General features: G+C 29.7%; 136 protein-coding genes, 4 tRNA genes, 3 rRNA genes and 2 pseudogenes (1 of these 145 running past the window's edge). 105 read left to right on the top strand and 40 right to left on the bottom strand.

What is annotated here, in order from left to right:
- Positions 1-1136, top strand: partial view of an asparagine synthase (glutamine-hydrolyzing) gene (asnB, locus tag CQA42_RS05345; protein ID WP_115583657.1) — the 3' portion only. Its footprint begins 799 nt before the window's first position; 1136 of the gene's 1935 nt are visible here — the last part of the coding sequence; its start codon lies off the left edge, out of view; it ends in the stop codon at positions 1134-1136.
- Between the two features lie 103 nt (positions 1137-1239).
- Here asnB and CQA42_RS05340 read toward each other — a convergent pair.
- The 4 genes from CQA42_RS05340 to CQA42_RS05325 form a co-directional block, all read right to left on the bottom strand.
- Positions 1240-1315 (bottom strand) — tRNA-Ala (locus CQA42_RS05340).
- Positions 1316-1673: 358 nt separating this feature from the next.
- Positions 1674-2405 carry a hypothetical protein gene (locus CQA42_RS05335; RefSeq protein WP_115583656.1) on the bottom strand — a complete coding sequence of 244 codons (732 nt, stop codon included), beginning with the start codon at positions 2403-2405 and terminating at the stop codon, positions 1674-1676.
- On the bottom strand, positions 2402-3520 hold the full coding sequence (locus tag CQA42_RS05330) for an EpsG family protein (RefSeq protein ID WP_147289261.1): 1119 nt from the start codon (positions 3518-3520) through the stop codon (positions 2402-2404). The genes CQA42_RS05335 and CQA42_RS05330 overlap by 4 nt, the downstream gene beginning before the upstream one ends.
- Before the next feature lie 153 nt (positions 3521-3673).
- On the bottom strand, positions 3674-4342 hold the full coding sequence (locus CQA42_RS05325) for a DedA family protein (RefSeq protein ID WP_115583654.1): 669 nt from the start codon (positions 4340-4342) through the stop codon (positions 3674-3676).
- A 96-nt stretch (positions 4343-4438) separates the two neighbouring features.
- Here CQA42_RS05325 and CQA42_RS05320 point away from each other — a divergent pair, with 96 nt between their 5' ends.
- The 8 genes from CQA42_RS05320 to CQA42_RS05285 are packed head-to-tail and all read left to right on the top strand — an operon-like array spanning position 4439 to position 10360.
- On the top strand, positions 4439-5221 hold the full coding sequence (locus CQA42_RS05320; RefSeq protein WP_258865576.1) for a flagellar motor protein MotB: 783 nt from the start codon (positions 4439-4441) through the stop codon (positions 5219-5221).
- Between the two features lie 13 nt (positions 5222-5234).
- A complete protein-coding gene (locus tag CQA42_RS05315; protein WP_115583653.1) occupies positions 5235-5900 on the top strand; it encodes a carbonic anhydrase in 666 nt (221 codons plus the stop codon).
- A complete protein-coding gene (gene kdsA, locus CQA42_RS05310; protein WP_115583652.1) occupies positions 5897-6724 on the top strand; it encodes a 3-deoxy-8-phosphooctulonate synthase in 828 nt (275 codons plus the stop codon). The genes CQA42_RS05315 and kdsA overlap by 4 nt, the downstream gene beginning before the upstream one ends.
- 2 nt (positions 6725-6726) lie before the next feature.
- Entirely contained in the window at positions 6727-7191 is a 465-nt protein-coding gene (gene ribH / locus CQA42_RS05305; RefSeq protein WP_115583651.1) for a 6,7-dimethyl-8-ribityllumazine synthase, read from the top strand.
- Positions 7191-7625 (top strand): transcription antitermination factor NusB, encoded by a 435-nt coding sequence (gene nusB, locus CQA42_RS05300; RefSeq protein ID WP_115583650.1) that lies wholly within the window; start codon positions 7191-7193, stop codon positions 7623-7625. Before ribH ends, nusB begins: the two co-directional genes overlap by 1 nt.
- Positions 7625-8341, top strand: a complete 717-nt coding sequence (gene pyrF, locus CQA42_RS05295) for an orotidine-5'-phosphate decarboxylase (protein WP_115583649.1) — start codon at positions 7625-7627, stop codon at positions 8339-8341. The genes nusB and pyrF overlap by 1 nt, the downstream gene beginning before the upstream one ends.
- Positions 8342-9175: a pantoate--beta-alanine ligase gene (gene panC, locus CQA42_RS05290; RefSeq protein ID WP_115583648.1), complete on the top strand. Its 834-nt coding sequence runs from the start codon at positions 8342-8344 to the stop codon at positions 9173-9175.
- A gap of 21 nt (positions 9176-9196) precedes the next feature.
- Entirely contained in the window at positions 9197-10360 is a 1164-nt protein-coding gene (locus CQA42_RS05285) for an Opr family porin (protein WP_115583647.1), read from the top strand.
- Here CQA42_RS05285 and CQA42_RS05280 read toward each other — a convergent pair.
- From CQA42_RS05280 to panD, 8 genes are read right to left on the bottom strand one after another with little or no spacing between them, the layout of a single operon-like run.
- Positions 10357-11679, bottom strand: a complete 1323-nt coding sequence (locus CQA42_RS05280; protein ID WP_115583646.1) for an MATE family efflux transporter — start codon at positions 11677-11679, stop codon at positions 10357-10359. The two genes, CQA42_RS05285 and CQA42_RS05280, sit on opposite strands and share 4 nt — an antisense overlap.
- Positions 11680-12543 carry a carbon-nitrogen hydrolase gene (locus CQA42_RS05275; protein ID WP_147289270.1) on the bottom strand — a complete coding sequence of 288 codons (864 nt, stop codon included), beginning with the start codon at positions 12541-12543 and terminating at the stop codon, positions 11680-11682.
- The gene (locus CQA42_RS08280) at positions 12539-12676 is read right to left on the bottom strand and encodes a hypothetical protein (protein ID WP_181881504.1); all 138 of its coding nucleotides are present in this window, start codon (positions 12674-12676) and stop codon (positions 12539-12541) included. The genes CQA42_RS05275 and CQA42_RS08280 overlap by 5 nt, the downstream gene beginning before the upstream one ends.
- A 28-nt stretch (positions 12677-12704) precedes the next feature.
- Complete coding sequence (gene surE, locus CQA42_RS05270) at positions 12705-13478, bottom strand: 5'/3'-nucleotidase SurE (protein ID WP_115583645.1); 774 nt, start codon at positions 13476-13478, stop codon at positions 12705-12707.
- 14 nt (positions 13479-13492) lie between these two features.
- Entirely contained in the window at positions 13493-14335 is an 843-nt protein-coding gene (locus tag CQA42_RS05265) for a polyprenyl synthetase family protein (RefSeq protein WP_115583644.1), read from the bottom strand.
- Positions 14316-15329 carry a hypothetical protein gene (locus tag CQA42_RS05260; RefSeq protein ID WP_115583643.1) on the bottom strand — a complete coding sequence of 338 codons (1014 nt, stop codon included), beginning with the start codon at positions 15327-15329 and terminating at the stop codon, positions 14316-14318. Before CQA42_RS05260 ends, CQA42_RS05265 begins: the two co-directional genes overlap by 20 nt.
- Complete coding sequence (locus tag CQA42_RS05255) at positions 15301-15603, bottom strand: YbaB/EbfC family nucleoid-associated protein (protein ID WP_115583642.1); 303 nt, start codon at positions 15601-15603, stop codon at positions 15301-15303. The genes CQA42_RS05260 and CQA42_RS05255 overlap by 29 nt, the downstream gene beginning before the upstream one ends.
- A gap of 2 nt (positions 15604-15605) precedes the next feature.
- Positions 15606-15968: an aspartate 1-decarboxylase gene (gene panD / locus CQA42_RS05250; protein WP_115583641.1), complete on the bottom strand. Its 363-nt coding sequence runs from the start codon at positions 15966-15968 to the stop codon at positions 15606-15608.
- 117 nt (positions 15969-16085) lie between these two features.
- Between panD and hypE the strand changes: the two genes are divergently transcribed.
- Positions 16086-17084: a hydrogenase expression/formation protein HypE gene (hypE, locus tag CQA42_RS05245; RefSeq protein WP_115583640.1), complete on the top strand. Its 999-nt coding sequence runs from the start codon at positions 16086-16088 to the stop codon at positions 17082-17084.
- A 7-nt stretch (positions 17085-17091) separates the two neighbouring features.
- On the opposite strand, the gene CQA42_RS05240 is transcribed toward hypE, so the two are convergent.
- From CQA42_RS05240 to CQA42_RS05230, 3 genes are read right to left on the bottom strand one after another with little or no spacing between them, the layout of a single operon-like run.
- Complete coding sequence (locus tag CQA42_RS05240) at positions 17092-18819, bottom strand: hypothetical protein (protein ID WP_115583639.1); 1728 nt, start codon at positions 18817-18819, stop codon at positions 17092-17094.
- The gene (locus tag CQA42_RS05235) at positions 18816-19508 is read right to left on the bottom strand and encodes a class I SAM-dependent methyltransferase (protein WP_147289260.1); all 693 of its coding nucleotides are present in this window, start codon (positions 19506-19508) and stop codon (positions 18816-18818) included. Before CQA42_RS05235 ends, CQA42_RS05240 begins: the two co-directional genes overlap by 4 nt.
- Positions 19474-20562: a bifunctional glycosyltransferase family 2/GtrA family protein gene (locus tag CQA42_RS05230; protein WP_115583637.1), complete on the bottom strand. Its 1089-nt coding sequence runs from the start codon at positions 20560-20562 to the stop codon at positions 19474-19476. Before CQA42_RS05230 ends, CQA42_RS05235 begins: the two co-directional genes overlap by 35 nt.
- A 208-nt stretch (positions 20563-20770) precedes the next feature.
- Here CQA42_RS05230 and hypA point away from each other — a divergent pair, with 208 nt between their 5' ends.
- The 12 genes from hypA to CQA42_RS05170 are packed head-to-tail and all read left to right on the top strand — an operon-like array spanning position 20771 to position 27954.
- A complete protein-coding gene (gene hypA / locus CQA42_RS05225) occupies positions 20771-21118 on the top strand; it encodes a hydrogenase/urease nickel incorporation protein HypA (RefSeq protein WP_115583910.1) in 348 nt (115 codons plus the stop codon).
- A gap of 31 nt (positions 21119-21149) precedes the next feature.
- Positions 21150-21626 (top strand): hypothetical protein, encoded by a 477-nt coding sequence (locus tag CQA42_RS05220; RefSeq protein ID WP_115583636.1) that lies wholly within the window; start codon positions 21150-21152, stop codon positions 21624-21626.
- A gap of 3 nt (positions 21627-21629) precedes the next feature.
- Positions 21630-22712: a lipid-A-disaccharide synthase gene (gene lpxB, locus CQA42_RS05215; protein ID WP_258865575.1), complete on the top strand. Its 1083-nt coding sequence runs from the start codon at positions 21630-21632 to the stop codon at positions 22710-22712.
- Between the two features lie 53 nt (positions 22713-22765).
- Complete coding sequence (locus CQA42_RS05210; protein WP_115583635.1) at positions 22766-23449, top strand: tetratricopeptide repeat protein; 684 nt, start codon at positions 22766-22768, stop codon at positions 23447-23449.
- An 18-nt stretch (positions 23450-23467) separates the two neighbouring features.
- Positions 23468-23956 carry a transcription elongation factor GreA gene (gene greA, locus CQA42_RS05205; protein WP_115583634.1) on the top strand — a complete coding sequence of 163 codons (489 nt, stop codon included), beginning with the start codon at positions 23468-23470 and terminating at the stop codon, positions 23954-23956.
- Positions 23952-24380, top strand: coding sequence for a dUTP diphosphatase (dut, locus tag CQA42_RS05200; RefSeq protein ID WP_115583908.1), 429 nt, complete (start codon positions 23952-23954; stop codon positions 24378-24380). Before greA ends, dut begins: the two co-directional genes overlap by 5 nt.
- Before the next feature lie 28 nt (positions 24381-24408).
- Positions 24409-25002 (top strand): hypothetical protein, encoded by a 594-nt coding sequence (locus CQA42_RS05195; RefSeq protein ID WP_115583633.1) that lies wholly within the window; start codon positions 24409-24411, stop codon positions 25000-25002.
- Positions 24999-25997 carry a hypothetical protein gene (locus CQA42_RS05190; protein ID WP_115583632.1) on the top strand — a complete coding sequence of 333 codons (999 nt, stop codon included), beginning with the start codon at positions 24999-25001 and terminating at the stop codon, positions 25995-25997. Before CQA42_RS05195 ends, CQA42_RS05190 begins: the two co-directional genes overlap by 4 nt.
- Positions 25998-26000: 3 nt before the next feature.
- On the top strand, positions 26001-26630 hold the full coding sequence (locus CQA42_RS05185; RefSeq protein WP_115583631.1) for a type III pantothenate kinase: 630 nt from the start codon (positions 26001-26003) through the stop codon (positions 26628-26630).
- Positions 26627-27241 (top strand): ATP phosphoribosyltransferase, encoded by a 615-nt coding sequence (hisG, locus tag CQA42_RS05180; RefSeq protein WP_115583630.1) that lies wholly within the window; start codon positions 26627-26629, stop codon positions 27239-27241. The genes CQA42_RS05185 and hisG overlap by 4 nt, the downstream gene beginning before the upstream one ends.
- Before the next feature lie 60 nt (positions 27242-27301).
- A complete protein-coding gene (locus CQA42_RS05175) occupies positions 27302-27526 on the top strand; it encodes a hypothetical protein (RefSeq protein ID WP_147289259.1) in 225 nt (74 codons plus the stop codon).
- 53 nt (positions 27527-27579) lie between these two features.
- Complete coding sequence (locus CQA42_RS05170; protein WP_115583628.1) at positions 27580-27954, top strand: winged helix-turn-helix domain-containing protein; 375 nt, start codon at positions 27580-27582, stop codon at positions 27952-27954.
- 134 nt (positions 27955-28088) lie between these two features.
- On the opposite strand, the gene icd is transcribed toward CQA42_RS05170, so the two are convergent.
- The 4 genes from icd to CQA42_RS05150 form a co-directional block, all read right to left on the bottom strand.
- Positions 28089-29381 carry an NADP-dependent isocitrate dehydrogenase gene (icd, locus tag CQA42_RS05165; RefSeq protein WP_115583627.1) on the bottom strand — a complete coding sequence of 431 codons (1293 nt, stop codon included), beginning with the start codon at positions 29379-29381 and terminating at the stop codon, positions 28089-28091.
- A 112-nt stretch (positions 29382-29493) separates the two neighbouring features.
- A complete protein-coding gene (locus tag CQA42_RS05160; protein WP_115583626.1) occupies positions 29494-30027 on the bottom strand; it encodes a sel1 repeat family protein in 534 nt (177 codons plus the stop codon).
- 9 nt (positions 30028-30036) lie between these two features.
- A complete protein-coding gene (locus CQA42_RS05155) occupies positions 30037-30558 on the bottom strand; it encodes a sel1 repeat family protein (RefSeq protein WP_115583625.1) in 522 nt (173 codons plus the stop codon).
- A gap of 22 nt (positions 30559-30580) precedes the next feature.
- Positions 30581-30922, bottom strand: coding sequence for a hypothetical protein (locus CQA42_RS05150; RefSeq protein ID WP_115583624.1), 342 nt, complete (start codon positions 30920-30922; stop codon positions 30581-30583).
- A gap of 232 nt (positions 30923-31154) precedes the next feature.
- Between CQA42_RS05150 and CQA42_RS05145 the strand changes: the two genes are divergently transcribed.
- Together CQA42_RS05145 and CQA42_RS05140 are read left to right on the top strand one after the other, a co-directional pair.
- Positions 31155-32444, top strand: a complete 1290-nt coding sequence (locus CQA42_RS05145; RefSeq protein WP_115583623.1) for a citrate synthase — start codon at positions 31155-31157, stop codon at positions 32442-32444.
- A gap of 82 nt (positions 32445-32526) precedes the next feature.
- A complete protein-coding gene (locus CQA42_RS05140) occupies positions 32527-33870 on the top strand; it encodes a class II 3-deoxy-7-phosphoheptulonate synthase (RefSeq protein ID WP_115583622.1) in 1344 nt (447 codons plus the stop codon).
- A 300-nt stretch (positions 33871-34170) separates the two neighbouring features.
- On the opposite strand, the gene CQA42_RS05135 is transcribed toward CQA42_RS05140, so the two are convergent.
- On the bottom strand, positions 34171-34725 hold the full coding sequence (locus tag CQA42_RS05135) for a methylated-DNA--[protein]-cysteine S-methyltransferase (RefSeq protein ID WP_115583621.1): 555 nt from the start codon (positions 34723-34725) through the stop codon (positions 34171-34173).
- A 199-nt stretch (positions 34726-34924) separates the two neighbouring features.
- Complete coding sequence (locus CQA42_RS05130; protein ID WP_115583620.1) at positions 34925-35614, bottom strand: DNA-3-methyladenine glycosylase; 690 nt, start codon at positions 35612-35614, stop codon at positions 34925-34927.
- 576 nt (positions 35615-36190) lie between these two features.
- On the opposite strand from CQA42_RS05130, the gene CQA42_RS05125 reads away from it, so the two are divergent.
- The 6 genes from CQA42_RS05125 to CQA42_RS05100 all read left to right on the top strand — a co-directional run bounded on the left by CQA42_RS05125 (position 36191) and on the right by CQA42_RS05100 (position 41575).
- Positions 36191-37688, top strand: a 16S ribosomal RNA gene (locus CQA42_RS05125).
- Positions 37689-37786: 98 nt separating this feature from the next.
- Positions 37787-37863 (top strand) — tRNA-Ile (locus CQA42_RS05120).
- A 4-nt stretch (positions 37864-37867) separates the two neighbouring features.
- Positions 37868-37943: transfer RNA gene (locus CQA42_RS05115), tRNA-Ala, on the top strand.
- A 182-nt stretch (positions 37944-38125) separates the two neighbouring features.
- Positions 38126-41006: ribosomal RNA gene (locus tag CQA42_RS05110) — 23S ribosomal RNA — on the top strand.
- 106 nt (positions 41007-41112) lie between these two features.
- A 5S ribosomal RNA gene (rrf, locus tag CQA42_RS05105) occupies positions 41113-41229 on the top strand.
- Together the 16S, 23S and 5S rRNA genes with 2 tRNA genes alongside form the textbook arrangement of a ribosomal RNA operon.
- 97 nt (positions 41230-41326) lie before the next feature.
- Positions 41327-41575 (top strand): helix-hairpin-helix domain-containing protein, encoded by a 249-nt coding sequence (locus CQA42_RS05100; RefSeq protein WP_115583619.1) that lies wholly within the window; start codon positions 41327-41329, stop codon positions 41573-41575.
- A gap of 380 nt (positions 41576-41955) precedes the next feature.
- Here the strand turns inward: CQA42_RS05100 and CQA42_RS05095 are convergent, their stop codons facing one another.
- The 5 genes from CQA42_RS05095 to rplI all read right to left on the bottom strand — a co-directional run bounded on the left by CQA42_RS05095 (position 41956) and on the right by rplI (position 46202).
- Positions 41956-42876, bottom strand: coding sequence for a L,D-transpeptidase family protein (locus tag CQA42_RS05095; RefSeq protein WP_115583907.1), 921 nt, complete (start codon positions 42874-42876; stop codon positions 41956-41958).
- Between the two features lie 121 nt (positions 42877-42997).
- Positions 42998-43873 carry a GTPase Era gene (gene era, locus CQA42_RS05090; protein ID WP_115583618.1) on the bottom strand — a complete coding sequence of 292 codons (876 nt, stop codon included), beginning with the start codon at positions 43871-43873 and terminating at the stop codon, positions 42998-43000.
- A 15-nt stretch (positions 43874-43888) separates the two neighbouring features.
- On the bottom strand, positions 43889-45193 hold the full coding sequence (gene hslU / locus CQA42_RS05085) for an HslU--HslV peptidase ATPase subunit (RefSeq protein WP_115583617.1): 1305 nt from the start codon (positions 45191-45193) through the stop codon (positions 43889-43891).
- Between the two features lie 3 nt (positions 45194-45196).
- Complete coding sequence (hslV, locus tag CQA42_RS05080) at positions 45197-45733, bottom strand: ATP-dependent protease subunit HslV (protein WP_115583616.1); 537 nt, start codon at positions 45731-45733, stop codon at positions 45197-45199.
- Between the two features lie 22 nt (positions 45734-45755).
- Entirely contained in the window at positions 45756-46202 is a 447-nt protein-coding gene (gene rplI, locus CQA42_RS05075; protein WP_115583615.1) for a 50S ribosomal protein L9, read from the bottom strand.
- A 135-nt stretch (positions 46203-46337) separates the two neighbouring features.
- Between rplI and CQA42_RS05070 the strand changes: the two genes are divergently transcribed.
- The 5 genes from CQA42_RS05070 (at position 46338) to CQA42_RS05050 (ending at position 51644) form a co-directional block, all read left to right on the top strand.
- Positions 46338-47708 (top strand): hypothetical protein, encoded by a 1371-nt coding sequence (locus tag CQA42_RS05070; RefSeq protein WP_115583614.1) that lies wholly within the window; start codon positions 46338-46340, stop codon positions 47706-47708.
- Positions 47709-48311: a penicillin-binding protein activator LpoB gene (gene lpoB, locus CQA42_RS05065; protein WP_115583613.1), complete on the top strand. Its 603-nt coding sequence runs from the start codon at positions 47709-47711 to the stop codon at positions 48309-48311.
- Positions 48312-48374: 63 nt separating this feature from the next.
- Positions 48375-48968: an LPP20 family lipoprotein gene (locus CQA42_RS05060; RefSeq protein ID WP_115583612.1), complete on the top strand. Its 594-nt coding sequence runs from the start codon at positions 48375-48377 to the stop codon at positions 48966-48968.
- Between the two features lie 3 nt (positions 48969-48971).
- A complete protein-coding gene (locus tag CQA42_RS05055; protein ID WP_115583611.1) occupies positions 48972-49886 on the top strand; it encodes an LPP20 family lipoprotein in 915 nt (304 codons plus the stop codon).
- A 24-nt stretch (positions 49887-49910) separates the two neighbouring features.
- Positions 49911-51644 (top strand): Na/Pi cotransporter family protein, encoded by a 1734-nt coding sequence (locus tag CQA42_RS05050; RefSeq protein WP_115583610.1) that lies wholly within the window; start codon positions 49911-49913, stop codon positions 51642-51644.
- Positions 51645-51729: 85 nt separating this feature from the next.
- Here CQA42_RS05050 and CQA42_RS05045 read toward each other — a convergent pair whose 3' ends face one another.
- On the bottom strand, positions 51730-52917 hold the full coding sequence (locus CQA42_RS05045; protein WP_115583609.1) for a multidrug effflux MFS transporter: 1188 nt from the start codon (positions 52915-52917) through the stop codon (positions 51730-51732).
- A 242-nt stretch (positions 52918-53159) separates the two neighbouring features.
- Here CQA42_RS05045 and CQA42_RS05040 point away from each other — a divergent pair, with 242 nt between their 5' ends.
- Positions 53160-53525 (top strand): diacylglycerol kinase, encoded by a 366-nt coding sequence (locus CQA42_RS05040; RefSeq protein ID WP_115583608.1) that lies wholly within the window; start codon positions 53160-53162, stop codon positions 53523-53525.
- Between the two features lie 122 nt (positions 53526-53647).
- Here the strand turns inward: CQA42_RS05040 and CQA42_RS08460 are convergent, their stop codons facing one another.
- The 6 genes from CQA42_RS08460 to der form a co-directional block, all read right to left on the bottom strand.
- Complete coding sequence (locus CQA42_RS08460) at positions 53648-53710, bottom strand: hypothetical protein (RefSeq protein WP_258865589.1); 63 nt, start codon at positions 53708-53710, stop codon at positions 53648-53650.
- Between the two features lie 250 nt (positions 53711-53960).
- Positions 53961-54041 (bottom strand): hypothetical protein, encoded by an 81-nt coding sequence (locus tag CQA42_RS08455; protein WP_258865588.1) that lies wholly within the window; start codon positions 54039-54041, stop codon positions 53961-53963.
- Positions 54042-54304: 263 nt separating this feature from the next.
- On the bottom strand, positions 54305-54739 hold the full coding sequence (locus CQA42_RS05025) for a PaaI family thioesterase (RefSeq protein WP_115583607.1): 435 nt from the start codon (positions 54737-54739) through the stop codon (positions 54305-54307).
- A gap of 2 nt (positions 54740-54741) precedes the next feature.
- A complete protein-coding gene (cmoB, locus tag CQA42_RS05020) occupies positions 54742-55623 on the bottom strand; it encodes a tRNA 5-methoxyuridine(34)/uridine 5-oxyacetic acid(34) synthase CmoB (RefSeq protein ID WP_408941440.1) in 882 nt (293 codons plus the stop codon).
- On the bottom strand, positions 55610-56950 hold the full coding sequence (gene ccoG, locus CQA42_RS05015; RefSeq protein ID WP_115583606.1) for a cytochrome c oxidase accessory protein CcoG: 1341 nt from the start codon (positions 56948-56950) through the stop codon (positions 55610-55612). Before ccoG ends, cmoB begins: the two co-directional genes overlap by 14 nt.
- 98 nt (positions 56951-57048) lie before the next feature.
- Entirely contained in the window at positions 57049-58401 is a 1353-nt protein-coding gene (gene der / locus CQA42_RS05010) for a ribosome biogenesis GTPase Der (RefSeq protein WP_115583605.1), read from the bottom strand.
- Between the two features lie 65 nt (positions 58402-58466).
- Here der and CQA42_RS05005 point away from each other — a divergent pair, with 65 nt between their 5' ends.
- From CQA42_RS05005 to CQA42_RS04960, 10 genes are all read left to right on the top strand, one after another.
- Entirely contained in the window at positions 58467-58934 is a 468-nt protein-coding gene (locus tag CQA42_RS05005; RefSeq protein ID WP_115583604.1) for a hypothetical protein, read from the top strand.
- Between the two features lie 2 nt (positions 58935-58936).
- Positions 58937-59563: a uracil-DNA glycosylase family protein gene (locus CQA42_RS05000; RefSeq protein ID WP_115583603.1), complete on the top strand. Its 627-nt coding sequence runs from the start codon at positions 58937-58939 to the stop codon at positions 59561-59563.
- Between the two features lie 25 nt (positions 59564-59588).
- On the top strand, positions 59589-60893 hold the full coding sequence (locus tag CQA42_RS04995; protein ID WP_115583602.1) for a hypothetical protein: 1305 nt from the start codon (positions 59589-59591) through the stop codon (positions 60891-60893).
- Positions 60894-60949: 56 nt separating this feature from the next.
- Positions 60950-61180 (top strand): FeoA family protein, encoded by a 231-nt coding sequence (locus tag CQA42_RS04990; protein ID WP_181881503.1) that lies wholly within the window; start codon positions 60950-60952, stop codon positions 61178-61180.
- Positions 61181-61191: 11 nt separating this feature from the next.
- On the top strand, positions 61192-61812 hold the full coding sequence (gene nth / locus CQA42_RS04985) for an endonuclease III (RefSeq protein ID WP_408941439.1): 621 nt from the start codon (positions 61192-61194) through the stop codon (positions 61810-61812).
- Positions 61813-61822: 10 nt separating this feature from the next.
- On the top strand, positions 61823-62212 hold the full coding sequence (locus CQA42_RS04980; protein WP_115583599.1) for a chemotaxis protein CheX: 390 nt from the start codon (positions 61823-61825) through the stop codon (positions 62210-62212).
- Positions 62213-62227: 15 nt separating this feature from the next.
- Positions 62228-62581, top strand: coding sequence for a flagellar motor switch protein FliN (gene fliN / locus CQA42_RS04975; protein WP_115583598.1), 354 nt, complete (start codon positions 62228-62230; stop codon positions 62579-62581).
- A 6-nt stretch (positions 62582-62587) separates the two neighbouring features.
- Positions 62588-63460, top strand: a complete 873-nt coding sequence (locus tag CQA42_RS04970) for a hypothetical protein (protein ID WP_115583597.1) — start codon at positions 62588-62590, stop codon at positions 63458-63460.
- Positions 63447-64253, top strand: a complete 807-nt coding sequence (locus CQA42_RS04965) for a TonB family protein (RefSeq protein ID WP_115583596.1) — start codon at positions 63447-63449, stop codon at positions 64251-64253. Before CQA42_RS04970 ends, CQA42_RS04965 begins: the two co-directional genes overlap by 14 nt.
- Before the next feature lie 226 nt (positions 64254-64479).
- The gene (locus CQA42_RS04960) at positions 64480-66330 is read left to right on the top strand and encodes an ankyrin repeat domain-containing protein (protein ID WP_115583595.1); all 1851 of its coding nucleotides are present in this window, start codon (positions 64480-64482) and stop codon (positions 66328-66330) included.
- Positions 66331-66458: 128 nt separating this feature from the next.
- On the opposite strand, the gene CQA42_RS04955 is transcribed toward CQA42_RS04960, so the two are convergent.
- Positions 66459-67748: an outer membrane family protein gene (locus CQA42_RS04955; RefSeq protein ID WP_115583594.1), complete on the bottom strand. Its 1290-nt coding sequence runs from the start codon at positions 67746-67748 to the stop codon at positions 66459-66461.
- 33 nt (positions 67749-67781) lie between these two features.
- Positions 67782-68387, bottom strand: a complete 606-nt coding sequence (locus CQA42_RS04950) for a hypothetical protein (protein WP_115583593.1) — start codon at positions 68385-68387, stop codon at positions 67782-67784.
- A gap of 174 nt (positions 68388-68561) precedes the next feature.
- Here CQA42_RS04950 and pheS point away from each other — a divergent pair, with 174 nt between their 5' ends.
- The 33 genes and pseudogenes from pheS to rplQ all read left to right on the top strand — a co-directional run bounded on the left by pheS (position 68562) and on the right by rplQ (position 88052).
- Entirely contained in the window at positions 68562-69560 is a 999-nt protein-coding gene (pheS, locus tag CQA42_RS04945) for a phenylalanine--tRNA ligase subunit alpha (RefSeq protein WP_258865572.1), read from the top strand.
- Positions 69560-71908 carry a phenylalanine--tRNA ligase subunit beta gene (gene pheT / locus CQA42_RS04940; RefSeq protein WP_115583591.1) on the top strand — a complete coding sequence of 783 codons (2349 nt, stop codon included), beginning with the start codon at positions 69560-69562 and terminating at the stop codon, positions 71906-71908. Before pheS ends, pheT begins: the two co-directional genes overlap by 1 nt.
- Positions 71905-73245 (top strand): 3-phosphoshikimate 1-carboxyvinyltransferase, encoded by a 1341-nt coding sequence (aroA, locus tag CQA42_RS04935; RefSeq protein ID WP_115583590.1) that lies wholly within the window; start codon positions 71905-71907, stop codon positions 73243-73245. Before pheT ends, aroA begins: the two co-directional genes overlap by 4 nt.
- A gap of 3 nt (positions 73246-73248) precedes the next feature.
- A complete protein-coding gene (locus tag CQA42_RS04930; RefSeq protein WP_115583589.1) occupies positions 73249-74082 on the top strand; it encodes a 4-hydroxy-3-methylbut-2-enyl diphosphate reductase in 834 nt (277 codons plus the stop codon).
- 186 nt (positions 74083-74268) lie between these two features.
- The gene (rpsJ, locus tag CQA42_RS04925; RefSeq protein WP_115583588.1) at positions 74269-74577 is read left to right on the top strand and encodes a 30S ribosomal protein S10; all 309 of its coding nucleotides are present in this window, start codon (positions 74269-74271) and stop codon (positions 74575-74577) included.
- Between the two features lie 11 nt (positions 74578-74588).
- Positions 74589-75182, top strand: a complete 594-nt coding sequence (gene rplC, locus CQA42_RS04920) for a 50S ribosomal protein L3 (protein WP_115583587.1) — start codon at positions 74589-74591, stop codon at positions 75180-75182.
- Positions 75179-75799: a 50S ribosomal protein L4 gene (rplD, locus tag CQA42_RS04915; protein WP_115583586.1), complete on the top strand. Its 621-nt coding sequence runs from the start codon at positions 75179-75181 to the stop codon at positions 75797-75799. Before rplC ends, rplD begins: the two co-directional genes overlap by 4 nt.
- Before the next feature lie 2 nt (positions 75800-75801).
- The gene (locus tag CQA42_RS04910; protein WP_115583585.1) at positions 75802-76083 is read left to right on the top strand and encodes a 50S ribosomal protein L23; all 282 of its coding nucleotides are present in this window, start codon (positions 75802-75804) and stop codon (positions 76081-76083) included.
- 10 nt (positions 76084-76093) lie between these two features.
- On the top strand, positions 76094-76921 hold the full coding sequence (rplB, locus tag CQA42_RS04905; protein ID WP_115583584.1) for a 50S ribosomal protein L2: 828 nt from the start codon (positions 76094-76096) through the stop codon (positions 76919-76921).
- A gap of 9 nt (positions 76922-76930) precedes the next feature.
- Positions 76931-77212, top strand: a complete 282-nt coding sequence (gene rpsS, locus CQA42_RS04900; protein ID WP_115583583.1) for a 30S ribosomal protein S19 — start codon at positions 76931-76933, stop codon at positions 77210-77212.
- A gap of 10 nt (positions 77213-77222) precedes the next feature.
- Positions 77223-77573, top strand: a complete 351-nt coding sequence (gene rplV / locus CQA42_RS04895; protein WP_115583582.1) for a 50S ribosomal protein L22 — start codon at positions 77223-77225, stop codon at positions 77571-77573.
- Between the two features lies 1 nt (position 77574).
- Positions 77575-78279, top strand: a complete 705-nt coding sequence (gene rpsC / locus CQA42_RS04890; RefSeq protein WP_115583581.1) for a 30S ribosomal protein S3 — start codon at positions 77575-77577, stop codon at positions 78277-78279.
- 3 nt (positions 78280-78282) lie between these two features.
- Positions 78283-78708: a 50S ribosomal protein L16 gene (rplP, locus tag CQA42_RS04885; protein WP_115583580.1), complete on the top strand. Its 426-nt coding sequence runs from the start codon at positions 78283-78285 to the stop codon at positions 78706-78708.
- 4 nt (positions 78709-78712) lie between these two features.
- Positions 78713-78901 (top strand): 50S ribosomal protein L29, encoded by a 189-nt coding sequence (rpmC, locus tag CQA42_RS04880; RefSeq protein ID WP_115583905.1) that lies wholly within the window; start codon positions 78713-78715, stop codon positions 78899-78901.
- Between the two features lie 2 nt (positions 78902-78903).
- Positions 78904-79167: a 30S ribosomal protein S17 gene (gene rpsQ, locus CQA42_RS04875; RefSeq protein WP_115583579.1), complete on the top strand. Its 264-nt coding sequence runs from the start codon at positions 78904-78906 to the stop codon at positions 79165-79167.
- Positions 79167-79535, top strand: coding sequence for a 50S ribosomal protein L14 (gene rplN / locus CQA42_RS04870; protein WP_115583578.1), 369 nt, complete (start codon positions 79167-79169; stop codon positions 79533-79535). The genes rpsQ and rplN overlap by 1 nt, the downstream gene beginning before the upstream one ends.
- Positions 79529-79753, top strand: a complete 225-nt coding sequence (rplX, locus tag CQA42_RS04865) for a 50S ribosomal protein L24 (protein ID WP_181881514.1) — start codon at positions 79529-79531, stop codon at positions 79751-79753. The genes rplN and rplX overlap by 7 nt, the downstream gene beginning before the upstream one ends.
- Positions 79754-79764: 11 nt before the next feature.
- A complete protein-coding gene (gene rplE, locus CQA42_RS04860; RefSeq protein ID WP_115583576.1) occupies positions 79765-80310 on the top strand; it encodes a 50S ribosomal protein L5 in 546 nt (181 codons plus the stop codon).
- Positions 80311-80496 carry a type Z 30S ribosomal protein S14 gene (locus CQA42_RS04855; RefSeq protein ID WP_115583575.1) on the top strand — a complete coding sequence of 62 codons (186 nt, stop codon included), beginning with the start codon at positions 80311-80313 and terminating at the stop codon, positions 80494-80496.
- A gap of 11 nt (positions 80497-80507) precedes the next feature.
- Positions 80508-80903, top strand: a complete 396-nt coding sequence (gene rpsH, locus CQA42_RS04850; RefSeq protein ID WP_115583574.1) for a 30S ribosomal protein S8 — start codon at positions 80508-80510, stop codon at positions 80901-80903.
- A gap of 9 nt (positions 80904-80912) precedes the next feature.
- Entirely contained in the window at positions 80913-81452 is a 540-nt protein-coding gene (gene rplF, locus CQA42_RS04845; RefSeq protein ID WP_115583573.1) for a 50S ribosomal protein L6, read from the top strand.
- A 15-nt stretch (positions 81453-81467) separates the two neighbouring features.
- Positions 81468-81824: a 50S ribosomal protein L18 gene (rplR, locus tag CQA42_RS04840; protein WP_115583572.1), complete on the top strand. Its 357-nt coding sequence runs from the start codon at positions 81468-81470 to the stop codon at positions 81822-81824.
- A 15-nt stretch (positions 81825-81839) separates the two neighbouring features.
- Positions 81840-82280, top strand: a complete 441-nt coding sequence (gene rpsE / locus CQA42_RS04835; protein ID WP_115583571.1) for a 30S ribosomal protein S5 — start codon at positions 81840-81842, stop codon at positions 82278-82280.
- A gap of 26 nt (positions 82281-82306) precedes the next feature.
- Complete coding sequence (gene rplO / locus CQA42_RS04830) at positions 82307-82705, top strand: 50S ribosomal protein L15 (RefSeq protein ID WP_115583570.1); 399 nt, start codon at positions 82307-82309, stop codon at positions 82703-82705.
- A gap of 2 nt (positions 82706-82707) precedes the next feature.
- Positions 82708-83961, top strand: a complete 1254-nt coding sequence (gene secY / locus CQA42_RS04825) for a preprotein translocase subunit SecY (RefSeq protein ID WP_115583569.1) — start codon at positions 82708-82710, stop codon at positions 83959-83961.
- Complete coding sequence (map, locus tag CQA42_RS04820; protein WP_115583568.1) at positions 83961-84716, top strand: type I methionyl aminopeptidase; 756 nt, start codon at positions 83961-83963, stop codon at positions 84714-84716. The genes secY and map overlap by 1 nt, the downstream gene beginning before the upstream one ends.
- 45 nt (positions 84717-84761) lie before the next feature.
- Positions 84762-84974: pseudogene (gene infA / locus CQA42_RS04815) on the top strand (translation initiation factor IF-1); the annotation flags it as partial.
- 170 nt (positions 84975-85144) lie between these two features.
- Positions 85145-85258, top strand: coding sequence for a 50S ribosomal protein L36 (rpmJ, locus tag CQA42_RS04810; RefSeq protein WP_112060632.1), 114 nt, complete (start codon positions 85145-85147; stop codon positions 85256-85258).
- A 4-nt stretch (positions 85259-85262) separates the two neighbouring features.
- Complete coding sequence (gene rpsM, locus CQA42_RS04805) at positions 85263-85625, top strand: 30S ribosomal protein S13 (RefSeq protein ID WP_115583567.1); 363 nt, start codon at positions 85263-85265, stop codon at positions 85623-85625.
- A gap of 8 nt (positions 85626-85633) precedes the next feature.
- On the top strand, positions 85634-86035 hold the full coding sequence (gene rpsK, locus CQA42_RS04800; protein WP_115583566.1) for a 30S ribosomal protein S11: 402 nt from the start codon (positions 85634-85636) through the stop codon (positions 86033-86035).
- An 11-nt stretch (positions 86036-86046) separates the two neighbouring features.
- Positions 86047-86673: a 30S ribosomal protein S4 gene (gene rpsD, locus CQA42_RS04795; protein WP_115583565.1), complete on the top strand. Its 627-nt coding sequence runs from the start codon at positions 86047-86049 to the stop codon at positions 86671-86673.
- An 18-nt stretch (positions 86674-86691) separates the two neighbouring features.
- Positions 86692-87702, top strand: coding sequence for a DNA-directed RNA polymerase subunit alpha (locus tag CQA42_RS04790; RefSeq protein WP_115583564.1), 1011 nt, complete (start codon positions 86692-86694; stop codon positions 87700-87702).
- Entirely contained in the window at positions 87699-88052 is a 354-nt protein-coding gene (gene rplQ / locus CQA42_RS04785) for a 50S ribosomal protein L17 (RefSeq protein ID WP_115583563.1), read from the top strand. The genes CQA42_RS04790 and rplQ overlap by 4 nt, the downstream gene beginning before the upstream one ends.
- A gap of 46 nt (positions 88053-88098) precedes the next feature.
- Here rplQ and dcd read toward each other — a convergent pair whose 3' ends face one another.
- The gene (gene dcd, locus CQA42_RS04780; protein ID WP_115583562.1) at positions 88099-88656 is read right to left on the bottom strand and encodes a dCTP deaminase; all 558 of its coding nucleotides are present in this window, start codon (positions 88654-88656) and stop codon (positions 88099-88101) included.
- Positions 88657-88755: 99 nt separating this feature from the next.
- Between dcd and accB the strand changes: the two genes are divergently transcribed.
- The 6 genes from accB (at position 88756) to CQA42_RS04750 (ending at position 93777) form a co-directional block, all read left to right on the top strand.
- Positions 88756-89232 carry an acetyl-CoA carboxylase biotin carboxyl carrier protein gene (accB, locus tag CQA42_RS04775; protein ID WP_115583561.1) on the top strand — a complete coding sequence of 159 codons (477 nt, stop codon included), beginning with the start codon at positions 88756-88758 and terminating at the stop codon, positions 89230-89232.
- Positions 89233-90594 (top strand): acetyl-CoA carboxylase biotin carboxylase subunit, encoded by a 1362-nt coding sequence (locus tag CQA42_RS04770; protein ID WP_115583560.1) that lies wholly within the window; start codon positions 89233-89235, stop codon positions 90592-90594.
- A 30-nt stretch (positions 90595-90624) separates the two neighbouring features.
- The gene (locus CQA42_RS04765) at positions 90625-91194 is read left to right on the top strand and encodes a hypothetical protein (protein WP_115583559.1); all 570 of its coding nucleotides are present in this window, start codon (positions 90625-90627) and stop codon (positions 91192-91194) included.
- Positions 91191-92294, top strand: a complete 1104-nt coding sequence (gene pseC / locus CQA42_RS04760) for a UDP-4-amino-4,6-dideoxy-N-acetyl-beta-L-altrosamine transaminase (RefSeq protein WP_115583558.1) — start codon at positions 91191-91193, stop codon at positions 92292-92294. Before CQA42_RS04765 ends, pseC begins: the two co-directional genes overlap by 4 nt.
- A gap of 46 nt (positions 92295-92340) precedes the next feature.
- Positions 92341-92417 (top strand) — tRNA-Met (locus CQA42_RS04755).
- 130 nt (positions 92418-92547) lie between these two features.
- Complete coding sequence (locus CQA42_RS04750) at positions 92548-93777, top strand: ammonium transporter (RefSeq protein ID WP_115583557.1); 1230 nt, start codon at positions 92548-92550, stop codon at positions 93775-93777.
- A gap of 239 nt (positions 93778-94016) precedes the next feature.
- Here CQA42_RS04750 and rpsO read toward each other — a convergent pair whose 3' ends face one another.
- Complete coding sequence (rpsO, locus tag CQA42_RS04745) at positions 94017-94289, bottom strand: 30S ribosomal protein S15 (RefSeq protein WP_115583556.1); 273 nt, start codon at positions 94287-94289, stop codon at positions 94017-94019.
- 130 nt (positions 94290-94419) lie between these two features.
- On the opposite strand from rpsO, the gene flhA reads away from it, so the two are divergent.
- From flhA to CQA42_RS04710, 7 genes are read left to right on the top strand one after another with little or no spacing between them, the layout of a single operon-like run.
- Positions 94420-96639 carry a flagellar biosynthesis protein FlhA gene (gene flhA, locus CQA42_RS04740; protein WP_258865571.1) on the top strand — a complete coding sequence of 740 codons (2220 nt, stop codon included), beginning with the start codon at positions 94420-94422 and terminating at the stop codon, positions 96637-96639.
- 11 nt (positions 96640-96650) lie between these two features.
- Entirely contained in the window at positions 96651-97712 is a 1062-nt protein-coding gene (locus tag CQA42_RS04735; protein ID WP_115583555.1) for a DHH family phosphoesterase, read from the top strand.
- A gap of 1 nt (position 97713) precedes the next feature.
- Positions 97714-97932, top strand: coding sequence for a hypothetical protein (locus CQA42_RS04730; protein WP_115583554.1), 219 nt, complete (start codon positions 97714-97716; stop codon positions 97930-97932).
- 4 nt (positions 97933-97936) lie between these two features.
- The gene (gene purN, locus CQA42_RS04725) at positions 97937-98503 is read left to right on the top strand and encodes a phosphoribosylglycinamide formyltransferase (RefSeq protein WP_115583902.1); all 567 of its coding nucleotides are present in this window, start codon (positions 97937-97939) and stop codon (positions 98501-98503) included.
- Entirely contained in the window at positions 98503-99672 is a 1170-nt protein-coding gene (locus CQA42_RS04720) for a cation:proton antiporter (protein ID WP_115583553.1), read from the top strand. The genes purN and CQA42_RS04720 overlap by 1 nt, the downstream gene beginning before the upstream one ends.
- Positions 99673-100542 carry a cation diffusion facilitator family transporter gene (locus tag CQA42_RS04715; protein WP_115583552.1) on the top strand — a complete coding sequence of 290 codons (870 nt, stop codon included), beginning with the start codon at positions 99673-99675 and terminating at the stop codon, positions 100540-100542. It begins immediately after the preceding gene.
- 59 nt (positions 100543-100601) lie between these two features.
- Positions 100602-101228, top strand: coding sequence for an outer membrane beta-barrel protein (locus tag CQA42_RS04710; protein ID WP_115583551.1), 627 nt, complete (start codon positions 100602-100604; stop codon positions 101226-101228).
- A gap of 78 nt (positions 101229-101306) precedes the next feature.
- On the opposite strand, the gene CQA42_RS04705 is transcribed toward CQA42_RS04710, so the two are convergent.
- Both CQA42_RS04705 and CQA42_RS04700 read right to left on the bottom strand, forming a co-directional pair.
- Complete coding sequence (locus tag CQA42_RS04705) at positions 101307-102689, bottom strand: mannose-1-phosphate guanylyltransferase/mannose-6-phosphate isomerase (protein ID WP_115583550.1); 1383 nt, start codon at positions 102687-102689, stop codon at positions 101307-101309.
- Between the two features lie 18 nt (positions 102690-102707).
- Entirely contained in the window at positions 102708-103604 is an 897-nt protein-coding gene (locus tag CQA42_RS04700) for an aspartate carbamoyltransferase catalytic subunit (RefSeq protein WP_408941437.1), read from the bottom strand.
- A gap of 59 nt (positions 103605-103663) precedes the next feature.
- Between CQA42_RS04700 and CQA42_RS04695 the strand changes: the two genes are divergently transcribed.
- The 9 genes from CQA42_RS04695 (at position 103664) to smpB (ending at position 109970) form a co-directional block, all read left to right on the top strand.
- Positions 103664-104146, top strand: coding sequence for a hypothetical protein (locus tag CQA42_RS04695; RefSeq protein WP_147289258.1), 483 nt, complete (start codon positions 103664-103666; stop codon positions 104144-104146).
- Between the two features lie 138 nt (positions 104147-104284).
- Entirely contained in the window at positions 104285-104992 is a 708-nt protein-coding gene (locus CQA42_RS04690) for a TlyA family RNA methyltransferase (RefSeq protein ID WP_115583548.1), read from the top strand.
- Entirely contained in the window at positions 104958-105824 is an 867-nt protein-coding gene (locus CQA42_RS04685; protein WP_115583547.1) for a bifunctional riboflavin kinase/FAD synthetase, read from the top strand. Before CQA42_RS04690 ends, CQA42_RS04685 begins: the two co-directional genes overlap by 35 nt.
- 10 nt (positions 105825-105834) lie before the next feature.
- Positions 105835-106545, top strand: a complete 711-nt coding sequence (gene cmoA / locus CQA42_RS04680; protein WP_115583546.1) for a carboxy-S-adenosyl-L-methionine synthase CmoA — start codon at positions 105835-105837, stop codon at positions 106543-106545.
- Between the two features lie 16 nt (positions 106546-106561).
- Positions 106562-107686 carry a succinyl-diaminopimelate desuccinylase gene (gene dapE / locus CQA42_RS04675; protein ID WP_115583545.1) on the top strand — a complete coding sequence of 375 codons (1125 nt, stop codon included), beginning with the start codon at positions 106562-106564 and terminating at the stop codon, positions 107684-107686.
- Complete coding sequence (gene truB / locus CQA42_RS04670) at positions 107679-108500, top strand: tRNA pseudouridine(55) synthase TruB (RefSeq protein ID WP_115583544.1); 822 nt, start codon at positions 107679-107681, stop codon at positions 108498-108500. The genes dapE and truB overlap by 8 nt, the downstream gene beginning before the upstream one ends.
- Positions 108501-108737 (top strand): carbon storage regulator CsrA, encoded by a 237-nt coding sequence (csrA, locus tag CQA42_RS04665; protein ID WP_115583543.1) that lies wholly within the window; start codon positions 108501-108503, stop codon positions 108735-108737.
- Positions 108734-109507 (top strand): 4-(cytidine 5'-diphospho)-2-C-methyl-D-erythritol kinase, encoded by a 774-nt coding sequence (locus CQA42_RS04660; protein WP_115583542.1) that lies wholly within the window; start codon positions 108734-108736, stop codon positions 109505-109507. Before csrA ends, CQA42_RS04660 begins: the two co-directional genes overlap by 4 nt.
- A gap of 7 nt (positions 109508-109514) precedes the next feature.
- Positions 109515-109970, top strand: a complete 456-nt coding sequence (smpB, locus tag CQA42_RS04655) for an SsrA-binding protein SmpB (protein ID WP_115583541.1) — start codon at positions 109515-109517, stop codon at positions 109968-109970.
- Here smpB and CQA42_RS04650 read toward each other — a convergent pair.
- Positions 109967-110332, bottom strand: a complete 366-nt coding sequence (locus CQA42_RS04650; protein ID WP_115583540.1) for a methionine-R-sulfoxide reductase — start codon at positions 110330-110332, stop codon at positions 109967-109969. The genes smpB and CQA42_RS04650 overlap by 4 nt on opposite strands.
- Positions 110333-110420: 88 nt before the next feature.
- Between CQA42_RS04650 and wecB the strand changes: the two are divergent.
- The 4 genes and pseudogenes from wecB (at position 110421) to CQA42_RS04630 (ending at position 115317) form a co-directional block, all read left to right on the top strand.
- A pseudogene (gene wecB / locus CQA42_RS04645) lies at positions 110421-111551 on the top strand (non-hydrolyzing UDP-N-acetylglucosamine 2-epimerase).
- Complete coding sequence (locus CQA42_RS04640; protein WP_115583539.1) at positions 111548-112669, top strand: hypothetical protein; 1122 nt, start codon at positions 111548-111550, stop codon at positions 112667-112669. The pseudogene wecB and the gene CQA42_RS04640 overlap by 4 nt, the downstream one beginning before the upstream one ends.
- Positions 112666-113592, top strand: coding sequence for a hypothetical protein (locus CQA42_RS04635; RefSeq protein WP_115583538.1), 927 nt, complete (start codon positions 112666-112668; stop codon positions 113590-113592). Before CQA42_RS04640 ends, CQA42_RS04635 begins: the two co-directional genes overlap by 4 nt.
- Before the next feature lie 12 nt (positions 113593-113604).
- A complete protein-coding gene (locus tag CQA42_RS04630; protein ID WP_115583537.1) occupies positions 113605-115317 on the top strand; it encodes a glycosyltransferase in 1713 nt (570 codons plus the stop codon).
- Positions 115318-115343: the final 26 nt, after the last annotated feature.

Below are 115343 nucleotides of genomic sequence, written 5' to 3'. Positions count from 1 at the left end.
TAAGGCTTAGAATGCGATCTGATGTATCTATCGGCACAGCTTTAAGCGGAGGACTGGATTCTAGCTCTACGATGTGTGCGATGGCATATCTTGATAGACAAAAAGATATAAAATCTAAAACACGAGAATCTAAAGACTGGCATCATGCTTTTGTGGCTTGCTTCAAAGATACGCCGCTTGATGAGAGTCAATATGCAGCTAAAGTTGTAGATTTTCTAGGCATAAAAGCAACTTTTTTAGAGATAAATCCGCTTAAGTTTTGGGATAAGTTAGAGCATTATTTTTATATGTTTGAGGATTTGTATATCACAAGTCCAATCCCTATGATAGCCATTTATCAGGCTTTAAAGCAAAATAATGTGAGTGTTACTCTTGATGGACATGGTGCAGATGAGCTTTTTAGTGGATATGGGCATTTAATCGAGGCTCTTTGGGATGCTAAATTTAAACCTACAAAGGCTCTTGATATTTTACATACACTCAATCAAACTCGCGCTCAACCAAGCCCAAATAAAGCACTTTATAAAGAAGGAGCAAGATTCCTCTTAAAAACATTTATCAAAAAAACCACTGGCTATAAACTAAAACTTCCAAAAACAAGAACTCATCGCAATTTTGATAAACTTGATTATTTTAGCTCACATTTATATGAGATTTTTTATCAAACGATTTTGCCAACACTTTTGCGAAACTATGATAGATATTCAATGATTAATAGCGTAGAAATTCGTATGCCATTTATGGATCATAGACTCGTGGAATTTGTTTTTAGTTTGCCATTTGATTATAAAATCCGCGGGGGATACACAAAACGTCTTATTCGTGATAGCGTTGATTGTTTTATGCCAAAGGAGATAACTTGGAGAAAAAGCAAAATCGGCTTTAATTCACCTTTTACGCAGTGGTTAGAACGTGACAAAGCACACAATGGGCTTAAAGAATGGGGACTTGATTTGGTGCATTCAAAGGATTTTTATGAATGCCCACTAATAGAAAATCCAGCAAAAATCGCCCACAATATGGAAAAAATCTGCAATAATCAAAATAGTAACTATAATGTGGGTGAAGAAATATGGTGTGAGATTAATCCATATCTATGGCAAAAATCACTACAAAATGCAGTAAAATTTGTTTAAAATGAAATTTTAAGTAGCACTAATATCAATCTTTATTTTTTTTAAAAAGTAGATGGGCACTAAAATAGAAAATTACTATAAAAAATTACTTGAGCATAAAATATGGTGGAGTGTAGGGGATTCGAACCCCTGACCTCAACGCTGCCAGCGTTGCGTTCTCCCAACTGAACTAACGCCCCAAAAATTTAGAATCTCTACAAGATTTTAAAATCTTACATAGTGCGATTCTATCATAAAATAAAAATCTCAATCCTGCTTTTTAGTAGAGTTTATAAAAGAATTTTGTGTTTTTAGAATAATAGAATCTAGTTAGATTCTATTATTCTAGCTTATGAAAATGTATTAAGTGGGAAGTCTAATTGCAATATGACACTTGGAAAAGATGAGTGCTATATGAAGGATTATTATAAAAAAGATAGAAACTACAAAAGCCTAAATAATCATGCCAGTGCAAAAAAAGAAAATACCAGAATCTAAAAAGTAGTTTTGTTAGATTCTGCTATATAGCTTAGTATCTATGCGATTTTAGCAATAAATTTACTTTGTTTTTTTATTTTTCAATTGTGCTTTAAGCTTCATCATACTTTCTACAAAAAATACTACAAATAAGCTCATTATGACCGAACATAAAATCATAAATATATATAATTTTTTTGGATTAAGTAGAGTGTGTTCTTGTATGATTTGAGTTGATCTTACATTGTAGGCATTTTGTGCCAATCTGTCTTTTCTTAGATCTATATAATGTTTATTAAAATTAGGTTGAATATACGAAACTTGTGATGATATAAACTCCATTGCTAAAACATCTTTGGCTCTTTTATTTACTTGTGTTGATAGCGTTGAAATATATTGTTTTGTTTCAGTGACTATTGGATCATCTTCAAGTAATTTGATTATATTTTGTTTTGAATCTTTGCTTAATTCTTTATTAGTATAAATAGCATAAATATCAAAACCAGCTGTTTTTACAACAACCTTAAAATCATAAATCATGCCATTATCTTTTATAGCACGCAATACATTATCGATGATACTTGATGGTATCTCTAATATTTCATTATATTTTTTAATTTTAAGCAATGAAGCGAAATATTGTTTGTTTATTGTAAATGTAGCATTATGCTGATTTTGCATTTTGTGAATATTTGCAATTTGATTATTGGCAAATAAATATCCTATAGCAAGAAATATGATAAGCAAAAAAATAAATAATTTTAGATGTTTTTTAAGTGTCAGTATAATATCAAGCGTATCATAATTTTTCATATTAAAACTCCTTGAAATAAATAGTAAAATGGATATATGCTGTATTCTGGATAAGAATAAAAGTATGATAATGGCTCTCCTTGGAAGCTTGTTTCCACATACATAATCAAAAGATACATCAATCTAAGAAAATATGGAATTAGTAAAATCAAAGCCAGCATTAAAAATTTTCTAGATGCTAAAAATAGCAAGAATCCAAAGAGTAAATCAAAAGCAACCATAAAAAATCTTGTTGGTATAATCTGCATAAAATATATAATAAAGCATATTAAAATGGGGATTTTGTAATGTTTGATTAATTTATCATTAGGATTTAAGATAAAAAAACTAAATAATATATACAAATATAGCAATATTTTCATAACGCTATGAGCAAACATATCAAAGGAATATATCGGCTTGATGTAATATGTTGAATATTCAAAAAATTGTTGTGGTAAAAATGCGTATAATGATTTTCCACTCTCTATAATAGATGTATTTATTAGATATGAATTATTTAGAAACAATAATAAAAAGATTCCAAATAAACATAAACTTAATTTTGGAAATTTAAATATTATATAAAACCCAATAAATACCAATAAAGAACTCATATGAAAGAGGCAAGATATCACTAAAAATAATAATTTTAAACGCACATCTTTATTTGATATCGCATACAATAAAAACACACAGCTAAATCCCTGTCTTGTAAGACCTATGATAGCCATCAAAAAACTGAAAAATAAACTAAATGCAATCAATGCTGCTCTTTGGCTATTTTTAATATATTTTATTACATATATTTCAAGCCAAATATAAAATAAAATCACCATCACAAAAGTAGTAATTTGCAATAAATTTTGTGGAAATAATTTTGGAAAAATAAGGCTAATTATTTTGTAAAAAATAGGCAAACCTATTTCATAGCCATTTCTATTGACAAACATCGCACCATGAATGTCATCATATATATCAAGATAATTTTGATAATATCGCGAAAAGTCATCATCATAGTTGAATGTTTGACTAAAAAAGATTCTGCTTCCATATATCATTGAGATATTAAACACCATATTTACAGAAAGCAAGATTCTGTATTCTTTTGTTATGTATGACGATAATCCAATCATAATAAATACAGATAAGGCATAAGCATAAAATGGTGAAAATGGTGTAATAAGAAGTGGGATAAAATAAATAAAACTAAGATATGAATGAGTATTGTTATACCTTAAGGCATAACTTCTATCTACCCCCCCCCATCATGCTTAAATTGTAGATTTTCATGCTTTATTCCTTTTTACTTTATAAATTATATAGATTCCGACTATGAAAACTACACTAAATAATGTAAAAATCACAGCCTGTGTTACATATGATTTGATTTGCATTTCTTCTTTTGTGAGATTGCTAGATGTAAATGTTGCAACAATCTCATTTATACCCATTCCACCGCTAAATATCGCACCGACATAATATCCTATGATAGTTAGGATTATTACCCAGATTCCTGCCCCAAAGCTTGTATAAAAACAAAATTTTGTTAAATTCATTTTTGCAAGTCCTGCAGGTAGTGATATATACTGCCTTACAGCAGGGATTAATCTACCAACAAATGTGCTAATTTCACCATGATTTTTGAAAAAAACTTCCATTTTTTCCATTGAACTCTCAGTAAAAAAGAAATATTTACCAAATTTTAATACAAAAGCCCTACCAAATTTTAATGCTAATATGTAGTTAAACAATGCGCCAGCAAGTGAGCCTAAGATTCCCATAAAAATTGCAATATATATATTCATCTCACCTTTATATGCCAAATATCCTGCTGGTATCATAACAACCTCTGATGGAAATGGAAAAAAACTAGATTCTAAAAACATCATAAAAAAGATTCCAATATATCCAAGATCGCCGACTATATTAACTATAAAATTTATAATATCTGCCATTTATCCCTCATTTTTAAATTTTTTATATACACTAATACAAGATATTAAAATGCTATAATTTCGTTTTTATGAAACAAATCCATAAAAGGCTTGCATTTGAGTAGAAAAAAAGGATTATATCAAAAAGATAAACCAAAAGGACTTCCATTATGGCTTGGAACATTTGGTGACCTCATGAGTTTGCTTTTGACTTTTTTTATCTTGCTTTTATCAATGGCTACATTTGATCATCAAAAGGTTGAAGCAGCGATTGGCTCTTTGCAAGGTGCTTTGTCAATATTAGAAAATGGAGTTGAGACAGAAATAACACCACCAAATAAAGTGCAAGCTACGCCTATCCCTAGAGATAATCCAACGCAAGAAGCTATAAATGCTTTTGCAGGACTTATTTCTGAATACCAAGAAATGACAAAAATAGCGGATGGTCCAGGGATAAATCTAGAAGAATCACAAGATGGATTTATTATTAGAATCCCTGATGATTTATTGTTTGATACAGGTAGTGCAGTATTAAAAAATGATAAAGGAAAATTATTTTTACAAAGATTATCAATGGAGCTGGATTCTTATAAAGATACTTTGCAATTAAGGATTATAGGAAATACTGATAATACCCAATATAGGCAAGGCAGCAAGATTGATAATTGGGATTTGTCAAATAGCAGGGCTTTGAGCGTTGCAGAATCTTTGCTTTCATTTGGTGTGCCATCAAGTATTATGCAAGTTGGTGGAGATGGAGAGTTTAATCCTATAGCTTCAAATGATACTGATTTTGGTAGGGCACAAAATAGAAGGGTTGATATACATTTTAGTTTTGTTGGAGATAGCGCAAACAATAAGCAAAATGCAAAAGATATTATAAATAAAATGCAAAATTAAGAAAGGCTTGTAATTGAGAGAATTATTTGAAGGCGCATTAAAATTTAGAGAAGAAGATTATCTAAATCATAAAAAATTATATGAGAATCTAAAGAAAAAACAAGATCCTCACACGCTTTTTATATCATGTGTAGATTCTAGGGTTGTGCCAAATTTGATAACAAATACTCTCCCAGGAGATTTATTTGTAATACGAAATATAGGCAATATCGTGCCACCATATAAAGAGGGCAAGGATAATATGAGAAGTGGATATTTAGCTACTACTTCTGCTATTGAATATGCATTAAGTATTTTAAATATTGAAAATATCATTGTATGTGGGCATAGTAATTGTGGAGCTTGCCACTACATATACGAAGATAAAAAAAAATTAGCAGCCACTCCATATGTAAGCAAATGGCTTGAATTATTAAATCCTGTAAAAGAAAAAGTCGATAGACTAAAACCAGATTCAAAAGCAAAACGAATATGGCTAACAGAGCAGATAAATATCGAATATCAATTAGAAAATCTCATGACTTATCCATTTGTTGAAGAAAAGTTTGATTCTGGATTGCTTAGAATCTATGGTTGGTATTACATCATAGAAACAGGTGAGATTCTAAATTATAATATGATCAAAAGAGAGTTTAAAGCAATTAGTTCAAATTCAGGTTATATCAAAGGCGGATTATGAAAAAAATAATACTAATGGCAGGACCATGTGCAATTGAAGGTTATGATAAGCTTAAAATTATTGCAGATGATTTAAATGCACTATCAAAAAATCCAAATATAGATTTTTATTTTAAAGCAAGCTTTGATAAAGCAAATAGAACTAGCTTAGAAAATTATCGTGGTGTAGGCATAAAAGAGGGATTAAAGATTCTAGGTGAAATAAAAAAAGAATATGGATACAAAATCATTACAGATGTCCATGAATGCGCTCAAGTAGAAAGTGTCGCACAAGTCGCAGATGTTATTCAGATTCCTGCTTTACTTTGTAGACAAACAGATTTGATAGTAGAAGCAGCAAAGAGTGATAAAATCATAAATATCAAAAAAGGACAATTTTTAAATCCGCTTGATATGCAATATGCATTGCTTAAAGCTATAAAAACTAGAGGCAAGGAAGGTATAAATTACGAGAGTGCTAATTATGATGTATCAAGTAAATTAAAAATATGGGCTACAGAGCGAGGAAGTAGCTTTGGTTATGGGAATCTTGTAGTTGATATGCGAAGTTTGGTTATTATGAGAAAATTTGCACCTGTTATTTTTGATGCTACACATAGCGTGCAAATGCCAGGTCTTGGTAACGGAAAAAGCTCTGGAGATAGCTCTTTTGTATTTCCATTAGCACGAGCTGCTGCTGCTGTTGGTGTAGATGGATTTTTCTTAGAAACTCATAATGATCCAAAAAATGCTCTAAGCGATGGTGCAAATATGGTAAATTCAAAAGATGTAGAATCTATGGTAAATAAATTGATTGAGATTTTAAATATTTCTAATGGAGAATAAATATGAATAAAATAGAAGGTGATTTAAGGCTTGATGGTAGCGAGAGAGTTGCAATTATTGTATCAAGGTTTAACCATTTAATAACAGATAGACTCGTTGAAGGTGCTAGAGATAGTTTTTTGCGACATGGTGGAATTGATGAGAATCTAGATTTAGTGTTAGTCCCTGGGGCTTATGAGATTCCATTTGCATTAAATAAAATATTAGATGATGATGCTTATAATGGTGTATGCTGTCTTGGTGCTGTCATTCGTGGTGCTACGCCACATTTTGATTATGTAAGTGCAGAGGCTACAAAAGGAATAGCTACTTCTACATTAAAATATAATGCTTGCGTTAGTTTTGGATTATTAACTACTGATACAATAGAACAGGCAATAGAGAGAGCAGGGACAAAAGCAGGCAATAAAGGCTTTGAAGCGATGAATTCATTAATTGAGATGATGAGCTTGTATAAGAAAATATAATGGCTACAAGAACGCATGCAAGAGAAGCTGTCGTAACACTTTTATATGCCTATGAGATTGGCAATAAAGATATTAGAAAGTTTGCAGTTAGTATTTTAGAACAACGAAAGATTAAAAATGCACAATTAGATTTTGCACTAAATTTATTTGATGGTGTGATTACAAATCTAAAAATCATTAATGAAGAAATCATATCAGTCTTAAAAAGCTGGGATTATTCAAGGATTGGCGTAATTGATAGATGTATTATTGAGCTTGGTGTGTATGAGATCATATTTAGTAAGCTTGATATTGCAATAATTATCAATGAAGCTTTGGAGATTTCAAAAATATTAGGTAGCGATAATACTGCTAGATTTGTAAATGGAATCTTAGATGCAATAAGTAAAAACTATCCAAGAGATAATACAAGCGATAATAAAGGTAAAGATTGATGGCAAGATTATGTATAGCCCTTGATATGGAATCTAAAAATGATAATTTGAAATTATGTAGAGATATTGCAAATAATGATACTAGCAATATTTATCTAAAAGTAGGTTTGAGAAGTTTTATTAGAGAAGGATTAGGTTTTATTTATGAGCTTAAAAAACTTGGATTTAGAATCTTTCTTGATTTGAAATTATATGATATTCCAAATACTATGCTAGATTCTATAAAGGAGATTATAAAGCTAGATATAGATATGCTTACAATTCATGCAAGTGCTGGCAGGAGTGCATTGCAAAGCATAGGTGATTTAATAAAACAAGATAAAAATTCACCTTTAGTGTTTGCTGTTAGTGCATTGACAAGTTTTAATGAGATTGATTTTAATGAAATATACAACGATAATATAAATAATGCTATATTGAAGTTTGCAAAACTTAGCAAAGAATGCGGGATTAGCGGCATTGTTTGCTCTCCATTAGAATCTAGTATAGTTAAAAATTCTTATGATCTACTCACTCTAACACCTGGAATCCGCCCAAGTTCTTGTGATTTTGATGATATAGATTCTGCATTATATGATAGCAAAGATGATCAAAATAGAAGCACTTCAATAAAAATGGCTATTGCGCATAAAAGTGATTTTTTAGTCATAGGCAGACCAATTTATAAAAATACTAATCCATCGCTTTTGGTTAAAAAAATTTTGGAGATTTTATAAATGCAGATTATAAAAAATATCGATGAACTAAAAGAATTTAAAAAAAATAATAAAAATAAGAGTATTGGTTTTGTTCCTACGATGGGAGCTCTGCATTTAGGGCATTTATCGCTTATTAAAAATGCAGTATCAAATAATGATATTGCAATTGTTTCTATATTTGTAAATCCAACTCAATTTGGAGTAAATGAGGATTTTGATATTTATCCAAGGACATATCAAAAAGATATAGAGTTGTGCAAAAACGCAGGTGTTAGTGCTATTTTTATGCCAGAGATTGATACTTTATATCCAAATGGATTAGATGATGAAGTAGTTTTAATTCCACCTGTATCAATGGCAAAAGTATTTGAAGGAGCAATTAGAGAAAATCATTTTGGTGGCGTGCTTAGAGTGATTTTAAAATTATTTAATCTAATATCACCTACAAATGCGTATTTTGGGAAAAAAGATGCACAGCAATTGCTTATAATAAAAAAAATGGTTAGTGATTTGTTTTTGGATATAAATATTATTCCTTGTGATATTGTGCGAGATAAAAACAATCTAGCATTAAGCTCAAGAAATGTATATCTAGATTCTGCTTCTTATGAGATGGCTCTAAATTTACCAAATGCAATCAATAAAGCTATGTCTCTTGTGCTTGCAAATACATTAGAATCTAAAATCATAGAAAATGCTGCTATGGCTTGTTTGGCGGGGTTGGAAGTTGATTATTGTAATGTAGTTGATTATAATCTAAAAAAAATACAAGAAATACAAAAAAGAAATTCGCTTTTAATCATTGCAGTTAGGGTTGGTAAGGTTAGATTGATAGATAATTGTTGGTTTTAATTAAATTTTTAGGAGGATATTTTGCGTATAGTTTTTGTTATGATTTTTGTTATTGGTAGTGTTTTTGCAAATAGCTTTGTTGATGCTATAACATCGGGGGAAAAAGAAGGTGATATTCATTTGTTATTTGATTATACAAGCTCAAGCCCTGATTTAAATGGCACTAAGTATCAAAATAGTGCTTTTTTAGCTACATCATTTGGATTATATTATCATAGTGCGTTTTATGGATATTTTAGGGCTCATATAGGTTTTAGAGGTGCTCTTCCGCTTATCCAAAGTAGTAGAAAATCAACTTATGAAGGCGGCAGGGGTGATGCTGCAAGAGATTTTTGGAATACAAATAAAGCAATGCTTGCAAGAAGCTATTTAGAATATTTTGATGGCGATACTAGCATTCGTCTTGGTCGTTTAGAAGATGAAACAGATGCATTGACTAATCATTTTGATGGACTTTGGGTTCAAAATAAAACTTTAGGATTCTTGCTTATAGATTTTATTTGGATTAATCAACAAGGCACCGTTTTACCACGAGAGCTATCTGGATTTGAAAAATTAAATACAAAATATGGTGGCACATACTATCTAGGTGCTACTTTGGAATTGCTTAGATTTTTGGATTTAAAATTATATGGCGCACTCACTCCACAATTATATAGTTTTATTGGATTTAAGGCTGCTTTAGATGTATCTCATGCAACTGCTAATATTGGAATCTTAACTGGTTTTGAGCATAGAAATAGTGCATTTAGTGGTAAAACTAGCTTATTATTTCATGCAGATGTTGGATATAGATATAATATTTTCTATGGTGAATTAGGATATATAAGGACAGGTTCATCTGTAGGTATGGGTAGTTTGCAAGAAACAGGAAATTCAGTAACGCCATTTTTCTATTTTAGCGGTGATGCTCTAAATTATGAGCGAAATGTAAATCTATTTTTTGGAAAGATTGGTATTGATGCAAATATCATTCAAGCTTATCTAGTCTATGGCTATAATACCTTTAATAAGAATCTTAGTGCAGATAACAAAAAATATTCACAAGGTGAAGTCAATCTATATTTTGATTGGAAGACAAGTGATGCTACAAATGTAATATTTTATCTGCTAAATACACATGGAAGTAAAGCTGCTATTCCAAATCTAACACAAACTGGAATTGCTTTTCGTCTTGGTTTTTAAATGAAGATTCTGTGGAAACATCTTTTAAACACATAAAAAAAGATAAATCCACGAATAAATGTTTCAATCAAAATAATAATATATATGCTAATTATTGGAGCTCCAATTTTATAACATACATACATAGGGAAGATTCTAAGTCCCCATATTGAAATGAGATTGATTGCAAGCGATATTTTTGTAGCTCCAGCACCTCTATATGCTCCATCTAAGACAAATATAAAAACAAGCGGAATCTGCGATAATCCTACATATGTAAGATATGAGATAGAGCTATACAATACAGAATCTTTTGTGCTAAAAAATAAACTTAAATGTTTGCCAAATACAACCATAATAAAGCCCATTATTCCCATAAAAATTGATGCTAGTATGATTGTTGTGTATGTAGATTCTTTTAGTTTTTTTGTATTATTTTTCCCAAGATAATATCCGCTAAGTGCCATTGATGCTACCATAAAACCAAAGCTAGGCATGAATGCAAATGCTTCAATCCTTGTTGCAATCTGAAAACCTGCTAAATAATCGCTCCCATATACTGCTATAAACTTTGATATAAGTATCAATGATATGATTGTAAAGCCTCGCTCAATCCCAACAGGTATGCCGATATTTATACCTTTTTTGAAAATTGTAAAATCAAAAAATAGCTTTAGTTTTAATATGGATTTTTTTCTAGTTAGCAGTGCAAGTAAAATAACTAATTCAAGATATGTTATAAATAGATTTGAGAGTGCTATTCCTACGATATCCAACTTCTCAAAGAATACTCCAAATATTAAAATATAATTTAGCGTAATATTTACTATAGATGTAATTATCTTTATGATAAAAGGTGTTTTTGTATCACCAATAGATGTGAAAGCTGATATTAAAATACTTTTTGCAATAAGAGCTGGTATGCCATATAGTGTTATATGGATAAATATTTCTCCTAGAATCTTTGATGTAATATCTGTTCCAATCCAATTAAAATAAGCAGAATATGAAAGATTTGCAAGAAAATAAATAGGGATAGATGCAAGCAATGCTCCAAAAAACATACTTGATAGCACATTTGTTATGCCATTAAAATCTTTTTTACCAAATAGTCGTGATATTTGCGCGCTAGTGCCTACAAAAAATATATTTGTAATCGTATAAATTAGCATAAAAAAATTCAATCCCAGTCCAACTGCAATAATATGATAGCTTGATATTTTTCCTACCATAAATATGCCAATTACAATATTTGTGATATCTAGTAATGAATTCAACCCAGAAGGCACAGCAATCTTTAAGATTCTTTTATAATGCTTTTTGAAGTTTATGCCAGTCACTTAATCAATATATCTCTTTGTGATGTTGCTATAAAATTCAATTCGTCTATCTCGTAAAAATGGCCAAATATTTCTAACTTGTGAGATTCTATCCATATCTAGTGTTGTTTGGATTATCTCATCTTTTTTACCCCCAGCTTTTGCAATAAGCTCACCTTGTGGTCCAAAGATAAAGCTATTTCCCCAAAATTCAATTCCACTATCTTTAAAAGATTCAAATCCAACACGATTTATTGCAGCCACAAATACGCCATTTGCTATTGCATGTCCTCTTTGTATCCCAATCCATGCTTCTAATTGTCTTTGTTGCTCTTCTTTAGAATCTGCTCTATCAAATCCTATTGCAGTTGGATATACTAGTATTTCTGCACCACCAAGAGCCATAAGTCTTGCTGCTTCTGGATACCATTGATCCCAACAAATTAGCACCCCTATTTTCCCAATTGATGTTTGTATTGGCTTAAACTCATTATCACCAATTGTAAAATAAAACTTTTCATAGAATCCTGGGTCATCTGGTATATGCATTTTTCTATATTTTCCTGCAATGCTTCCATCTTTATCAAATACAACAGAAGTATTGTGATACAAGCCATTTGCACGTTTTTCAAATAGTGAGCTAATAAGGACTACTTTATTGGCTTTAGCGATTTTTGAAAAACATTCTATATCATCATTAAAAGATTCTGCATATTTGAAAAATTCTACATTTTCACTCTGGCAAAAATATTCTGTTGCATGCAATTCTTGCAAGCATACCAAGTTTGCACCATTGTTAGCAGCTTTTTTTATCAAATCTATTGTGTAATTTATCGTATCTTGCTTATTATTCTTAAATGAATGTTGTATTAATGCTATATTAATACTCTTCATCTTCATACTCATCATCTATAGCATAGTCATCATCATCATAATCATAATTTACATCAGTATCTTCATCTTCGAATTCAAATTCATCTTCAAATTCATCTTGCATATTTATATTTAATTCTCTCATATTTATCTCCAAAATATTAATTAATATTCTATTTTACCCAATTCATAAGCATATTTACATCATCATAACTTGTTAAATCTAGTAAAATTGGTGTAATACTTGTATATCCATCAAAAATAGCTTTGAAATCTGAATTTGTTTCTTTTCTTTCTTCCCATGCAAGCGGGTGAAGTCCTAGCCAATAATATTCTTGTCCTCGTGGATTCCTATGTAAATGTGCGTCATTTCCATACAATCTATAACCCAATTGAGTTATTTTTATACCTTTGTAGTTTTTTTGCTTTATTTGTGGAATATTTATATTTAATAGTTTTCTCCCTTTTAGCGGGAATGATTTATTAAATATTTTTTCTACAATCTCTCTTGTTACTTGTTTTGCTAGGCTAAAATCAAAGCTAAAAACATCATTTTTATCATTTAATACTTGAGATATTGCAATGCTTGGTATTTCTCTTATTGCACCTTCCATTGCACCTGCAACCGTCCCTGAATATGTTACATCCTCGCCCATATTTGAGCCTATATTTATTCCTGAAATAATTAAATCTGGTTTTATCTCATATAATGTATTTAATGCGAGGTATATGCAATCTGCTGGGGTTCCATTGTCTAATTTATAAAAATCATCTTTTACTTTTATAAAACGCAAAGGCTTTGTAAGCGTAAGTCCATGTCCACAAGCTGATTTTTCACTAGCAGGGGCAACTACTAGAATTCTAGCCATACCTTGAAGTGAATCTATTAGTGCTTCTAGTGCAGGAGAATCAAAGCCATCATCATTTGTAATTAAAATATTTTTCATAATGTATCCTTAGGTTAATGAGATTTTAGTAATTCTTTTAGATTTTTTTGTATGTTATCTTGCATAGTATCTAATTCTAGCAATAGTTCATCTTTTAATCTATCTTTAGCATCTTTAGCTTTTTGTAAGCCAAGTAGATTTACATAGCTATTTTTAGATATATCATTATTTATTGGTTTGCCTAAAACTTCTTCAACACTTGTAGAATCTAGCACATCATCTTTTATTTGAAAATATAATCCAAGTTTTGTGCCAAAAATCTTAAGCTTTTTTATTTCATTTTTGTCTAACAAAGCGATTATTCCACCTATTTCAAGCGAACTTGCAATAAGGGCAGCTGTTTTGTTTAAATGAATGAAATCAATCTTACTTTTATCTAACTTTTTATTTTCAAAAAAACAATCACAAGCTTGTCCAAGCACCATTTTCAAAGCACCAAATCCTAGCGATTTTATGATTTCTACTTTTATTTTATCACTAAAATTTGAATTGCTAATCAAATAAAATGCGTATGTATTGAGTGCATCTCCAGCTAGTATTGCTCCGCATTCATCGTATTTTATATGCAAAGTTGTATGCCCGCGTCTAAGTGGCGAATTATCCATTGCAGGCAGGTCATCGTGGATTAATGAATAAGTATGTAAAACTTCTAATGCCAAAGCTATACAAAATGAATCTTTTATCTTTTTTTTATCATTTGCTAAAACTATGCTAAATAATAAACTAGGTCTAAATCGTTTTCCTCCATTTACAACCATCTCCCAAAATGCATCTTGAAAATATGGGTGAAAACTCTCAAATATACTTGTATCATGTGATTTTAAAAAGTTTTCAAAATCAATTAATGTCTTTTTCATTTATATTCCTATCTATATTTAGCGGTTTTTGTATATTTATAAAAAATTCAAAATTTCTTCTTAATACCAAAATATTTAAACTATCTTCTAGCGTAGAATCTATAGCAGAATCTATATCATTAATATTTTTTATCCTAATCTTATTTATATTTAAGATTCTATCACCTTGCTTAAAATTTTTATTTGTTGGGTTATTAATTATTACTAAATCTTTGTTTATTGCTATTCCTAAAGCTTCTAAATAAGTCCCTTGAATATCAAATGATGAATTTAGAGGCAATGTTTTAATCAAATAAGAAATATTATTTATCTTGATTTTTATTTGCGTATTTGGTGGCAATATCGTGATTTCATCAAAGAAATCATTGCTAGATTCTATCTTTTTATCATTAATGCTTTCTATTTTATCTCCAATCTTTATATTTTTGATGATTAGAGGATTTATTTTGCTTATTTCTAGTTTGTTATTTATTTCTATTCCTATGTATGAATAAGTAGAGATTATGTCATTTGTAGAGGTTTGTAAAAATAAATCTATATATTTTTTAGTAATAAATTTATTATCATTTGTTGAGATTCCATATATTTGATAGCAAATATCGCTAATGACGCTATTTTGCTGCATATTTTTGCTAAATATTGCTAAATCTTTTATAGAGTTTTGTTTTTGTAATATCTCTCCATGCACTATAGAATCTTTATTGATAGCCACGACTTTTATATCATTTTTTATTTCTTTTAAGTCAAATTTATAGGCTAGGGCTTCATCTTTAAATAAATACAAACCAAAAATTGGTGATGATTTTATAATCTTGTCATTTTGTATTTGTTTATTTGAATATGCCAGATAAAGCCCATCTCCTAAGTGCAAAGCATTGATCCCGCTAAAATCTTTTGATGCATTTAGATAATATTCCTCACATTTACTAAAATCAAGGCTAAATGCGATATTTAGCAATAAAATGCTAATTATTAAATGGCGATATATCACCAAATAGCTCCATTGCACTATTTTTTCTATTTTCATCTACATTTTTATATGCTTCATTTACCGCACCAATGATTAGAATCTGCAAGGATTCTACATCATCAAGCAAACTTTTATCAATGATTAGATCTACTAATTCACCTTTACCATTTACACTAGCTTTTATCAATCCACCGCCACTTGTAGCACTAAAGATGGTATTTGCTTGTTTTTCTTCCATATTTTTAAAAGTATCTTGAAATTGGCTTAGCATTTTGTTTAAGTCATTTGGGTTAAACATGATTATTCCTCGTTAGTTGTTGTGATATTATTATTTTCATCTAGTATTATGATTGTTGGTTTAAAAGATTCTGCTTTGTCTATATCGCAAGTCGCATAAGCCATAATAATGATTTTATCCCCAACTTGCACTTTTCTAGCTGCTGCTCCATTTAGGCATATAGTTTTGCTATTTTCTTCGCCTTCAATAATGTATGTAGAAAATCTTTCTCCATTATTTATATTTGCAATATCTACTTTTTGTCCAACAAATAATTTAGATTTTTTTAATAATGCTTTATCTATTGTAATCGAGCCTTTGTAGCTTAGGTTTGCATCAGTTATCGTAGCATTATGTATTTTGCTATAAAGCATTTCTATTTTCATTCTTATTCTCTTTTAAGTTGTATTTTTTTGATTTAAAAATTTAAAAAAATTTTAACATAAAAACCATATACTTTTTTGATTAAATTTAAGATGTTTTTTAAATAATGAAGGATTTTTATGGATAGAGTATTGCTTTCTTATGGTAATGGCGGAAGAGAAAATGCAAGATTGATAAATGATGTATTTATCCAAACTTTTGGAGATATTGCACAATTTATATCTGAAGATTCTGGATTTTTTAGTGGTAAGGATTTTGCAATGAGCACAGATTCTTATACGATAACACCAATTTTTTTTCCAGGGGGTGATATAGGAAAGCTAAGTATTTGTGGTAGTTGTAATGATGTAGCAGTTGGTGGAGCAAAACCACTTTATTTGAGTGCTTCATTTATCATTGAAGAAGGATTTTTAATAAGTGATTTAAAAAAAATCGCACAATCCATGAAAGATGAAATGCAAAAAAATAACATCACACTTCTATCTGCTGATACAAAAGTAGTAAATAAAGGCAGCCTAAATGGCATTTTTATAAATACTACTGCAATTGGTGAGGTAAAATATAAAAATCTAAGCGCAAAAAAGCTGCAAGTAGATGATGTAATCATTTTGAGTGCCCCAATTGGTTCGCATGGTGCTTGTATTTATTGTCTTAGAAATAATGTCAATTTATCAAATGATTTACAAAGCGATTGTGCTAGTTTGTGGGAAATGATAAATGTATTGATTGAAAATGATATCGCAATTCATGCTATTCGTGACGCTACAAGAGGCGGTATTGCAGCACTTTTAAATGAATGGGCAAATGCTTCAAAAAAAGATATTTTTATAAATCAAGATGATATTTTGGTGCCACCTTCTGTCCGTGGAGTATGTGAGATTCTAGGAATTGAGCCATATTTATTAGCAAATGAGGGAGTATGTGCTTTTGCTATAGCAAAAGATGATGCAAATAAAGCACTCTCTTTGCTTCAAAATACAAGATTAGGAAAAGATTCTAGAATCATTGGAAATGTCGCACAAAGCACACTTGGAAATAAGGTAGTGATGAAAAACACTTGGGGAAGTAAAATTTATTTAGATTATCCAGAAGGCGAGATATTGCCTAGAATCTGCTAAGCAGATTCTAGTTGAATTCTAAAAGAATATAATATCCATCATCTCCTAAATATATAGAATCTTTTAATGAATCTTTGTGGATCTCATAATTATTTTTTGTAAGCAATATATAAAATGCTCCATTATCTTTTTTAAAATCGTTTAAATCTTGTAATAACTTATCACTTTCAGCCCCAAAGCCAAATAGCCTATAGTATTTTTTATTTATATTTGGATTATAAGCCAATGGTTGATTATCTGTAAGAAGCCATTTTTCACCACGACTTTTATAGACATTTAAAAGAATTTTACTCATTTCTTTTCCACCTAGTGTGGTTTTTCTGTTGTATTCGCCTTGTAATATTTTTTCTTGTGAAAAAAAGCTAATGATTAATCCTATTGTAATAAATGCAATAAATAATAACCCCACTTTTTTATGTAAAAATGAAAATATCTTCTTAGTCTTTTTAAATAATAATAATTTGTAAATTAGGTAGCTTGTTGCAATAATCATAAATGGGATTCCAGCTTGCATATTTCTTAAATCATAGCTAAGAAAACAACCCCAAAATATAAAATACAAGAATCCAAAAATACCAAAAATACTAATTATTTTATTTTTTGATGTGATAGAAAATAAGCTAGCAATAGCAAATAAACTAAAAGGATTCCATAGATTTGCTATTAGTCGCTGTAATGGCGTTTTGTCACCATATATTTTGTTCATTGTATAGCTTGCATTTGTAGCATCCATATTTAAGATAATTTTTGTATAAATAGCAATTATAACCCATGGCATGAGAAATAAAACCGCAATAAAAACACAAAGTGCCAGAATCTTTTTTGATATTTTGTATTTAAAATATAGATAAGATAGACATATTGTATAAATTGCGATATAAAATAATCCAGCTTGCTTTACTTGGCAGCTAATTCCAGCACAAAACGCACTTAAAATCAAATATTTATACGCATTTTCTTTATCATTTTCATCTAGGCAAATACTAGCTTTTAGCACAAGTAAGCTTGAGATTAAAATCAGCATTGATACAGGCATATCTGCATACCCAATAAAAAATTGATTTGTTAGATGGAAAAATGATAAATATGTAATTATGCCAATGATTAATCCAAATACACTCCATTTTGCTATATCTTTAGAATCTTTTAGCAATAAAAACACACTGCATACAATCCCAACAAATGCAAAATAATACCAAATTGCTACACCTATTCCTTGAAAGCTTGATATTTTGCCACTTGCTACATATCCAAGTGAAAGCAACATAGGATAGAGTTGCGGATAACCTCCATCGTTTAGGACAAATTCCATATTTGCTAGCTCACTTGCCCATCTATTCCAGCTTACAACTGCATCCCAAGCATAAAAAATATCAGCTTTCATGGTATTATTTAGCGTATATAGTGATATTAATATGCCAATGACAAAACATGTTTTTGTTGTTTCATTATCTATTTGTATAGTAGCTGGGATTCCATGTAATATTTCATTTCTAAAAATATATAAAAACACAATCCACTCTATCAAAAGAATTCCTACTACAATATTTTGCGTATAGATTCTAGTAAGTATTAGAAAAGATATAAGCACAAAATTAAAACACAAACTAAATATAAAACTATAAATAATAAAGGTTGATATAACAAACTTTTCTTTTACAAAAATCTTGTATAAAATAGCCCCAGGCAGTAATACTGCTCCAAAAAATGATAATATCGCTAAAACTAGATTCATTTATTCTCCTTAATTTTTTTATATACAAGGACTTCTTGTGTAAGCCCTATGGCAAAATTTAGTTTTCTTGCTAGCAATTCTCCATACTCTTTTGCACTATCATGCACTTCATCAAAAAATAGCGCCCTTTCATCGTGGAATTTCCATACTTTTAGAATCTCTGCAAATTTTCTAATGATTCTATAAAGCAAGGTAGGCGTAGGGTAGGTAATAAGGACGATTCCATTATCTTTAGTAAAGTCAAAATGTCTTTTTATCATTGTTTGTGTATGATATTTATCAAAATGTTCTATCAAGCCTGCACTAAAAACAATATCAAATGTCAATTCTGCTTTTGGCAAATCTATAAGCAAATTACAAATCTGTGCATCTTGTAAAAATGGTGGAGTATTTTTGTATTTATTATTAAATAAATCTACCCCTTTTGTAGAATTATCCAGCACTTTATAATACGCTTTATTGTATATCTTTCTAAATCCTTCATAAAAACAGCTATCGCCTCCACCAAATTCACAAATCCTAGATACTTTATCTTGTTGTAAGTATTTTTGTAATAGCCCAAGAATTATCATTTGAGAAATTTTCCTTGTGATACTTGATATATGGACTTTTCTAGTATTTGCAGAATAATAAGATTCCCAATCTGTAGCTTTTTCATCTAACTTCTTGCCCCCCCCCCATAATGTCATTTTTGGTAGTAAAAATAAAAAATCTTTGCACCAAAAAGCTAATAGCAAAGATAGCTAATTCACAAAATGGCTTGATGACAACCTCGCTAATTCCACTATAATGAGACAAAATTGATATAGATTGCATTGATAAGAGCATAAGTATTATAGTAAGCACGATATAGCTAATGATTTCAAATTTTAGATTTGCTTTTGTTTTAAAAACAAGTATTTTCCCAACAAAAAAGTTAAAGCTACCTGCAACAATCCTGCCTGCTATCATACAAGATAAAAGGCTATATCCAAGATAAAATGCTATCACAAAGACTATATAATCAATTGCTGCAGTGATTATTGAATTTCCTGTATGTCTAAAAAGAACAAAATAAATACTAAGCGAATCAAATATAGGATTAAAATGCGAGGAGGCATTGTTATTTATATAGATTGTTGTTATTGGGACTTGCAAGATTGTTTTATTCTTATTGCATGCAAGGATTAACATTTGCATTTCAAATTCATATCCATTGTATGGTATGCTAAGAATTAGCTTTGCAAAATCTAGGCTAAAGATTCTAAGTCCACTTTGTGTATCTAGAATCTTCCTGCCAAACATTATTTTAAAAATTGCTTTTGTAGTTTTATTTCCAATATTGCTTCTAAATGGCACTTTGCTATCAAATGTTCTTACTCCAATTGCTAAATCAATATTTTTATTTGAAGCAAATTTATCTTTTAGATTTAATACATCTTGTATTTTATGCTGTCCATCGCAATCAAGAGTGATGATAGATTCTGCATTTTTATAATTATTAAGGATATAATTTATCCCATGTTTTAAAGCAGCACCTTTTCCTAGATTTACTGCATTATTTAATACTATGACTTTTTTATCTAATTGCAAAAATATATCATCAAAGCTTTTTCCTGAACCATCATTTACTACTATTGTGATAATATTATTTTTAAGAAGAGAATTTGTTATATTGATTAACTCTAAAGAAGGTTTATAGGCTGGAATAAGTGCTATACTTTTGCTACTGCCCCCCCCATTATGCGGTAATTTTAGATTCATAGGTTATTTGCCCTTTTAAAGTGATTGAAATAGCCAAAATTTTAACATAAAATTTAATGATTTATTTGAATGTTATTTGCTTTAAAATGGAATTTGTTTTAGATATTTTGCATCGTATAAAAATAAATCTTCCTAAAAGCAAAAATAATTAGTAAAATAAAAGTATGATTAGCTGTAATTTATATCGATTTTATAGGAGTATTTGAGTTTGCATGAATATTCGATTGTATCAGATTTGCTAAATCTAGCACATAATGAAGCAAATAAATATAATGCTAAAAAAATATTTAAGATTGTAGTCGCTATTGGAGAGCGAAGTGGAGTAGAATCCTCTTTGCTAAAAAGTTGCTTTGAGACTTTTAAAGAAGAAGATTCTTTGATAAAAGATAGTGTTTTAGAAATTATCCACAAAAATGTAAAATTGCGTTGCAATGATTGTAAAAGCGAATTTTATGCTAAAGATTTATCATATGGAATCTGCATTAAATGCAATAGTTTAAATGTTGAAATCATAGAAGGATTAGAATTGTATTTATTAAGTCTTGAAATGGAATAATTATAATCATAATAAAATTTTAGGAAATATGATGGATAAAGTTTTTGATAGATTTGTGCAAAATGCAGATAAAATAAATGAAACTTGGCAGATTGTAGAATTTTTTGAAAATGAATTTGAGAGATTTAAAATATCAGTAGGTAATTATGAAGCTGATATATTAAAAGAGCAAGAAAAGTTAAAAGCTCTACGCGCTGAATATGTTGCAATCCAAGATGAGATAAAAAATATAGAATTAGAGCTAAAACATTTAGAAGATTCTAAAAATACCAATTCTATTGATATAAGTAATGATATACAAATAAAGCCACTTGAAAAAGTAAAAATTGTGCTTAAAGATGGTATCGTTGTAAAGGCAAATCCAGCTGTAAATGTCTATCCACAGGAATTATATGAGCAATATGCAAAAAGCTTAATTGAAGTAAAAACACTTCGTGCAAAACTAAATAATAGTGATTTAGAAAATGCAAAATTAAAAAATGAAATAAAAGAAATAAAGGCTAGATAACCTTTGAGTAGTAAAATAAAACTTTTTGTGAGTGCATTAGAAATCTCTTCAAATGTGCATCTTAGATTTTTGATAAAAGGATTGGAATCTAGAATTGATATAGAATTATATGGTGTCTTTGATAAAGATATAAGCACAAATTCCCCCATATATTCCCCAAAAGATTTTTCTATTATGGGTTTTGTAGATGTATTTTATAAGATTAGGTTTTTATCTATTGCATTAAAAAATATGTCAAAATTAGCTCTATCTTGCGATAAGATTCTGCTTCTTGATAGTTCATCTTTTCATATTCCACTTGCAAAAAAAATCAAAAAGCAAAATAAAGAGAAAAAAATCATATATTATATTTTGCCACAGATTTGGGCTTGGAAACCTTGGAGGGCTAAGGTGATTGAAGAATATTTTGATATTCTTGCTGGAATCTTGCCTTTTGAAATTGAGCATTATAAATCAAAAGCTATTTTTGTAGGACATCCACTTCTTGATGAAATCAAAGAGTTTAAAAATGAAGTGATAGATTCAGATATCATTACTTTTATGCCTGGAAGTCGTATAAGTGAGATTAATAGAATCTTTCCTATTTTTAGAGAAGTAAAAGATAGATTAAAAAATCTAGATTCTACTTTGGTATTTAACTTGGTTGTTCCAAAGGTTTTTAAAGATTCTAATTTGATAGAAATTTACAAGAATCTTGATGACTTTAATATTGTATTTGATTCCCATCAAAGCTTATACAAAAGCAAATTTGCCTTTATTTGCAGTGGCACTGCAACGCTAGAGTGTGCTATCATTGGCACGCCTTTTGTGCTAGGATATAAAGCAAAAAAAATCGATGCTTTAATTGTGAAGAATTTTTTAAATATTAAATATGTTGGTCTTGCAAATATCTTATATCAAAAGATTAATCCAGATTCTATCTTTCATGATGAATTTTTGCAAAATGAATTAAATGCAGATAATTTAATAGATTCCTACTATTCATCAAATGATAATGATTTTATCTGCAAATCAAGGCAAATACGAGATTATTTAAAGCATGGTAGCCTAAATAAGATGTGTGATATAGTGCTAGATTCTAAGTAGTTTAAAGATTTATATGGTATAAATCGCACATAGTGTTTTATAAAAGGTATGTTATGAGAAAAAAAGTTATTATTATAGCTACTATACTTGTAGTATGTGTAGCGTTATTTTTATATAAAGATACGATAATGAGCCTTGTTAGTTCTGGGACATCTAGTAGTGATTTTAGTAATTTAGATTCTGTTCAAAATGTTGATACTAATCCACAAGATATTGCACCTATTCAAAATAGTACACAGGCATTGCCTAGCGGTGATTGTGATGCAAATAATGCCAATATTTGTCTTGAAAATGCAAAAAAATATATAGACGCAAAAGATTTAGTAAAAGCATTAGGTTTATTGATACAGGGTTGTGAGTATCAAGATGCGCAATCTTGCCTAATATTGGCTAATATGTATAATAATAATGATGTGATACCAAAATCAGAGTATTTGTATTTTGGATATTTATCCAAGGCTTGCTCATTGAATAATATGGCAGGTTGCTATGATTTGGGTGTCAAATATTATCGTGGTGATGAGATTGTAAAAAGAGATACAAAAAAATCATTTGAATTATTTAAAAAAGTATGTGATAGCGGAGATGTAAAAGGCTGTAATAATCTTGCTGTAATCTATAATAATGGTGATGGTGGAATCAAAAAAGATTTAAAACTTGCAAAAGATTTATTTGATAAGGCTTGTAAAAGCGGATATGAGCCTAGTTGTAGTAATATACAAAAAGCTTTTAAATAATTTTTAAAGAGGCTAGTTATGCAAAAAGAACCAATGACTGAATATGGTTATAATAAGCTATGTGAAGAGTTAAAACATCTAAAAGAAGTTGAGCGTCCTTATATTGTAAAAGAGATTGATATAGCTAGATCTCATGGTGATTTAAAGGAAAATGCAGAATATCATGCAGCAAGAGAAAAGCAAGCATTTATTGAAGCAAGGATTGCAGAGCTTAGCTCCATGCTTGCTAATGTGCAAATAATAGATCCAAAATCATATGAGCATAATAGTGTGAATTTTGGCAGTAGTGTTGTTGTGCTAAATCTTGATGATAATAAAAAGATTCAATATACAATAGTTGGTTCTTATGAAAGCAGACCAGAAAAGGGATATATATCATTTCATTCACCGATTGCAAAATCTATTTTAGGCAAGAAAGTAGGTGATGAAGTGACCATTAGATTGCCTAAGGGTGAATGTGATTTTGAGATTTTAGAAATAGCATATAAGGAAATTAATTTTGATTGATCTAAAAGTCAAAAAGATAGATGAAAAAGCAAAGATTCCAGAGTATCAAAGTAGCGGTGCAAGTGGATTTGATTTGCATAGTATAGAAGATATTGTGCTTAAGGCAGGTGGCTTTGGTGTTGTAAAAACAGGACTTGCATTTGAAATACCATATGGATATGAAATACAAGTAAGACCAAGAAGTGGCTTAGCATATAAAAATGGCATTGGTGTGCTAAACTCTCCAGGGACTATTGATAGTGATTATCGTGGCGAAGTAATGGTAATATTATTTAATTTTTCAAAAGAAGATTTTTATATCAAAAGTGGTGATAGGATAGCCCAAGCAGTGCTCTCAAAAGTAAGTATGGCAAATCTAATTGTTAGTAGTAGCTTAGATGAAACAAAACGCGGTAGCAATGGTTTTGGTAGCACTGGAGTATAAATTTTAGATTATATTTTAAGGATTGGTTTTGAGTATTAAAAATAATTTTAATTATATTAAAAATGAGATTAGCAGCGATGGGCAGTTATTAGAAAATACACTAAAGTTAGAAATATTATACAAAAAATACAAATATATAATTTGGACTATTCTTGTAGTAGTTATTTTTGGTGGAATCTCATATCAATTGTATTCATATTACAATGAAAAAAAAATACAAAAATATAGTGCATTGTATTCAGAATTGTTACAAGATACAAGCAATACCTCGCTTCAAGCTGAATTAAAAACAGGTAATCCAAAACTATATGATTTATTTACATTGCAACAGGCTCTAAAAGATGGCAATATAAGTAAATTTATGGAGATACAAGACAGCAAAAGCGCCATTATTTCATCTATTTCATCATATTATATTGGTAGTTTTGAACGAGATATATCAGTGCTAAAAAATGTAAATAAATATACTCTTGGTGATTTATCAAAGTTGCAACAAGCATATATTTTGATTAATGAAAATAAAATAAATGATGCAAAAGTTATACTAGGAGAAATTTCTAAAGATTCTAATATAAGCGAACTCGCAAGTTTATTATCTCATTATATGATAACAAAGCAATGAATAATATATTATTAGTAATACTCTTTCTTTTATTTGCTGGCTGTAGCCAAAAACAATATTTTACTCCAAGTAAAGATAGCATAGTAGGCAAAGTTGAATTTGATGATAAACTAGAATCTCATATATCTCAATCAAATAAAAATGGTGCATTATTAAGCGATGGCACTTTGATTGCCAAAGATGGAATCTACAATATCAATCTTAAAGAAAATTATACTTTTTTAAATATAAATGGTGATTTGATATTAGTTGGAAACTATGAAACAAATACATTATCAATCTTAAATAAAGATGGCAAAGAATTAAAATCATTTACTTTTGAATATATGCCCATTTCTGCATCCATTAGAGATAATATACTAGCTGCAGTGTTAGCTGATAATAGTTTTGTATTATGGGATACAAATGTAGATGAAAAACTTTTTAGTAGCAATAATTCAACTGCTTATGCTATCAATTCAAAAGTGGCTTCTCCTTTATTTATTGATGATATGGTGGTTTTTCCTGCATTTGATGGAAAAGTTGTTATATTGAATTTGAATAACTTTCAAATCTTAAATACAATCGCTATAAGCAGCGAAGCATATTTTAATAATATTATTTATTTAGCCTCAAGTGGCAAGAATCTAATCATTGCAACAAGTAATAAATTGATGACTTTTATTGATGGCAAGGATTTTTCTAAGGATTTAAATATTAGTGATATACTTTTTACTAATAATAAAATATATATTCTTAGCCTTGAGGGTGAGGTAATAGAATTTGATTTATTGTTAAATGAATTAAATAAAGCAAAGTTTCAATATGCAAATCTTAGCTCAATTATCATAAGTGACAATATCTATACACTAGAATCTCAAGGATATATGATAAAAATAGATCCAAATAGCTTTGTAGATTCTATCTATAAAATAGATATAGATGAGTATAAAAATAGTTTTTATACAGATGATGTGATCTATTATGATAATAGAATTATTAGATTCCCGAAGTGAAATATGTTTTTATGCGATATAGGTAATACTTATCTTCATTTTTTTTGTAGAGGTAAGATGTGGAAAGAAAAAGCTACACAAATAACAAAAAAAAATCACGATATTCCTATTTATTATATTAGTGTAAATAAAAAAAATGAAAAAAAACTCTTAGAATCTCACCCTAAATGCCTTAATATAGAAAACTATATAAACTTAGATACTATATACAAAGGACTTGGTATAGATAGAAAAGCTGCTTGCCTATCTATACAAAATGGAGTGATAGTTGATGCAGGAAGTGCAATTACTATTGATATTATGCAATCTGGAATCCATCTAGGTGGTTTTATATTGCCTGGATTAGATACTTATAATAAGTTGTTTTCTAATATAGAAGTTCTAAATTTAAATTTTAATCTAAATGTATCTCTTACATCATTGCCACAAAATACCAGAGATGCTATTAGTTGTGGTTGTATCAAAAGTATAATATTGATGATCCAAAATGCGGCAAAAAATGATTATATTTATTTTACTGGCGGAGATGGTAGATTTTTATCTAAATTTTTCAATCAATCAATTTATGATAATACTTTGGTTTTCAAAGGTATGTTAAAAGCATTGCAAAAAAATACAGAGGGTTTATTATGATTACAATAGCATTGCCAAAGGGTAGAATCGCGGATGATGTGCTTAATTTATTTGCTAAGATGTTTGGATATGATTTTGCATTTGTAAATAGAAAGCTGATTTTGCAAAAAGATGATTTTAGATTCCTTCTTGTTAGAAGCCAAGATGTTCCTATTTATGTTTTATATCAAGCAGTAGATTTGGGTGTAGTTGGGCTTGATGTTTTAGAAGAAACTGGTGCTGATATAGTTAGATTGCTAGATTTAGAGATTGGCAAATGCAAGGTTGTTCTTGGTTCTAAAATCAATGAAAAGATAGATTACAATAAGCCACAGATAAAAATTGCTACAAAAATGCCAAATATCACTAGAAACTTTTTTTCAAAAAGAGCCATTGCCACAGATATTATAAAACTATATGGTTCTATTGAGCTTGCACCTCTTGTAGGTCTTTCTGATGCTATTGTAGATATTGTTGAAACAGGTAATACAATGAAAGAAAACAATCTTGAAATAGATGAGGTTATTTTAGAATCTAGTGCTTATCTTATTGCAAATAGAAATAGTTTTTATTCAAAAAAACATGCTATTTTAGATATTTATAACAAACTAGAATCTTTAATAAAAAAGTAATCCATGAGAGTGCTAATATTATTTTTACTTTTTTGTAATTATATTAATGCAGCGTGGGTTATGTTTTATGATGGGGAAGATACATATATTTATAATAATGTAAGTGGGGATATTTATATTCGTCATAAAAAAGGTGGTAAAAATTATGAAGATGTTTTTATAAAGATGCCATCTGGTGTAATCCCAAATAACAATATAAATAAAAAAGACATTAATGAAAATAATACTTTGCCACAAGATATTTTATTGGATAGATTGCAAAATATTCAAAATGACTCTAAATAGAGCATTAGAAATGATTGCTTTAGTAGCGATAAAATTATTTTAGGAGAAAATTTATGAAAATTTATGGAAGATTTTGGGTGAAAAAGGATTCTAAAAATTATCTAGGACTTGGAAAAGTAGGGTTATTAAAAAGGATCTTAGAATATGGTTCTATTTCTAGTGCTGCAAAAGATATGAGAATGAGTTATAAAGCTGCTTGGGATGATGTAGATTCTATGAATAACCTTTCTAGCAGCCCACTTGTCTCTAGCTCGACAGGTGGTCGCGGCGGTGGCGGAACAAAAATAACCAAACAAGGTGAATTAGCAATAGAGGCTTTTAATGAGCTAGAAAAAGCAAAAATTGCATTTTGTAATTATTTTGACAATATCCAAACATTGGATGATTTGAAAAATAAAGCCATAGAATTACAAGAAAAAATAAAATAAAAATACATTAATATCTATACTAAAACTTAATAGAATCTTTAGTCAAACTAAGGGCTTTATAGGGGATATAAAATTAATATAACAATCTAAGATTCTAGATTACTAGAATCTTAAAAAATAGAATCTTATAGATTCTACATATTTTCTATCATTACATCTGCAAATACAGAGCATTTTACTTCTTTTGCGCCTTCCATTAATCTTGCAAAATCATAAGTGACTTTCTTGGATTCTATAGCTTTTTTCATAGAATCTACTATTAAATCCGCTGCTTCAATCCAGCCCATATGTCTTAGCATCATTTCAGCAGATAGTATTAAGCTTCCAGGATTTACTTTATCAAGTCCTGCATATTTTGGTGCTGTGCCGTGAGTTGCTTCAAACATCGCTATTGTATCATTTAGATTTGCCCCAGGTGCGATTCCAATACCGCCTACCATCGCAGCTAATGCATCGCTTATATAATCACCATTTAGATTCATCGTAGCTATTACATCATATTCTGATGGACGCAATAATATTTGTTGTAAAAATGCATCAGCTATTACATCTTTTATGATGATTTCTTTATTGGTTTTAGGATTTTTAATTTTACACCATGGACCACTATCGATTACTGATGCGCCAAATTCATCTTTTGCAAGTTCATATGCCCAGTTTCTAAAACCACCTTCTGTATATTTCATAATATTTCCCTTATGGACTATAGTTACAGAATCTCTATTATTATTGATAGCATATTCAATAGCTTTTCTCATCAATCTTTGTGTGCCTTCTTTGCTAATTGGTTTTATTCCAATTCCGCTACTTTGTGGGAATCTAATCTTTGTAACCCCCATTTCTTTTTGTAAAAAGTCAATGATTTTTTTTGCTTCATTGCTTCCTTGTGCAAATTCAATACCTGCATATATATCTTCGCTATTTTCTCTATAAATCACCATATCTACTTTATTTGGTTCTTTTACAGGACTTGGACTTCCATACCATCTAACAGGTCTAAGACATACATATAAATCCAATATTTGCCTTAAAGCTACATTTAATGAACGGAATCCTTCTCCTACTGGAGTTGTAAGTGGTCCTTTTATGGATACTTTAAAATATTTTATAGCCTCTATTGTATCTGGAAGTAGCCATTGTTCCATCGGAGATAGAGATTTTTCATTTTTAAATTTATTAAAGCATTTTTCACCAGTAAAAACTTCATACCAAGATATTTTCTTGCTACCATTATAAGCTTTCTTTACTGCATAATCTACTACCTTTATCATAGCTGGAGTTATATCTATACCTATTCCATCACCTTCTATATATGGAATGATTGGATTATTTGGAACTACTAGATTCCCTTTGTCATCAATACTGATTACTTCACCCTCACTTGGTAGTTGTATATATTTTGGATTATACCCTTGAAATTTACTCATTTTCCTTCCTTATATTTAAAAATTGAAAATATAGTTTATATTAATTTTTATAATTATGTAGTTTATTGTAATTATATTTATTATCTAAATTGCTATTTTGTAATACTTGGCTCTATTTGGCAGTCTTTTTTAATTCAGAGGCTTTTTGGTGAAATAATTTTGCTTTTATTTGATATTCATTTTTTATATTCTCATCACTCTCTTTATTTGATAATTCTTCATAATAATACCCAACATAGTTGCAAGATACACTATGCCCATAATCACAACCTTTTTTGTGTAACTCAAATGCCTTTTTCTCATCTTTTGGTAGATGTGTTGGCAGTTTGCTTATATTGCCATATCCAAGACTTGCTAGATAGCAGCTAGAGCCAGATTTTAGATTGCAGCCTTTTATGAACCACATAAGAGAGGCTTTTTCTATCTCTGCATCTTTGTAGCCACTAATTTGATATATTCTTTTGTAATAGCTGCCTATTATTTGACAGCTATTACCATTTCCATTTTCGCATTGACTTTTATATTGGTCTAGATGAGCTCGTATATATGCTATATCATTGTATTGAAGATAATTCAGCTCTTGTCTTAGACTATTTGCTATTAATATTTCACATATATATGCGCAAATCAATACTATTTTTTTCATCTAATATCCCTATAAATCTCTATAATTGCTACAACTTGCTTTATATCCGTAATCACAACCTTTTTTGAAAAAGAATTTTGCCTTTCTTGTATATTCTTTTTTGTCAGATTTGCTATTTGCTTCTCTTTCTAACCTAATATAATGAAATCCAAGCATAGCACAGCCAAACCCACTTTTGTAATCACAACTCTTTGTGAAAAATTCAAATGCTTTTTTTTCATCTTTTTGTATGTAACCTGTTCTTTCATCTGCATTGCCATAATAACTGCCAACAGTGCCACAACTAGCTCCATCTCTTAAATTGCATCCTTTTATTGCCCATTCAAAACTCATTCTTTCTAATTCTTCGTCATAGTGAGATGTAACATCGTAGTATATACTTACAATTCTGCAACTTACACCATCTCTATCTTCACATTGTTTCTTGTATTTATCTAGATTATCTTGCACATATTTAAAATCATTTTTGTTAAATAATTTTACATCTTTTCTTAGATTGTTTGCTTGTAAGACACCAAATAATACATACAAATATTAAAATTATTTTTTTCACTTAAAGATCCTTTGTTATGTTATCTCTTGTTGTTTCCATTATTTTTTTGATATCTTTTGAGCTTCCTGCAATGCCAGTTATATATAGCGATATAAGAAAACCTGTCCCATTTGCCATAAATCTTGCTAGTTTTTTAAATATTTGTGAAGCAACTGCTAAAACCTTTGTATTTGTGTAAATATCATTTCCCATTTGCTCTACAATGTCTATTATCGTTTGGGTTACATCTTCATACCTCCAACGTTTTACATCATAGCCAAAATCTGCTCTTGTGTAATAAGCATCTAAAAATGCGTATGCTTCTGCTTGTTTTTGTTCAAATGTTACTTCTTTAGCTTCCATTTAAGCCCCCTATCTGTGTTTGATTATGTTTATTAGTAAATGCTAATAAACATATATATATAGTATCTTTATTTTCTATGTTTTATTTATTTTATTGTTTTGTTAGTGTCAGAATCTATTATTTATGTAACATATTTCTATATTTACTCTTGATTTCACTGCTATTTAAATAATGTATAAAACTTTTGTTATTATGATTTGTATGTAATTATAAATTGGAGGTATTTATAAAATGGATAATAAAAACACAGTTACTCTTATTAATAATTCTACTGGTGAAAAATTTGAATTTAATCTAATTGAATGCACAAGAGGACCTAAGGCTATTGATTTTGGAAAATTATTTGAAACAACTGGAATCTTTTCTTATGATCCTGGATATGCCTCAACTGCTGGTTGCAAATCAACTGTTAGTTATATAGATGGACAAAATGGTATATTGCTATATAGAGGTATTCCAATTCAAGATTTGGTAGAAAAATACTCATTTACAGATATTTGTTCATTATTGATTAGTGGCAAATTACCAAAAGATGATAAAGAATCAAAAGAATTTGAATTAGATTTAAGACAATTAAGATATTTAAATGAAGGCTTGATAGATATTTTTAAAGCATTTCCAGACAATGCCCACCCAATGGCAAACTTATCTTCTGCTGTTGGTGCACTTTCTACATTTTATAGAGGATATATAGAAATAGGTGATGATGATGATTATGAAATGATGGCAAAAAGAATGATTGCAAAAATTCCTACCCTTGTAGCATTTTCTTATAGGCATTCAATTGGATATCCATATATATATCCAGATGTTAGTTTGTCTTATGTTGAAAATTTCTTGCTTATGCTTAGGGCATTTCCAGGCGGAAAGCTAAAATATACATTAGATGGAGAAGTTCAAATTGATCCATTAGAAGTCGAAGCCTTAGACAAAATATTTACACTCCATGCAGAACATGGTCAAAATGCCTCTACTACAACCGTGCGAAATGTTGCTTCAACAGGTGTTCATCCATATGCTGCAATTAGTGCAGGTATTAATGCGCTTTGGGGTCCTTCTCATGGTGGCGCTAATGAAAAAGTATTAGATCAATTAGCAGAAATTGGTAATGTAAAAAATGTAAATAAATTTATTCAAAGAGTAAAAGATAAAAACGATCCATTTAGATTGATGGGCTTTGGTCATCGCGTATATAAAAATTATGATCCAAGAGCAAAAGTCTTAAAAAAACTAAAAGATGATTTAGCCAAAAAAGGTATTAAAATAAATGATAGATTCTCTGATATTGCAGAAAAAGTTGAAGAAGTAGCTTTAACAGATGATTATTTTATAGAAAGAAAACTATATCCAAATGTCGATTTTTACTCTGGTATTATATTGTCTGCTTTAAAGATTCCAGTAAGCTTATTTACGCCTATATTTGCAATAGGAAGAATGCCAGGTTGGTGTGCTCATGTAATAGAGCATATAAAATCAGGTGCTAGGATTACGCGTCCAAGACAAGTATATGAAGGAAAATAATTAAACTTTATGAGATCTATACTATTTTTAAAGTCTATTTTTGATAGTATTATTCCTTATTTTTATAGTAAGGAATAATTAAATGACTAAATGGACTCCTTCTAGCTGGAGAGATTTTAAAATAAAGCAACAACCTATATATAATAATAAAGAAGAATTAGAAAATGTAGAAAAAGAATTAAGGTCATATCCACCTCTTGTTTTTGCAGGCGAGGCAAGAAAACTAAAAAGACATCTAGGTGAAGTTGTAGATGGTAGGGCTTTTTTACTTCAAGGTGGAGATTGTGCAGAATCTTTTGCTGATTTTAATGCTATAAATATTCGTGATATGTTTAAAGTTATTATGCAAATGAGTGCGATACTCGCATTTGCAGGTGGGATTCCTGTCGTAAAAGTTGGTAGGCTTGCAGGGCAGTTTGCAAAACCTAGATCAAATGCCACTGAAATAATAGATGGAGTAGAGTATCCAATTTATCGTGGTGATATTATCAATGATATAGAAGCTACAATGAAATCAAGAGAAGCTAATCCAAATAGAATGATTAAAGCTTACAATCAAAGTGCAGCAACACTAAATTTGCTTAGGGCTTTTGCACAAGGTGGATTTGCAGACTTAAATGAAGTGCATAAGTGGAATATGGAATTTGTCAAAAATAACTCATTTGGTCAAAAATATGAGGAAATAGCAAATAGAATCACAGAAGCATTAAAATTTATGGAAGCTTGTGGAATCAATACTCAAAATACAAAACAATTACAAGAAACAGAATTTTATACATCACATGAGGCGTTATTATTAAATTATGAAGAGCAATTATGCAGAAAAGATAGCTTGAGTGATAAATATTATGATTGTTCAGCTCATATGCTTTGGATTGGCGAACGCACTAGAGGACTTGATGAAGCTCATATAGAATTTTTGCGAGGTGTTGATAATCCTTTGGGTGTAAAAATAGGACCAAATATAACAAAAGATGAAATACTTAGATTGTGTGATGCTCTAAACCCTAATAACGAAGCAGGAAGACTTAATCTTATTGTTAGAATGGGAGCTAATGATATTAAAAATAAATTACCTGCTATATTAAAAGAAGTTGTTCCTGAAAAAAGGAAAATATTATGGAGTATAGATCCAATGCATGGTAATACAATAAAAGCTAGCACTGGATATAAAACAAGAGCATTTGATAATATATTGGATGAAGTAAAAAGTTTTTTTGAAATACATCAATCATATAATAGCTATGCTGGTGGAGTGCATCTTGAAATGACAGGTCAAAATGTCACAGAGTGTATAGGTGGTTCGCAAGAAATCACAGAAGCTAATCTTAGAAACAAATATGATACGAGATGTGATCCAAGATTGAATGCAACACAGGCAATAGAACTCGCATTTTTAATAGCTGATGTATTTAAAAGAAAATAGGATTCTATCTTTTTATTAATTTCATCACTTAAAACTCCAAAAGGAGTAAGAGCACCTAGAGTAAGTTTTGTAATTTTTATCAAATCATTTTTGGAAGCAAATTTTAATATTCTTGTGTTGCTTTGTCACCTTTGGGGTTATTAGATAATATTTTTTAAATTATCACATACAAAATAAACCCATTTTTTGGAAGCATTACTTCACTCAAATTTGCAATATCTACTCCAAATCCATTTGAAAAATACTTCTTAAACTATCTAAATTAGAATTATTTTTGTTTATTAAATTTTTGGTAAGTTTTTATGGTGCTGTGCTATGTTTTGGGATGAATAATTTATCCATATTTACACCCTCATGTTTTATAAGTTTTATCTTTGTTTTTATTCCACCTGAATAACCTGTCAGGCTTCCATTTGAAGATACAACTCTATGACATGGAATAATAATAGAAATTGGATTATGTCCGACAGCCCCACCAATGGCTTGAGCCGACATTTTTACTTTACCTTTTTCTTTTGCAATTATTTTTGCAATGTCGCCATAAGTTGTAACTTCACCATATGGTATTTCACATAGAATCTGCCAAACTCTCTGCCTAAAACTATTTCCAATAGGTGCGAGCGGTAATTCTGAAATTTCAGGTTTTTCACCTCTAAAATATCTATCCAACCAGTTTTTAGCTTTCTTAAATATTTCAAGGTTATGATTTTCAATCATTTCAGAATCAATAGTGTCACCAAAATATTTTTGTCCCTCCATCCAAAGCCCGACAATATTTTCTTTCTCATCACAAGCGAGGGTTATACTCCCTATTGGTGAATTATAAATTGTTTTAAAATAAGATTTATCTTTCATTTTTTACTCCTATTAAATAAGTTTGACTTTAATATCTTTTATAAAATTCTTTCATGCAATCTTTGCAGAAAAAAACCTGCACTAATTAATTCTTTAAATTTGTTATAAAGCTTAATTTTTCTAAAGGAATTTTTGTAAGCTAACTTAGGTTGCAAGCTATTTTTTGTTAATTTAATCCTAAAATAAAATCCAACTTTTATCATTTTTTATTACCTGCAATTTTTATTTCTTGTCTATCTTTTTTTACTTTAGTTTGTTTTATTGGTGCATAATCTCTCATCCCATCTATTACACCACCTGCAACTGCCCAAAAATATAGACTTGCAACAGAATAATAGGGGGAGAATCTTTTTTTGTATTTTTCAAAAAGAGATTTAGTGATTTTTTTGTGATGATAAACCATCCTTATTCCTCTTTGAATCGCTAAATCACCATAACTAAATACATTTTTTCGTTCCATACAAAAAAGTAAAATCATTTCAGCAGTCCAAACCCCGATACCTTTTAAAGCTGATAATTCTTTAATTACATCTTCATCAGTTTTTTGCCATATTGCTTCCAAATCAAATTCATCGTTTTTAATTTTATTTGCAAAATCTATTATGTATTCAGCTTTTTTAAAAGTCATACCAAAAGATTGCAGTTTTTTAATCCATGCTTTTAATATAGTATCCGTATTGACAACTTTTAAATCATCTTCAATTCTTTGCCAAATTGTCTTCTGTGCTTTTGTTGAAATCTGCTGTCCTATAATATGGTGAATAACTGCTGAAAATAGATCTTTATCAATAGTTCTATTAATATGTCCGATTTCATCAATAATTAGAGCAAGTTTTTTGCATTTGCTTTTTAAATATTGAGTTTCTTTGTTATCATATTTAAAATGCATTTTGACAACTGCCTTTTATTTAAATTGATAAAATTTAGTTAAAAATATCATGATATTACCTAAAATCATTATAATATTTTCAAAAAAATAAAAAATACTAATTGAAAAAATATAAACACCACCTTGTATTTTGGCATGTTTTTGACATAACTATATCTATATTAAATCATAATAAATTTGGATAAATAATATTTTTTTCAAAATTATATTTTCTTTAAGCATAGTTTAAAGAAACGGAATGTATTATTTCATTTCTCTTTTACAGAAAAGAGGCAAAAAGCTTTGAAATATGCCTTATATGCAGTTCTTAGTTAATTTTGCTTTTTAGAAATTGAGAGCGTTCTATTTTATTTTTTAATTTATTAATATCCTTGATATTTTAAATCATTATTTAGGTAGTGATCTTTGACAACTAAGCAAGACAAAACTAACATAATTTATTTTAATTTATTTTAATTTTTAAATTTAAAATAGTTTAGTCTTATTTTAAGATACAACTTGTCTATATACTTGTATATTATTTATATAGTATATTTTGATTTTTAATTGAGCTAAATTATGGATTTTACTTTCATTTTTACGGAGAGTTTGATCCTGGCTCAGAGTGAACGCTGGCGGCGTGCCTAATACATGCAAGTCGAACGATGAAGCTTTTAGCTTGCTAGAAGTGGATTAGTGGCGCACGGGTGAGTAATGCATAGGTAACATACCCTTTAGTCTGGAATAGCCACTGGAAACGGTGATTAATACTGGATACTCCCTACGGGGGAAAGTTTTTCGCTAAAGGATTGGCCTATGTCCTATCAGCTTGTTGGTGAGGTAATGGCTCACCAAGGCTATGACGGGTATCCGGCCTGAGAGGGTGAACGGACACACTGGAACTGAGACACGGTCCAGACTCCTACGGGAGGCAGCAGTAGGGAATATTGCTCAATGGGGGAAACCCTGAAGCAGCAACGCCGCGTGGAGGATGAAGGTTTTAGGATTGTAAACTCCTTTTGTTAGAGAAGATTATGACGGTATCTAACGAATAAGCACCGGCTAACTCCGTGCCAGCAGCCGCGGTAATACGGAGGGTGCAAGCGTTACTCGGAATCACTGGGCGTAAAGAGCGCGTAGGCGGGATAATAAGTCAGATGTGAAATCCTATGGCTTAACCATAGAACTGCATTTGAAACTATTATTCTAGAGTATGGGAGAGGTAGGTGGAATTCTTGGTGTAGGGGTAAAATCCGTAGAGATCAAGAGGAATACTCATTGCGAAGGCGACTTACTGGAACATTACTGACGCTAATGCGCGAAAGCATGGGGAGCAAACAGGATTAGATACCCTGGTAGTCCATGCCCTAAACGATGAATGCTAGTTGTTGCCCTGCTTGTCAGGGCAGTAATGCAGCTAACGCATTAAGCATTCCGCCTGGGGAGTACGGTCGCAAGATTAAAACTCAAAGGAATAGACGGGGACCCGCACAAGCGGTGGAGCATGTGGTTTAATTCGAAGATACGCGAAGAACCTTACCTAGGCTTGACATTGATAGAATCTGCTAGAGATAGTGGAGTGCCACTTTTGTGGAGCTTGAAAACAGGTGCTGCACGGCTGTCGTCAGCTCGTGTCGTGAGATGTTGGGTTAAGTCCCGCAACGAGCGCAACCCTCGTCCTTAGTTGCTAGCAGTTTGGCTGAGCACTCTAAGGAGACTGCCTTCGTAAGAAGGAGGAAGGTGAGGACGACGTCAAGTCATCATGGCCCTTACGCCTAGGGCTACACACGTGCTACAATGGGGTGTACAACGAGAAGCAATATCGCGAGATGGAGCAAATCTCTAAAACATCTCTCAGTTCGGATTGTAGTCTGCAACTCGACTACATGAAGCTGGAATCGCTAGTAATCGCAAATCAGCTATGTTGCGGTGAATACGTTCCCGGGTCTTGTACTCACCGCCCGTCAAACCATGGGAGTTGTATTCGCCTTAAGCCGGGATGCTAAATTGGCTACCGTCTACGGTGGGTGCAGCGACTGGGGTTAAGTCGTAACAAGGTAACCGTAGGTGAACCTGCGGTTGGATCACCTCCTTTCTAGAGATACGAATTAGCATTCATTTGTCTAATTTATATTTATTATATTTTATGTTAGCTTGCTTAGTTGTCAGAGATTACTTATTGCCTATATTTAGGGGCTTATAGCTCAGGTGGTTAGAGCGCACCCCTGATAAGGGTGAGGTCGGAGGTTCAAGTCCTCCTAAGCCCACCATAAAGGGGAATTAGCTCAGTTGGGAGAGCGCCTGCTTTGCACGCAGGAGGTCAGCGGTTCGACCCCGCTATTCTCCACCATTTGGGTATTAATAAAGTTTAAATATATGATTTATTTATTAAGTCATATATTTAGATTTTATATAAAATCTAAAAGTTATTTTAAAATTTAATGTTAATAGCCAATATAATGAGACTACAATAATGTTTTATTTAATTTATATTTTAGATTGAATAAGGCAGTGCAAATTAGAATACATATATTATAAGCTTTAAAGAGTAAATGGTGGATGCCTTGGAAGTCAGAGGCGATGAAGGACGTACTAGACTGCGATAAGCTATGGGGAGTTGTCAAGAAGCTTTGATCCATAGATTTCCGAATGGGGAAACCCAACTAATAGCAATATTAGTTACCTAATAAGGAGCAAACCTAGGGAAGTGAAACATCTCAGTACCTAGAGGAAAAGAAATCAATAGAGATTCTCTTAGTAGCGGTGAGCGAACGGGGAAGAGGGCAAACCGAATGCTTGCATTCGGGGTTGTGGACTACAATATCCATTAAAATAATCTAGCAGAAATACATGGAAATGTATACGATACAGGGTGATAGTCCCGTATGCGAAAGGTTATTTTTAGGTAGTAGTATCCAGAGTAGGTCAGGACACGTGTAATCCGGACTGAAGCAGGGGAGACCACTCTCCAACCCTAAATACTACTGACTTACCGATAGCGAACCAGTACCGTGAGGGAAAGGTGAAAAGAACCGTGGTGAACGGAGTGAAATAGAACCTGAAACCATTTATTTACAATCATTCGGAGCCCTATGATTTATCAGGGTGACGGACTGCCTTTTGCATAATGATCCTGCGAGTTGTGGTATCTGGCAAGGTTAAGCAAACGCGAAGCCGTAGCGAAAGCGAGTCTGAAAGGGCGTTTAGTCAGGTGCTGCAGACCCGAAGCTAAGTGATCTATCCATGGCCAAGTTGAAGCGAGTATAATAGCTCGTGGAGGACTGAACTCGTACCCATTGAAACGGGTTGGGATGAGCTGTGGATAGGGGTGAAAGGCCAAACAAACTTAGTGATAGCTGGTTCTCTTCGAAATATATTTAGGTATAGCCTCAAGTGATAGTAATAGGGGGTAGAGCTCTGATTGGGCTAGGGCTGCTCACCGCGGTACCAACCCCTGTCAAACTGCAAATACCTATTACCGTATCTTGGGAGTCAGGCGGTGGGTGATAAAATCAATCGTCAAAAGGGGAACAACCCAGACTACCGAATAAGGTCCCAAAGTTCTATTCTAAGTGGAAAAAGATGTGTAGTTACTTAGACAACCAGGAGGTTGGCTTAGAAGCAGCCATCCTTTAAAGAAAGCGTAACAGCTCACTGGTCTAGTGATTATGCGCTGAAAATATAACGGGGCTAAGATAGACACCGAATTCGTAGATTGTGCTGATGCACAGTGGTAGAAGAGCGTTCGTATTGCGTTGAAGGTATACCGGTAAGGAGTGCTGGAGCGATGCGAAGTGAGCATGCAGGAATGAGTAGCGATAAAATATGTGAGAATCATATTCGCCGTAAATCCGAGGTTTCCTACGCGATGCTCGTCATCGTAGGGTTAGTCGGGTCCTAAGATAAGTCCGAAAGGGGTAGTCGATGGAAAATAGGTTAATATTCCTATACCAACCATTGTGTGCGATGGGGGGACGCATAGGGCTAAGCGATGTTAGCGGATGGAAGTGCTAATTTAAGAGCGTAGATTGAGGGACAGGTAAATCCACCCTTGTATTTGAAACTCTATGAGCTTCTTGCGGTCTTCGGACCAAGAGGAGTATCGCTGATGCCGTCGTGCCAAGAAAAGCCTCTAAGTTTAACAGTGGTTGCCCGTACCGTAAACCGACACAGGTGGATGAGATGAGTATTCTAAGGCGCGTGAAAGAACTCTCTTTAAGGAACTCTGCAAACTAGCACCGTAAGTTCGCAATAAGGTGTGCCTAATATTTAGGTCTCAGCAAAGAGTCCCTCCCGACTGTTTACCAAAAACACAGCACTTTGCAAACTCGTAAGAGGAAGTATAAGGTGTGACGCCTGCCCGGTGCTCGAAGGTTAAGAGGATTAGTTAGCAGCAATGTGAAGCTTTGAATTGAAGCCCGAGTAAACGGCGGCCGTAACTATAACGGTCCTAAGGTAGCGAAATTCCTTGTCGGTTAAATACCGACCTGCATGAATGGCGTAACGAGATGGGAGCTGTCTCAAAGAGAGATTCAGTGAAATTGTAGTGGAGGTGAAAATTCCTCCTACCCGCGGCAAGACGGAAAGACCCCGTGGACCTTTACTATAGCTTGGTACTGCAGATGGGAATATTATGCGCAGGATAGGTGGGAGACTTTGATATCTTTACTCTGGTGAAGATGGAGTCATCCTTGAGATACCACCCTTAATATTTCTGTTTGCTAACTGGCTTGAGTTATCCTCAAGCAGGACAATGCCTGGTGGGTAGTTTGACTGGGGCGGTCGCCTCCTAAAAAGTAACGGAGGCTTACAAAGGTTGGCTCATTGCGGTTGGAAATCGCAAGTTGAGTGTAATGGTATAAGCCAGCTTAACTGTAAGACATACAAGTCAAGCAGAGACGAAAGTCGGTCATAGTGATCCGGTGGTTCTGTGTGGAAGGGCCATCGCTCAAAGGATAAAAGGTACCCCGGGGATAACAGGCTGATCTCCCCCAAGAGCTCACATCGACGGGGAGGTTTGGCACCTCGATGTCGGCTCATCGCATCCTGGGGCTGGAGCAGGTCCCAAGGGTATGGCTGTTCGCCATTTAAAGCGGTACGCGAGCTGGGTTCAGAACGTCGCGAGACAGTTCGGTCCCTATCTGCCGTGGGCGTAGGAAAGTTGAGGAGAGCTGTCCTTAGTACGAGAGGACCGGGATGGACATGCCACTAGTGTACCAGTTGTTCTGCCAAGAGCATCGCTGGGTAGCTACGCATGGATGTGATAACCGCTGAAAGCATCTAAGCGGGAAGCCAACTCCAAGATTAATTTTCCCTGAAGGTCGCAGCAAGACTAGCTGCTTGATAGGGTAGATGTGTAAGCATAGTAATATGTTTAGCTGACTACTACTAATAGACCGTTTGGCTTATTTTTGTATTTTGATTTTGGCACTGCCTTATTCAGTCTATATTTTGGCTATTAACTTTAAAAAAAGAGAAAGTAAAGAATATTTATTATGATATTTTTTATTTTCTCTTTTCCTTGTGTCTATAGAGAGAGGGCTACACCCAGATACCATCCCGAACCTGGCAGTTAAGCCTCTATTCGCTGATAATACTGCACCTTTCAGGTGTGGGAATGTAGGTTGATGCAGGGGTAGAGAATATTTCTTATATAAAACTTCAAATATTTATTTCATTTATATAATTAAATTGTTATAATGGGCTTCTATTTTATTTTTTAGGAGTTGTTGTATGTATAGAATTATTTTATCCTTAATATTTTGTATATCATTTTTATTTGCTGGGGTTAATATCAACACTGCTGATAAAAAAGAATTGATGACATTAGATGGTATAGGATCTAAGAAGGCTGATGAAATTATCAAATATAGAGCAAATAATAAATTTAATTCTGTTGAGGATTTGAAAAAAGTAAATGGAATTGGAGATAAGCTATTTAATAAAATTAAAGACAAAATTAGTGTCAATGATAGTAAATAAAAAAACTTTATAGAATCTAAGTAGTAAAATACTATTTAGATTCTATTATTTATCATATATAAAATATCTATTAATCTTGAAATATTATATATCTTTTTAATGCAAATATTTATTTCAAAGTCATCTATAAATTATCTATACTCCATAGTCAAGATTTGTCTTTATAATATTTATATTCTAAAGATATGACTATCTTGTTAATTAAATAATAAACTTTAAGTTCATAAGTTTTTTATAGCTTAAATTATTAAAATTGTAAGTTATACTGTTCATCAAGCTTGATAAATAGTGGGTGGGGGAGGTAAAATAGAATGTTTATATTTAAGAAATTAAAATAAAATATTTAAAATTTATAAAAGATTGCTTATACATTGTAGAATCTATTTTTCTACAATGATACTTATTTTTTTATCTTTTATGATTATATACAGCTCTTTTATTCCTCTAAATGTATATCCACTATCAGCTCTATAGTCTTCTAAGAATGTTATTCTAAATATCTCTTTGCCATCATTATTTGGATATGGAATAATATTGATATTTGTAAATGTTATATTTTTCTTTTCATCTTTATCAAATATACGTTTTTTAAAAGCTTTAAATTCATTTATTTTCATACCATCAAATCTTACAAAACTTTCATCATAAAATGAAAGATATAAATTTAAATCATTATTTATCCATGCATCTCTCCATACAAAAAGAGATTGAAGAATATTTGCAAAGGTATCTTTTGATACTTCTTTAATAGGTTTATTACTCGTTATAAGCACAGAATCTTTATAATCTATAACCTTTTCATATTGAAGCAATATATTATTTTCTATTGCAATGCAGCCTTTTGTATTTTGTTCGCTTCTATCGCCATTTAGTGGAAGTCCATGTATCCATATACCATATCCAGTCTTTTTATTTAACTTATCATATAAGTTTGGATATGAAGTAACAAATGCTAAAGGCCCATAATATTGATCTAGATTTTGTAATTTTTTTGTCAAATCATATACACCAATAGGAGTGGCTAAATCACCTTCTTTTAATTTATCCCCTTTATTTGCTCCAAAAATTGCATTGCTATTTCCAATTTGTGATAGTTTATTGTTTTGAATCTCAAATAATAATAGATTATTATCTTCTTTTGAAGCCATAAAAACATATTTTATGCTTTCATAATATCCATATTTTGTATCTTTTGATTCTACGACAATATCCCAGTATTTTTTATCAATAAGATAACTCTCCAAAGTAGCTTTTATATTATTTAGCCCTTCATTACGATATTTGCTGATAATATCATACATTTCTCTATCAGGATTATTTATAACCAAAGCATGACTTGCAGTAACTAATAAAATAGTAATTAGAAGTTTAAACAAAGTTTTCCTTTTATTTTTAGTAAGATTTGTTATATATTTTATAATTTTAAAAATTATATCCTAATTCTTTTAAACTTTTTTTATTTTTACTCCAGCCTTTTTTTACTACGACTTCAAGTTTTAAAAACAATTTTTTACCACTAAATTGCTCTATTTTTTTTCTAGCATTTATTCCTATATTTTTTATTCCTATTCCTTTATTTCCAATAACAATAATTTTTTGACTATCTTTTTCTACTATGATATCAGCATAGATTCTATCACATATCTCATCTTCATAGATTTTTTTTATTATTACATCGCTTTGATATGGAATCTCTTTATTAAGATTATCAAATAATGCTTCTCTTATCTTTTCTTTATAGATTTCTTTTAGATTCTGTGTGCTTATAATCTCTGTATCGTATAGATAAGGGGATTTTGGTAAGTATTGTGTGATTTCATCAAGTAGGGATTCTAGATTTATATTTTTTTTGCTAGAAATTGGTATTAATGCTAGATATTTATCTTTATATTCTTGATATTGTGTGATTTTTTCAAGAATCTTTTCTTTATTTAGAGAGTCTATTTTACTTAAAATTAGTAGATGTTTTTTACCTTTGCTTAATTCTAAAAAATTTTTGTAATAATCAAGATTATCTGTTATTGGTGCTAGAAATATAATCAAATCACAATCATCTATTGCTTTTAGAGATTCTTGTAGCATGAATTGATTGAGTATTTTTTCTTTATTATGTAAGCCAGGTGTATCAACAAATATAATCTGTGCATCATTGCGCATTACTATTATATTCATTCGCTTTCTTGTTGCATTAATCTTATGAGAGACAAGCGCTATTTGCTCGTTGATTAATGTATTTAATAATGTACTTTTACCAGAATTAGGTCTTCCAATAATAGATACAAAACCAGCTTTAGTCACTATAAGATAACCTTATTATAAAATATATCTTGTTGTATCAGCATTTTGTATGATTGAATTTAATTTTTCTTCAATTTCTTTTTGTGTGATATTTATATTTTTATCATCTATATTTGGAGCATCAAAGCTAATATCTTCTAATACTTTTTCAACTATTGTATGAAGTCTCCTTGCTCCAATATCTTCTGTTTTTTCATTTGCAAGAAATGCAAATTTTGCAATTGCCCTTAGTGCATCATCACTAAATTCAAGCTTTATTCCTTCAGTCTCAAGCAATAATTTATATTGCTTGATGATAGAATTTTTTGTTTGTATTAGAATCTTGTATAAATCTTCTTCACTTAAGCTATCTAATTCAACTCTAATTGGGAATCTACCTTGCAATTCAGGTATCAAATCACTAGGTTTGCTAAATGCAAATGCTCCTGCTGCAATAAATAAAATATAATCAGTTTTAATAGAGCCATATTTCGTCTCAACAATACTTCCTTCTACAATAGGAAGCAAATCTCTTTGCACACCTTCTTTGTTTGGATTCTGTTTGCTTTGATTTTGATCTGTTGCAGTTTTATCGATCTCATCGATAAAAATTATTCCACTTTCTTCAGCCCTTTTTAGTGCTTCTGTTTTTATTTCATCAATATTTGTTATATTTTCTATTGCTTCATTTTTTAGCAATTCTTTGGCTTCTTTTACGCTTGTTTTTATTTTTTTTGTTTTTTGTTGTTTTGGAAGTAATTCAATAATTCCAATATTTGGTAGAGGCAGTGGATTTAGCGGTGCTTCTATGATTTCTATCTCAACTTCTAAGTGATCAACAGAACCATCTTTTACTTTTTTTGTCATTTTATCAAATGATATTTTGTATTCTTCTTTTTTTGTTTCATTTGCAGTATTTGGAAGTGGTGGAATGATGCTTTTTACAATCTTATCAATAATATATGAATCTATTTTATCTGTATTTTTATCTCTATATTCATTTTTTACCAAGTTCATTGATGCATTTACTAAATCTCTTACCATAGATTCTACATCTCTTCCAACAAATCCAACTTCTGTATATTTTGAGGCTTCAACTTTGATAAAAGGAAGTCCTAGTATTTTTGCCATTCTTCTGCTTATTTCTGTTTTACCAACTCCGGTATTTCCTATCATTAGTATATTTTTTGGCACTATTTCTTCTTGTATATCTTTTGGTAGTTGCATCCTTCTATATCTATTTCTTAATGCAATCGCAATAGCCTTTTTTGCTTTATCTTGACCTATGATGTATTCATCAAGATATTCAACTATTTCTTTTGGTGTTTTATTATCAGTCATATTTTAGTTTATCTCCAATAATTTGATATTTGTATTTGTATAAATGCAAAGCTCCCCTGCAATTTTTAAAGATTGTTCTACTAAGATTCTCTCATCGATATTTTCAATATTCCTATCAAGCGCTCTTGCCGCAGATAAAGCATAATTTCCACCACTTCCAATTGCAGCGATTTTCCCATCTTCTGGCTCTACTACATCACCAGAGCCACTTAAGATATATATATTTGTTTTATTTAAGACAATCATCATTGCTTCTAGTTTTCTTAAATATTTATCTTTTCTCCATTCTTTGCTAAAGTCTATCACAGAACGTTCAAGATCGCCCCTTTTATTTTCTAGAATCTTCTCAAACATATCAAATAGACTAAAAGCATCAGCGGTGCTTCCTGCAAATCCACTTAGTATTTTTCCATCATATAATGATCTAATTTTTGTAGCATTACCTTTTAATATGCAATTTCCAAATGTAACTTGCCCATCTCCACCAATTACGGCTTTATTTTTTCCTTTGTATGCAAGTATAGTCGTAGCTTCAAACATAATTTATCCTACCTTTTAAAAATTATTGTGCTTGAATATCGACTTTACATATTGCATGCAAACCAAATCCTAGCTTTAAATCAATCTCATATATTCCAGTGCTTTTTATTGGAGTTTTTAAATCAAGTGCTTTTTTATCGATATCTATATTATGGGATTCTTTAAAAGCTTGTGCTATTTCTTCTTTTGTGATTGCTCCATACAAAGAGCCATTAGCACCAGTTTTTCTAGTTAATACAAGTGTTAGACTTTTTAATTTATCTGCTAATTGTTTTAATTCTTCTATCAATGCAGCTTCTTTTTCTTTTTTTATTTTTTCTTCTTTTTTGTATCTATTGATAGTTTCATTTGTTGCGACTTGAGCCATTCCTTTTGCTATTAAAAAATTTTTACCATATCCATCTTTTACTTCGCATATATCGCCAGCTTTTCCTAATGATTTTACTTCTTTTAGCAATAAAACTTTCATTATTTTTTCCTAAATTTTAAAGTTTTGTATAGATTGTTTTAATATCCAATTCAATAATTTTTAGTTTATAATTTGTTTTATATTCTATCAAAAATAATTTAAAGATTGATATTTTATTAAGGTAATTTATTTACTATGGGTTTTAAATATTTAGATTGTATTTTTATTGTTTTTATTTGTATTTTTTTCAATGCATGTGCCTCTATGGGCGATATAGAAAAACTAGATACATTATATTATCAAAATAACAATCTAGCAGATTCTTATAATTATTCACAAAAATATGTTAAAGATGATTTTCTTTGGGCGCTGCAGAGTGGAATCCTTGGATTTCAAATGGGTGATTTTCAAAATAGTATTGATAGCTTTAATATGGCAGAAGTTTATTTTGAGATTAATTCACAAGAAAATGTATTTCAAAACGCATTTAAAACTATTATATCGGTATTAGTTAGCAATGGTATGTTTAAATATTATGGTAATTTATATGAAGCTACATTTATTAATTATTATAAAGCATTGAATTTTATGATGCTTAAAGATTATGCATCATCTAGAGTTGAGTTTAATCGTGCAAATGATAGACAAAGAAGGTCAAAAGAGTTTTTTGCTAGTAGAATAAATCAGATTCAAGATACAATAAACAATAGCAATATGGAAAATATTAACGATATAAAGACGCTTCAATCTATGGATTCTATATACAACGCACAATACAAGAATCTAGATAGATTTAAAGCATATGATGGATATATAAATCCAATGGTAAGCTATGTATCAGGAATCTTTTTTTTATTGCAAAATGATTTTAATAAAGCAAATGATTTATTAAAAGAATCTTATGCAGTCAGTGGAGAAAGCAGAATCTTAGATGATATTTTGTTATTAAATAACAGAAAGGAAAATATAGATACAAAAAAATATACTTGGATATTTATAGAGGATGGACAAAGTCCAAAAAAATATGAAATGCGTCTTAATGTGCCATTATTTTTGCCAGATGATATTATATATTTTAATATTGCTTTACCTAAGTTAGATTCTGGGAAAATCTTTCATTATAAATATTATATAAGCTTAGATTCTAAAGATTCTATCAATAGCTTTGAATTATTAAATATAGAATCTATGGTTTCAAATGAATTTAGTATAGAAATACCATATATTATCATAACATCATTAATTTCATCAACATACAAAGCTTATTTACAATCAATCTTAAATAAAAATCTTGGTCTAATTGGCAGTATAGGCGGAATGCTCTTTAGCTCGATTAGCGCAAATGCTGATATTAGAAATTCTAGAATCTTGCCACTTAGATTCTTGGCAATTAGAGTAGAAAATAAAGAACAAGTATTTAAACTATTTGGTGATAGAAAAATGTTATATAGTTTTATGCTTGATAATGATTGTAAAGAATTGTGTTTAAATAGGGATAATATTGTTTATATTAGAGTTATGCAAAATGGTATAATTAGCATTTTAACTCATAGCATAGGAGGTTAAATGAAGTATCTTTTTACACTAATTTGTATTATATTTGTTGGTTGTCATACAAAAACACAATATATAGAATTGGATCAATCTAAAGAATATACAACCACAGGTCTTGATTATCATGATATAGCAAATGCAGCAGAACAAAGTGTAAAATCGTTATTATCTAGTGGATATGCAAAAAGATTAGATTCAAGTAAGCCAAAGGTGCTTGTAATATCTGATGTGTTAAATGATACAATGCAGATGATTAATACAGAGCAATTAACTAGGAAAATAACACGAGATTTGCGAAATAGTGGAAAATTTATTTTGACATTAGCACTTAGTAGTAATGGATCTAGCAAAGATCCCATGATTGATATATCAAGAGAAGCTAGGGATAATGCAGAGTTTAATCAATACACTACAATAGAGCAAGGTGAGTTAATAGCTCCAGAGTTGTCATTATCTGGAAGGATTGTGCAAAAAAACGCAAGAGTATCTTCATCAGAGCAAAGAATAGATTATTATTTTTTATTAACATTAGTTGATTTAAAAAGCGGTCTTGTTTTGTGGGATGATGAGGTAAATATCATAAAGTTAGGTAGCAATAAAAGTGTTGCATGGTAAAACTATGTGGCATTTTAATATTTAACAAAGTATAATTTTAAATTTCAAAAATAAGGATATATTATGAAAATGATTTCACTAAAGAAAGTATCATTTATTTTAGGGTTTATGATGATTATTGCGGGTTGTTCATCAAAATATGGACTTGGTGAGGGTGCAAGTAGCATAACAGAAGCAGCACTAAAGGCAAATAATTTATTAGATGCACCATCTTGGATTTTAAATGGTGGTAGAGAAGGTCTTAGTGCTATTGGTTCGGCAGATATTACTAAAGCAGGATTACAATTTGCAAGAAATGAAGCTTTAGCTATGGCTAGAGATGAGCTATCTAGAATGATTTCAACTAAAGTCGAAGGATTAGTAAGCAGTGCAGTTAGTCAATCTGTAGGAAATAATGCATATGATTCTATTGTTGAGAAATATAGCGAGCAAATCACAAGACAAATTGTATCTCAAAGTCTAGTTGGCTCAAAGCAAATGGATACTTGGATTTCACCAGATGGAAAGCAAATTTATGTATTAGTTGAGCAAGATGAAACACTGTCAGATAAGATTCAAAAAAGCATAATACAAAATATCTCAAAAGACAACAATATGCCGGTTCAAAAAGATAAGTTTTTAGATGCACTTAATAAAGCATTAAGCAATGGTTTCTAAACTATGAATTTAATAAAGGCTTTAGTATTCTTTAGTTTTTTTATTATATCTTGTAGTAGTGTTACACAATATCCTAGCTGGTATTTATCAACCAATAAAGATTCTAGCTATTTATATGGAGTTGGGTCATCAAATAATCTACAAGATGCAAAGTTTGAAGCACTCAATGATATAGCTTCTCAAATATCACTAAGTATAGAATCTGATATTAATATATCAAAAGAGCAAAAAAATGAGAATCTTTCTAATGTAATAAATAGCAATATTGGTGTTAATGTAGGAGATATAGAGCTAGATAGCTTAGAATATCCGTTAGTTGAAGAGATAGATAAGGTATTTTTCGTCCAAGCAAGGATAAAAAAAGATATAATTATCTCAAAACTTAATTCAAATATTAATTTTTATGTAACTGATATTAATAATATTTTAAATTCTATTAAATCTTCTATGTGCAGGACTTTATCACCAAAACATAAGCATAATCTTTCTTTATTTATGTCAAAGATTGATTTATATAGCAAGCAAATAAAAGCATTAGGTGGTGTTGTATCAAATCAAGCATTAATTGATTCTGTAAATCAAGTATTGCAAAATCAACCAACAGCTTATTATGCTTCATTTGTCCAAGGTGGAAAAGGTGATGATTATTCATTGATAGAGGCATCTTTACTTAATGAATATAATAAATTTTTTGATATACAAAGCAAAGATTCTAAAATATATTACATAGAGAATAGATATAACATCACACGCACTATTAGTTCAGTTGGTATAAAGTTTTATTCAAATATTAAAGATTGTAGCAATAATATAATTTTTAGCACTTCAATTGATGTAGATTCTAAAGATATTAATCTAGCAATAGATAGATTTAAGGCTCAACTATATAAAAAAATTCAAACTTGGGTTGAGAGTTAATAAAATAGGTAAAAAGGGCTTATAGTGAATAAGATATTGATCCCAATATCTGTTGTTGTATTGTGTTTTATATTTTATAAATTCCAAAGTAGCATAGAAATTGTCTCTGGTGTAGCTATCTTTTTATTTGGTATGTTTATCATGGAAGATGGCTTTAAAATGCTTAGTGATGGCTTTTTGGAAACTATGATGAAAAAAGTTACTAGCAATACATTTAATAGTATATTATTTGGTGCTATATCTACAACAGTTATGCAATCAAGCACACTTATATCATTATTTTCAATTTCATTTGTTTCTGCTGGAATTATTTCATTATTACAGGGTATTGGCATTATATTTGGCTCAAATCTAGGAAATAGCACGGGTGCATGGATCATTGCAAGTATTGGCAATAAAGCTAATATTTCTGCCTTTGCTTTACCAATTATCGCATTTGGTGTTATTTTTTTATTCCAAAAAACAAAAAAGATAAAAGGTGCAGGATATGTTCTTGCTGGAATAGGATTTATTTTTTTAGGTATTGCATATATCAAACTTGGCTTTGATGCTTATTCAAATACATTTGACTTTAGCAAATATAGTGTTGATGGCTTAAAAGGAATGGCTATTTTTACATTTATTGGACTTCTTGCAACACTTATTATGCAATCAACTCATGCAAGCTTAGTCTTGATTATTGCAGCACTAAGTGTAAATCAAATAACACTTGATAATGCTATGGCTTTAACAATCGGTGCTCAACTAGGAAGTAGTATCACAACAGGACTTGGGGCTCTTAATGCAAGCATTGATGGTAAGAGATTGGCTGTAGCACATATACTCTTTAACCTAACTACGGCACTTGTTGCGGTATTTTTTTCAAATCAAATTATATGGCTTGTAGAAATTATTGCTTCATTATTTGGTATTGTAAATTTGAGTTTTAAACTTGCTATATTCCATACTTTATTTAATATTATTGGCATAGCTTTAATGCTCCCAGTTTTATCAAAATTTGTTTATTATTTGACAAAATTTATTTCTAAAAGAACGCAAGATTCTATAAATAATCCTATTTATTTAGATAATTCCAAGATAAACTATGCAAATGCCTCTATTGATGCCATAAAAAATGAAACAAAGCATTTATATGACAATGCATTAAGCATAATTGTGCATAGTATAGGATTTGACAGAGGGCAGATTCGCTCATTTGAACCAATAGAAAAATTGATACAAGATAAGACTATGTTAAAAGATGATATTGATATTGATACTTTGTATGAAGAGAAAATAAAATTATTATCTAATGCAATTATGGAATTTACAACAAAAGCAAAAGCTTATATAAGTGATGAAAAACAGATAAAAGAAGTCTTTAGATTGCAAATTGCAGCAAAAAATATCCTAGAAGCCACAAAGCATATGCGTCTTATTCAAAAAAATCTACAAAAATACTCATTACATCCACACCAGCCTTTAAGTAATGAATATGACAATATGCGCTCCATGATGGCATATTTGCTAAGAAGTATAGAGGAATTAAGAATTGCATCTTTTGATGATAATTCATTAGCTTTGAAGAAGATTGTAAAATTTAAAAAATCATTTGATTATGATGACCTTGATATATTAAACAAGATTGATTTGCTCATATCACAAAAATCAATAAGCATTTCACAAGGCACTTCTATGTTAAATGACTTATCATTTATGCGAAGTATTGCATTAAAGCTTGTTGAGGCTATAGGCTATCTCTATGATATAGAAATGTAATTTAGAATGTTTTAACGACTTTCTTTTTTAATCTATATCTTAAACAAAGTATATTTACTAAGATTTAAAAAAAGTTTTGGATTTATTATTTTTTGAATCCAAAATATAAGGCATTTGCCACGATAACGCAACCACTCATCACAATTGCTAAGATTAAAGGCGTGTTTGCATCTATTGCACCTACCACAAAAGAGATAAATCCAGCCAAAGCAAATTGCACAAATCCAAGCAAAGCAGATGCTGTTCCTGAATGATCTTTGAATCTTGCCATCGCTAAAGTAGTAGTATTTGGTGCAATAAAGCCCAGCATAGATAAGCTTATAAATAAAGAGATTTCAAAAAACCAAAAATTTGGTTCTAAAAAAGAATCAATAAGCAAGATTGACATAGCAATAAGATTCATAAAAAGTGAAACTGCTAATATTTTTTCTGGGTTGATTTTTCTAACCAATCTAGCACTAAAATATGCACAAGTAGAAAAGCCAAGAGAATTTATCCCAAATAATATGCCATATTCTTGCTCATTTAGTCCAAAAATCTTTGTAAAAACAAAGCTTGAACCTGTAATATAAGCAAACATAGCAGATAGAGCAAATCCAGCAACAAAGCTATAAACTAAAAATGCTTTATCGCTTAGCACGGCTTTATAACCATCAATAATCTCTTTTTGAGAGAATTTTTTATTTTGTTTTGGCATACTTTCTTTCATGCCAAACAATACCATCAAAAATATAACAATACCAAGTAAAAATAATGCGCTAAATATATGATGCCAAGAAAAATATTTTAGCACGATTCCTCCAAAAGTAGGGGAAAGCATAGGGGCAAGCGAACTGCAAACCATCATTAAAGCAAAGATTCCAGCAGCTTCTTTAAACTCAAATGTATCATTAATAATTGCCCTTGCAATTACCACACCAGCACAACCACCTAACGCTTCAAAGAATCTTAGGATAATAAAGCTATGAATATTATCAACTAGCATACATCCAAGGCTTGAACTAAGGAAAATTAATAATCCTATTAATACAGGTTTTTTACGTCCAAAAATATCACTAAGAGGTCCATAAAGTAACTGCCCACAAGCAAAAGCAACAAAAAAGCTAGTGAGGCTTAGCTGTATTAGAAAAGGTGTTGTTTTAAAACTATTTTCAATATTTGATAAAGCAGGTAAATACATATCAGTAGAGAGTGGGGCTATACTTGAGAGTGTGGCTAGGATGATAACTAGCTTGATTTTAGCAAAGCCTTTTATTTGTGATTTTTTCTGCATATCTGGAATCCTTAAAGTGATTAATGTATGAATTAGCTTATGAGAGAATCTTATCTTGCCATTATATCACAATATTGGCTAATTAGATTTATTATCATCTTGTTTAATATAGCTAGATACAATATCTTTGTATGTGTAGAATCTAATAGATTTATAAAAGACTTTATAAAATTTGCTAATAGATTGTTATAATTTTTAAGATTCTAATAAAGACTAAAAGATTTTATCAAGGAAATAAAGCAATGAAGCCAAAATACAATTTTTTAAATAATACAAAATATGCTTTTAGTGGAATCTATTATATGCTAAAGATGGAATCTTCTTTTAGGATAGAATTGTGTGTAATAATCCCTGCTTTTATACTTTCTTTTTTTCTTCCTGTTTCCATGATAGAACATATCGCGCTTGTAGCAGTTTTGTTTGTCATTTTGATTGTTGAGTGTATCAACTCTGCAATAGAATCTTGTATAGATTTAATTACAGATAAATTCCATAAGCAAGCAAAAATTGCTAAAGATTGTGCCTCTTGTGCTGTATTTTTTAGTATTTGTTTGGCAGTTTTTATTTGGGTTATTATTTTGTGTAAATTGATTTTAAAATTTTTTTAATACAAAGTTTTGATTTTATTCCTTTGGTAGTGGCTAAAATCCAAAACCAAAGGCTAGAAAAAAGATTCTAAACTTTATTTATCCTATAAGTTTAAGTGCGATTGTTGAGCCTAAAATTAGGCTTAGAAAAAAAGTTTGCTTAGCTTTTTACTTTCTTTAAAAAAGATTATTCCAACAATGACAATCCCACCTAAACCAATTCCAGTCCAAATCGCATAAGCTACTCCAAGTGGAATCTCTTACATCACAATAGAAAGCGAGCTAAAAGAAAGCATAAACAAAAAGGCAATAATTCATGTGAGAGATTATCTGCTATCCCTTTTTCGTCATTATCTTCTTTGCTAACAATTTTTAGCCCAATTACTCCAATAAGAAGAATACATATAAAGATAATCTTTATTACATCAAATGGTTGTTTAAAAATGAGAATCTCACTTAATACCACACCAACCTGCCAAGCCCCACAAAAACAGAATAACCTATACTTACTTCAATCTTTTTTACAGCAATGAGCATAAGACTAAAAGAAGCTATTATAGTTCCTGCTCATGGAGTGCGAAAGTATCAGCATATTTTAGCCCGCTTACCCAAATCCACTCAATCATTGAGCCAAGAAGCAATGCTCCCCATGCCATATTTTACTCACTTGTATTTTCATACATTTCCTTTTATAAGAAAAAATAAGCTTGCAATAATATCAAAGGCTTTAAATAGAATCAGCATAAATATTTATTAGAATTTGTTTAGATTCTTGCTTTGTTTTTTAAAATATTTGTATTTTATTTTAGGTTTTTAAAATCAATTTTAAACATGCTTTTATCAAAAACAATTATATGAAATATCGCATCAAATACTTTTATATTGTATAAAAAGCCTTCCACGGCTACTTCTCTTTTTTTTGTGTCACCTTGCAGGGCATTGCCTTTGAATGTAACCTCACTATTTAATTCTATTGGTGATAGGAATTTTGTTTCTGCATATATAATCATCGAATTTGCTTCATTTACCGCACTCATAGCACAAAAAGATGCAGCATTAAATATAAATCCATGATGGATTAGCATATTATCATCCATTATCATAGATTCTGTTGGAATGAATTTTACTTCAGCTTTATTTTTTGTTTGTTTTATGATTTCTCCACATAAGTCTCTATTTATTTTTTTGCATACTTTTTGTTCGTCATTTGGTTGAAATAATTCATTATTATCCATATTTACCCTTTTGCTTTAAGATAGATTCTCTTTGGTGCTTGGTATCCTTCTATAGTTTTTGCTGGATTATTTTTATCTAAAAAGGATTCTAGGCTCTCTCCGTTTATCCACTCTGTTTTTCTTTGCTCATTTAGATTGGTTTTTTTTGTAGCAATAATTTCTATATCTTTAAAATTAGCTCGCTCTAGCCAATTTCTTAATGCACTAATACTTGGTATAAAATATACATTTTTCATCTTTGCATAACTAAGAGGGCTTAGGGCTATTGGTTTTATAGAATCTATTATAAGACAATCAAGGATTAATTCGCCATTTAGATTCAATGCTTGTTTTAGAATCTTTAGGCAATCAATCGGATTTGTCCTGTGATAAAGGACACCAAGACACAATATCGTATCAAATTTTATATCATAGTGGGTTAAATCCTGTATCCCTAGCATTTCAAATTTTATTTTGCTATCAATAAAATGATTTATAAAATCAAATTGACAAAAACAATGCGCACTCGGGTCAAAACCAATGATTTTTTTTGGATTTAATTCAAGCATCCTAAACATATAATATCCATTATTGCACCCAATATCAGCTACGATTTTATTATTTATATTTAGATGATTTTTGATTATATTGTATTTTATGGAGCTATTCCATTCACTATTTATAAGATTATCAAATATTTGAAATGGTCCTTTTCTCCATGGTTTTAGTTCATAAGCAAGATTTATAATATCTTCTTTATATTCTATATCGCTAGATTCTATTTTGATTATATCATCTATGGTTATATTGTATTTATCTTTTGGCATAGAGGCTATTTTATGCCTTAAGGAGGCTATATTTTTTGCCTCTAATTTTTGTTTTATAGTAATTCTATTTTTGTGGATATACAAAGATACTCTTTTGTATAATTTTTATATTTTCATCATCAACTGCATATGCCTCAATTGTAATTGGTATGATTTTATCGCTAGATTCTGTATTGTGATTTTCTAAAGTGTATAAATATACTCTTTTTCGCATTTTTTTACCCGCTTTTATCTCAAAACCTTCTTTTGGTAGTCTTATTTTTATATCATCATTATCTAGGATTCTAAAATAAAATGTATGCGCTTTATTATCTGTGTTTTGAAATAACATCAAATAGTGATTTTCTATTTCGCCATTTTCTAGAATCTTATAGCTTTCAGTTGAGCGATTGATATTAAGTAGCATTGTAGATTTATTTAATGATAGAGATACTGCAATAGATAGCGCAATGAGTAAAACTAATATATATCCTATTGTTTTTCCTCTAAAGTATTTTATTTTTGAGTTATTATCTATGCTATTTATACTGCTCCATCTAATAAGTGATACTTTATTTAATTTTTCCATCACGCTACTGCAAGCATCAGCACATTCAAGGCAGTTTATGCACTCAAGTTGAAGTCCTTTTCTTATATCAATATGTGTTGGGCATACTCTCACGCATTTATGACAACTTATGCACTCTCCATTAATTTCATTTTTGCTTAAAGCTATACCATTATTGTCATAGATTTTTGAGCCACGTTTTGTGTCATAGATAATAGTTTTTGTGTCATTGTCATATAAAACAGATTGCACTCTGCAATAAGGGCATACATAAATACAAAAATTTTCTTGAACAAAAATGATTTCTAGCGTAAGAAATGTGGTAATCGCGATGATAAAGCCTAGTAATATTTTGTGATTATTAAAATCACTAAGATAAGCAAAAAAATCGCTTGGTGGCACAAAATAAAATAAAAAATTTGATGCAGCAATAAATGACAAAATTGCCCAAATAAAAATTCCTATAGCTTTTTTTATCTTATTTTGAAATGAGCTTAAATCAGGCTGTTTTTGTTTATTTTCAATTGATTTTCTTAAACCTAGAATCTTTGTTTCAATAATATCTCTATAAATTACTCTAAAAATTGTATGCGGACAAGCCCAGCCACACCATGCACGACCTGCTAAGGTTGTAAGTAAAAAAATACCAACAAAAAGCATAATAAGCAAAAATGGCATTAAATATAATTCTTGCATATCAAAAACAACACCTAATATATGGAGTTGTTTTTTATCAAATGATAGTAAGAAAACTTGATTTCCATTGATGTTTATAAATGGCAATCCCATTATAATAATTGTTGTAATGATATACATTATATATCGTTTTTGTCTAAAATAAATATTTAAATCTTTCATCTCTAACTCTTTTTTTACAACTATATTTGTAGATTATTCTACAGATTACTTAAAAATTTAATAATTTTTACAAAGAATTTTATCACTTTAAAATATTTTTAAGATTCCACTACGGATTCTGGCTTGTTTTCTTTGTCATTAAACTTTGATGATTTTGCTTTAGGGCTTATTAAAATTGGACTACCCTTAAAATTAAATGATTTTCTTAAATAATTTATCAAATATCTTTTATAACTAAAATGCAAGGATTTTGGTTTATTCATCACTAATACAATTTCAGGCGGTGCATTTCTTATTTGTGTGGCATAATAAATTTTTACCATTTTCCCTTTATCGCTTGGAATAGGATGTCTTATCGTTGCATCTTTTATTGTAGAATTAAGCAATGCTGTTGGTATTCGCCTATTATAATTTTCATAAACTTCTAAAATCATATCTTTAATATCATTTATATGTCTTTTATTTGTAGCACTTGCAGTGATAATTGGCGCATAGCTTAGATATGCAAATTTTCTTTTTATTTCTTTTTGTATTTCTTGAAATTCACTATATCTTATATCCCATTTATTTAAAACGATGATAATTCCTAGATTGTATTTATCACTAAGTCCGCTTATCTTTTCATCTAAATCTACAAATGGCATTGAGCTATCGAGTATAAGCAAAACGATATTGCTAATTTCAAGAATCTTTTTTGTCCTATCTAGTGCGTATTTTTCTATACCCTCGATTTTTGATCTCTGCCTTATACCTGCTGTATCAACAAAATTTAGAATCTTATCTTTGTATTCTATTTTGTCATCTACTGGATCTATGGTAGTGCCTGCAATATCGCTTACAACTGAACGTTCTTTATTTAGTAAAGCATTTAAAATCGAGCTTTTGCCTACATTTACTCTACCAATGATGCCAATATTTATAATTTTATTAGAATCTTGTATGCAATCTTCTAGTATTGGGTCTTGATTTATTGCATTGTTTAGCTTTTGTGATACAAACTCTTTTAAACTATGCAATCCTTTATTATGCAAACTAGATATAAAAAATATATTTTTTGTGCCAAAGATTCCATATTCCCATGTATTTAGTCCATCTTTTTTCTTATCAATTTTATTGATGACTAATGTGGCATTTTTTAGTTTTCTAAAAAGTTTTATATCATAATCATCAATTCCTTGGCTTCCATCTATGACATAAAGCACTATATCATTATCATTAACAAAGGATAAAACCTTTTGCTTAATATCAATAAAAAAACCCTCTTCTTTTTGCACTATCCCTGCAGTATCACACAATAATGCTTCTATATCATTTATGATAATTGATTTAATATTTATATCTCTTGTTGTTCCGCTTATATCAGAAGTAATCGCGATTCTCTCTTTAAAAAAGCAATTAAACAACGAGCTTTTACCGACATTTGGTTTGCCTAGTATGATGATTTTATTCATATCTTTACTTTATCTTTATCTTAAATTATTTAGAATCATACCAAAACATTATCATTTGGTTATATATGAGATTTATTTTTAGTTTGTTTTTTGTGTCTATTTGTCTATATGGACTTGATTTTGATTTTGAAGTTGAAAATATATATCATTTAAATCAAAATGATTTTAGTGTAGAAAATGGAATCTTAAATATAAAACACATAAACAATAGAGATTATAACCAATCCAATAAAAGCATCACAACAAAAGATAGCAAAGTCGTAGTAGGCAAGAATCTTAAATTTTATTATCATACAAATAGATTTATAGATTTCAAAGAGGAATTGATAGAATTAGAAAATATAGATGAATATTATAGGGCAAATGTTGGAGACAAAGTGTTTAAAGATTGTTTTATCATAATAAAATTCATAGAATCCAAAAAAATGAATACAAAATCAAATGCTATTCTCTTAGATATTTCTAGTTTAGATTCTAATGCTTCCAAGAGAGCGTATTTTGCTTGTTTAAAAAGCAATAATTATATTTATTAGATATGTTAGTAAAAGCATTATTATTAAAACAACTCTATATTCGGCGACTTATAGGCGAAAATTATTGTGAAAATATTGATATAAATTTAAAAAAAGATGCGATATTTAAATCAAGTAATTTAGATGATGTGATAAAAAATTGCCATTTATGTGATTTATCAAAAGCTTCAAAAGAAAAGATTCTAGGTTTAAGTGGTGGAGTAAATAGTATAGTTTTTGTTACATTAAAGCCAATATTGCCATTTAGCGCAAGTGAGATAATGATAAAAAATATAGCAAAAAATGTATTTAATGAAGATTCTTATAGTTCATTTTCTATGATAAAATGCAATACAAATGTAAATATCACTGATAAATATATGTATATATGCAAAGAATATCTAAAATCACAAATAGATGCACTCAATCCAAGAATTATTATTTTATTTGGTGAAATTGTAGCTAGGCATATTTTGCAAACAGAAGAAAAACTAGAAAACCTAAGAGGCAGAATCTTAGAGAGCAAAAATCTTTTAAATAAGCAAAAGGATTTTATAGTAACATACGCTATCAATGATTTGCTAAAAAATCCATCATTAAAACCTCTTGCATTTGATGATTTTAAAATAGCAAAGGAATTTTTAAAATAATCATTTAAAATTTAAGGTGTATATAATGAAAGCTAGAATCTTATTATTGTTCCCATTATTTTTATTTTCAGAGCTATTCTCGCAAGAGAGTATTTTTTCAGATATCCCATCTGCTAGCATTGAAGTGATAGATATAAATCCAGAATTTTGTGATGATAAATGCTTATTTCAATTAAGTGAGGAGAAAAAGCCTTTCTCATTTGTAGCTAGATTTAATAGAGATATTATAAAAGATAGTGAGTTGCATAACTTAATGGAGATATACTCAAATAATATAGGGATTTATTATAAGCTTAGATTTAATCCACTTGGGAAAAGTCTTGAAGTGGCACTTTTGATGCCAAAAAAAATCATTGGCAAATATTCTACCACGACTATTGATACTATTCTTGCTTATTTATTTTCAAGAGATATAGATTTTAGATTTAAGATTTTTGATAGTTTAAATGAGGATTATGCTTCGCTTGTTAAAAGTGTAGAAGAAATAAATAATGAGCAGTTTCATTTTGTAATAGCTATTTTATCTAACAAAGATTCTATAAGCGCCCTAGATTCTATTAATGTGCCAATTTATATCCCTACAATGACAAATAAAGATTTGAGAGCAAAATCAAATATCGTATTTGGTGGAATTGATTATGAATCTCAAATCAATGTTTTGATGAGCAAAATAGATGAAGACAAGAGCGATGATAATAGCAGTAGTGAAAATAGCAATAAATCTATGATTCCAAGTCAAACTAGTGAAAACAAAGGTCATGGTGCAGTTATTAGCTATAATGATGATAGCTCTCTTGGGCAATATCTTGGTGAAATTGTAAAATCGCTAAATCCACCAATCTTTTTTGAAGAAGTTATCACAAACAAAATGGCAGCAAATTTTTCAAAGAATATCGAAGCAAATCAAGATATTTTATCTAATAGCAATATATTTTTAAATACACCAATTGTAAAGTCTGGATTACTTTTATCACAGCTTGATGTATCAAATAAAAAGCCCTCTAGGATTCTATCTACACAAGTAAATTATAATCCAGTTTTATTATCTCTTGTAAGAGGAAATGATACAAGCAATGTAATCATTGCAAATTCTATTAGTAAGACAGAAGAAAAATTAGTTGAATATGGAATATTATTATCAAGTGATTTGCAATATGATTGGGTGAATTACTCAACAGCACTTGGCATGGATTTGTTTTTGAGTGATATGTCAAGTGAATTTAGCAGATATTTTGTAGAATCTTTTAGCAAGAATCAAGCCATTTATAATATAAATTTATACAAAATAGAAAATGGAAACTTTGTAAATTTTGTTGATGATGTGGAATAAATATTGTTTTGTAGTAGTATAATAACCATTCTTATTTTATATAAAAGGAATTGACTTTGACTCTAGCAGATATAAAACAAGATAAAACTTATCTTATAAATAAAATCAATACAGATGATAATATATTAAGAGAAAGATTTGTTGCACTAGGTATTTGTGTGGGCACTTCTGTGCGTTTGCTTGAACGTTCAATCGATAGGGCTACAATAGCAATTATGACAAATAATACAAGAATAGCTTTGCGTGTGAGTGAGGCTAGAGAGGTTAGCATTAGGGAGATTGCTTGACAAAGAAAGATATATATAAAAACATAGAATCTATTTTTGTTGATAAATATAAAAATGCAAAAACAGAATTAAAATACAATAATTTATATGAATTATTAATTTGTGTTATTTTATCAGCACAATGCACCGATAAACGCGTAAATCTAATCACTCCAGCTTTATTTAAAAAATATCCAGATGTGCAAGCTTTATCAAATGCTTCACTTGATGATGTAAAAAAGCTTATTTCTACTTGCTCATTTTTTAATAATAAAGCAAAAAATATAATCAATCTTGCAAAGGCAGTAATAAGCGAATTTGATGGCAAGATTCCGCTAAATAGAGATAAATTAAAATCACTATCAGGGGTTGGTCAAAAGACTGCAAATGTTGTTTTGTTAGAATACAATAATGAGAATCTTATGGCAGTTGATACGCATGTATTTAGAGTATCACATCGTTTAGGTTTAAGTAAAGCAAAAAATGTAGAAAATACAGAAAAAGATTTAAATAAAATATTTAAACAAAACAGGCATATTTTGCATCAAGGTTTTGTATTGTTTGGTAGGTATATTTGTAAAGCATTAAATCCTCAATGTTTTGATTGTTTTGTTTATGATTTTTGTTCGTATAAAGATAAATTAAAAAAATAAAGGGTAATTTGTGGAAATATTGCAAAAAGCACTTTTATGCGCTATAAAAGACACTCTTAATGTTTCTATGATAGAAGATAAGATTCCTTTAAAGAGGGCATTTGTATCAAAAATAAGATTGGATTCTAGGACTTTTTATATTGCTACAAATAAAGCATTGTTATTAAAATTTGCTCTTGATTTTTTAAATGAAGAAAACCCAAGCAATGATACTTTGATTGATATTTCAAAAGAAATGGCAAATATAGCTATTGGTAAAGCAAAAGTATTATATGAGGAAAGTGGTATTGTTTTAAAGCTTGGGATTCCAGAATTTATTGGAAATAAAATAATTAATAATTACAATAAATGTATTGGATATAAAAGTCAAAATATGCGATGTAGTATATATGAAATTTAATATTTGGAGGAGCATATGGCTAAAGATGATATCTTAGATGATAGATTGGTGCATAATCCAAAGGATATTGAATTAGCAAAATATCTTCAAGAGATGATGGAGAATTATTCAGGTCTTCTTGATATGGATATCACTTTTAAATCCGAGTTAGGCAGGACAAAAGTAAGTATTGCAGAGATTTTAAAATTTGATAAAGGAACCGTTATTGATTTGCAAAAACCAGCAGGAGAGAGTGTAGAGGTATTTGTAAATGATAGAATAATTGGCAAGGGTGAAGTAATGGTGTATGAAAAAAGCCTTGCAATTAGGATAAATGAAATCTTAGATTCTAATGCAATAATTTATTATCTAACAAAAGACAAATCATAGATATAAATGCGATTTTTATTTTGCTTATTTATTCCATTATTTTTATATTCATTGGGTGTAAAAGACTTTACTATAACTTCAGATGATAAAAAAATAGAAATTATATTTTTGTTAGATTCTGCTTTTAATAGTAGCGTTTCAAGAAAATCTTCTAATACATTTGGTGCTATTATCCTAGAAAATACAATCTTTAATCAAAAAAAAATAACAGAACACACAAATCTAATAAAAAGAGTTGAGATTTTTCAACAAAATGATGATTTATATATCGTATTTGCAGAGAATGATTTTGATTTAAAATATTCTATTGATGTGCTTAATTCAAATAGAATCTTAAAAGTTGTTGTTGCTAAAAATGAAAGCATCTTTTCAAACTTGATTACAAATACAACAGCACAGCACGAGGGGCTTGAAAGTGCAATTAGTGCGATAAAAAATAATTCTAGTATATCTAATAATTATATCACTACAAAATCTCCATTAGAGCTAGAGACTTGGAGATATGTCGCTGTTATTATGGTATTATCCGCATTGCTTATTACATTGATTATTGTAAAGAAAAAAATGCAAATAAAAAATAAGGAATTTTCTTATTTTAAAAATACAAATAAATTAGATGATACTTCTTTGATAAATTTACCTATTAACAATGGTTTAGGTGTTAGTAAAATAATAAATATAGATTCAAAAAATAAAATCGTGGTGCTTGATAGAAAAGAGTATAAATATTTATTATTTGTAGGCGAACATAATAGTTTTATAATTGATAGAATCCAAAATGACGAATTTGACGAGGATATTAGCTTTAGCAAACTTTTAGAGATGAAAGAAGCAAGACTGCCATCTATCATAAAAGATTATAAACATGAAACGAAATAGGGTATTTTTAATTGCATTGATTGTTTCTATAATCCTGCATATTGCTACCTTTCTTTTCTTTTCTTTTCTTTTTGCCAAGGTTGATGATAAAATAAATGAGGATAAAAAAGTAAAGCTTGCTTTTAAAAGAGGTGGAGACATAGCCAAAAGCGATAGCACACTAAAAGAAAATACACCCATAACAAAACCTCCACTTCCACCGATACAATCACAACCTGCGCAAAATCCACAGCCAATGCCAGCAGAAAATAAAAATTTAAAACAAGAAAATAGTAAGCCAAAAGATTCTCAAGAAATAAAAGAGCAAACTTTGCCTAGAAGCTATGATCTCTCTAAACTCGAAGTATTTGATAAAAATATCAATTCAAGTATTCAACAAAGTCAAAGAGCCAATAGCATACAAGCAGATATTGCAAGAAAATTGCAAAATATTCCACAAGAGACGCAAAATGAAATAATGCAACTTTATGGAGATGAGCTTGGAGATTATGGCGAAGCAGAACAAGATTTTATTATCAATAATTTAAGAGATATTGGGCGGATTACTCAATATTATCTAAGCAAAAGAGGTTATCCGCCAGATGCAGGATATTTAGGACAACAAGGGACTAATGCTGTTGAGTTTTATTTGTATCCAAATGGTGATATTAGTGACTTAAAAATAATACAAGATTCTAGATCTATGATACTTGATAAAAATACTATGACTATAATACAAATAGCCTACAAAGACTATCCACATCCAACAACAAAAACAAAAATTAGAATATTTGTGAAATATTATATTTGGTAGTTTTTGTTAGCGTCATATATGCAGAATCTCAAATCCCGCCAAGCTCCTTTTTTAGCTCATCTTTAAATTGCATTTCTTTATTTTCTGTAAATACAAAGCATTTAAAAGATACAATAGAATCCTTTAAACTTTTAAGATAGTATTAAATTGATATTTGGAATCATATCCATTTTTAAAATATTCTAAAAATTTTAATTACCATATATTTTCTCAAGGAGTATTATTTATGATTAGGCTACCAAGTTTATTTTTTGTTGCTTTTATAGCTGTTTTTAGTCATGCTTTTGATATTTTTGAAGCAATAGAAAATAATTCTACACAAGATGTAAGAACTGCAATTGACAATGGTGTAGATGTCAATATAAAAGACAAAGATGGAATGACCCCATTGATACATGCAATATTTGAAAATGATTTAGATATAGCCGAGTTATTGCTAGATTCCGGTGCAGATGCTAATCTTGTTGCACCGGAATTGCCTATATTTATAGCTATTTCATTGGGCAATGTTGATATGGTTGAGATGTTGATAGATAAGGGTGCAGTATGGCAAGATATAAGAGATTCTAATGGCAAAACGCCTTTGATGATTGCATCTTTGCTTGATTCTTCGGATATGTTTGAATATATTCTTAGATTAGGTAGTGATATTAATGCACAAGATAATGAGGGTAGAAATGCATTGATGTATGCTTGCGATGCTCAAAAAAATAAACATGTTTTATTGCTAATAGCTTCTGGTATAGATGTAAATGCAGTTGATTATCATGGCAATACGGCACTTATGTTTGCGGTAGTAGATACTCCAAATAGTGAAACAATAGTAAAAATGTTACTTGATGCTGGAGCAGATAAAAATATAGAAAATAGTGATGGTGATACTGCACTTGATATCGCAAAACAAAATAATGCAAGTAAAGTTATTGCTTTGCTTTCTAAAGATTCTAATGGTGCAACTAATAAACACGCAAACAATGACATAGATATAGATGATTTACCTACTTTTTATGAAATCATTAGAAGTGGTGATTATAAAACTTTTAATCAATACATAAAACTTGGTGTTGATATAAATGGTAGAGCAAATGGTGATGATACTCCACTTATTGTTGCAGCAGCAAATGGACAATTACAAATGACAAAAGATTTAGTTTCACTTGGTGCTGATATTGAAGCTCAAAATGATATTAGTGCTACTCCATTAGTCCTTGCTTCTTTTCATGGATATAAAGAAATAGTGAAGTTTTTATTAGATTCTGGTGCAGATGTAAATGCAGTTGGCAAAGAAGATAATTGGAGTGCATTAATGTCTGCTGCTTCAAATGGCGATGTTGAAATTGCACAAATGTTACTTGATGCTGGAGCAGATAAAAATATAGAAAATAGTGATGGTGATATTGCACTTGATATCGCAAAAAGAGATGGTAGCACTAAAGTAGTAGAATTATTATCAGATGGTAAGGTTCAATCAAGTTTCAATAAAGAATCTTTTAGATCGGCTGTTATTAATGGAGATTTAGAGACATTAAAACAATTTTTAGATGATGGAGTAGATGTAGATACTCTTATACATTATGATGATGCAAATAGCACACCTCTTCTTGTTGCAAGCCAGCTTGGTTATGTGAATTTAGTAGAATTATTAATTGATAGAAAAGCAAATCTTGATTTTATAAATAATAATGGTGATAGCCCACTTATCATGGCTGCATACAAAGGTAAAAAATGGGTAGTCTCTTTATTAATAGAAGCTGGTGCAAAAATAGACATAAGAGATAGAGCATCATCTGCTACGCCGCTAATGATTGCATCATATCAAAATTATTATGACATTGTTGATATGCTAATAGATTCCAAAGCAGATATAAATGCAGTTGATATGGAGGGTTGGACTTCTTTGATGTCTGCTGCTGCAGCTGGAAATTTGGATATTATAGAATTACTAATAGATTCTGCTGCAGATGTAAATTTGGTAAATGGCGATGGCGATTCTGCACTTGATATCGCAAAAGATAAAGCATATGATATGATAAAAAATGCAGGTGGCAAGCCAGCTAGAGAGATATCTAGATTCTAAGAATCTAGATATTGATAACTTCTTCTTTTATAGAAAAAATAAATTTAACTCCAAAATATTACAAATAATATTTTTTTAGTGCATAAGTAAAAAAGTATTTAGAATAAATATTTAACCAATCTAAAAGGCTAGATTCTAAATTCTACATATCCTTTTAAAAAGCTTAGATTTCTTTTGTTTTCAATCATATAAGCACCAATTCCACCAATATTTACTCCAAGTGTGACATTCCACCTAAAACCTAGTGAATAAGAATTTTGAGTTATTCCATCTCCTTTAGAATTTCTAAGAAGTGCCATTAGAGCGACTTTGTTTATTTCTGTGCCAACAAATCCATAAAATGTTCTTGTATTTGCATTAAACATATTTGAAGTATTTATTCCATTATCAATTCCACCAGGTTCTATTACATCATATTCTTGATGGCTATGTGTTTCAAATCTTGACATATTCCCCATACTTGCCAATTCAAAATATGATTTCCATACTTGCATGTAACCACCACCAAATAATAATGAGCCATTGTTAAATGAATAATTTATTTCTTGATCAAACCATATTATAGAGCTATCCCCAGCTAAATTTGAATGTGAATGATCATGAGAGTGATCGTTTGTTATGTTATTTGTCTTTGAATTTAAATATGTATAATGCAATGTCGTAACATAGCTAAAACCTTCTTTTTTTACTAATTTAGATTCTACCTTTCCACCCACACTCCAAAAGAATTTATTCATAGCATAATAATAAGGTGCTATTGTTATATATGGAATATTTACATTAAGCCCAGCTGCCCATAAAAATTCATCATTATATGCATTTTTATATATATCAAAATTACTTACATGTTCTCTATTTGCATGAGCTTGCTCATCAACAAAATTTGCCCACACTTCAAATGAATTATATTGCGCATCAATGCTAACGCCTTGCACATAATGCTTTAGCCAATCTCTATCCTCATGATATCTACCCGCTGTTACATCAAAAAAATTATCCACTTTATAATTTATATATGCTTTATTTGTGAGGAATCTTGTATCTATATAATTATTAATAGCATTGTATTTTGGATATTCATAAAGAGGGGTGATAATATGTATGCCAAGACCAAAAAATAGTGTATTTTGCAAACTATATGTAAGATCTAGTGACGCACTAAAGGCATTATAATTATCTTTTGTTTTTCCTAGATTTGTTTTATTAAAAAGACCAACATGTCCAGCAAAACCATATTGTTTTGTGCTATCTTTATTCTCATTTTCTTTTGTATCATTATTTTCTATACTATCTAGTGTTAGTGGTGGGAGCAAGAGTAGATTTTCTAAAGATTGCGTACCTTGCACATCTTGTTTTATGTTTGATTCGTGTGCATTTAGTGCCATAGAAGCAATAATGCTAAATATTATATATTTCATATTTTTTCCTTACTTAATAGAATTTAATTTGTTTTAATCTAAAATAAGAGATTTTTTTTGTTTTACTAATTTATTTATTTCATTTACTAATGATAATGCGTATAATTTGCTTATTTCATCTTTTGTTTGCAATTTATCAATCCAAGTTGCGCATATATTTTTTAGGCTAACACCTTCGCTTTTATTGATATCAAAATAATTTGCTTCTTTTAAATAAGCAGCTGTATATATTGCTATTGCAAAATCTGTGAGTTTTGCTATATGACTCCAACCATCATTTTGTTGTTTGATTTTTCCTGTATATATCATGCAACCAAGTGCTAACCTAGAAGATATTTCTTCTGGATATACCCTGATTCTGCTTGGCTGTATTTTATTGAAATTTCCTTTTGATAAATCTGCTAATTGTGAATTTACAGAATCTCTTTGTATAAAAAAATCTACTATTTCTTTATCGCTAAGTCCTGCCTGTCTAACACTTGCTATATCATATTGATTAAAATTTTTAGATACATAATCTAATATTTCTTTATCGCTATAACCTTTTTTTCTAGCATCCACAAAGTCAAAATTAAAAGCATACATATTTGCAATCAATGCTGCAATAAAAATAAAGATTCTAAAAGGTTTAAATATCATTTGCCTATCCTTGTTACTTTAGATTGGAATCTATGGGCTGAATTCTATAATATTAAGTTTAATAAATCATAAATACATGTATAAAACTTGCATTTAAAAATAAAATTACCAAATAATTAAACAAAATTTGAATACAATTATAAACTATAAAAAATTATATTTAAGGTTTTTGTATTGGAATGGTTAAATGAAATACTAAATGAAATAAGCAAGTGTAGCCAAACTAAAGATTTAGAATTATTACGATTAAAGGTATTTGGAAAAAAAGGACTTCTTACAAATGAATTTAGTAATCTAAAAAATATTAGCGATGATTCTAAAAAACAGGTGGCAAAAGAGTTAAATGATATTAAGCAAAAAATAGAATCTATACTAACTACTAAAAAAAGCGAATTAGAAGAATTTGAATTAAATCAAAAAATAGAATCTCAAAAAATAGATGTGAGTTTGTTTAACTCTAGTTTATCTCCTATGTATGGACATCCTATAAATATCATATTTGATAAGATTATTGATTATTTTGTTGGCATGGATTTTTCTTTGAAATATGGTCCGCTAGTAGAAGATGATTTTCATAGTTTTGAGGCGCTAAATCTTCCAAAGTTTCATCCTGCAAGAGATATGCAAGATACATTTTATTTTAATGATTCTATGCTACTTCGTCCGCATACTTCACCTGTGCAGATTCGAACAATGGAAGAAGGAAAATTGCCAATTAGGATAATAAGCCCAGGTGCTGTATTTAGGCGAGATTATGATATGACGCATTCGCCTATGTTTCATCAAGTTGAAGCACTTGTTGTAGATAAAGATAAAGAAGTCAATTTTGCAAACTTAAAATACATATTAGAAGATTTTTTAACTTATATGTTTGGAGATATCAAGATTAGATTCCGCTCTAGCTTTTTTCCATTTACTGAACCAAGTGCTGAAGTGGATATTAGCTGTGTATTTTGTAAAGGTGCAGGTTGTAGAGTATGTTCAAATACAGGTTGGCTTGAAGTGCTAGGATGTGGCGTTGTAGATAATAATGTATTTAAGGCAGTTGGACTTAAAGATGTAAGTGGATATGCCTTTGGTCTTGGAGTGGAACGTTTTGCAATGCTAAGTTATGGAGTGAATGATTTAAGATCATTTTTTGAAACAGACTTAAGATTATTGGAGCAGTTTTAATGAAATTTAGCAGAAATTTGATATCAAGATTTATTGATATTTCTAAGATAAATGATGAGATTCTATGTAAAACTTTAAATGATATAGGTTTGGAAGTAGAAGATAAGCAAATATTAAGAGTTCCAAATAATGTTGTTGTTGGTCTTGTAGTCGAAAAGATAAAGCATCCTGATGCAGATAAATTAAATATTTGTAAAGTAGATATTGGAAGCGAGGTGCTTCAAATTGTCTGTGGTGCAAAAAATGTAGCAAAAGGTCAATATGTAAGCGTTGCATTAATTGGTGCAAAATTAGATAAATTAGAGATTAAAAAAAGTAATTTAAGAGGCGTAGATAGCTGTGGTATGATATGTTCTAGCACAGAACTTGGAATGCCAAAAGTAAATGATGGAATCTTAGTTTTAGATTCTAGCATTGGAGAATTAGAGCTTGGAAAAGAAATTTGTGAATATCCTTTATTTAATGATGTTGTATTTGAGGTTGGGGTCACGCCAAATAGAGGTGATTGGCTTAGCTTGATAGGTATTGCAAGAGATTTAGCAGCCGCACTTAATTTAAAGCTAAATATAGAGAAAGAAAAAGAAATAAAAAATGAGATTACTCCAGGAATTGGCAGAATCTTAAATGTATCATTTGATAATACCATGCAATCATCGCTTTGTTATAAAGTCGCAGAGCTAGATAAAATAAATGTTGATATAACCACGCAGATTTCACTTGCAATTTGTGATAATCTAAAAGATGATGCATTGCAGAATCTATTAGCATTTACTACCTATATGACAGGTGTAATAATCAATGCTTATAAATTTGATTCTTATGATAGTAAGATTTCAAATGATAATAAAAAGATTCATATACATATAAAGAAAGATTCTAATGGCATTGAGAGTGTATATTATTATGACAATAAACTATATGATATTGGAATTGAAAGCAATGACAAAAGCTATGCAAATCAAGATTCTAGGATTGCAGTATTTGAAACAAGCTTTATACCAGCAAATTATATATCAGAAGTAGTATTTAATAATAAAATAGAATCTGATTCAAAAATATTATATTTAAGCAAAAGAGGAAGCTCTCCACTGATAAAAGAAGGCATGGAATTTTTATGCAATCTTTTAAGTGATATGTCTCTTAGTGTGATTTATTCATCAACTCAAGATATTATTCAAGATTACCCTATCATAAGGATTGATTGTAGCTTTGAAGATATTAGAAATATTATAGGCAATAAAATAAAACATGAAGAGATTACAGATTTATTAAAGAAAATGGAATTTGTTATCAATTCTGCTGCAGATGATAGTTTTATTGCTATCAATCCACCTTTATATAGACAAGATATTCATACTTTACAAGATGTTGCAGAAGAAATCCTAAGACTTAGAGGTATTGATAAAATCAAATCTATACCACAGAAATTTATCCAGTGTAATAGTGTAGATAACAATTATCATTTATATAAATCTAAGCGATTTATTGCAAGTAAGGCGATAGCAAATAGGTTTTTTGAATGTTTGCATTATGTATTTTATAAAAAAGAGATTTTACAATCTTATGGATATGAGGTTTTAGAATCCAATCTTGATATAACAAATCCAATTACAAGTGATTTGAACACTCTTAGAAGCTCACTATTGCCTGCTATGCTTGATAGCGTAGCAAGAAACAAAAATTATGGCTACAACACAATTAGATTATTTGAAATAGGAAGTATTTATAATAAAAAAAGAGAAGAAAGTTCATCTTTAGCTTTTGTAGTGAGTGGAAATAGACTAGATTCTGTATATCCAAATCCAAAAGGTGAAATATGGGATTTTTATAGTTTTGCAAGTGTAATAAGCGATATAGTTGGTAAATTTACTTTAGAATCTAGTAGTGCAAATATGATATATCACAAAAATATTTGTGCAACAATTATAAAAGATGGCAAAGAAATAGGATTAATAGGAAAGTTAAATCCATTTATTTCAAACAAGCTAGATATAAGCGAAGATACATTTATTTGTGAGATTTGTTTTGATAAATTGTTTGAAATTATTAAGATTCCTGTATTTAGTGAGTTTTCTAGATTCCAAGCATCTCAAAGAGATATTACAATATTGCTTGATAAAAATATAGAATTTGGAGAGATTAAAAAAGAGATTCTTAGCCAAAATTTTCCTGATATAAAATCTATCATTCCACTTGATTTGTATAAAAGTGATGAGCTCGGAGACAAGGTGAGTTTGAGTTTTAGGATTACATTTCAATCAATGAATAAAACACTTAGTGAAGATGATTTAAAGATTGATAATATTGTTGAACTCTTATCATCCAAGTTTGGGGCAATACTTAGATGAGAAAAACAGAGATTTTACCTATTGTAAATAATATAGATTTATGCATAGATTCTATTGCTCCAGATAAATCTATATCGCATCGCAGTGCTATATTTTCTTTTTTTAGCAATAAACAAAGTAGAGTTAGAAATTATCTTTTTGGTGAAGATACACTTGATACTTTAAAAATAGCCATGCAGCTTGGGCTAGAAGTAAAAGATTCTAATGGAAATATAAATAATATAGAATCCATCAAAAATAGCAAGGAATTATATTTTAGTCCAACAAATGGTATAAATGAACCTATAGATATTCTTTATTGTGGCAATGCAGGCACAGCAATGAGACTTTATATAGGATTACTTGCACCAAATAAAGGAAATTTTATCCTAAGTGGTGATAAATATCTAAATTCTAGACCAATGAAGCGAATTATTGAGCCACTAAATAGTATCGGTGCAAATATCTCTGCAAGATGCAATAATACCCTTGCTCCTATTTGTATAAATGGCGCAACACTAAATCCATTTACATATCATAGTCTTATATCATCAGCACAAGTAAAAAGTGCTATGATTTTATCAGCATTGCAAATACAAGGCATTAGTAAATTTAGTGAAATCTCAAAAAGCAGGGACCATACAGAGAGAATGTTTCTTGGAATGGGCGCAGATTTGAAAATAAATGATAATGAAATAATAATAAATTCAAATAAAGAGCCACTAAATCCACTTGATATTACAATCCCAGCTGACCCTTCAAGTGCATTTTATTTTGCTATTCTTGCAGCTATCACAAAAAATGCTAAAGTTGTTTTAAAAGATGTATTATTAAATCCAACGAGAATCGAAGCATTTTTTGTATTGCAAAAAATGGGAGTTGATATAAAAATAGAAATAAAAAATAGTGAATATGAAGATATAGGCGATATTACCATCAAAAATAATGAGCTTAATGCCATTAGTGTAGATTCTAATATATCATGGCTTATAGATGAGATTCCAGCTTTGGCTATTGCTTTTGCTTGTGCAAAAGGTAGCAGCAAGATAACAAATGCCAAAGAATTGCGATTTAAAGAAAGCGATAGGATAAAAGCGACATTAGAGGGGTTAAAATCATTTGGTGTTAGATGTGAAGAATTAGAAGATGGATTTATTATTGAAGGTGGTATAAATTTGAAGAAAAAAATACCAACCATAAATAGCTATGGCGATCATAGAATTGCTATGAGTTTTGCGATACTTGGAATCTTATATGGAGTGATTGTAGAAGATTCTGCTTGTATTGATGTATCATTTCCAAATTTCTTAGATATTATCAAAAATATCACAACAATAAAAAATAGTTTAAGTAGGTAAAAAGTGCAAATAAAAAGAGCAAATGAATATGGATTCTGTTTTGGTGTAAAAAGAGCAATCAAGCTTGCTGAACAAAATAAAAATGCAATTACAATCGGTCCTTTGATACATAATCAAAAAGAAATCGATAGACTAAAAGTAAATTTCAATGTCCATGTAGAAACCAATTTGGATAATATTAAAGAAAATTCAAATGTGATAATTAGAACACATGGAATCCAAAAAAATGATTTAGAGAGATTGAAACAATCAAATGTAAATATCATTGATGCTACTTGTCCATTTGTAACAAAACCTCAAAAAATTTGTGAGCAAATGAGTGATGAAGGATATCATATAATTATTTTTGGAGATAAAGATCACCCAGAAGTAAAAGGTGTTGCAAGTTATTGCACTAAAGCATATCAAGTGGTATTAGATAAAGACCATATTGATATTAATATCATAAAAAATAAAGTTGCATTAGTCTCACAAACAACAAAAAATCTATCAAAGTTTTTAGAAATTGCAAATTATTTAATAGAAATATGCTCTGAAGTAAGAGTATTTAATACTATTTGTAATGCTACATTTGCAAATCAAGAAGCAGTAAAAGAGTTGGCTATAGATTCTGATGTAGTTATTGTTGTTGGTGGAAAACAAAGTTCAAATACAAAGCAATTGCTAAATATATCGCTTAACTACTGCAAGGATAGTTATTGTATCGAAGATGAAAATGAATTGCAAAAAGAATGGTTTGTAGGCAAACAAAAATGTGGAATTACTGCTGGAGCTTCTACTCCTGATTGGATTATTAATAGTGTTGAAAATAAGATTAGGGAATTTCAAGAGAAATAAATTTTATCTTTAAGAGCTTATTATCCTTTTTATAAGGAAATAAAATTTATTATATTTCCCTATTTATAGTAAAATGTATTGACTAACTTCATTATTTTATTATAGAATTTTGCCTTTATTTTAAAACTAAAAGCAATTTTTTGCTTTGTGTATTCTATATACCTAAATTTTAAGGAAATAATAAACATGGAAAAAATGAGACTTAAACTAAAGGCTTATGACCATAGGGTGTTAGATAGGTCAGTTTCTTCGATTGTTGAAACAGCAAAGAGGACAGGTTCAGAGATAATTGGACCAGTTCCACTTCCTACAAGAAAGAGAAAATACACGGTTTTACGCTCACCGCATGTAAATAAGGATTCTAGAGAGCAGTTTGAAATGAGAATCCATAGTAGGATAATAGATATCATGTCTGCCACTCCAGAAACTGTTGATAGTCTAATGGGGCTTGATTTAGCACCAGAAGTAGAAGTAGAAGTTACATTTATAAATTAAGGAATAGTCAAATGGAATTTTTGCAAGCAGAATTTTTAGTAGAAAAAATAGGCATGAGTAGGACAATAGGCACAAGTAGTATTGCCGTAACTCTACTTAAAATCATTGATACAAAAGTATGTGAATTATTAGGTAGCGGTAAAGCGATAGTCGCTTATAAACAAGGGAAGTTTGTCAATAAACCAATTTTAGGTCAGCAAAAAAAATACAATATAACAAGAGAATTTAATAATTTTGCAACAATAAAAGTTACTAATACAGAAGTTGGAAATTTAGATTTAAGTATATTAGAAAACGCAAAAAGGGTTAAGGTATCATTAAAAACAAAGGGTAGAGGCTTTTCTGGTGTTATGAAAAGATGGAATTTTCAAGGTGGTCCAGCAGCACATGGTTCTAGATTCCACAGAGCTCCAGGATCAATAGGTAATAGAGAGTGGCCAGGAAGAGTTCAAAAAGGTAAAAAAATGTCTGGACATTATGGTGATGAGCTAGTTACTACGCAAAATGAAATATTATCATTTGATAAAGCTAATTCAGTGTTAGTATTAAAAGGTTCAGTTCCGGGATACAATGGAATCTATGGACGAATAAAGGTTGTAAAATGAGTAAAGCTATTGTATTAAATGAACAATTTGAGAAAAAAACAGATATATCTCTTCCAGAAAAATATGCAGAAGTTAAAGAGCATAATTTATATTTATATGTAAAATCATATCTTGCATCATTAAGAAATAATTCTGCAAAAGCAAAAACTAGAGGCGAAGTAAGCGGTGGTGGTAAAAAACCTTGGAGTCAAAAAGGCGGCGGAAGAGCAAGAGCAGGAAGCATTACATCACCTGTATTTGTTGGTGGTGGTGTTGCTCATGGTCCTCAAAATAATCGAAATTATGATATTAAGATAAACAAAAAACAAAAAAGATTAGCATTAGAATATGCACTTAATCAAAAAGCATCTTTAGATAAACTTTACATTGTAGATTCTATCGATATTGCTAGTGGTAAAACAAAAGATGCATCTTCTATATTTAAAAAGCTAAATGAAAAAAGTGTATTGTTTGTTGTAAAAAATATTAATGATAATACTTTTCTTGCATTTAGGAATCTAAAAGATTGTTATGTTGTCGAAGAAAATGAAGTAAATGCTTATTTGATAGCTGCATTTAGAGCTGTTGTGTGTGAAAAAGCTGTATTTGACAATTTAGTAAATAATATAAGGGGATAATAATGGCAGATATAACAGATATCAAAACAATAATGTATACAGAAAAGTCCCTAAGCCAACAAGAAAGTGGGATTATAGTTATGCAAACTTCACAAAGAGTTAGCAAAAATCAACTAAAAAATATCTGTATTCAATATTTTGGATTTACTCCACTTAGAATTAATTCTCTCAATCAACAAGGAAAAACAAAAAGATTTAGAGGTATAGAAGGTAATAGAAATAACTTTAAGAAATTCTATGTAAAAGTGCCTGAAGGTGCTAAGATAGAATCTCTAAAATCATAAGGATTTGTAAATGGCTATTAAAACTTATAAACCATATACGCCAAGCAGGCGATTTATGTCTAATCTTAGTTCCAGTGATATTACTGCTAAAGCTAGTGTAAGATCATTGCTAACAAAATTAAAAGTGACTTCAGGTAGAAATAATAATGGCAGAATTACTTCTAGACATAAAGAAGGTGGAGCAAAAAAACTTTATAGAATTATTGATTTTAAACGTAATAAATTAAATATAGAAGGTATTGTAAAGGCTATTGAATATGATCCATTTAGAAATTGTCGTATAGCTCTTATTGCTTATGTAGATGGTGAGAAAAGATATATATTGCAACCAAATGGTCTTAATGTTGGAGATAAGATTCTATCTGCTGATGAAGGTATAGATGTAAAAGTTGGATATTCTATGAAATTACGAGCTATTCCAATTGGAACTATTATTCACAATATAGAACTTCACCCTGGTGCTGGCGGACAATTAGTAAGAAGTGCTGGTGCAAGTGCTCAATTAATGGGTAGAGAAGGCAAATATTCAATTATTAAAATGCCAAGTGGTGAAATGAGATATATCTTAGAAGAATGTAGAGCGACTATAGGAAGTATAGGTAATGAAGACTATATGAATATTTCTATCGGTAAAGCAGGTAGAGCTAGACATATGGGTATTAGACCACAGACAAGAGGTTCTGCGATGAATCCTATCGATCACCCACATGGTGGTGGTGAAGGTAAAACTGGTTCTAGCGGACATCCTGTATCACCTTGGGGAACACCTGCTAAAGGTTACAAGACAAGACGTAAAAAGTCTAGTGATAGATTAATTATTTCAAGAAAGAAAAAATAAGGATTATTAATGGGAAGATCAATTAAAAAAGGTCCTTTTACTGATGACTATTTGGTTAAAAAAGTTTTAAAAGCAAAAGAAACTAAAGATAATAAACCGATTAAAACATGGTCAAGAAGAAGCACTATCATTCCAGAAATGATAGGCCTTACTTTTAATGTTCATAATGGAAGAGTTTTTATTCCTGTGTATATAACAGAATCTCATATTGGATATAAATTAGGTGAATTTGCTCTTACAAGAACATTTAAAGGGCATAAAGGCTCTGTTCAAAAAAAGATTGGTAAATAAGAGGTAAGATATGAGTAAGGCAATATTAAAATATATTAGATTATCACCTACAAAAGCTAGATTGATTGCAAGAGAGATACAAGGAATGAATGCTGAATTGGCACTTGCCACTTTAGAATTTACACCAAATAAAGCTGCAAAAGTTATATATAAGGTTGTAGCATCTGCTGTTGCCAATGGAAATTATGATGCTCAAAGTGTAGTGATTAAGTCTTGTAGAGTTGATGCAGGTCCAGTTCTTAGAAGAATGACACCAAAAGCTAGAGGAAGAGGTGCTCCAATAAGAAAACCTACTTCACATGTAATGGTTGAAGTTATTGAAACAAAAGAAGATAAAGTTAAAAAAGGTGGGGTGAATTAATATGGGTCAAAAAGTTAGTCCAATAGGTCTTAGATTAGGTATTAATAGAAATTGGATTTCTAGATGGTTTCCTTCTCAAAAAATAACTGCATCTAATATAGGTGAAGATTATAAAATTCGTAATTTTGTTAAAAATGAATTATATTATGCTGGTATTAGTGAGACTATTATAGAAAGAACAACAAAGAAAATTAAAATCACTGTTGTAGCAGCTCGCCCTGGTGTTATTATCGGTAAAAAAGGTGCAGATATTGAAAAGATTAAAGAGAATCTTAAAAAATTAGTTAAAAAAGACATAGCTGTAAATATTAAAGAAGTAAAAAGACCACAAGCTAATGCTCAATTAGCCGCTGAAAATGTAGCTATGCAATTAGAAAGAAGAGTTGCTTTTAGACGTGCTATGAAAAAGGTTATGCAAACAGCTATGAAATCTGGTGCAAAAGGTATTAAAGTAAAAGTATCAGGAAGACTTGCTGGTGCTGAAATGGCTAGAACTGAATGGTATATGGAAGGTAGAGTGCCTCTTCATACATTAAGAGCAAAGATTGATTATGGTTTTGCTGAAGCAAAAACTACTTTTGGAATTATTGGTGTAAAAGTTTGGATATTTAAAGGAGAGGTCCTTCATAAAGGAATCCAGCTTGATAAGAAAGAAGCTGATGTTAAAACAGAACCTAAAGCTAGCAAAAAACGAGGGAGGCAATAAATTATGTTAATGCCAAAGAAAACTAAATATAGAAAGCAAATGAAAGGTCGCAATAGAGGCAAAGCTACTCGTGGAAATAAAATAGCTTTTGGTGATATTGCAATCAAGGCAACTGAAGCTGGAAGAATAGATTCAAGACAAATTGAAGCAGCAAGAATTGCTATGACAAGACATATTAAAAGATCTGGTAAAGTATGGATTCGTGTTTTTCCAGATAAACCAATTACTGCTAAACCATTAGAAACAAGAATGGGTAAAGGTAAAGGTGCTGTTGATAAATGGGTTATGAATATTAAGCCAGGTAGAGTTATATATGAAATGGTTGGTGTGGAAGAATCTTTAGCTAGAGAAGCTTTGGCATTAGCACAAAGTAAGCTTCCATTTAAGACAAAAATTATAACTAGTGAGAGTGAAAATGAAATCTATTGATATGATAAAATTTAGTGATATTAAAGATAAAGATATACAAGAATTGCAAACTATGTTGAAAGAAAAAAAGCTAAAACTATTTGAATTAAAATTACAACTTAAAACAATGCAACTTACTAATTATTGTGAGATTTCTAGCGTTAGAAAAGAAATAGCAAGAATTAATACTGCTATATCAGCAAAAAGAGGTTAATAATGAATAAAGAGCAAAAATTTAAGAGAGTTATTCAGGGCAAAGTTGTTAAAAAAAGTGGTGATAAAAGCTTTAGTGTGTTGGTTGAGAGAAAAGTTGTTCATCCAAAATATAGAAAAATTGTAAAAAGATTTAAAAAATACATAATTCACGATGAAAATAATTCTTGTAATATAGGTGATGTTGTTGAGGCAATAGAGTGCAAACCTATATCTAAGAGCAAGTCTTTTAAATTAAATAAGACAATAACTGCAGGAGTTGAGTAATGATACAGAGTTTTACTAGAATGAATGTTGCTGATAATAGTGGTGCAAAGGAATTAATGTGTATCAAGATTCTAGGCGGTAGTCATAGAAGATATGCTAGCGTTGGTGATGTTGTTGTTGCATCTGTAAAAAAAGCTATTCCTAATGGAAAAGTCAAAAAAGGTGATGTTGTAAAAGCTGTGATAGTTAGAACAAAAAAAGAAATACATAGAGAAAATGGCTCATTAGTGAGATTCGATGATAATGCAGCTGTTATTTTAGATGCAAAAAAAGAACCTATTGGCACTAGAATCTTTGGACCAGTTGGCAGAGAGGTTAGATATGCTAACTTTATGAAAATTGTTTCACTTGCTCCGGAGGTATTATAATGGCTAAGATTAAAAGAGATGATATGGTATTGATTATTGCTGGTGATGATAAAGGAAAAACTGGTAAAGTCTTAAAAGTCTTACCTAAAGAATCTAAAGTTATTGTAGAAGGTTGCAATATTGTAAAAAAGGCTATTAAGCCAAGTGATAATAATCCTAAAGGTGGTTTTATCTCTAAAGAAAAACCAATACATATATCAAATGTTAAAAAGTCATAGGAAGGTTTAAGATGTATCAGTTGAAGGAATTATATTTAAATGAAGTTAGAGATAAGCTATCAAAAGAATTTGATATTAAAAATCCTATGCTTATTCCAAAACTTGAAAAGATTGTAATAAGCGTTGGAGCTGGAGAATATTCAAAAGAAACAAAAATAATGCAAAATATTGCAGATACTATTTCTTTAATAGCTGGACAAAAAGCTGTGATTACAAAAGCAAAAAAATCTGTTGCTGGATTTAAAATGAGAGAAGGTGCTTTAATGGGTGTTAAAGTTACTCTTAGAGGTAAAAGAATGTATAACTTTTTAGAGAAATTAATTGTTATCTCATTGCCTAGAGTAAAAGACTTTAGAGGGATTCCAAAAAATGGATTTGATGGAAATGGTAATTATAACTTTGGTCTTAAAGAACAGCTTGTATTTCCTGAAGTTGTTTATGATGATATCATGGTTACTCATGGTATGAATATCACTATAGTAACTTCTACAAATAATGATAAAGAAGCTTTTAAATTATTAGAATTTCTTGGTATGCCTTTTGGGAAAGGAAAATAAATGGCAAAAAAATCAATGATTGCAAAAAATGCAAGAAAAGCAAAATTTAGTTCAAGATCTTATTCTAGATGTCAGGTTTGCGGTCGTCCTCATTCTGTTTATAGATATTTTAATTTATGCAGAGTTTGTTTAAGGAAAATGGGTAATGAAGGCTTATTACCTGGTATTAGAAAGTCTAGCTGGTAGGGAGATAATCAATGGTAAATGATATAATTGCAGATTCTATTACTAGAATCAGAAATGCTTCTATGAGAAAACTAGAATATACAAATCTTTATTATGCAAAGATTGTTGTAGCAATCTTAGAGGTTTTTAAAACTAAAGGATTTATTAAAGATTTTAGAATCAACTCTAAAGACAATAAACAAAGTATAACTGTAATGCTTTGCTATGATGACAATGGAAGATCTTTAATAAATGAGGTTAAGAGGATTAGCAAGCCTGGAAGAAGAGTTTATAAAAGTAGAACAGAATTAAAGAGATTTAAAAATGGCTATGGAACTATTGTAGTAAGCACTTCTAAGGGTGTAATTTCAAATGATGAAGCTTATAAAAATAATGTAGGCGGCGAAGCTTTATGCAGTATATGGTAGGAGATTATTATGTCAAGAATTGGTAAGCAGGCAATAACTATTCCTAAAGGTTTAAAGATATCTTTAGATGGAACAAAACTAATTTTTAATAATGCTAAAATACAAAAAGAATTAGAAACTCATGATAGAGTTGAAATCAATCTTACAAATGAAACATTATCATTTGGTCTAAAAGAATCACAGGGACTTAAAGCAAAAGCATTTTGGGGAACTTATAGAGCTTTAGCAAATAATATTGTGGTTGGTTTGACAAGTGGATTTACAAAACAATTAGAAATCAATGGTGTTGGTTATAAAGCAGCGATAAAAGGTAATGTTTTAGAGCTGTCTTTAGGCTATTCGCATCCTATTGATTATAAGATTCCAGATGGCATTGAAATAACTTTAGAAAAAAATATATTGACTTTAAAAGGTGCAGATAAACAGCAAATTGGGCAAGTTGCATCTGAAATAAGATCATTTAGAGCACCTGAGCCGTATAAAGGTAAGGGTGTCAAATATGTTGATGAAGTTATAATGCGTAAAGCTGGTAAAACTGCTAAAAAGTAAATAGAGGTTAGTTAAATGTTAAGTAATACTTTAAAATTAAAAAAGAAGCTTCAATTAAAAAGAAAAGCTAGAGTTAGAGGTAGAATCTTTGGAAATTCTACAAAACCTAGAGTAAGTATTTTTAAATCTAATAAATATTTTTATGCACAGGCAATTGATGATACTAAAGGTGTTACACTAGCTAGTGTAGATGGTAAAAAATTAGGTTTATCAAATAATATTGAAAATGTAAAAGTAATAGCAGAGCATTTTGCAAAAAGCCTCAAAGAAGCAAATATATCACAAGTTGTTTTTGACAGAAATGGATATTTATATCATGGTGTAGTTGCTAGTTTTGCAGATTCTCTTAGAGCAAATGGTATATCTTTATAAAAGGACTAGAGTATAATGGAAATCAATAGAGAAGAATTTAAAGAAGTAGTAGTAAATATTGGTAGAGTAACTAAAGTTGTCAAAGGTGGTAGAAGATTCCGCTTTAATGCTCTTGTTGTAGTTGGAAATAAAAATGGTCTTGTTGGATTTGGGCTTGGTAAAGCAAAAGAAGTTCCAGATGCAATCAAAAAAGCTATTGATGATGCTTTTAAAAATATTGTTCAAGTAAATATTAAAGGTACAACAATTGCTCATGATATAGAACATAAATATAATGCAAGTAGAATCTTACTTAGACCAGCAAGTGAAGGAACTGGAGTAATAGCAGGTGGTAGTGCTAGACCTGTAATAGAGCTTGCAGGAATTAAAGATATACTAACAAAATCACTTGGTTCAAGCAATCCTTACAATGTAGTGCGTGCTACAATTGATGCTTTAAGTAGAATCAAAGCATAAGTATTAAGAATTAAGAAGGACATGAAATGGCATTAGAGAACATTAAACCAGCTAAAAATAGTGTTAAATCTATTAAAAGAGTTGGTCGTGGTCAAGGTAGCGGTATGGGCAAAACTTCTACAAGAGGTGGAAAAGGACAGACTGCTAGAACTGGTTATAGTCAAAAAATAGGTTTTGAAGGTGGGCAACAACCATTACAAAGGAGACTTCCAAAAGTTGGTTTTAAAAGTAGAGTTATAAAACCTTATGTAATAAATGTAGATAGAATTACAAAGATTTGCACTCTTGATGAAATCACAAAATTAAGCATAAGAAGTGTGCATAAATATCCATCTCAAACAGATAAAATAAAACTGATAGGAAAAAAAGTAAAAGATATCGCCTCAAAAGTAAAAGATGATAGTATTGTTGTTAGTGGAAAATAATAATGAATAAAACTATAGTCAATAAGATTCTAATCACTTTAGCATTTTTATTTGCATATCGAATTTTGGCTTATGTGCCAATTCCTGGAGTTGATGTAGAAGTTATTAAAAGATTCTTTGATTCTAATTCTGGTAATGCTCTAGGTTTGTTTAATATGTTTAGTGGGCAAGCAGTTGAAAGACTTAGTATTATTTCACTTGGAATTATGCCTTATATTACCGCATCAATTGTGATGGAGCTTCTGGCTGCTACATTTCCAAATCTTGCTAAAATGAAAAAAGAACGTGATGGTATGCAAAAATATATGCAAATTATTAGATACGCAACCATAGCAATTACTATTGTTCAAGCTGTTAGTGTATCTATAGGATTAAAAGCATTAGAAGATGGTAGTGCAATTTTAATTGATATGAATACATTTATTATTATTTCTGTATTTTCTATGTTGGCTGGCACAATGATGCTTATGTGGATAGGAGAGCAGATCACGCAAAAAGGTGTAGGTAATGGGATTAGTCTTATAATCTTTGCTGGAATTGTTGCTGGAATCCCATCTGCTATAGGTGGCACATTTGAACTTGTCAATACTGGCGAAATAAATATTTTAGAATTGATTGCAATTATTATAGTTATACTTGCAACAATCTTTGCTATTATATATATAGAGCTTGCAGAGCGCAGAATCCCAGTGAGCTATGCTAGAAAAATTATTATGCAAAATCAAAACAAAAGAATAATGAACTATATACCAATTAAGTTAAATCTAAGTGGTGTTATACCACCTATTTTTGCATCTGCTGTATTGATATTTCCATCTACTATTTTGCAAGCTTCATCAAATAGCACGATGTTAGCAATTGCTGATTTTTTAAGCCCAAATGGAAATGCATATAATATTATTATGTTTTTTTTAGTTATGTTTTTTGCATTTTTCTATTCTTCTATTGTATTTAATTCTAAAGATATATCTGATAATCTAAAAAGACAAGGTGGATTTATACCTGGACTTAGACCAGGTGAAGGAACTGCAAATTTTTTAAATACAACTGCAAGTAATCTTACTTTTTGGGGAGCATTGTATTTAGCTGTTATATCTACTATTCCTTGGGTTTTATTAAAGATTATGGGAGTTCCATTTGTATTTGGTGGGACAGCAGTTTTGATTGTTGTTCAAGTTGCTATTGATACGATGAGAAGAATTGAAGCACAGATTTATATGAATAAATATCAAACATTAAGTGCAACAGGTTTGTAATGTCTATTGCAATAAAGAATCTTAAAGAGATAGAATCTTTAAGACATTCTAATAAGATTGTAGCTAAAGCTTTAAATGAAGTGTATAAACATGCAAAAGCAGGAGTTACTTTAGAAGAACTTGATGCTATTGCAGATGACTTTATCCTGCGACATAATGCAAAGCCATCGTTTAAAGGCTTGTATGGTTTTCCAAAATCTATATGCTTATCAGTAAATAATATAATAATCCATGGTATTCCAGATTCTTATAAACTAAAAGATGGTGATATTTTGGGTGTTGATATTGGTGTAGAGTATAATGGCTGGTATGGCGATGCTGCAGTAACTTTTGGTATTGGTAAAATTTCTAATGATGATGAAAATCTAATCAAATGTTCAAAAGATTCTCTTCTTTATGCCATAGATAATATTAAAGTTGGTATGCGATTTAAACAACTTAGTGCTTTGATTCAAGATTTTATATTATCAAAAGGATATGTTCCACTTCGTGGATTCTGCGGACATGGTATAGGTAGAAAACCTCACGAAGAACCAGAAATACCAAATTATATAGATACAAGTGTGATGCAAGGACCAAAAATAAAAAATGGTATGGTGTTTTGTGTAGAACCAATGATTTGCAATAAAAGTGGAAATTATAAGATTCTAGAAAATAAATGGTCGGTTGTATCAGAAGATGGATTGAATGGTAGTCATTATGAACATACTATTGCGATAGTTGATAATAAAGCAGTTATTTTATCAGAGGAGTAATTTTTGGCAAAAGATAAATATGATAAGGAAAATAAAAAGAAAAAAATAAAAGATGATGTGATTGAGATATATGGCAAGGTAATAGAGGTTTTACCTAATGCTACATTTAGAGTTGGTCTTGAAAATGAACATATTGTATTATGTCATATAGCAGGAAAATTAAGAATGCACTATATTAGGATTCTAACTGGTGATATAGTAAAGTTAGAATTAACTCCATATAGCATAGATAAAGGTAGGATTACTCTTAGATATAAAACAGAGGATATTCAAAAAGACCAAGATTTGATAGAGATTCAAAAGAAATTAGATAGTCTCTATAAGTAATTTTTAAAGTAAAAGAATATAGAATCTAAGCTTTTATCAAATCTTAGATTTTCACCTAAATTTCACAAAATAGCTAAATTAAAAATTTTTAAGGAGAAATAATGAAAGTTCGACCATCTGTAAAAAAAATGTGTGACAAATGTAAGATAATAAAAAGAAAAGGTGTTATTCGTGTAATATGTGTAACTCCAAAACATAAACAAAGACAAGGATAAAATTATGGCTAGAATTGCTGGTGTAGATTTGCCAAAAAAGAAGAGAGTAGAATATGCTCTTACATATATATATGGTATAGGATTAAAAACATCAAGAGATATCCTTAATGCTGTAAATATTTCTTTTGATAAGCGAGTTAATGATCTCAGCGAAGATGAAGTTTCTTCAATTGCAAAAAAGATTCAAGAAAGCTACATTGTTGAGGGTGATTTGCGTAAAAAAGTTACTATGGATATTAAAGCATTAATGGAAGTTGGTAGTTATAGAGGTATTAGACATAGAAAAGGTCTTCCAGTTCGTGGGCAAACAACAAAAAATAATGCCAGAACTAGAAAAGGTAAAAAGAAAACAATAGGCAGCAAGTAGGAGTAATTATGGCTAAGACTAATACAAAAACGAATACAAGAAAAAAATCTGTAAAAAAGAATATAGCTAGAGGTATTGTTCATATATCTGCTACCTTTAATAATACTTCTGTAACTATTACTGATGAAATGGGTAATGTTTTATGCTGGAGTACTGCGGGTGCACTTGGATTTAAAGGTTCTAAGAAATCAACACCTTATGCTGCTCAACAATCTGTAGAAGCTGCGTTAATGAAAGCAAAAGAGTGTGGTATTAAAGAGGTTGGTATAAAAGTGCAAGGACCTGGGAGTGGTAGAGAGACTGCTATAAAAAGCGTTGGTTCTATTGAAGGCATTAAAGTTTTATGGTTGAAGGATGTTACACCATTGCCACATAATGGTTGCAGACCACCTAAAAGAAGAAGAGTGTAAGGAGAAGTAAAATGGCAAGATATATTGGACCTGTAGAAAAGATTGAGAGACGATTTGGTGTAAGTCTTGATATGAAAGGCGAAAGAAGATTAGCTGGAAAATGTGCTTTGAATTCACGAAAATATGGACCTGGTCAGCATGGACAAAGTGTTGGTAAAATCTCTGAATACGGATTACAACTAAGAGAAAAACAAAAAGCTAAATTTATGTATGGAATCTCAGAAAGACAATTTAGAACAATATTTAATGAAGCTCATAGAATCGAAGGAAACACTGGTGAGAATCTTATCAAATTACTAGAGCAAAGATTAGATAATGTAGTATATAGAATGGGTTTTGCATCAACAAGAAGATTTGCTAGACAATTAGTAACACATGGGCATATTTTAGTTGATGGTAAAAAAATCAATATACCTTCATTTGTCCTTAAAGCTGGTCAAAAGGTTAGTGTTAGAGAAAAGAGTATCAATAATAAACAAATTATTAGATCACTAGAACTGACAAGACAAACAGGTATAGTTCCTTGGGTAGATGTTGATGAGAGTAAATTTTGTGGTATTTTTACAAGATTGCCAAATAGAGATGAAGTCGTTATTCCTGTTGAAGAAAGACTTATTGTTGAGTTATATTCTAAATAATAGTTAGGCGGTACTTGAATGAAAACTATTAAAATAATTCCTTTTATTCCTACAAATATAGATGTAGAACAAATTACTCCAAATAGAGCAAAAATATCTGCATATCCTTTTGAAACTGGATATGCAATAACTTTGGCTCACCCAATTAGAAGACTTTTAATGTCTAGTTCTGTAGGTTATTCTGTAGTTGGGATAAAAATTGATGGCGTTGCTCATGAATTTGATTCTATAAGAGGCATGACAGAGGATGTATCTTTATTTATCATAAACTTAAGAAAACTACAATTTAAACTAAAAGATCCAGATGAAACAAGTCTTGTTGTTAGCTACTCTTTTACTGGAGAAAAGGTTATTCTTGGTGGTGACTTGAAAACTGATAAAGTTGATGTAATCAATCCAGAAGTATATATCGCTACCATAAATGATGATATTAAAATCAATTTTTCTCTTATTATAAATAAAGGCATAGGTTATGTAGCTAGTGAATATATAAGAGGTATGATATTAGATTCTTTTATACCGGTTGATGCGTATTTCACTCCAGTAAAAAAGATTACATATGATATAGAAAATGTTCTTGTTAAAGATGATCCTACATTTGAAAAAGTTGTATTTGATATAGAAACCGATGGTAGAATTACTGCTATTGAGGCATTTAAATATGCTATTTCTGTTATGTATAAACAAATGAGTATATTTAGTCAAGAATTAAATGTAATGGATTCTTCTATTAAGGGTGTTGAAGAAGAACCAAGTGAAGCTAAAATACTATTCCAAAAAATAGATAGTCTAAATCTTAGTGCTAGATGCTCAAATTGCTTTGATAAGATAGGACTAAAATATATTGGTGAATTAGTTTTGATGGAAGAAAGTGAGCTAAAAAATATTAAGAATCTAGGTAAGAGATCTTATGATGAAATCACTAATAAACTCAAAGAAATAGGTTATCAAGTTGGTGCTAAATTGCCAAATAATATTAGAGATCTTCTTTTAAAAAAATTTGATAAACAAAATAAGGATATTGTATGAGACATGGTAATGATTATAGAAAGCTTGGAAGAACATCATCTCATAGGAAAGCATTATTAAAAAATCTTTCTATTGCATTAATAAAATATGAAAAGATTGAGACAGGATTATTTAAATCTAAAGAATTACAATCTTTTATTGAAAAGCTGATAACTCAAGCAAAAGCTGGTGATAGTAATGCACATAGACAAGTATTTGCTAAGTTGCAAGATAAAATAGCTACAAAAAAACTCATTTTAGAGATTGCACCTAGATATACACAAAGAAATGGTGGCTATACTTCTATTCATAGGACTGCACTTAGAAGAGGTGATGCTGCTCCTATGGCTATAATTGAATTTGTAAAATAATCTTCATCTAGAATCTAACTATAGATTCTAGAATCTAAAATAATCCTTATAATACTTTTGGCAATGTTATACCTGTTTGTTTTTGATATTTACCATTTCTATCTTTATAGCTAGTATTACATGCTTCATCGCCTTCTAGAAATAATACTTGTGCAATTCCTTCATTTGAATATATTTTTGCAGGGAGTGGAGTTGTATTTGATATTTCAATAGTTATATTGCCTTCAAATTCTGGTTCAAATGGTGTTACATTTACTATTATTCCACATCTTGCATATGTGCTTTTCCCAAGACATATTGCTAATACATTTCTTGGAATCTTAAAATATTCTATTGTTCTAGCAAGAGCAAATGAATTTGGCGGGACTATACAAATATCGCCTGTATAATGCACTACATTATTTGCATTGAAATCTTTTGGATCTACAATTGTTGAGTTGATATTTGTAAATATTTGATATTCATTAGCTACTCTAATATCATATCCATAGCTGCTTACACCATAACTAATTACTCCTTTTCTTAGTTGATTTTCAGCAAATGGTGTAATCATCTCACATTCTAGAGACATTTTCCTTATCCAGTTATCAGATTTTAAACCCATCTAAAATAAGCCTTTCATTAATTTTATGCTATTATACAAAATTGATTAATTGATTTCTATCTTTGTTAAATAAAATAAAGTTTATATAAAGGCTTGAAAATGAATATGCAAGAAATAAGAAAATTACTTGAAATGTTTGATAATTCTAGTTCTGTAAAATTAAAGATAATAAATGAAAATTTTGAAATATCGCTTGAAAAAAGTGGTGCAAAACTCCCAAAATTACAAAATGTAAATCCTGTTTCACAAGTTCCTGTATCAAATACTCAAGTAGAATCTGCAGATACTTTATCTATACCGCAAGCTACTCAAGTGCCAAATAAAACAAGTGTAAATACAGAAGTGATAACTTCTCCAATGGTTGGCACTTTTTATCGTGCTCCATCGCCAGATTCTGCTCCATATGTAAATGTTGGTGATAAAGTAAAAAAAGGTCAAACAATAGCAATTATTGAAGCTATGAAAATAATGAATGAGATTGAAGCAGAATTTGATTGCAAGATAATTGATATTATCCCATCTGATGCTCAAAGTGTAGAATTTAGTAGTGAATTATTTGTAATCGAGAAGATATAAATGAATAAAAAAATACAAAAGAAAGAAATTAAGAGAATCTTAATTGCAAATCGTGGAGAGATCGCATTAAGAGCGATTAGAACTATACAAGATATGGGCAAAGAAGCAGTTGTGATTTATTCTACTGCTGATAAAGATGTGCATTATCTAGATGTTGCTGATATTAAGATTTGCATAGGTGGTCCAAAATCAAGTGATAGCTATTTAAATATTCCAGCTATTGTTACTGTTGTAGATCTTTTTAAAGTAGATGCTATTTTTCCAGGATATGGATTTTTGAGTGAAAATCAAAATTTTGTTGAAATTTGTGAGAATCATGGCATTGTTTTTATTGGACCAAGCCATGATGTAATGGCTTTGATGAGTGATAAAAGTAAAGCAAAAGATGTTATGAGGGAAGCGGGGATTCCAGTTATTGAAGGTAGCAAGGGTGTAGTTAGGGATCTTAAAGAAGCTCAAGATATAGCAGATAATATAGGATATCCTGTCATTATAAAAGCAGCTGCAGGTGGTGGCGGTAGAGGTATGAGAATAGTAGAAAATAAAGAAAGTTTTAAAAATTTATTTCTTGCAGCTGAATCTGAAGCAGTTAGTGCATTTGGTGATGGTTCTATTTATATAGAAAAATTTATTAAAAATCCAAAGCACATTGAAGTTCAAGTTGTTGCTGATAAACATGGAAATGTATTGCATATTGGAGAGAGAGATTGCTCATTACAAAGAAGACAGCAAAAGCTAATAGAAGAATCTCCGGCAGTAGTATTAAATAAAAAAGTAAGAGAAAATTTATTACATACTGCCACTAAAGCTGCAAAATATATCAAATACGAAGGTGCAGGCACTTTTGAGTTTTTACTTGATGAAAATAAAACAGATTTTTATTTTATGGAAATGAATACAAGACTTCAAGTAGAACATACCGTTAGCGAGATGGTAAGTAGCCTTGATTTGATAGAACTTATGATAAGAATATCAGAAGGAGAAGAACTTCCAAGCCAAGATTCTATTAATTTTAGTGGGCATGCAATAGAATGCAGAATCACAGCAGAAGATCCAGAAAAATTCTATCCATGTCCAGGAAAAATTACTACTTGGATACCACCTGGTGGTGGTAATGTGAGATTAGATACTCATGTATATGCTGGATATAGTGTGCCTATATTTTATGATTCTATGATTGGTAAGCTTATTGTTTGGGCTAGAGATAGACCACAAGCTATTGCTAGAATGAAAAGAGCGTTAAAAGAATTTAAAGTTGAAGGTATCAAAACTACAATTCCATTTCATATAAATATGATGGATAATGAGGATTTTCAAAAATCAAGAATCCATACTAAATATTTGGAACAAAAAATGCTGTAAATTAGTAAATCTTATTTACTAAGGCATTTTATGAGAGTAGATTCTAAAAATACTACAAATCTAGCGACAATAGATTCAAGAAAGATAACAGATACTGCAAGTAGCACTCCAAAGAAAAAGATAAATTTTAATAATAGAAATATTAATAATGGTTATTCAACAATAACAACTAGGGATTTAAATAATAAGATTGGAATCTTGCAAATAGCATATAAAACTATAAAAGATATATTAGATATTGATTCTATAACAGAGATAAAAACAAAGCTATTTGATGCAAAACTTTTTAATAGACAAATCTTTACACAAAGTCAAATTATAAAAGATTCTCATGGTAATACAATCTTTGATGCAAATAGAATCTTAGATACCATTCCAGATGATAATAGAGATATAGCAATTTTTAAAAAATCTTTAAAAATAGAGAGTAAATTTATTGAAGATTCTATAAAAAAGCTAAAAGAAGAATCTATGCAAGATTCTATAAAAATAGAAGACAATAATTTAGATAAAGATTTTTTACTATCCAATCCGCTTCTATTTGCTAAGTCCCACAATGTAGCTTCACTTGCTTCAAAAATAGATACATTATTATTATGATACCTTATAGTACTCAATATATAGATGATGATGATATATCTGCTGTAATATCAGCACTAAAGGGTGATTGTATCACGCAAGGTGAGATTGTAGAACTATTTGAAATAGAGCTTGCAAAATATTTAGGTGTAAAGTATGTAGTAGTTTTTAATTCTGCTACATCAGCACTAAATATATCTTATAAGATTCTGCTACTTAGTGGATTTAGTGCAATTACCACTCCGCTTACATTTTGTGCTACTGCAAATATGATGCTTGAAAATGATATCACACCTATATTTTGTGATTGTGATAGTTGTGGCAATATAAGCGTAGAATCTATAAAAAAAATATTAAATAACAATGATAATATAAAAGCCCTTGTAAGTGTTGATTTTGCTGGAAATAGTGTAGAAGTAGATGAGATTTTACAAGTTTGTAAGCAAAATAATTTATATTTTATTTCAGACAGCTCTCACTCATTTGGTGGTGAATATAAGAATGTAAAGATTGGAAACTTTGCAGATATGACAATCTTTAGCTTCCATGCATTAAAATCAATTACTACTATTGAAGGTGGTGCTATTGCTACAAATAATAAAGATTTTTATGATAAAGCAAGATTACTTCGCTCGCATGGCATAAAAAAGATGAGACTTTGGAATAGTGAGTTGGATTTTATTGGATATAACTTTAGATTAAGTGATGTAGCTTGTGCTTTGGGGATTTCGCAGTTAAAAAAAGTAGATAGTTTTATTGAAAAAAGAAAAAAAATAGCTACATTTTATGAAAAAAGATTCTCTAATAATCCTTATTTCTCCACATTAAAGATAAAAGACTATATTAAATCTACTTATCATTTATATCCTATTTTATTAAATCAGAATCTTTGGTGTGCTAAAGAAGAGATATTTCAGGCAATGCTTGATTTAGGTATTGGCGTGCAAGTTCATTATAAGCCTATTTATCAATATAATCTTTATAAAAAATCTCATCATACAATAGAAGGTGTAGAGAATTTTTATAAAAGTGAAATAAGCATTCCTTGTCATCAAAAAATGACTATACAAGATGTAGAATTTGTAGCAGATAGTGTGCTAAAGGTATTAGAATCTAATTGACTTTTAATGCTTCTTAAAGTAGAATTACGCCTTTATTATTTTTTAAGTCAAGGTAGCTCAGCTGGTTAGAGCGCTGGTCTCATAAGCCGGAGGTCGGGAGTTCAAGTCTCCCTCTTGACACCATTAATACGTATTTAGGTATCTTTTAAGATTATTACTCTCTTTTTTTAAAATTCACATCTATTACTATTTTAAATATTATATTAAGCTAAAACCAAATAAGATTCCGCTATTTTTTACAAAAGGATACATAATGGATTCTATAAATACTATGTTTATTATGCTTTGCACTTTGCTTGTTTTGCTTATGACACCTGCTTTGGCGATGTTTTATTCAGGTATGGTTCGTAGCAAAAATACTCTAAATACAATCATGAATTGTTTTATTGTATTTGGTGTTATTAGTATTCAGTGGGTAATTATTGGTTTTTCTCTTTCATTTTCAAACAATAGCACTAATGGTATCGTAGGTGATTTATCAAATTTTGCACTAAATGGTATTAGTGGTTACAATGATGCAGGTGTGCCAAATATCTTATTTGTGCTTTTCCAAATGATGTTTGCCCTCATTGCCTCTGCTATCATTACAGGCTCACTTGTAGGTCGTATAAAACTTGGTGTTCTAGTAGTATTTCTTATATTTTGGAGCACTTTTGTATATGATATTTTAGCGCATATGATTTGGCATAAAGATGGCTTTTTGTTAGTTCGTGGAGGGCTAGATTTTGCAGGTGGCGGAGTAGTTCATATAAGTTCTGGTGTAGCTGGGCTTGTGGGTGTTTTGATGGTTGGAGCAAGAAAAGTTGAAAAAACACATGAAACAATTGCACACTCTATACCTTATACATTTTTGGGTGCAACTTTGCTTTTAATTGGATGGCTTGGATTTAATACAGGTAGTGCAGGGCAGGTTGATGATATAGCGGTGACAGCTTTTGTAAATACTATATTATCAGCATCAAGTGGATATTTGGTATGGGTTATGGCAGAATGGATAAAACATAAAAAACCATCGATTTTAGGAAGCTTGAGCGGACTTGTAGCAGGACTTGTTAGTATCACACCAACTTGTGCTTATGTAAGCGTTTTGCATGCTATGATTATCGGTGCAATAGGTGCTATTGTATGTTTTGCAGGGCTTAGTTTTATCAAATACAAACTTAAATTTGATGACACATTGGATGCGTTTTCACTGCATGGTATTGGTGGAATCTGGGGAGGATTGGCTGTAGGATTATTTGCAAATGCTAAGGTAAATATGGCTGCAACAGGTGAAGGCACATTAGGTGAAGGTTTATTTATAAGTGGAAGTTGGCATTTGCTATTAGAACAGATTTTCTCTATTGTTATTTGTATTTTCTTATCAGCAATTGTTAGTTTTGTAATTTTTAAAGTCATTTCATTTTTTACAGATTTAAGAGTAAATGAAAGTATAGAAGAAGAAGGGCTTGATATATTACATGGTGAAAAAGCTTATCAATAAGTTTATATTCAAATGTAGATTCTGTTATTTGTGAAATTGTAGTTTATAAGATTTTTTGAAATAAATTTTAGAATTTATAAAAAAAGTAAATTCTAAAATTGCAAAAGTATAATTTAGATCTATAGCAATAGAATCTAAAATTGGATCTAAATCTATGCTACAATCCAAAAAAATAAGCTAAGCTATAAAAACACCACTCAAATATAAATTATAAACTTAATATTTGAGCTAATTACCATTTATTTATCTTTTAGATTTAGTTCTTTTATGAGTTTTGTATATCTATCGTATTTAGTTCTTTTTAGGTATTTTAGTAAGCTTCTTCTTTGTCCTACTAATTTTAGCATTCCTAATCTACTTGAATGATCTTTTTTATTCATTTTTAAATGTTCTGTTAGATTTGAGATTCTTTGTGTAAGTAAAGCTATTTGAATCTCGCTTGAACCTGTGTCTTTTTCTCCTCTTGAAAATTTAGAGATGATTTCTTGTTTTTTCGCCGAATCTAAAGCCATTTGACCTTCTCCTGATTGGTATAAATTTTAAAGTTGAAATTCTACTATAAAATGATTTAAAAAAGCAAAGATTTAATTCAAAGCTGTTAAAATCTCAACTCTTAATTTTAAAATAAACGGGGTTTATAGCGTGGCAAAAAGTAGAGGGCAGTTGATAAATACGATTAGTCCTATTTTTAAGAGTTTTTTTGCTTCTAAAGATTTGATTGTAGTATTTTTTATTATGTCAATTTTGGCAATTATTATCATCCCATTGCCTAACTATTTACTTGATTTGTTTTTGACGATTTCTATAGCATTATCAGTATTAATTATTTTGATAGGATTATATATCTCTAAACCTACAGATTTTTCGGCATTTCCTACATTGCTACTTATGATTACATTATTTAGACTTGCTTTAAATGTAGCTACTACTAGAATGATACTTAGCAATGGGCATTTGGGTGTTGAGAATGTAAGCGAGATTGTAAGTGCTTTTGGACATTTTGTAGTTAGTGGCAATTATGTAATTGGTATTATTGTATTTTCTATTCTTGTGATTGTAAATTATATAGTTATTACAAGTGGTTCTACAAGGGTTGCAGAAGTGCAAGCTAGATTTACATTGGAAGCAATGCCTGGTAAGCAAATGGCAATAGATGCAGATTTGAATTCTGGTTTGATAGATAAAGAAGAAGCACAAAAAAGAAGAGAGATTCTAGTTCAAGAAGCTGATTTTTATGGTTCAATGGATGGTGCATCAAAGTTTGTAAAAGGTGATGCAATCGCAGGGATAATAATCACTTTTGTAAATATTATAGGCGGTTTTTTGATAGGAACTTTTGGTCATGGCATGCCTATAAGTGATAGTGCAAGCACATTTACTATACTTACAATTGGAGATGGTTTAGTCACTCAGATTCCAGCATTGATAGTATCTACTGCCACAGGTATAGTAATCACTCGGGCTACAAAAAGCGAGGAAAAAGATTTTGCTTCTGGTGTAGTAAATCAGCTTTTAGGAAACAGCAAGATTCTATTAATTGTTGGCGGAATATTAGTATTTTTTGCTTTTATTCCAGGACTTCCTGCTCTTTCGCTTGGATTTGTTGGATTTATTTTTCTTATAATGAGTTATTTGCTTAGCTCACAAGATAAGGATAATGTATTTTCAAATATCAAAAAATGGCTATTTAAAAAAATAGATATAGAATCTAAACCTCAAGTAAAACAAATGCCAAAAGAAATAGCAAAAGAGCCACGAAGTGCAAAGAGTATAAGAGAATTAGAAGAACAAATAAGACTAAAAGAGCAAGCAAGCCTAAATGATAAACTAAAGATAAATGTTTTGCAATTATCTCTTGGCTACGGGCTTACAAAATTAGCAGAACATCCAGATAGCCCACTAATTGAAAGAATACGCGGTGTTAGAGAAAATATCGCCCAAATGTATGGATTTATCGTGCCACACATTAGAATCAAAGCAAATCCAAGTTATGATTTTTCACCAAATGGCTATGAGATTCTGCTAAAAGGCATTAGTGTAGGGCAGGGTGAGGTCATGCCAGATAAATTTCTAGCTATTAATTCAACAGGTATGGATATAACAGAAATAGAAGGCATAAAGGCAAAAGATCCTGCACTCAATATGGATGGACTTTGGATTGAAAAAAAAGACAAAGATGATGCCACTATTGCAGGATACACGGTTGTAGATAGTGCTCATATTATAAGTGTTCATATCTCACAAATCATTAAATACTATGCTGAAGATATATTAACAAGACAAGATGTAAAAAATCTAATAGATAGATTAAAAGATGATTTTCCTAGCCTTGTTGCAGATAGTGAGAAGATTCCACTAGGTGTGATTCATCAAGTATTAAAAGAATTATTGCACGATGAAATACCTATAAAAGATATGCTTACAATATTAGAGACTATCGTAGAGGTAGCTCCTGGAGCTCAAAATAGTGTGCCTATCATCATGGATTATGTCAGAAGTGCGTTATCAAGAGTGATTACTAATATGCTAAAAGATGATGATGGTATTGTAAAATTATTTATAATGTCTCAAGAAAGCGAAGATTATTTACTATCTAGATTAAAAGATATGCAACCTTATGGAAAGAAACTCGTTTTAAGTATAGGTGAGACACAAGTTTTACGAAATACAATCGATGCAGCTATTACTAAAGCTCAAAGTTTGCATAGTGTGCCAATATTACTTGTAAGCACTACACTTAGAAGATCTCTATCAAAAGAAATGGAAAATAATGCACTAGCTATAAAAGTAATAGGTCATAGTGAAATAAGTAGCAATGCAAAATGTGAGATTCTGGGTAATTTAGAATTAAAATTTAACTAAAAAGGATAGCAATGCAAGTTCATCATCTATCACATATTGATTTAGACGGATATGGAGCACAATTAGTCTCAAAAGAAATATTTGATGATATTAGATTCTACAATGCAAATTATGGTAAAGAAGTAGAAGTAAGACTAAGGAATATTATTGATAATATAAAAAGAGAATCTAAAAGTGATTTTTTGATACTTATTACTGACTTGAATTTGAATATGAATGAAGCAAAATTTCTTATCCATGAAGTAAATGCATTAAATATGTCAAATAAAAATGTTAGATTGAAATTACTTGATCATCATATAAGTGGGAAAGATTGTGCAGATAGTTTTGAGTGGTATCATCTAGATTCTAGTATTTGTGCTTCAAAGATTGCATTTAATGTATTAAAAAATGAATACAAATTATCTGATGAAAAAATAGCATGGCTAGATCCATTTGTAGAGATGATAAATTCTGCTGATACTTGGAAAGAAGATGGTTTTGCTTTTGATTTTGGTAAAGTTGCTCTTGGTATGATTGCTCAAAGTAGGGAATTTACTAGGTTTATATTTGATGATTATGATAGGATTTTTAAATTCAATATGCTTTATGAAGCAAAAAAATATTTATTAGATTCCAATAATAATCTTAGAGAAAATGCAAATGTAAATTTTGATAATAATATTTTCTTATTCAAAAAAACTTTACTTGGTGGTGATGTAAATACGCAAACTATGGAAGAGATTCTCTCTAATAAACAAACAGAATTATTAAGCCAAAATAAAGATGAATATAGTATTTTTTACAAAGATAAAAAAGGCTTGCTTACATATTCAATCGGTGGAATCTCAATCCTTGCAAATCTATTTTTAAAAGAAAATAGTGAGTTTGATTTTTTTATAGATATTGGCGTAAAAGGAAATGTATCAATTCGTGCAAATGGTAATTGTGATGTAAGTATGATGTCAAAAGATCTTTTTGGTGGTGGCGGACACAAAAATGCGGCAGGTGGCAAATTTGATGGATTTAAAGAAACATTTTTATATGAGGAAGCAAAAGAACAAGTCATAAATTTGATTCACTCAAAGGAATAGGATGGAACAAATAAGTAAAAATGAATTATTAGATGAAATCATCATTATTTTGATGGCAGCACTAAGCCTTGCTGGTGTAAGAGATGATTGTATGAAACAAGCACTTGAGGCTTATGAAGATTTGATTGATGAAATAAGCGATGATGAAGAATATGATTATAAGGCAATATGCAAGGTGATTAATAGGCTTAAAAAGACTAGAGGGGAGTTATTTGGTTAAAACAATGAAGATAAAAAATATTGCAGTTTTATTTAGTGGCAATGGTAGCAATATGGAGAATCTTTATTTGAAATTGCATAATAAAACTTTTGGTGATATTAAGATTGATTTTAAGATTGCAATAAGTAGTAGAAAAGATGCTTATGGTATCACAAGATGTGCAAATCTTGGGCTAAAATGTGAAGTTTTAGCAAGCAAAGAAAATAAAGAAAATTATGATTTAAAATTGTTAGAAATACTAAAACCTTATGATATTGATTTAGTCATATTAGCAGGCTTTATGCGCATACTTAGCGATGATTTTATAAATATTTATAAGACAATTAATATCCATCCATCTATATTGCCACTTTTTAAAGGTGCAAATGGAATCTTAGAATCTTATAAAAGTGATATGAAAATAGCTGGTGTAAGCGTGCATTATGTAAATAATGAGCTAGATTCTGGGGAGTTAATAGAACAAGATGTGATAAAAAAAATAGATGGCGAGGATTTGCAATCTTTTGAAAATAGGATTCATGCTTTAGAATATGAAATATACCCAAAAGCAGTGCTAAAGGTGCTTTTATAATGCAAGATTTGGTATTTTTTGCAATCATTTCAGTGCTTGTTTTTGTTGCCCCCATGATTAATAATCTAATTAAGATTCCAGTTGTTGTAGTAGAGATATTGCTTGGTGCATTAGCGATAAATTCAGGCATCATAATAGAATCTAATTCTGTAAAAGAAGTAGCACAAATAGGTTTTTTATTTTTGATGTTTTTGGCTGGAATAGAAGTTGATTTAAAAAGCTTTAAGGTGATGGGAAAAAGTTTTTTAAAACAAGTTGCGATGTATTTTTTCATACTTTATTCTGTCACTTGTTTGGTGATTTTACTTCTTGATTTACCAGTAATTTATATTGTCGCATTTCCTATTATGTCTCTTGGTATGATTATGATGCTTATTCAAGAATATGGCAAGCAATATGATTGGCTAAATTTATGCCTAAAGATAGGAATTATAGGGGAATTAGTAAGTATTTTAATGCTTGTAGTTTTAAATGGATATTATTCATTTGGAATGGGTGTTGAGCTATATAAATCACTTGGAATCTTGATTGTATTTTTAATAATTATGATAATTTTGTTTCAAATATTTAATATTATTTTTTGGTGGTTTCCAGATTTACGATTGCTTTTTATGCCAGATTCAAGTAAATCTAATCAAGATATAAGATATAGTATGATGCTATTTTTGATTATGGTTGTTATTGTTTCACTATTGCATATTGAGCCTGCACTTGGAGCATTTTTATCTGGGCTTATTATTTCTAATTATTTTAAATATAAAAAAGAACTTCATCATAAATTAAATGAATTTGGATTTGGATTTTTAATACCGCTATTTTTTGTTTATATTGGAACAACTTTAGATTTTGAGCTGATTTTTGCTGATAAAAGTATCGTTTTGCATGCTTTGCAAATTTGTGTAATCATGATAATTATTAGAATCATTTCAGCAAGTCTTGTGTTTAATTCATATTTTAAAAATGTAAAAAGTATATTTTTATTTGCACTAAGTGATGCAATGCCACTTACTTTTCTTATTGCTATGGCTACACTTGGATTAAATATCGGTGCTTTACAAATTGAACAATATTATTCTTTTGTGCTTAGTGCTATGCTTGAGGCAGTGCTGTTTATGATTGTTATTAAGATAATCTTACATTTTACAGAGGATTCTAAAAAGGAGGTATGATTGGCAACTATAAAACATACAATTTTAATTGTTAGTTTTACTGCATTCATACTAGCTATATTAAAGCTTATTTTTGCTGTAATTAGCGGGTCTGTTGTCATTCTTGCTTCTGCGATTGATTCATTATTTGATGTTTTGTTTTCATTGCTAAACTTTTTTGCTATCAAAAAAATAGAATCTCCATCAAATAGATATTTTAATTATGGATATGGAAAGTTAGAAGGTTTTGCATCACTTTTTGAAGGGGTTTTTATATTTATCTCTGGAATCTACATTATCTATAGATCGATTATAAAATTTATCAATAATGAAGGCATAAATGATGTAAATCAAGGCTTATTTATCATGATGGTTTCTATCATTTTAACAGCAATCATTGTGATATATTTAAATATGATTTCAAAAAAACAAAATAATCTTATATTGCAAGCTGAGATTCTGCATTATAAGACAGATTTATTAAGCAATCTAGCAATCATTATTTCACTTTTTATTGTGAAATTTAGTGGATTTGAAGAGTTTGATAGTATCGTAGGTGTATTGCTAGGAATTTATATTTGTTTTAATGCCTTTAAGATCGCAAAAAAAGCCTTTTTTATGCTGCTTGATAGGTCAATTGATGATAAATTATTTACATCTATTGTAGATATTTTGGATAAAAATGACAAAATTGCAAGCTATCATGATTTTAAAAGCAGGATAAGCGGAAATACTATTTTTCTATCTTGTCATTTGGTATTTGATGATAATATTTCTTTATTTGATGCTCATTCTATATCAAATGATATTGAAAAAAGTATAGAGAATCTTAGTGATGAATATAAGTGGGCTATATTAATTCACCTTGATCCATATGATGATAGTATATAAATTTTTATTTATTTTAGATATTATTGGCTCTTTTAAAAAAATAAAATAAAAGGATAAAAATGTTTAAAAAAGTATTTTTAATTTCATTATTAGCCCTAGGATTACATGCTGAAAGTATATTTGCGGGCGTGAGTGCTGGTGTTCCAATCACAACCCCAAAATATAATGGCGCCCTTAGTGCTATGAAAGATAGTTTTCCAAAAACAGGTATTGGTTATAACCTAGGTGTCAATGCAGGATATGAAGATGATTTAGGTCCAAATGATGGGTTTAAATTGTATTTAGAATATAACTATAGTCAATCATATGGCAAAAGAACAAGTTTGCTTAGAAATATGAAAGCTACTATATCTTCTCAAATGATTACATTAAATGCGGATTATTATTATGATTTTACGGATTTATTTGGTGCTTATTTGGGTATTGGGGCAGGATATGTTTCATATAAGCCAAAATATACACTAGCAAGTATGACTTTTGGAAATGAGCAAAAAGGTGGATTTGCTTTGCCTATTAATCTTGGTTTGTTATTACATGCAGATGATGATCATGACTTTAGTATCGGAGTAAAAATTCCACTAGTTAGCTATAAATATAAAATTGAAAATAGCATTATGCCTAATATGAATGGTTCAGTAAAACTTAGCAATTATATTGTTTCTATAGGTTATAATTACACATTTTAATTTCACCCCTTTAAATAGGGGAAATAGTTAAAATTATATTTTAAAAAATATCTAGATTCTTATAATTTATCTAAGTTTTTATTTTCTATTAAAATCATCTTCTAACCGCACTATATCATCTTCACCTAGATATTGCCCAACTTGCACTTCAATGATTACTAAATCTATTTTTCCAGGATTCTCAAGCCTATGAACTTGTCCCATTGGAATATATGTGCTTTCATTTGCTTTTAGAAAAAATTCTTTTTCACCAAGTGTTACGATAGCACTACCGCTTACTACAATCCAATGCTCACTTCTATGAAAATGCTTTTGTAAGCTTAGTCGTTTTTTTGACTTGACAACAATTTTTTTGATTTTATAATTTTGTGTATCAAGCAAGACGCTATAACTTCCCCAAGGACGATAAGCGGTGCTATGGATTTGTGCAAGTGGGCTATTATTTGATTTTAGAATTTTTACTATATCTTTTACTTTTTGACTTTCTCCTGCTTTACTAATAAGAAGTGAATCTGTGGTATCAATAATTATTAAATCATCTATTCCTATTGTAGCTATAAATTTATTTGAAAGAATAAAATTATTAGTAGAATCTATTGCAATCAACTCTGTATTTGAAGCATTATTATTAGAATCTTTTGGATATTCATCTTTTAGTGCATCAAAGCTTCCTACATCATTCCAAATAAAATCACTTTTTACTAATTTTAGCTTTTTTGATTTTTCCATAATGGCATAATCAATACTGATTTCTTCAATATTAATACAATCTTTTTCTTTTAAAAATTTAAAATTATTTTGTTTTGTAGCAGAATCTAGAGCAATATTGCAGTATGAAAGTAAATCTGGCTTATATAATTTAAATTCATTAATTAGCACACCAGCCTTGAAACAAAACATGCCACTATTCCAATAATATTCTTTAGATTCTACATATTGCTTTGCCTTATCTTTATCTGGTTTTTCAAAAAATTCTATACCATTTTTACTATCTTTTATATATCCATAGCCTGTATTTGGGTTTGTTGGTTTTATGCCAAAGACTACGATATTACCATTTTCTGCAAGCTCTTTTGCCTCTAAAATCGCTTTATTGTAAGATTCTGTGTTTTTTATGATATGGTCGCTTGGAAGTGCTAATATAATATCATCTTCTTTTGCATTTAGTGCTACAAATAGCAATGCTGCAGCTGTATTTTTTGATACACTCTCTAAGATATAATCAAATTTGGTATTGCTTATATTTGCATCTTCTTTGATTTTTTCTATTTCATCTAATGCCAAAAAATAATGCTTATCATTTGTAACAATGCAAAAATTATCACTAAGGGTAAGATTTCTTAAAATTGTTTGTTGAAATAGAGATTCATTTATTAATGATACAAATTGTTTTGGCATAAGCTCTCTTGAGAGAGGCCAAAGTCTCGTGCCACTTCCACCACATAAAACTGCTATAATCATCATATAATCCTTTAAAAATTATTTTAAATTTGCAAATTTATTTAAAACTGCCATTCTTATACATACACCATTTGATACTTGGTCTAAAACCTTACATCTACTATCTTTTAACATTTCATCATCAATATCAATATTTCTATGAACTGGTCCAGGGTGTAAGACTATTATATCCCTATTTCCTAGTAATTCTTTTGTAATACAGAATCTTGAAGCATAATCTTTTAGCGAGCTATAGATTTGATAGTTATGTCTTTCACTCTGTGTGCGAAGGCTCATAATAATATCGCAATCATCTATAATATCTTTTATATTATCTACTTTTTTTAGATTCTCTTCTTCTTTAAATAAGCTTTGAAAATGAGGCGGTGCTACCAAAATCACTTTCATACCCAATCTCTTAAATAGATCTATACCACTTGTTGCTACTCTAGAATTTATCACATCTCCAACAATTGCAATCCTCTTCCCGCTTAAATCTCCAAAATGTAATTTCATAGTCATAGCATCAAGTAAAGCTTGTGTTGGGTGAGCATGGGCACCATCTCCACCATTTATAATTGGGCAAGATACATATTTTGCTAGATAGTTTCCAGCTCCTGCATTGCTATGGCGAATGATAATTGCATTTGGACTCATAGCATTTATATTTGCTGCGGTATCTGCTATTGTTTCACCCTTTTGTGTAGAGCTTTTGTGAATATCAAGTCTTACTACTTTTGCTCCAAGCCTTTTTGCAGCGATTTCAAAACTACTCAGTGTTCGTGTAGAATTTTCAAAAAAGATTGTAATTATTAGCTTATTTAGCAAAGTTTGTGTGATTTCACTGCTTTTTTTGTATTGTATTGCTTTATTTATGATTTCATTGATAGATTCTAGATTCAAATCCTCTGTACTAATTAGGTGTTCTAACATCATTACCCTTAAACAAAAAGATGATAAAATCATACCAAAAGCCATTTAAAAGAGTTTTGAATTTGAAAAATATTTTTATTTTATTGTGTTTTTTATTTAGTGGTTGTGGTTTTTACAAAGATAGCTTTAAGCCAGAAGTTTTAGCTGAAAAGAAGATTTTATCAAGTAGAAAAGCAGAGATTATAACTGATGATAAAGTTTCTATGGTTGTTATTGCTACATATCTAAATAATGTCAATCCAGATATATACAATACAAGAGAATATTTTCTTATAGAAATTTTTAGCGAACTTGATATTCCATTTATAGATTATATGCATTTTAGTATCACAGATAATGAATATTTCTTATGGGCACGTGAAGTGAATAAAGATGAATTTGATAATGTGATTAATGTATCAAATAAATGGAGTAAATTATTTTTAGTAGCATTTAGTGATATCAATGAATACAATAAGAAAGATTTAAAATTACATTTAGAAATAGATACTATTGGAAGTATGATTTTTGATTTTACTTATCAAGTCTTTGAAATGAAACTATAATTTTATATTTATAAACCTTACTACTTTAGATAAAAATTTAGAATTCCTGTAATTATTTTGTTTTTGTATTGCAGGATTTATAAATGCCTTTATATATTAATCTTTAAATTATATATAGATTCAAGTTACAATACCAAAATGAGATTAGATAGTTTTTTATTTATAAATCATTTTGTTCAAAGTAGAAATAAAGCAAATGAATTAATAAAGAGTGGTTTTATTAAAGTTGATGGAAAGATTGTATTAAAACCTAGTTTTATTGTTGATTCTGATTATAAAATAGAGATTCTAAAAGAAGTTTTTGTAAGTAGAGCAGGGGAGAAACTAGATTATTATATTAAATCTCATAATCTTGATTTTAGTAATATGAATGTATTAGATATTGGTAGCTCTAAGGGTGGATTTACTCAAGTTTTACTAAAATACAACGCCAAAAGTGTAACTTGCGTTGATATTGGGAGAAATCAACTAGATGTTTCACTAAGAAATAATCCAAAAATAAATCTTTTTGAATCTTGCGATATTAGAGAGTTTAATAGTTTGCATTTATTTGATTTTATTGTTTGTGATGTTTCTTTTATATCAATTAAAAATATTTTAGATTCTATTTTTAGATTACTTTGTGGAGAGGCACTACTGCTTTTTAAACCGCAATTTGAAGTAGGTAAAAATGCTAAACGTAATAAAAAAGGAGTAGTTATGCAAAAAGAAGCTATAGATTCTGCATTAGATGAAATATTAGCTTTACTAAAGCAATATGGCTTTCTTATCTTAAATGTAGAATCTTCTAAGCTAAAAGGGAAAGAGGGAAATGAAGAAATTTTCATTAATATCAAAAAATGCTAATATAAAATCTATTGCTATTGGTAAATTTGATAGTATGCACTTAGCACACAAAGCTATACTAGATAAATTAGATGAAAATGGAATCGTGCTTTTAATAAAAATGCCTCCAAATTTATATGGCTTTATGCTTCCATATGATAAGCGTCAAAATTACTCACAAAATGAGATTTATTATATTGATTTTGATGAAATTAGTAGCTTAAGTGGTATAGAATTTTTAGAAATGTTAAAAGATAAATTGCCAAATTTAGAGCATATTATCGTTGGTGGTGATTTTAGGTTTGGAAAAAATAGAGCTTATAGTGCAAAAGATATAGAAAATATATCAAATTTTACTACAACAATCATTAGCGAAATGAGCATTGATGGTATTCCTATCCATTCATCACATATTAAAAAATATCTTTTAGATGGAGATATAAAATTAGCAAATAAACTTCTTGGACGTTTTTATTGTATCGAGGGTGAAGTTATTAGCGGGCAGGGGATTGGAAGTGATTTATTATTTCCTACGATAAATATTAAAGCTGATGTTTATGTCTTGCCACAAGATGGAGTATATGTAACATATACAAAAATAAATGGCGAAATATTTAAATCTATTTCATTTTTAGGACATAGATTTAGCACCGATATGAGCTTTGCAATCGAGACACATATAATTGATAAAAACATAAAAAATCCACCAAATATCTTAGAAATATATTTTGTAGAAAAAATTAGAGACAATCAGAAGTTTAATTCTTTTGCACTACTAAAAGAGCAAATCACAAACGATATAAATATTGCTAGAGATATATTAGAAATACAAAATAAAATAAATATTTTTTAAAGATAATAAAATGAAAAAAAATAATATTGATGTAATTTTTCAAAAAGAAATAAATCAAAAATTTTCATTTAATAGCGAAGTTGCTGCCGTATTTGATGATATGGCTACTAGGTCTATTCCATATTATCGTGATAATATTCATCTAATCTCGCAGATTCTAAAATCAAAAAAAATCAATTCATTATGTGATATGGGCTGTTCTACTGGGAATTTATTATTAGAGTTAAGTCAGAATCTTAGCGATGTAAGATTAAGTGGGATTGATAATTCTTCTAGCATGTTAGATATTGCAAAAGCAAAAGCAAAAGCTTATGGTGCAAATATCAATTTTATTCAAGCTGATATTTTGGATTTTGATTTTAATTTTGATGTGGTTATTTCAAACTACACACTTCAATTTATACGCCCTATAAATAGAGAAAATCTACTCTTAAAAATATATAATTCATTACCAAAAAATGGTATTTTTATTTTAAGTGAAAAGCTTATTTCAAATAATAAATGGCTAGATAAAGAGCTAATAGATATTTATCATAATTTTAAAAAAGAGCAGGGCTATAGCAATACTGAAATAAGCAAAAAAAGAGAAGCATTAGAAAATATTCTTATTCCATATACACAAGAAGAAAATATTGCACTTTTAAAAAAAGTTGGCTTTGGAAGTGTAGAGATGATTTTTCGTTTTGCAAATTTTGCTACATTTATCGCCATAAAAGAATAGATTCTAAAGGAATAAAATGCAAAATGATATGATAGATTTTTTAATACAAATATTACAAAAAGAGAGCATTACTCCAAATGAATGCGGAATCTTTGATTTGATAAAGGCAGAATTGAGTGATTTTGAAGTAATTAGACTTGATAAAAATGGAGTAAAAAACATCTTTTTGTATAAAGATTTTTCAGCAAATAAAAATCCCAAAATCCATCTTTGTTTTGCTGGGCATATAGATGTAGTTCCAAGTGGTGAAGGCTGGAGCTATCCGCCATTTGGTGGTGTAATTGATAATGATGTGATTTATAGCCGTGGTGTATGCGATATGAAAGGTGGAGTTGCTAGCTTTGTATATGCTATAAAAGAAGTAAAACAATTTAGCGGGATTCTATCTATTTTGCTTACAAGCGATGAGGAAGGTGAAGGAATCTATGGCACAAAAATAATGCTAGAGCATTTAAAAAATATAGATTTTTTGCCTGATTTTGCACTTGTTGCAGAACCAACTTCAAATAAGATTCTAGGTGATGTAGTAAAAATTGGCAGACGAGGTTCTATTAATGGTAGGTTAAAAATCATGGGCAAGCAAGGTCATGTAGCCTATCCAAATAAATGTATAAATCCAATAGATTTAATAGCCCCGCTACTTCCAAAACTCTCAAATATCGCACTTGATAGTGGAGATGATAATTTTTTGGAAAGTAGATTAATTATTACAAATATTAAGTCTGGAATGGGTGTTGTAAATGTAACTCCAAATGATTTAGAAATTATGTTTAATGTGCGAAACAATCCCCTTACTACACAAGAAAGTCTAAAAAGATATATTGATAATGTATTCAATCTCTTGCCTTATTCTTTGGAGTTAAAGCAGAGTTCATATCCATTTATTACAGAATCTAAGATTCTAATAGAATCTATAAAGTCTGCAATTATGGAGGTAGTAAATATAGATTGCAAGCTTGATACAGGTGGTGGGACAAGTGATGCACGATATTTTAGTAGTTTTGGAATCGAGGTAATAGAGCTAGGACTTTTAAATGCTAGCATTCATGCAATAGATGAAAATAGCAAGATAGATGATATTATAAAATTGCGTGATATTTTTAGTGCTTTTATAAAAAAATTGGAAATTAGTATTGAATAGACTTTTTGTCGCAAAAAAGCCGCCTTTTTTGAGTTCAAATAAATTTTTACAAAAAATTAAATATCAAATGAATCTAAAAAAAATAGGCTATAGCGGAATCTTAGATCCATTTGCAAGCGGTGTTTTGGTAGTAGCAAGTGGAAGCTATACAAAGCTTTTTTCTCATTTTGATTTATCAAAAAAGACTTATATTGCCACGCTTTGGCTTGGAGCTAAATCTAGCAGCCTTGATATAGAAAATATCACAAATATAGAAATAACAAAGCCAGTTCCAAAAATAAAATTATTAGAGGTGCTAGATTCTCTAAAGGGCAAAATAACATATAAGCCCCCAAAATTTAGTGCAAAAAAAATTAATGGCATTAGAGCATATAAACTTGCTAGAGAAAATAAAGAAGTAGAATTAAAAGCAATTACTAGTGAGATATTTGATATTTCTATTTTAAATTATTCTCATCCATTTTTAAGTTTTAAAATTAGTGTATCAAATGGCACTTATATTCGCTCAATTGGTGAGATAATCGCACAAAAATTAGAAGTAGATGGAGCTTTATCAAATTTAGTTAGAGTTAGTGAGGGGGATTTTGTATTTGATAATTATAAATTTCTTAATCCACTTGATTTTATAACTTATCCTAGAATTGATTTGAGTTTGTATGAAAATGATATGAGATGTGGAAAAACTATCAATACAAGAAATTTGAAAATTCTTAAAAATTGTAGATATATAGCTATTTTTACAGATTTTTTCTCTATAATTGAATTTAATGATTTTGGAGAAATTAGATATATTTTAAATAATGTAGGATTATAAATGTTAGTTTTATCAAGAAAAGTAAATGAGGAAGTAATAATTGGTGATAATATCAGCATAAAGATTGTATCTATCCAAAATGGAATAGTAAAACTTGGATTTGAAGCTCCACAAAATAAGGTTATACTGCGTGGTGAGTTAAAAGATGCTATTATTGGAGAAAACTTCAAGGCATCAAATAAAATAGAAGATAAAAATCTAACAAGTATAAGAGAGATTTTAAAAAACAAAAGATGACTAAAACCTACATTTCTTATCCAAAAATAAATATTTTTTTTAAAATTATAGGGATTTTACCTAATGGTTATTGCGATATTTTATCTCGTTATATAAAAGTGCAAAATAGTTTTTTTGATACTTTAGAGATTAGAGGTAGTGAGAGTTTTAGCTTGGATGGTAATTTTGCATGTCCTATGCATTTAAATACGATATTTAAAGCAAAATTAGCTATGCAAGAATATTTAAAAAATAAATCAAGGCATAAAGAATCCAAATATCTAGAATCTTTTAGCATTAGCGTTGATAAAAAGATTCCTATTTTTGCAGGGCTTGGCGGTGGAAGCTCAAATGCGGGAGTATATTTGCTTGCAATAAATGAGATTTTAGAGCTTGGGTTTGATAAAACTACTTTAGCAAATATTGGTTCAAAAGTCGGTGCTGATGTGAGTTTTTTTATATATGATTATACAAGTAGCAATGTATCTGGTTTTGGTGATATTATAGAAGAATTTGTAGAAGAAAACTTAGAATTTGAGATTTTTACTCCACCAATAGATTCTCATACAAATGCAGTATTTGCTGAATTTAAAAAAGATTTTAGAGTAGATTTTGATCTTGCAAAAAAAATGACTTCTTTAAAATCACTTGATTTATTAAAAAATTTTTCTATTGAATTATTAAATGATTTATATTTACCAGCTACTAGGGTTTATAGCGAGCTTTTGTCTTATAGTAAAGAAGGATATTTTTTTAGCGGAAGTGGAAGTAGCTTTTTTAGGCTAAAGTGAGGAATTTATGCGAAATATTGTAGCCACAAATAGAAAGGCTTTATTTGATTATTTTATCATTGATAGATTTGAAGCAGGTGTTGTTCTAAGCGGTGCTGAAGTAAAAGCAATTCGGGCAAAAAAAGTAAATATAAAAGATAGCTTTGTTAGGATAATAAGAAATGAAGCTTTTTTATTTAATACACATATATCACATTTAAATACTACAAATGCGTATTTTAAGCCAGATGAAAAAGCCCCTAGAAAGTTATTATTGCACAAAAAAGAGATTAATAAATTATTTTCTTTTGTATCACAAAAAACATATACGATAGTTCCATTAAGTCTATATTTTAATAAAAAAAATATTTTAAAAGCAGAAATTGCTTTAGCACAAGGTAAAAAACTATATGATAAAAGAGAAAGTATAAAGAAAAAAATGCTTGATAGAGAAGCACAAGCTGCATTAAAAAATAAATATTAATTAATCTTATCTCTTGGAATAAATATTAGTGATATTGAATTTACACAATGCCTAGTATCTTTAGGTGTGAATTTTTCGCCTAAAAATACATGCCCTAAATGCCCATTGCAATTAGCACACACAATCTCGATCCTAACTCCATCTCTATCAATTTCTCTTTTTATGCTATTTGGTATTTCATCATCAAAACTTGCCCATCCACATCCTGATACAAATTTATCTTTTGAATCATATAGCGGTGCTCTGCATTGTTTGCAAACATAGATTCCATCTTTGAAACAATCATTGTATTCACCAGTAAATGGCATTTCTGTTCCTTTATGTAAAATCACATCTTCTTCTTCTTTATTTAAAGCTTTCAATATAATCAACCTTTTTTTATGTATATTTTTTTATAATATAGATTTAATCACAAAATAATTTAAAATAAGTTCAATTTAGAAGTAGCCTATGAAAAAAGTTTTAGTAATTTTTGGCACTAGACCCGAGGCAATAAAGCTTTATCCTATAACCAAAGCATTAAGAAAAGAGAAATCTATAAATACAAAGATTTGTATCACAGCACAGCATAGAAGCATGCTTGATGATGTGCTAAAAATATTTGATATATCTCCAGATTATGATTTAGATATCATGCAAGAATCTCAAGATCTTTTTAGCATTAGCACAAATATATTAATAAAATTAAAGCCGATTTTAAAAGATTTTAATCCCGATTTGATACTTGTTCATGGTGATACAACCACGACTTTTATATCTGCTTTGGCAGGATTCTACTTTAAGATAAAAATAGCTCATATTGAAGCAGGACTAAGGACTTTTGATAAATAAAATCCATTTCCAGAAGAAATAAATAGAGAGCTTACAACAAAACTCGCTACTTATCATTTTGCCCCGACTAAATTAGCATATAAGAATCTAATAAAAGATGGAGTAAAAAAGCAAAATATTAGAATTGTTGGAAATAGCGTGATTGATGCTTTGAAGATAACATTAAATAAAATCAAACAAGATAAAAAATATAAAGAAAATATTATTTCATCTATGGGATTGGGTGAATTGCTAGATTCTAAATTTATTTTAGTTACTGCACATAGAAGAGAGAGTTTTGGAGTAGAGATAGAAAATATAGCAAATGCACTAAAAGAAATAGCACTAAAATTACCAAATATTTCTATTATTTATCCACTTCATTTAAATCCAAATATACAAATTCCTATGAGAAAGATTCTAGGAAATATCGATAATATCCACCTAATAGAGCCGCTTAGCTATGAAAAATTTCTTTATTTGATGTATAAAAGTTATATGATATTAACTGATAGCGGAGGGATTCAAGAAGAAGCTACATATTTGCATAAACCAACTTTGATACTTAGAAACAAAACAGAGCGAAAAGAGGCACTATCATGCAAAACATTGCGATTAATTGGCACAAATAAAGAAAATATCATTCAATCTGTATTATCTTTGTTTAATAAACCTAAAATATATCAAAAGATGGCAAATCCTAAGAATCCACTTGTATTTGGTGATGGAAATAGCGCTAAGAAGATAGTGAATTTTATAAAAAAATTATGATAGTTTTTTTGCTTGATTTATTTTATGCTACAAAAAATAGATTTTTTAGATTTTTAAATTACAAAAAGAATCTAAAAAGTGATTTAGTATTCTTAGATTCTCTTCCTAAATCAGATTTTTATATAGAATCAAAAAGCAAGATTCTAATCTTGGAGTTAAATAATTTTCATCTTGAGCTATTAGATTCTATAATTTATTATTTTGAAAGCTTGGGATATGAAGTAGATGTAGTAGTTAGAATAGAATCTAGCTACCAAAATGCTATAAAATTGGAATTAAGGCAGATTTTAGATTTACTTAAAGATACAAGCAAATATGATTTTGTATTTTTTAATACTATGTTTTTATCGCTAAAAACACAACATCACATAAAAACACTTGCAAACATCAATGCAAAATATGGAATCCTTGGAATCTACCACACCATAAGCGATATTTATAAATTTAGAGATATGCCTAATTATAAAGAAGGTAGGTATTTTGCTTTAAGAAAATTAAACTTTAGGGGCATGGCTGTATCAAATACACTTAGTTGCTCTAAAGAAATTGATATTAAATTTATCAAAAATGATATTGCTACTTTTATTAGCATTGGTTTTCCTTTGTATCATAGGAATTTTAGAGAAAAATTATACAAAGCAATAGAAGATCTATTAAAAGATAATATTAATAATTTTAGATTTATTTTAATTGGCAGAAATGAATTTAAAGATTTGAGATTTAAAGAATATATATCATTTTTCAAAAATCCAACTACATTAGAATTGCATGAGATTTTAAAATCAAGTAATCCACATTATACTTTTGGATTTTTTGATTCTTTTGCACATAAACATTATTTATACAATAGCACTAGCGGACTTAGACAATTTAGCCTAATGTATAATTTGCCATTTGTGATTAATAAAAAATTTGGTGAGAGTTTTGGTTTTGATAACAATAATGCAATTTTTTATGATTCTAGTTTATATCAAGCCCTAAAATATGCAATAAAACTTATTAATACAGATAAATACAATAATCTAAAATTTAATTTACATACATTAAATGAAAAGCTAAATGAAGATTCTATTACTTTGCTTCAAAGCTGTATTTCAAAATTAAAGGATAATAAATGAGAGATTTTTGCTTTTTTTGTATCACTTATAATAAGGATTACAAAGCATTTACTCTTATGATAGAGAGTTTTAAAAGACATAATATTGATAAGATTCCATTTGTAGTTGCAATCCAAGATGAAAGCATTTATGATGAAAAAAATATAAGCTATGATAGAAATGGGGGGGGGCAGAATCTAATATCATTTTGTGATTTTAAAAAGTTTGAAGATGATTGTATAAAAATTATAAAAGATAGTGATTTTGCATACCCATATTTAATAAAATCAAAAAGAAAAAATGGTCTAAGTAGCGGATATTTAAATCAAGAAATCTCAAAACTCACATTTTTTGAATATGAATATGCAGAGCATTATTTGTGTATTGATAGTGATACTATATTTATTAAAGATTTTTCTAGAGATGATTTTTTCTATGATGAAACTACGCCATATATCATTCTTGTGCAAGATAAAGATTTGCATTCAAAAAATTATTATATAAATTTTGCAAAAGAGAGAAAATATTTTATAAAAAAGATATTTGATTTTGTAGGATGTGAAGATTCTAGGCTTAGGACAAGTCATAATGGTCAAATTTTTTCACATAAGATTCTATGTAGTTTTAGAGATGATTTTATGAAAAAAAGAAATCTTAGCTATATAGATTTGCTAGAGATTTCCCCTTTTGAATTCACTTGGTATAATGCATATTTTCAAAAAGTATCTTTGATAAAAGAAGTCGCAATCGAGCCATTTTTTAAGATGTATCATACAAAAGCAGAATATATTTTAGATAGATTAAGTGGAAATAATATATCTAATCTAAAAAATGAATATTTAGGCTATATTTTAAATAGCAATTGGTCAAAAAATGAATTTAGATTTAAAAATAGAGGAATTTTTAGTAGAATTTTGTATTTATTTCTTACAAAATTCACTTAAAAGGCAAACTTCTTGAAAAAAATCATAAAAAAACTCTATAAAATCCGTTTTTTTTATATCATCATTAATCATCTTTATAATTTTTATATAACTTCAAAGATTCTAAATCCCTATATAAGAGGGTATAAGCTAAAGAGATTAGATGGAGAATTAAATTTTTTTATTGACAAGATTCTAAAAAAAGAGAATTTTGCACTTGTTAGAAATGCTGATGGTGAGCATGCAATAATGCTTGGTAGGTCTGTTGTAGCACAAGAAAAATGGGTATCACCAAATTATGTATCAAAGCTTGGAGTTAGTATTTATAATTCTCTTGATGTAGAAGATGACAAATTTTATTATGCTATTCCTTGTCCTTGTTGTGATAGAGAAGCTTATTATTGGTATAGCAGTAGAATAAAAAGCTCAAATATTACATTTTCAAATATATGGGTGAATTGCAATTTTAAATACTTCAAATCAAAATTTGAGCTTATTAAAAGAGATGCTGTTCTAATAGCAAATTTTTCTGCAAGTGGTGCAAAAATCGGGAATCTAAACATAATAAAACATTATGCTATCGATAATGATTGTATTAGTTTTTGGGAGAATCACGCAAGAGAGATGATAGATTCTATAAAAAGTGATTTTAAAGATAGTAGAGATTTGCTTTTTGTTGTGAGTGCAGGACCGATGAGCTCTCCTATTATAAAAGAGTTGTTTTTAGACAATCCAAATAATACTTATGTTGATTTTGGAAGTAGCATTGATAGCTATTACCACAAGGAAGTGACTCGTCCATATCAAGATAGGCACTCTATTTTTGGTAGTAGAAATTGCTATATGTATGAGGATTTTAATTGTGATGTAAGCGTAGTATTTACTTTATATAAGCGAGGTGATGTATTAAAAGAGCAAGTCAATGCCCTTTTAAATCAATCTATAAAGCCAAAAGAACTTATTTTATTTATTGATACTCCAAATAAAAAGGATTCTGATGTTATAGAAGAAGAGATTCCAAAAGATTTAGAATCTATCTTTGATAATATTATTAGAGTAAATTACAATGTAGGTGTTTGGGGAAGATTTGCTGGTGGATTGCTCTCAAAAAGTAAATATATTTGCTTTTTTGATGATGATACGATTCCAGCATATCGCTATTTAGAAAATTGTCATTATGAAACTTTAAAAAAAGATGGGCTTTATGGCGGTATTGGAATCTTATCAAATAGCTTAGATAAATATCCATTTGATTTAGCGCATCGCACTATTGGTTGGAATGATAATCCACCTTTTGCCCTAAGAAATAAAAAAACAATTAGAGTTGATTTTGCAGGGCATTGTTGGTTTTTGAAGAAAGACTATTTAGGTGCTATGTGGATTGGCTCAAATGAATTCTATAAACTTAATAATGTTGCAGAAGATGTTTATCTCTCTTTTGCACTAAAAAAATATCTAAATATCAATACTTATGTTCCACCGCATAATGATACATGCTTTTTTAGCTCTACCAAAGGGCATGAATATGGTAAAGATGAGAGTGCAATATCTACAAATAAAGCAAATTTATTGAAAATGAATGAAGCACTAAAGACACTAAAATATAAATACGGCATGAGAGAAGTTAGCTTTAGTTTTAAATGGTATTTGATATATCTAGGTAGAAGGATTGCAACAAAGATGATAAAAGATGAAAAAAAATTAGATTCTCTTAAAAATAAAATAAAATCAAAACTAAGAAAATAATATATCTAAAAAAGTGGAGGGAGGGT

Origin of the sequence: Helicobacter sp. MIT 99-5507, from assembly GCF_003364295.1 — a bacterium.
GTDB lineage: Bacteria > Campylobacterota > Campylobacteria > Campylobacterales > Helicobacteraceae > NHYM01.
This window is presented reverse-complemented; position numbering and strand designations above follow the sequence as displayed.

Coding starts and splice junctions, on each gene's coding strand:
- purN (WP_115583902.1), top strand. CDS start 97,937: ATGAAGATAAAAAATATTGCAGTTTTATTTAGTGGCAATGGTAGCAAT.
- pheT (WP_115583591.1), top strand. CDS start 69,560: ATGAAATTTAGCAGAAATTTGATATCAAGATTTATTGATATTTCTAAG.
- CQA42_RS04635 (WP_115583538.1), top strand. CDS start 112,666: ATGAGAGATTTTTGCTTTTTTTGTATCACTTATAATAAGGATTACAAA.
- CQA42_RS05130 (WP_115583620.1), bottom strand. CDS start 35,614: ATGCATTTTAAATATGATAACAAAGAAACTCAATATTTAAAAAGCAAA.
- CQA42_RS05095 (WP_115583907.1), bottom strand. CDS start 42,876: ATGTATGATATTATCAGCAAATATCGTAATGAAGGGCTAAATAATATA.
- CQA42_RS05190 (WP_115583632.1), top strand. CDS start 24,999: ATGAATAATATATTATTAGTAATACTCTTTCTTTTATTTGCTGGCTGT.
- cmoA (WP_115583546.1), top strand. CDS start 105,835: ATGAAAAAAAATAATATTGATGTAATTTTTCAAAAAGAAATAAATCAA.
- CQA42_RS05060 (WP_115583612.1), top strand. CDS start 48,375: ATGAAAATGATTTCACTAAAGAAAGTATCATTTATTTTAGGGTTTATG.
- panC (WP_115583648.1), top strand. CDS start 8,342: ATGCAGATTATAAAAAATATCGATGAACTAAAAGAATTTAAAAAAAAT.
- CQA42_RS05185 (WP_115583631.1), top strand. CDS start 26,001: ATGTTTTTATGCGATATAGGTAATACTTATCTTCATTTTTTTTGTAGA.
- rplP (WP_115583580.1), top strand. CDS start 78,283: ATGTTAATGCCAAAGAAAACTAAATATAGAAAGCAAATGAAAGGTCGC.
- rpsC (WP_115583581.1), top strand. CDS start 77,575: ATGGGTCAAAAAGTTAGTCCAATAGGTCTTAGATTAGGTATTAATAGA.
- map (WP_115583568.1), top strand. CDS start 83,961: ATGTCTATTGCAATAAAGAATCTTAAAGAGATAGAATCTTTAAGACAT.
- CQA42_RS05220 (WP_115583636.1), top strand. CDS start 21,150: ATGGATAAAGTTTTTGATAGATTTGTGCAAAATGCAGATAAAATAAAT.
- rpsS (WP_115583583.1), top strand. CDS start 76,931: ATGGGAAGATCAATTAAAAAAGGTCCTTTTACTGATGACTATTTGGTT.
- accB (WP_115583561.1), top strand. CDS start 88,756: ATGAATATGCAAGAAATAAGAAAATTACTTGAAATGTTTGATAATTCT.
- rplN (WP_115583578.1), top strand. CDS start 79,167: ATGATACAGAGTTTTACTAGAATGAATGTTGCTGATAATAGTGGTGCA.
- CQA42_RS08455 (WP_258865588.1), bottom strand. CDS start 54,041: ATGCTCATTGCTGTAAAAAAGATTGAAGTAAGTATAGGTTATTCTGTT.
- pseC (WP_115583558.1), top strand. CDS start 91,191: ATGATACCTTATAGTACTCAATATATAGATGATGATGATATATCTGCT.
- aroA (WP_115583590.1), top strand. CDS start 71,905: ATGAGAAAAACAGAGATTTTACCTATTGTAAATAATATAGATTTATGC.
- rplI (WP_115583615.1), bottom strand. CDS start 46,202: ATGAAAGTTTTATTGCTAAAAGAAGTAAAATCATTAGGAAAAGCTGGC.
- rplV (WP_115583582.1), top strand. CDS start 77,223: ATGAGTAAGGCAATATTAAAATATATTAGATTATCACCTACAAAAGCT.
- CQA42_RS05000 (WP_115583603.1), top strand. CDS start 58,937: ATGTTAGTAAAAGCATTATTATTAAAACAACTCTATATTCGGCGACTT.
- lpoB (WP_115583613.1), top strand. CDS start 47,709: ATGAAGTATCTTTTTACACTAATTTGTATTATATTTGTTGGTTGTCAT.
- CQA42_RS05175 (WP_147289259.1), top strand. CDS start 27,302: ATGTTTTATGATGGGGAAGATACATATATTTATAATAATGTAAGTGGG.
- CQA42_RS05045 (WP_115583609.1), bottom strand. CDS start 52,917: ATGCAGAAAAAATCACAAATAAAAGGCTTTGCTAAAATCAAGCTAGTT.
- CQA42_RS04710 (WP_115583551.1), top strand. CDS start 100,602: ATGTTTAAAAAAGTATTTTTAATTTCATTATTAGCCCTAGGATTACAT.
- CQA42_RS05160 (WP_115583626.1), bottom strand. CDS start 30,027: ATGAAAAAAATAGTATTGATTTGCGCATATATATGTGAAATATTAATA.
- CQA42_RS08280 (WP_181881504.1), bottom strand. CDS start 12,676: ATGAGAGAATTAAATATAAATATGCAAGATGAATTTGAAGATGAATTT.
- CQA42_RS05325 (WP_115583654.1), bottom strand. CDS start 4,342: ATGGCAGATATTATAAATTTTATAGTTAATATAGTCGGCGATCTTGGA.
- CQA42_RS04955 (WP_115583594.1), bottom strand. CDS start 67,748: ATGAAATATATAATATTTAGCATTATTGCTTCTATGGCACTAAATGCA.
- rplB (WP_115583584.1), top strand. CDS start 76,094: ATGGCTATTAAAACTTATAAACCATATACGCCAAGCAGGCGATTTATG.
- CQA42_RS04970 (WP_115583597.1), top strand. CDS start 62,588: ATGCGATTTTTATTTTGCTTATTTATTCCATTATTTTTATATTCATTG.
- rplR (WP_115583572.1), top strand. CDS start 81,468: ATGTTAAGTAATACTTTAAAATTAAAAAAGAAGCTTCAATTAAAAAGA.
- fliN (WP_115583598.1), top strand. CDS start 62,228: ATGGCTAAAGATGATATCTTAGATGATAGATTGGTGCATAATCCAAAG.
- CQA42_RS04705 (WP_115583550.1), bottom strand. CDS start 102,689: ATGATTATAGCAGTTTTATGTGGTGGAAGTGGCACGAGACTTTGGCCT.
- CQA42_RS05005 (WP_115583604.1), top strand. CDS start 58,467: ATGAGATTTATTTTTAGTTTGTTTTTTGTGTCTATTTGTCTATATGGA.
- CQA42_RS04960 (WP_115583595.1), top strand. CDS start 64,480: ATGATTAGGCTACCAAGTTTATTTTTTGTTGCTTTTATAGCTGTTTTT.
- CQA42_RS05140 (WP_115583622.1), top strand. CDS start 32,527: ATGACTAAATGGACTCCTTCTAGCTGGAGAGATTTTAAAATAAAGCAA.
- rplF (WP_115583573.1), top strand. CDS start 80,913: ATGTCAAGAATTGGTAAGCAGGCAATAACTATTCCTAAAGGTTTAAAG.
- rplC (WP_115583587.1), top strand. CDS start 74,589: ATGGAATTTTTGCAAGCAGAATTTTTAGTAGAAAAAATAGGCATGAGT.
- rpsQ (WP_115583579.1), top strand. CDS start 78,904: ATGAATAAAGAGCAAAAATTTAAGAGAGTTATTCAGGGCAAAGTTGTT.
- smpB (WP_115583541.1), top strand. CDS start 109,515: ATGCGAAATATTGTAGCCACAAATAGAAAGGCTTTATTTGATTATTTT.
- dapE (WP_115583545.1), top strand. CDS start 106,562: ATGCAAAATGATATGATAGATTTTTTAATACAAATATTACAAAAAGAG.
- secY (WP_115583569.1), top strand. CDS start 82,708: ATGAATAAAACTATAGTCAATAAGATTCTAATCACTTTAGCATTTTTA.
- CQA42_RS04720 (WP_115583553.1), top strand. CDS start 98,503: ATGCAAGATTTGGTATTTTTTGCAATCATTTCAGTGCTTGTTTTTGTT.
- CQA42_RS04950 (WP_115583593.1), bottom strand. CDS start 68,387: ATGATATTTAAACCTTTTAGAATCTTTATTTTTATTGCAGCATTGATT.
- CQA42_RS04855 (WP_115583575.1), top strand. CDS start 80,311: ATGGCAAAAAAATCAATGATTGCAAAAAATGCAAGAAAAGCAAAATTT.
- CQA42_RS04700 (WP_408941437.1), bottom strand. CDS start 103,604: ATGATGTTAGAACACCTAATTAGTACAGAGGATTTGAATCTAGAATCT.
- CQA42_RS04910 (WP_115583585.1), top strand. CDS start 75,802: ATGGCAGATATAACAGATATCAAAACAATAATGTATACAGAAAAGTCC.
- rpmJ (WP_112060632.1), top strand. CDS start 85,145: ATGAAAGTTCGACCATCTGTAAAAAAAATGTGTGACAAATGTAAGATA.
- csrA (WP_115583543.1), top strand. CDS start 108,501: ATGTTAGTTTTATCAAGAAAAGTAAATGAGGAAGTAATAATTGGTGAT.
- CQA42_RS04730 (WP_115583554.1), top strand. CDS start 97,714: ATGGAACAAATAAGTAAAAATGAATTATTAGATGAAATCATCATTATT.
- panD (WP_115583641.1), bottom strand. CDS start 15,968: ATGAAAATAGAAATGCTTTATAGCAAAATACATAATGCTACGATAACT.
- CQA42_RS04765 (WP_115583559.1), top strand. CDS start 90,625: ATGAGAGTAGATTCTAAAAATACTACAAATCTAGCGACAATAGATTCA.
- CQA42_RS04770 (WP_115583560.1), top strand. CDS start 89,233: ATGAATAAAAAAATACAAAAGAAAGAAATTAAGAGAATCTTAATTGCA.
- CQA42_RS04685 (WP_115583547.1), top strand. CDS start 104,958: ATGAAGAAATTTTCATTAATATCAAAAAATGCTAATATAAAATCTATT.
- CQA42_RS04995 (WP_115583602.1), top strand. CDS start 59,589: ATGAAAGCTAGAATCTTATTATTGTTCCCATTATTTTTATTTTCAGAG.
- ccoG (WP_115583606.1), bottom strand. CDS start 56,950: ATGAAAGATTTAAATATTTATTTTAGACAAAAACGATATATAATGTAT.
- CQA42_RS05240 (WP_115583639.1), bottom strand. CDS start 18,819: ATGAATCTAGTTTTAGCGATATTATCATTTTTTGGAGCAGTATTACTG.
- rpsM (WP_115583567.1), top strand. CDS start 85,263: ATGGCTAGAATTGCTGGTGTAGATTTGCCAAAAAAGAAGAGAGTAGAA.
- CQA42_RS05330 (WP_147289261.1), bottom strand. CDS start 3,520: ATGATTGGATTATCGTCATACATAACAAAAGAATACAGAATCTTGCTT.
- surE (WP_115583645.1), bottom strand. CDS start 13,478: ATGAAAAATATTTTAATTACAAATGATGATGGCTTTGATTCTCCTGCA.
- greA (WP_115583634.1), top strand. CDS start 23,468: ATGCAAAAAGAACCAATGACTGAATATGGTTATAATAAGCTATGTGAA.
- CQA42_RS05070 (WP_115583614.1), top strand. CDS start 46,338: ATGGGTTTTAAATATTTAGATTGTATTTTTATTGTTTTTATTTGTATT.
- rpsJ (WP_115583588.1), top strand. CDS start 74,269: ATGGAAAAAATGAGACTTAAACTAAAGGCTTATGACCATAGGGTGTTA.
- hypE (WP_115583640.1), top strand. CDS start 16,086: ATGGATAGAGTATTGCTTTCTTATGGTAATGGCGGAAGAGAAAATGCA.
- rpsD (WP_115583565.1), top strand. CDS start 86,047: ATGGCAAGATATATTGGACCTGTAGAAAAGATTGAGAGACGATTTGGT.
- CQA42_RS05170 (WP_115583628.1), top strand. CDS start 27,580: ATGAAAATTTATGGAAGATTTTGGGTGAAAAAGGATTCTAAAAATTAT.
- icd (WP_115583627.1), bottom strand. CDS start 29,381: ATGAGTAAATTTCAAGGGTATAATCCAAAATATATACAACTACCAAGT.
- der (WP_115583605.1), bottom strand. CDS start 58,401: ATGAATAAAATCATCATACTAGGCAAACCAAATGTCGGTAAAAGCTCG.
- CQA42_RS05145 (WP_115583623.1), top strand. CDS start 31,155: ATGGATAATAAAAACACAGTTACTCTTATTAATAATTCTACTGGTGAA.
- CQA42_RS04750 (WP_115583557.1), top strand. CDS start 92,548: ATGGATTCTATAAATACTATGTTTATTATGCTTTGCACTTTGCTTGTT.
- CQA42_RS05235 (WP_147289260.1), bottom strand. CDS start 19,508: ATGACATTATGGGGGGGGGGCAAGAAGTTAGATGAAAAAGCTACAGAT.
- rpsK (WP_115583566.1), top strand. CDS start 85,634: ATGGCTAAGACTAATACAAAAACGAATACAAGAAAAAAATCTGTAAAA.
- CQA42_RS04660 (WP_115583542.1), top strand. CDS start 108,734: ATGACTAAAACCTACATTTCTTATCCAAAAATAAATATTTTTTTTAAA.
- pyrF (WP_115583649.1), top strand. CDS start 7,625: ATGGCAAGATTATGTATAGCCCTTGATATGGAATCTAAAAATGATAAT.
- CQA42_RS05055 (WP_115583611.1), top strand. CDS start 48,972: ATGAATTTAATAAAGGCTTTAGTATTCTTTAGTTTTTTTATTATATCT.
- CQA42_RS04790 (WP_115583564.1), top strand. CDS start 86,692: ATGAAAACTATTAAAATAATTCCTTTTATTCCTACAAATATAGATGTA.
- CQA42_RS05210 (WP_115583635.1), top strand. CDS start 22,766: ATGAGAAAAAAAGTTATTATTATAGCTACTATACTTGTAGTATGTGTA.
- hslU (WP_115583617.1), bottom strand. CDS start 45,193: ATGACTGATAATAAAACACCAAAAGAAATAGTTGAATATCTTGATGAA.
- CQA42_RS05025 (WP_115583607.1), bottom strand. CDS start 54,739: ATGGATAATAATGAATTATTTCAACCAAATGACGAACAAAAAGTATGC.
- rpsH (WP_115583574.1), top strand. CDS start 80,508: ATGGTAAATGATATAATTGCAGATTCTATTACTAGAATCAGAAATGCT.
- nusB (WP_115583650.1), top strand. CDS start 7,191: ATGGCTACAAGAACGCATGCAAGAGAAGCTGTCGTAACACTTTTATAT.
- hslV (WP_115583616.1), bottom strand. CDS start 45,733: ATGTTTGAAGCTACGACTATACTTGCATACAAAGGAAAAAATAAAGCC.
- kdsA (WP_115583652.1), top strand. CDS start 5,897: ATGAAAAAAATAATACTAATGGCAGGACCATGTGCAATTGAAGGTTAT.
- CQA42_RS05100 (WP_115583619.1), top strand. CDS start 41,327: ATGTATAGAATTATTTTATCCTTAATATTTTGTATATCATTTTTATTT.
- CQA42_RS05335 (WP_115583656.1), bottom strand. CDS start 2,405: ATGAAAAATTATGATACGCTTGATATTATACTGACACTTAAAAAACAT.
- CQA42_RS04690 (WP_115583548.1), top strand. CDS start 104,285: ATGAGATTAGATAGTTTTTTATTTATAAATCATTTTGTTCAAAGTAGA.
- rplD (WP_115583586.1), top strand. CDS start 75,179: ATGAGTAAAGCTATTGTATTAAATGAACAATTTGAGAAAAAAACAGAT.
- hisG (WP_115583630.1), top strand. CDS start 26,627: ATGATTACAATAGCATTGCCAAAGGGTAGAATCGCGGATGATGTGCTT.
- CQA42_RS05150 (WP_115583624.1), bottom strand. CDS start 30,922: ATGGAAGCTAAAGAAGTAACATTTGAACAAAAACAAGCAGAAGCATAC.
- dcd (WP_115583562.1), bottom strand. CDS start 88,656: ATGGGTTTAAAATCTGATAACTGGATAAGGAAAATGTCTCTAGAATGT.
- CQA42_RS05230 (WP_115583637.1), bottom strand. CDS start 20,562: ATGAATCTAAAATTACCGCATAATGGGGGGGGCAGTAGCAAAAGTATA.
- rplE (WP_115583576.1), top strand. CDS start 79,765: ATGTATCAGTTGAAGGAATTATATTTAAATGAAGTTAGAGATAAGCTA.
- CQA42_RS05265 (WP_115583644.1), bottom strand. CDS start 14,335: ATGAAAAAGACATTAATTGATTTTGAAAACTTTTTAAAATCACATGAT.
- CQA42_RS05255 (WP_115583642.1), bottom strand. CDS start 15,603: ATGTTTAACCCAAATGACTTAAACAAAATGCTAAGCCAATTTCAAGAT.
- CQA42_RS05135 (WP_115583621.1), bottom strand. CDS start 34,725: ATGAAAGATAAATCTTATTTTAAAACAATTTATAATTCACCAATAGGG.
- rplO (WP_115583570.1), top strand. CDS start 82,307: ATGGCATTAGAGAACATTAAACCAGCTAAAAATAGTGTTAAATCTATT.
- rplQ (WP_115583563.1), top strand. CDS start 87,699: ATGAGACATGGTAATGATTATAGAAAGCTTGGAAGAACATCATCTCAT.
- rpsE (WP_115583571.1), top strand. CDS start 81,840: ATGGAAATCAATAGAGAAGAATTTAAAGAAGTAGTAGTAAATATTGGT.
- CQA42_RS04640 (WP_115583539.1), top strand. CDS start 111,548: ATGATAGTTTTTTTGCTTGATTTATTTTATGCTACAAAAAATAGATTT.
- CQA42_RS05040 (WP_115583608.1), top strand. CDS start 53,160: ATGAAGCCAAAATACAATTTTTTAAATAATACAAAATATGCTTTTAGT.
- ribH (WP_115583651.1), top strand. CDS start 6,727: ATGAATAAAATAGAAGGTGATTTAAGGCTTGATGGTAGCGAGAGAGTT.
- CQA42_RS04965 (WP_115583596.1), top strand. CDS start 63,447: ATGAAACGAAATAGGGTATTTTTAATTGCATTGATTGTTTCTATAATC.
- CQA42_RS04735 (WP_115583555.1), top strand. CDS start 96,651: ATGCAAGTTCATCATCTATCACATATTGATTTAGACGGATATGGAGCA.
- rpsO (WP_115583556.1), bottom strand. CDS start 94,289: ATGGCTTTAGATTCGGCGAAAAAACAAGAAATCATCTCTAAATTTTCA.